Below are 115,343 nucleotides of genomic sequence, written 5' to 3'. Positions count from 1 at the left end.
CAGCAGCTAAGCCGTTGAAGCCAGCAGAAAGGACTTAATTGCCCCTTGAGTCTGCCGATAACGAGAAAAGTAATTTGAGAAACTGCAACAAAGGAGTTTTGTGATGTTTTCCCCAGCCAATGCGCGCGCAATGTCGGCTTACCGTCAGGTGGGTGTGCAATCCATGGTGGACAGCGCATCGCCTCAGCAGTTGATCAAGATGCTGTTTGATGGCCTGATTGCCTCCATCAATGCGGCACGCGGCGCGATCGAGCGCGGTGATATCAATGAGAAAGTGCGCCATATCGGCAAGGCAGTACGCATTCTGCAGGAAGGCCTGCTGAGCGCGCTGGACCGCGAAAAAGGGGGCGAGCTGGCTGGCAACCTGGCCTCGCTCTATGAGTACTGCACCACCCGGTTGACCTTGGCCAATGCCCGCAACGATGCAAGCATGGTCGATGAAGTCGCAGGCCTTGTGAGCACGGTGGCACAGGGCTGGAATGAAATAACCAATGCACCAGCACCCGCTGCTGCCTAAAAAATGGAGCACACATTGATCGACTTCTACCGCGCCATAGAGGAGAGCAGCGCCAAGATGCTGCAAGCCGCCCAGGCCAAGGACTGGGATGGTGTTGCGCGCTATGAGGGCACTTGCGCCGTGCTGATCGAGCAACTGCGCTTTCGCTCGCGAGATGAAAAGCTGGCGCCCGAACTGCGCAAGGAAAAGGCGCGCATCATGCAGCGCATCTTGCGCAACGATGCCCAGATTCGCGTGCTTGCCGAGCCCTGGCTGGCCAGCTTCGAGCATATGTTCGACGGCCAGCCGCATGTGATGCACTGATTGCAAGCCACCCAACCCAAAGCCCTGCTGCAGCGATGCAACAGGGCTTTTTGCTTGCAGCGACGACAGGTGATCGATCAAGACATCCATGAACCCAATGCCGTAGAACGCCACAAGCTATCGATAGCGAAGCACCAGAACGCAGCCAGGCTGCGTCACAAAAGCAAAACCGCCGCGTGGGCAGATGCAATCTGCCCGGCGGCTTCTGTTGTGGTGAACGGCCCGCGCCTGGCGAGCCGTTTCAGTGATCAATGCGAGCGCATCTTGGTGCGCAGGCGGGCGATGGCCTGACTGTGCAGCTGGCAGACCCGCGACTCGGTCACGCCGAGCACGGCCGCGATTTCCTTGAGGTTCATGTCGTGCTCGTAGTACATGCCCATCACATATTGCTCACGCTCCGGCAGGGCCTTGATGGCCTCTACCAGTGCCGAGCGCATGCGCTGGTCGCGCAGCAAGGCAAAGGGGTCGGCGCCCGAGTCGGCCACATGCCGCTCCAGATAGTCGTCGCCATCGTCGCCGTCACCGCCGCCTATGTCCTCGAGATAGACTAGCTGCGTGCCGCGCACCTTGCCCAGCAAGGACTGGTAGTCATCCAGGGCCATGCCCAGCTCGGCCGCGATCTCCGACTCCAGCGGGGGCCGGCCCAGGCGCTGCTCCAGGCGGTTGAGCGCCTGCTCGATTTCCTTCTGGCTTTTGCGCGAACTACGGCTCATCCAGTCGCCTTCGCGCAGTTCGTCCAGCATGGCGCCACGGATGCGCTGGCTGGCGAAGGTGTCGAATTGCACGCCTTGCTCGCTCTCGAAGCGCGACAGCGCTTCGGCCAGACCGATCATGCCGACCTGGATCAAATCATCCAGTTCGACGTTCGGTGGCAGTTTGGCGATCATGTGCAAGGCAATCCGACGCACAAGCGGCACATGCTGACGAATCAGCGCGTCGCGGTCGAGTTGGCCTTTGGCGGTGTACATGGCAGTCAATGGCTCCAGACAAGGGATTCAGGCGCAGCAGCCGCCGTGGGCTGGGCATGCATGGGCAGGATGCAGGCCGTCTTGAGCATGTGCAGCGTGAGCTGATGCAGATCGCTGGCCTGGCGCCAGCGCAGGCGCATGAGCACCGGGGCATCGCCCAGGTGGCGCTGCGAACACTGTAGCAGCGCATTCAGACGCTGCAATCGTGTCTGAGCGTTTTGCTTGGCTGTCTGCGAGCTGCTCTGCTTGCGGCTCCAGTCGTATTTCTGCGGGCCGTCTGCCGTCAGCGGCGCTTCCAGCGCTGCAATCGTGCACTCCACGCCGGCAAACACGGCCAGATGCTTGAGCTGGCGGTAGCTTTCGATCAGGTGCTCGGAATCGGGCGGCACGACCAGCAGCGGCTGCAGGCCCTGACCTTGCAGCATCGGCGTCAAGGTTTCGCTGCTCGCATAGATGATCACGGTGGTGTAGCCGCGCACATAGGCTTGCAGGGCCGTCAGCATGTCCAGCCCCATCTCGTCGGCCGAGGCCTTGAGCTGCTTGAGACCCTGCCGCGCCGGCAGACTGGCCACCGACTGGGCGTCGCCGACGCTTGCGCGCAGTCCCGCCTGGGCCTGCCAGGCATGCTGCGCCAGCAGTTGGGCAAGACCTGGCGTGTGAAAGGATTCGGCCTGGCTGCCATCAAGCACCAGCACCTTCTGGCCCAGACGCTGCAGTTGGGCGCACAGCGGCCAGAGCACGGCCTGCTCGGCAGCGGCACCTGACGCACTGTGCAGCACGGCCAGCACGCGCAAGCCGGCGGTGCTGGCATCGCTCATATGCAAAGCCATGCCCTGATGCAGGGGCGAGCGGCGCTCAAGCATGAGCAGCCTCTGCGCCGCTGGCGGACGAAGGGGTAAAGAAGAAGTCCAGATCCAGCGACTGCGGATCAAACGCCGACTTGGCCGCCGAGCGCATGGAGGCCGAGACCAGCAACTGCGCATTGGCGCGCTCGAAGTCTTCGGGCACGCGCTGGCCATTGGTCACGCCGCATAGCTGGATCTGATGACGAATCAGCGTATCCACCGAGGGACCGACCTTCACGGCCTCATCGACCTTGGTGAGAATGGCATGCTGCGAGCCGCGCGCCTTGAAGGCCTGCATGACATCGTCCTGCGCATCGCCCTGTGCGGCCGCATTGACGGCCAGCAACTGCTGCACGCCCTCAATGGCCAACACATCCATGATCTCGTCCTTGCGCGGATCACGCGGGGCCACGCCGGTCGTGTCGATCAGCACCATCTTCTTGCTCTGCAGCAGACCCAGCAGGTCCTGCAACGCGGCCTTGTCATGGGCCTGATGGGCCACCATGCCCAACATGCGGGCATAGGTGCGCAGTTGGTCATGACCACCGATGCGGTAGGTATCCAGCGTGATCAGGCCCACGGATGCGGGACCGTGCTTGGCCGCACACAACGCAGCCAGCTTGGCCGTGGTCGTGGTCTTGCCCACGCCGGTCGCGCCGACCAGGGCAAACACCCCGCCTTGCTCGTAGATGGCGGGCTGGGCGGCATCGGTGCGCAGATTGCGCTCCAGCACCTGCATCAGCCAGCGCACGGCGTCGCCGGCGGAGAGCGTCTCCGGCAGTTTCTCGATCAGTGCACGCGCAAGTGCGGGCGAGTATCCGGCGCGGATGAGCTTGTGCATCAGGCTGGACTGGATCGGGTTCTGACGCGTCTGGCCCAGCCAGGTCAGCGTGTTGAAGCGCTCCTCGATCAGATCCTTCATGGACTGCATCTCCTGCATGAAGTTCTGAGGCGCAGCGACGGCTGCGGGCCTGGCGCTTTCCTTGAGTTGAATCTTCTCGGGGCGCAGAGGATTGTGGCGGACCACCGCGGCGCTGGCCGACTGAGACTTGGCTGCCATGGCGGGGCGCTCGTTGTTGCGTTCCTGCACGCGCTGGGCAAAAGTGGGCAGGGCTTCGCTGCTGTCCAGCGACGACTCATGGCGACGGCGCAGCATGCGTTCGCGCACATAGTCCTGGAAGGTCAGTGTGCTCATGGACAGCTGTTCCACATCGTCCTGCACGGAATGCCGGGCCAGTTCATTGATGGCCTTGACGGGCTTGGCCTGAACCTGCTGCTCGCGAGCCTGCTCTTCCTTGGCCGTCTGGCGCGCCTGCACATGCTCCAGCGTACTCATGGCTTCACCGCCCTGACTACGTCTGGCAGCGGGAGCCAGAGGCGAATGCTCCTTGCGCAGGCTGCTCATGCCTTCGTCGCTTGCACGGCGCTCCAGCGCCTTTTGCAGGGGCGAGCCGGTCTGCATACCGGCATCCATGTCCTGCAGTGTCTCTTCGGCCGTGGCCATGACTTCCACTCCGTCCGGCGTCTGGCGGTTGGAGAGAATCAGGGTGCCGTCGCCAAAAACCATGCGCGCCTTGGCCAGGGCCTCGCGGGCGGTCGGGGCGTAAAAGCGTTTGATATTCATGCGGTTGCACCTTTAAGAATCGGGCCGATGCGGATGGTGTGCGTCTCGGGAATCTCGCTGTGCGCGAGCACCTGCAGACGCGGCGCCACACGACGCAGCAGCTTGGCAAGAGAGTTGCGGATCGCGTCCGGCACCAGCAGGCAGGCGGGCAGGCCCAGCTCTTCCTGTTGGTTGGCCACATCGACCGCTTTTTGTGTGAGGATTTCAGCCACGCCGGGGTCCAGCGATGGCGCATTGGGGTTCGACAGTGCCTGCACCAGCAGACGCTCCAGGCCGGGCTCGATGGCAATCACATTGAGCTCGCGAGTCGGACCGTAGATCTGCTGCACGATGGCAGGCGACAGTGCAATGCGCACGCGACGCGCCAGCTCCACCGGGTCGGTCGTCTGCGTGGCGTTTTCGGCCAGCGTCTCGATAATGGTGCGGATATCACGAATGTGCACAGAGTCCTCCAGCAGCAGCTGGAGCACTTTCTGGAACGTTGTGATGGGCACCATTTTCGGGATGACTTCTTCGATGAGTTTGGGGGCCAGCTTGGCCACATGGTCAACGAGCTGCTGTGTCTCGGTACGAGACAACAGCTTGGCCGCGTGCACTTGCATCAAGTGTGACAAATGCGTCGCCATCACGGTTTCCGAATCAACGACGGTAAAACCGGCCATTTGTGCCGCTTCCTTTTGCCGTTCGTCGATCCAGTGCGCGGGCAGACCAAAGGCCGGATCGGTCGTGGCCGTGCCGATCAGCGGCGTGGTGATGCCACCGGGATTGATGGCCAGGAACATGCCGGGGAAGGCTTCGCCCTCGCCCACCATGACGCCGCGCAGCGTCATGCGATAGGCGCTGGGCTTGAGTTCCAGGTTGTCGCGCACATGCACGGCCGGCGGCAGAAAGCCGACCTCCTGCGCGAACTTGCGGCGCACGCCCTTGATACGCGTCAGCAGGTCGCCCTGGCGGCTCTTGTCCACCAGCGCGATCAGGCGGTAGCCCAGCTCCAGACCCAGCAAGTCCACCGGCTGCAGATCGTCCCAGGTCGCTTCGCCATCATTTTGCGCAGCCTGCTGCTGGGGCGCCGGGGCACTGCTTTGGGCGGCCAGACGGGCTTTTTCCCTCTTGTCCAGCACCCAGGCACCCCAGCCCAGCAAGGCCCCCATGCTGATGAAAACCAGATGCGGCATGCCGGGAATCAGACCCAGCAAGATCATCACGCCGGCAGTGATACCCAGCACCTTGGGCGACATGAACAGCTGCTGCACGATCTGGCGACCCATATCGGATTCCTTGCCCACGCGCGAGATCACCATGGCCGATGCCACGGAGATCAGCAGACCTGGAATCTGCGCCACCAGCGCGTCACCCACGGCCAGCAGGATGTAGCTGTCGGCCGCCTGACCCGCGGACAGGCCGTGCTGGGCCATGCCGATGATCAGGCCGCCGATGACGTTGATCACCAGAATCAAAATGCCGGCAATCGCGTCGCCACGCACAAACTTGCTGGCACCGTCCATGGAGCCGAAGAAATTGGCTTCCTCGCCCACTTCGGCACGCCGGCGCTTGGCTTCCTTCTCGTCGATCAGGCCGGCGTTCAGATCGGCGTCCACGGCCATCTGCTTGCCGGGCATTGCGTCCAGCGTGAAGCGGGCCGAGACTTCGGCAATGCGCTCGGCACCCTTGGTAATCACCACGAAGTTGATGACCACCAGAATGCTGAACACGATCAGACCCACGGCAAAGTTGCCGCCGATCAGGAAGTGACCGAAGGCCTCGATCACCGCGCCCGCGGCGCCGGGGCCGGTGTGGCCCTCCATCAGCACCACGCGCGTCGACGCCACGTTGAGCGACAGACGCATCAACGTGGTCAGCAGCAGCACCGAAGGGAAGGCCGCGAAGTCCAGCGGCTTGATCATGTAGGCCGCCACCATCATCACCATCAGCGCCACGGCAATGTTGAGGGTGAAGAAGGTGTCCAGCAGCCAGGGCGGCACGGGCAACACCATCAGGCCCAGAATGGCCACCACCAGTATGGGAGCAGTCATCCCTTGCAGGGCACCGGCGTTGGAGCCAGACCACTTCTGGAACAGTTGCAGAGGATTCGACGACATCACAGATTACCTTCTTGCTGCGCAGCAGCATCGACCGCCGCAGGCTGGGTGCGGCCACGGTGCGGATCCAGCTCCACGGGCACGGGGGGCTCGCCCAGGGCATCGGGCATGGGACCCTGGCCGCTCAGTGCAGCCTTGAGACGATAGACATAGGCCAGCACCTGGGCCACAGCGGTGTAGAGCGCGGCAGGGATGGCCTGATCCAGATCGGCATGCGCATAGAGTGCACGCGCCAGCATGGGCGACTCCAGCACCGGTATCTGGTGCGCGCCCGCGATTTCGCGAATCTTGAGTGCCACCAGATCCGTGCCCTTGGCAATGACCTGGGGAGCAGCCATGGAGGCGTCGTCATAGCGCAGCGCCACGGCATAGTGGGTGGGATTGGTGACTACAAAGTCGGCTTTCGGCACGGCCGAGACGCTGGCCCGGTCGGCAATCTCGCGCTGCTTCTGGCGGATCTTTCCCTTGAGCTGCGGATTGCCTTCGGACTCCTTGTGCTCCTGCTTGACCTCCTCATGACTCATCTTGAGGCGCGACTTGAAGAGAAAGTCCTGCAGCGGCACGTCGATCAGGGCCACCAGCAGCACCACGATCAGCAGCAAGGTGATGCCCGTGGTCAGCCAGGAGCCGACCATGGCAAGCGCCATGGGCGATGGCTGGGCCGAAACCGACGCAATCTCGGCAATATTGGCACTCATGTACTTCCAGGCTACAAAGCCCAGCACGATGGTCATGAACACCATCTTGACCACCGTGGTCAGTTGCTGCTTGGAAAACAGATTCTTGAGACCCGACAAGGGGTTGAGCTTGCCAAAGCGCGGTTGAATGGGCTTGAAGCTGAAGATCCAGCCGCCGGCAGCCACGCCGGACAGCACCGAGGCCGTGGTGGTCACCAAAGCAAAGATCACGGCAATGCCCAGACCCAGTATCAGCATGGACTGAAAGCGCTCCAGCATCAGCGCCGGAGTCTTGGCCGCCGCAGCGTTGAACACCAGTTGCCGGGCCATGGCCTCGCGCAGATGATTGATCATGGGCTGCGTGCCCATCAGCATCAGCAATGCGCCCGTACCCAGAATGGCCAGATGCGACAGATCGCGCGAGCGCGCACCCTGGCCGTCTTCACGCGTCTTCTGCAGCTTGCGTTCGGTAGCGGGCAGGTTTTTGTCTTGGGATTCGGACATGGCGCACGGACGGATTGGATATCCCAATTGTCCGAATCCGGCGCCCAGGCAATGCGCGGATAAGCGGCAGCCAAGCCCTGCTTATGCACGACTCTGCCTCACAGCACATCCATCAATTTGATAGCCGCCTGCGCTTTCCTATCAAGAGATAGAGCCTGTTTTTAGCGAATTTTCACCCAGACACTCAGGTCTGGGCTTGCGGCATGCCCAGCTTGAGTTCGCTGAGCATGCGCAGCAGCATCCGGTTGAGGTCTTCGGCCTCCCACTCCTCCTGCTCGCGCAACTGCCGGATGGGCGCCGGGTCCCGGCTCTCCAGAGCCTGGCTCATCTGCAGCACGGCAGCATAAGGACCGGAGCGCGTGACGATGGCATCGAAAATGCGCTCGTTCAGCGGCGTGCGTCGCAAGATGGTGGCCACCGGCTCATGCAGCAGCAAATCCAGCTGCGAGAACAGGCTGCACAAGTACATCTCACGCTGCAGGTCCAGGCTCACCCCGGCCTCGATCAGCTGCTCGGCCAGCCTGGCGCGCAGCACGACCTGCGTGCGCAGAGGCACCAGGTCCTGTTCGGTGCAGGCATGGGGCAGTTGGTCGGCCAGCCAGCGCTCCAGCGTGCCCAGCCCCAGCATCACCAACCCGCGGCGCAGCGAGTCCACGCCGCGACGCAGGCCCAGTGCGGCCGAGTTGGTATAGAGCAAAAAGCGATAGGCCAGCACCGGGTCCGAACCCAGGATCTCCTCCATCACATCCAGGGACTGTTCCTTGTCGATGGCCTTCATGAGCCTGAAGAGCGCATCGCGCGAGGGCTGGGGCTGTTGCAGCCGAAAGGCCTGCATGGTGTCTGCCACGGGCCAGCCGGCCACGGCGGCCGCCTCATGCTCGTCGAGACAGGAGCGCGCCAGCTCCAGGCTCTGCAGGCTCTGGTACATCTGGCCGTCCAGCAGATTCAGGGGCTGAGTGGCAAAAAAGCCCGAGGCAGACTCCTTGTCCGCATCTTTTGCCGGCTGGCTGGAACGCACGGCATTGGGCAATCCAGCGGCACCTTCTCGCGGCAGGCTCAGCAGGCTGCTGGCAAAGCAGCGCGCAGCATCGGCATCGGGCACATCAGCCAGCGATCCGCCCCAGACCAGCATCAGCCCGCGTGCCTTGGCCTTCTGCACTAGCTCGTAGATACCTTCATCCTGCTGCAGCCAGTCGCCGCGCACCTCTATCCAGGGACTGCCCTGAGGTGCATGTTCAAGAAGATTGCACAGAACCTGGCGGGACTGCGGCGATATCAGGAGCGGCGGGGCCTGACGGCTCCAGATCTCATCCACCGTGCGCAGGAAATGCGCCATGTCGGCAGAGGAGCCCGAATCTTCGTGGACATAGAGCTGAATCCCTGCCAGGCGTCTCGTACGTCCCCAGAGCGGCCGATAACCAAGAGTCAAAGAGCTGAGGGCAGACTGGGTCATGGAAGATTTGGACAGGTAGACGACGAGACATCAAGACGGACAGAGCCCGCTGGAATCAGCCGATGTAGTTGAACAGCGAAAGCTTCTGCATCTGTGCATAGGACTGCAGGGCGGCCTGCAAGCCCACCTTCTGCGTATCCACTTGCGACAGCGCCGTGATCATATCGATATCTTCGGCACGTGAACGGGCTCCTTCCTGCGTCAGTGCCTGATCCTTCATGTCGGACTCCAGGCCGTCTGCACGTTTGAGCTGGTCGCCGGCATAGCTGCGCATGGCCTGCACCCGGTTCATGCCCGAATCCAGTTCGCTCAAGGCGCGCCCCAGACCTTGCTGCAATGCGGTCGATCCCCCCGTGCCGCCCTTGACCGTGGCAATGGCCTGATCCAGCACGCTGAAAATATCGGTGCGTGTGCTTGGAGACATGGTGAAGCTGTCGCCGTCGGCCGGAGTACCCTTGATGCTGATCTGCTGACCACCGACGGTAATCGCCTGCCCTTCCTTGTAGGGTGTGGACGGAACCACAGGGTTGGTTGCCGTGGCCGAGCTGGAGTTGATCTCGTAGCTGATCTCACCGGTAGTCGGGTCCTTGGTGAATACCAGGGTGTAGCTATCGCCCGTGACCTTGCTCGGGTCGGTGACCGATCCCACATCCGCCCAGGCCTTGCCGGAATTGGAGGCAGCGCCATTCACCACAAATACCCCGTTGCCGGTAGGCACGTTCAACCAGGCCGCATGACCATCCAGAGAGATGGGCAGGCCGTTGTCGCTGCCAGTGCTCTGGCCGGGGTTGAGCTGGCTGCTCGAGCCCGGAGGCGTGCTTTGCAGCGGCGTATCGGGACTGCCCAGCCCGCGGAAAATCGGCAAGCCGTTGGAGTCCTTGGCATTGGCATAGCCGAGAATCTGATCGCGCAGGCTTTGCATCTGCTGGACCAGCGCATCGCGTGCCACCTGGTCATACGAACCGTTGCCGGCCTGCACCACCAGATCACGAAAATCCTGCAAAGCACCATGAGCCTTGCCCAGCTCGGACTCGCCCTGGGCAATCACATCGCGCTGGGCACCGAGCACACGCTGGTCATTTTCGGAACGGGTGATGCGGGTGCGTGCGCGCTCGGCCTGGGCCGCCGCCACGGGATCGTCGCTGGCGCGCAGCACGCGCTTGCCCGCCGTGGTCTTCTCCATCAGGTCCACCAGGCTGCTCTGACGCGAGCCCAGGTTGTTGATGGTGCTGTCATACATATTGGCCGTGCCAATGCGGTTGATGCTCATGCCTGTTCTCCGGCTGTAGGGGGTTAACGGCCAACGGCCTGGATCACGCTGTCAAAAATGCCCTGAGCCACCTGCAGCATCTTGGCCGAGGCCTGGTAGGACTGCTGGTACTGCAGCAGCTTGGCGGCTTCTTCATCCAGATTGACGCCGGACACTGCGGTGCGATCGCCCTCCAGATTCTTGGCAATCGAGTCGGACAACTTGGCTGCGTAGGCCGCGCTTTGCGTGCGCGTGCCGATCTGCGCCATGGCGGTGGAAAAACCGTCGCTGAGCGTGGTCGCGCCATCGAAGATCACGGCGTCGCGCAACGACAGGAAGGAGCTGGCATTGCCCGTATCCGAGCTGTAGAAGCTGTTGGGGCCGAAGCTCACGGTATCGCTGGTGGCACCATCCACCGCAGGCGTGCCGGTGAGCGTCACCTTGAGCCCCGGAGCCAGCTCGATGGCCTGCCCGGAGATATAGGCGCCTGTCGCAGCCACGCCGCTGGGGGCAGGCGTGATGGTATAGGTCATGCCGCCCGCCCCGTCAGGCGCGAAAGACAGGGTGGTGCCCGCAGGAAAGACAGAGGCATCGAAGCCTTTTTCCACCTTCAGGCTGGACATGCGGACGGCCGCATCGCCCAGCGAGTTGATCTTGGCCGACACCGGATTGGCCACCGCCAGATCATTGCCGGAATGCACCATGGTCTGAATATCGTGTGCCGCCGATGCCACAGGACTGAACAGCACGGACTGGCCGGCCTGGCCATCGTTCTTGAGATCGAACTGCAGACCGTCGATCGTCATGCCGCGCAGATCCGTCAGATCATTGAAGGCCGTGGTCTGGCCATCCGACAGGCGCACCACCTTGCCCTTGGGCGCATCGTTGCCGAAAACGATCTTGTAATCCGAAGCCTTGAGCGCGCTTGAGTCCTTGACCGTGACCGTGGGCGTATCGGGCTGTACCCATTGAGCACCCGTGGTGGAGCCCGTGGTCGTCATCGGAATATTGAACAGCGCCCCGCCTTTCTGACCCGACAAGGTCAGGCCCAGCTGGTTCTGTGTATTGAGCGTATCGCCGATCGAGATCACCATGCGCCCCAGCAGGTTGCGCCCCTCGCTCAGGTCGTTGTTCTGGAACTGCAGCAGACCGGCAATCTCGCCGCCACCAGCCATGGCTGGAGTCAGCTCCACGGGCTGCCCGCCCTGCTGCTGGAAATACAGGCTCATCTTGCCGCTGCCGGGGTACTGCGTGGACTCCTGCAGGCTGAGCTTGGCCGCGCTCTGCCCCAGCACCAGCGGCTGGCTGCCACCCACGAACAGGCTGATGGAGCCATCGCCGGCGTCGACCTGCGAGGTCTGCACGTATTTGTTGATGTCACGCACCAGTTGGTCGCGCTGATCGAGCAGGTCATTGGGCGTGTGGCCCGTGGCGATGGCGCTGCTGATCTGGCCGTTGAGCGCCGCCACCTGTTGGGACAGACTGTTGACCACATTCACGTCATTGCTCATCTGCTGTCGCGTGCTGTAGTCCATCTCGTCGAGCTGAGCCGAAGCCGAGCGAAAGCGCGCAGCCAGTTCGCTCATGCGCGTCAGCACCACCTGGCGTGCCGAAGAGTCGGTAGGTGCGCTGCTCACATCGGCAAACGCATTCATCATGTCGTTGATGGCCGCGCCCAGGCCGTTGGTTCCGCCGGAGAACACTTCCTGCAGCTGGTTGAGCGAGTTCGAGCGCGCAGAGTCTGCGGCACTGGCGGCGGTGGCCGCCGTGGCCTGACGGTTGAGCAGCTCGCTGAAGTTGCGCAAGATGGTCGCCACATCGGCGCCATTGCCGATATAGCCATTGCCGATGTTCTGGCCCGCCGAGGTCTGGAAGGCCACGCTCTGGCGCGAATAGCCGGCGGTGTTGACGTTGGCGATGTTGTGCCCCGTGGTTTGCAGGGCGATCTGGTTGGCCATCAGGGCGCGCGCGCCCACGTTCAGAAGACTCATGACTGGTTCTCGGTGATCTTGTTGATCTGGGCGGCACGGGCGCTGACGCCCAGACGGCTTGCGACATTGGCGCTGTTGTTGCCGGCGTTGGCGACGCTGACCTGGGCCACGCTCTGGATGGCGCGGCTGAGCTTTTGCGCATAGGCCGGATCGGTGGCGTAGCCGGCCTTTTGCAGCTCGCTGGCATAGGCCTGGGCAGAGCCGGTCTGGGCCATGGCTTTTTCGTAGCGCGGATTGCTGCCGATCAGGCGTGCGTAGTCGCGGAAGGACTCCTCGTAGGAGTCATAGGCGCGGAACTTGGCCGTCACCTTCTTGGGCGCGCCATTGATGTATTCGGTGGTCGTGACTTCGGCGACCTTGCCCGTCCAGCTGCCACCGGCCTTGATGCCGAACAGGTTGAACGAGTTGCTGCCGTCCTTGCTGCGGATCTCGCTCCTGCCCCAGCCCGTCTCGTGTCCGGCCTGGCCGATCATGTAGTGGGCCGGGATGCCGCTCTCGCTGGCCACACGCTGGGCCGCGCCGGTGTACGCCGTCACGAAGTTGTCGCGCCCCTTGGGAGCCGGTGCATAGGCATTGATCGATTGCGCAGCCTGGCTGCGGCTGCCGCTCCAGGCACCGTTGCTGCCCACATTGCGCCAGGCGTTGCGACTCAGGCTCAGTGTGGAAGGCACGGCAATTTCGGCGTCCTCGGCGGCGTCGACTCCCATGCTGCGCGCCAGCTGCTTGCTGATGGCATCGGTGAGGCCGCCGGGCTGTCCCGCCATGGCCACTGAAAGTTGCTGATCCAGCAGATCGGTGCTGAGATTGCCCTGCGCGCTGTCGAGCAGGCCGGACTTCATGGTCGCCTCGCGCATGCTCTTGATCATCTCGCGCATGAACAGCGACTCGAGCTGCTTGGCCGTCTCGCGTGCAGCCTGCGGGCTGTTCTCGCCGGCAGCCGTCTTGAGCGCATTGAGCGAACGTGCATCGACAGCCAGAGCATTGCTGGCCGCCAGGGATGAAGAATGGGGCAATGACGTGCTCATATCACCTCCAGCTCGGCGTCCATGGCGCCCGCGGCCTTGATGGCCTGCAGGATGGCCAGCAGATCCTGGGGCGTGGCGCCCAGTGAGTTCAGCGCCCGCACCACATCGGTGAGTTGGGGCGAATTGGGCATGTTGATGACCTTGCCGGGCTCCTGCTTGACCTGGATATCGGACTTCTGCGCCACCACGGTCTGCCCCTGCGAGAACGGTGCAGGCTGGCTGATGACCGGCGTGGTGCTGATGGTGATGGACAGATTGCCGTGCGCAATCGCGCAGGGGCCCAGTGTCACCGCCTGATTGAGCACGATGGAGCCGGTGCGGGCATTGATGACCACCTTGGCCGCCGGCTTGGAGGTCTCGATGGGCATCTCCTGGATCTCGGCAATCATGCGCACGCGTGAGCCCGGATCGATGGGGGCATTGACCTGCACCGTGCGGCCATCCAATGCCATGGCCGTGCCCGCGCCCATGCGCTGGTTGATGGCGCGAACCATCTTGTCGGCGGTCTGGAAGTCGGTCTGATTCAGGCCCAGCGTGATCGTGTTGCCCTGGTTAACGGGAGTGGGCACTGCACGCTCGACCTGTGCGCCCTGTGGCACGCGGCCCGCGTTCAGGTGATTGACCTGCACCTTGGAGCCGCCGGCCGCAGCCCCGGCACCGCCGACCACCACATTGCCCTGGGCCAGGGCATAGATCTCGCCGTCCGCGCCGCGCAGCGGTGTCGCCACCAGCGTGCCGCCCTTGAGCGACTTGGCATTGCCCATGGAGGAGACATTGATGTCTATGGCCTGGCCGGGCTGTGCAAAGGCCGGAAGCTCGGCCGTGATGATCACCGCCGCCACATTCTTGAGCTGCAGCTGGGCCGCATTGCCCGTGGCCGGCAGGGCGATGCCCATCTGCTCCAGGTAATTGGCCAGTGCCTGCTTGGTGTAGGGCATCTGCGTGGTCTGGTCGCCCGTGCCGTCGAGGCCGACCACCAGACCATAGCCTGTCAACTGGTTGCTGCGCACGCCCTGGATGGCGGCAACCTCCTTGATGCGTGTGGCATGCGCAGGCAGGGTGAGCCCGCTGGCGCCCAGGGCTGCGACCACCAGCAAGGCGGTGTGCGCAGGGCGCAGTGACAGGAGCGTGGACAGTACTTTCATACTGCCCATTCTCGGAAGAATCAGAACGGCATAACGTTCAAAAAGAACCGGGACAACCAGCCAATTGACTGGGCTTCACCAGCCTGGCCACGGCTGCGCGACTCGACGCGCAGATTGGCCACCTGGGTCGATGCCACGGTGCTGCCCGGACGCAGCGAGCGCGGGTCCACCGTGCCCGTGAAACGCAGCACATCGACGTTATGGTTCACGCCGATCTGCTTCTCGCCGGCAATCACCAGATGACCGTTGGGCAGCACATCGACCACGGTGGTGGCAATCGAGCCCGTGAAGGTGTTGTTGCTGCTGGTGGCCCCAGAGCCCTTGAAGTCGTTCTTGCTCTCGGCCCCCAGGGTGAGCGCATCGGCCACCGTCTTCTCGGCGCCGCCCCTGAGCAGCGGCAGCGAGGTGATGCCCGTGCTCAGCTCGTTGGCTCGCCCGACCTTGGAGTCCGTGCTCTGGCTGGCCGAAACGCGCTCGACGATCTGCACCGTCACCGAGTCGCCCACCATGCGGGCGCGCTGATCCTCGAACATGGGGCGGTAGCGGCTGGCGTTGAACAGGCTGCCAGTGGGCGCCTGGGCCGTCTGCTCGCGCGGCTGCAGCACGGGAGGTGCGGTGGATGGCATGTCCACGGGCGGCGGCGGATTGAGCGTGACGCAGCCCGAAACCAGCAGGGCCCCGGCGAGGGCGCAGAGCGGCGGGCAATGGGAAACAATGGCTTTGAACATGGCGGCAAGTCCTTGGCAGTCAGGCGCTTCGCCCCTTGTGCCCTTGCGTACGCGAGGCACGCTATTGGAATCAGAGCTTTCAGCGCTTTCTCCTAATGGAAATCAGCAATGAATTGGTCTGAAAACCATAGGCATCAAGCGCAAGCTGCTCCTCAATACATGGTGATCAATCAGAGCTGTGCCAGCTTGGCCAGCATCTGGTCGGAGGTCTGGATCGCCTTGGAATTCATTTCGTAGGCGCGCTGCGTCTGAATCATGGTCACCAGCTCCTGGACCACGTTCACGTTCGAGGCTTCCAGATAGCCCTGCTGAATCGTGCCCAGACCGTTGGTGCCGGGCGTGCCCTGCTGGGGCTGGCCCGACGAAGCGGTCTCGACGTAGAGGTTCTGGCCGCGGGGCTCCAGGCCTGCGGCATTGATGAACTGGCTCATCGCGATATTGCCCACCTGCTGCGGCGCAGCCTGGCCGGGCATGGTGACGCTAACCACGCCGTCATGGCTGATCGACACCTTGGTAGCACCCTGCGGGATGGTGATGCCGTTGGCCACGGGCAGGCCGCTGGAGGTCACCAGCTGGCCCTGGGCATCGACCTCGAACGAACCGTCGCGGGTATAGGCAATCGTGCCGTCGGGCATATTGACTTCGAAGAAGCCGTTGCCGTTGATGGCCACATCCAGCGCATTGCTCGATTGCTGCAGGCTGCCCTGCAGAAAGTTGCGGCTGGTGGCCACGGTGCGCACGCCCAGGCCCAGGTGCAGGCCAGTCGGCAGCTGATTCTGCTCGGTGGTCTGCGAACCCGACTGGCGCAGATTCTGATAGATCAGATCCTCGAAGACCGCATTCGCGCGCTTGTAGCCGGTGGTGGAGACGTTGGCCAGATTGTGCGAAATCACGTCCAGCTGCGTCTGCTGGGCTTCCATGCCGGTCTTGGCAATGAACAGCGAATTGATCATGACGTATTCCTTTGGCTATCAGCCGTTCAAGCTCAGCAGCTGGCTGGCGGATTTATCGTTGGTTTCAGCGGTCTGCAGCAGCTTCATCTGCTGCTCGAACTGGCGCGAGGCCGCGATCATGCCGACCATGGTTTCGACGGAGTTCACATTCGATCCCTCGATCGAACCCGACAACAGGCGCGCTGTTTCATCGTTGGGCAGCGCATCGCCCTGCGCCGCGCGGAAAAATCCGTCATCGCCGCGCACCAGCGGCTCATCGACGGGCGGCGTGACCAGCTTGACGCGCCCCACGGCCACGGGCAGCTGGTTGCCCATCTTGGCAGTCAGCGTGCCGTCCGAACCCAGGGAGATCGTGGACTCTGGCGGGATGTCGATGGGCGCGCCGCCGTCGGAGAGCACGGCCTGGCCATTGCTGTTGACCAGTTGCCCTTCGGGCGATATCTCAAACACGCCGTTGCGCGTATAGGCTTCCTGGCCGTCAAGTCCCTGCACGGCAAACCAGGCGCGGCCCATGGCCATGGCGTCCAGCGCACGGCCGGTGCGCTGGGCCGGACCGGGAGTGTCCTGATAGCCGGAGGTGGCCTCCAGCGCAAACACGCGCGTGCCGGCCCCCGAACCCTGCAGCGGTACCGAACGGAAAGTGGACATCTCGGCCCTGAAGCCGTTGGTGCCGGCATTGGCCAGGTTGTGAGCCAGCACGGCCTGACGCTGGGCTGCCGCATTGGCCCCAGTCATCGACGTATAAATAATTTTGTCCATGCTGACCTTCCTTCCGTCAAATCAATCGCCTTTGCAGCCCCGGCGCAAAGCGCCTCAGGGGCTTATCTGTTATCGCAAGTTCACCAGGGTGGAGAACACCTGATCCTGCGTCTTGATGGTCTGGGCGTTGGCTTGGTAGGAGCGCTGCGCCGTCATCATGTTGACCAGCTCGGCTGTCAGGTCCACGTTGGACTCTTCCAGCGCGCCCGACTGCAGCGAGCCGAAGGTGCCGGTCTGGGCCGAACCATTGAGCGCAGGGCCGGAGTCGGAGGTGGCAACCCATTTGTTGTTGCCGATGGAGCCCAGACCCTGGGTATTGGTGAAGGCCGCCAGAGCGATCTGGCCTTCGGTGCGCGTGACGCCGTTGGAGTAGGAGGCCACGATGGAGCCGTCGCGGCCCACATTGATACCGGTCAGTGCGCCCGAGGTATAGCCGTCCTGCTTGAGGCTGCTGACCGCAAACTTGGTGCCGAACTGGGTCAGACCACCAAAATCGAACGCGACGTTGAAGGGCTGCAGGCCGTTGGGATTGGCCGTGCCGCCGCTGACGCTCAGATTCAGCGTGGTACCCGAACCTGTGGTCGGTGCATTGGGGGTGACGCTGGTGAGCTTGCCGCTCGCGTCGAACACGGCCTTGCCGATGGGCGTGGCCGTGGCATCGAGCGAGTTGAAGACATTCCAGGTGTTGCCTGTGGCGTCTTTCTCGAAATACAGATTGACCGGGATCGCCGTGCCCTGGGTGTCATACACATTCAGCGAGGTGCCATAGGTGGCACGAGGCGTGGCAGCGACAGGAGGCGTGGCTGTCGCGTCGCCGGCGGCCGCCGTGGCGCGTGCATCCAGATTCAGTTCGACATTCACCTTGGATGTCTGCTTGGCGGGAATCGGCTGTCCTGTGGGAAAGCTCATCGGCACAGGCGTGGCACCCGACTGGATCTTGCCGGTCGAAGGGTCCACCACATAGCCCATGACATTGTCGTTGTCCACGGTCTTGAGGTTGCCCTCCTTGTCCAGACCGAAGTTGCCGGCGCGCGTGTAGGCGATGCTGCCGTCGCTTTGCTTGACGACGAAAAAGCCGTTGCCGTTGATGGCGATGTCCAGGTTGTTGCCCGTCGAAGTGATAGAGCCTTGCCTGAACTGCTGGGACACGGATGCCACGTTGACGCCGATGCCGCTGCTCTGGCCGCTGGCCGAGCCGATGGCGCTGGCGACCATCTCCGCAAAGTCAGCGCGCGAGGCCTTGAAGCCCGTGGTGTTGGAGTTGGCGATGTTGTGGCCGATGACGTCCAGATTCTTGCTGGCGGCGTTCAAGCCGGAGAGACCTTGTTGAAAACCCATGATGTGTTCCTCAATCAGTAAACGGCCTTGACGCCGGAATAAGCCACGCTGTCGCCGTTATCGAGCTCCAGCGACAAAGAGCCATTGGCCGAGCTGGTGGCAATCACGGCATGCGGCGCCAGCGGTGTGGACGCCACGGCGGTCGTGCCATTGGTGGCAACCACGCTATAGCGCAATTGCGAGGCATCGCCGCTGTATTTGTCCTTGCCATCCCAGGTAAAGTAGTTCCGCCCGGCAGCGCCGGCACCCAGGTCGATGGTGTCCACCAGCTCGCCGCTGGCCGTGGTGATCTGGATCTTGACGCTGGCCGCCTGGTTTTCCAGGTCGAAGGCAGCGGTATGCGTGCCATCGGCCGCCACGCCCAGGGTATTGCCCTCGGTCAGCACCGTACGACCGATCATGGAAGTGCCCTGCAGCACCTGCATAGCCGTGAACTGGCTGGACATGGAGGCCATGGTCTGGTTCAGCTGCTGAATACCGGTCACGGTGTTGATCTGCGCCATCTGCGAGGTCATTTCCGCGTTGTCCATGGGATTCATGGGGTCCTGGTTGTTGAGCTGGGCCACCAGCAACTTGAGGAAACGGTCCTGCGCCTCGTTGGGGTTGGTCACCGCATTCTTGGTATTGCTGGTGGTGTTGGTCGTGGTGCCGTCCAGGCTGCTTGCGCCGTAGATCATGTGTGTGTTCCCGGGCTTACTGGCCCATTTGCAGAGTCTTGAGCAGCAGCGTCTTGGCCGTGTTCATGACTTCCACGTTGTTCTGATAGGAGCGTGACGCCGAGATCATGTTCACCATCTCGTCCACGGCGCTCACGTTGGAATGGGTGACATAGCCCTCGCCATCGGCCAGCGGATTGCTGGGGTCGTGGATGCGGCGGCCGGGCGTGTTGTCCTCGCTGATGGCATTGACCTTGACGCCCGCGCTGCCGTCGTTGCCCATGGGCACGGTCTGAAAAACGACCTGGCGCGCCTTGTAGACGCTGCCGTCGGGGCCGGCCACTGCATCGACGTTGGCCAGATTGGAGGCCACCACGTTCAGGCGCTGGGACTGGGCGCTGACCGCGCTGCCCGAGATATTGAAGATGGAAAACATGGACATGGTTTAGCTCCTGGGCTTACTGGCCTTGAATGGCGCTGAGCATGGTCTTGGCTTGGCCGTTGATGAAGCGCAGCGTGGCTTCGTAGCGCACGGAGTTGTCGACGAAATTGGCGCGCTCGCGATCCAGATCCACGGTGTTGTTGTCCAGGCTGGGCTGGGAATTGACCGAATAGCCGAGCTTGGCCTTGAGCGCCTCGTCCGACATCTGCGCCTGCAGCGGGATATGGCCTGCCGTCGTGACGCTGGCCTGGGTCAGGGGCTTGGGCCCGCTGGTCGCGGCCATCAAGGCTTCACGGAAGTTGAAGTCGCGCGCCACATAGCCGGGGGTGTCGGCATTGGCAATATTGCTGGCAATGGCACGCTGGCGCTCGGCGCGCAAGAGCAGCGCCTCGCTTTGGAAGTCCAGTCGTTCAGTCATTTTGTTCAGCATTGCGGCCTCGCTTTCAGAATTCGGGGATGCCGGAGCCCACGGACTGCGGCATGCGAGGATTATGAAAATCGGCAGCGCAAACTAAAGCGCGAAGAAAGCGGTATTGCGCTGGCTCTTCAAGCCATTGCGCAAGCCATGTCACGCCTATATTTGCCAGCATCGTCTGCAGCCTCGTGACTGCGGATACTTCAAAGGATTGATGCATGTCTGGCCGCTTTTCCCTGTTTCTGTGCCTTCGCCCCTCTCGAGGCCTGGCTGCAGCATGGGGTCTCGCTGCGCTGCTGCTGACGGCTGGCGCACAGGCCCAGGACGGCGCGGCGCAGCTCAGCCAGATCGGACAGCGCTTTGTCGATGCGGCTCTGCACCAGCCATCGGCAGAGACCGTGCAGGCCGGCAATGGCATGGCTTTGCGCATGGAGGTGCAGATGGGCCAGCTGGACTCGCGCCTGCGCCTGGCAGCCTGCGCCAAGGTCGAGCCCTATCTGCCTGCGGGCAGTCGCCTCTGGGGTCGCACCCGGCTGGGCCTGCGCTGCGTGCAGGGCAGCGTGCCCTGGAACGTGTTCCTGCCTATCACCGTGCGGGCGTATGGCCCGGCCTGGGTGGCCCAGGGCAATATTCCGGCCGGCAAGACGCTGAGCGCCGAGGACGCAGCCCCCGCTGAAGTGGACTGGGCCGAGGACAGCGCCCCCGTCTTCGCCAATGCACAGGATTTCATCGGCATGGTCGCGGCGCGACCGCTGACGTCGGGGCAGGCTCTGCGCCAGAACATGGTACGTCCGCCTGCCTTGTTCACGGCGGGATCGCCCGTCCAGGTGATGGTCAACGGCGGCGGCTTCAGCGTTGCCGGCTCGGGCAAGGCAATGACTGCAGCCGGAGAAGGACAGCAGGTACGGGTTCGCATGGATAATGGCCGCCTTGTCACAGGAACGGTCAATGCCAGTGGCGTGGTTCTGGTTCAATGACAAGAGAGTGCACACTCACTTTATCAACCATGCCAAATATTCCTCAAGTTTTACGCGCCCTTGTCGAAAGCAAGGCTACAGCGCCCTACGCCGATACAGGGCGATTGGAGAACCAGCATGAAGATAGGCAATAAGCCGGACCTGCAGCAGACCGCTGCAGCCGCCAAGCAGGCCCCGAAATCCGCCACCACGGTTGCCACCGAAGAATCGACCAAAGGCTTGTCCGAGCGCGCCGCCGGCGTGCCCGTGTCCTTTTCGTCCTCGGCCCGCGCCCTGGACAGCCAAAACCGCACCAATACCGACTTTGATGCCGACCGCGTCAAGGCCATGCGCGAAGCCATTGCCAATGGCAGCTTCCGCGTCAACGCCGAGGCCGTGGCAGACAAGCTGCTGGCCAATACCGAAGAATTCCTGGTTCATGCTCGCGGCTGAAGCGCCCGCGCCTGAACTCCCGAACAGAGGCTGACCCGATGACCTTGCAGGAAATGCTCGATTCGCTGGATGCGGTGATTCAGACCGTTTCGGCATCGCTGCAGTCACCGGACGCATCCGCGCTGGAACAGTCCAGCACCCGCCTGCGTGACGCCATGGTGGCGTTCTCACAGCTCGTCAAACGCTTCTCGGCAGACGACTGGACGCCTGCACTGCGCGAGCGCGCACAGAGCCTGGACCGCGAAATTTCCCTGGTCCGTGACCAGCTGGCACGGCTTTCCGTGCTCAACCAGCGCCGCACCAAGGCCCTGGTGCCTGCTGCCGAAGACAGCACCTATGAAAGCAGTCTGCGCGGCGCATCGCAGACTGGACGCGCACGCATCTATCACGCAGCCAGCTGAGTCAGGCCACGTCGGCCATTCCCATCAAAAAGGCGGGCTCGATGCCCGCCTTTGCCTTTGTGGGGTGCGGCCCTCAATGCTCGCCCTTGGCGATCTTCACGGGCCGCCAGGCCCAGACACCATAGGCACGCATCAGACCCGGGGGCAAGGGGTCCGGTGCCACCATCACCTCGATGATGCGGGCATTCGGCAGCTCATCCTCGCGAATCCAGGGGCTGTATTGCAGATTGCGCTCCACATAGACGCGTGGACGCTCGGGCAACTCCATGGCAATGCGCCCGGCCAGCGCCTGCGGGCCGATGATGATGTCCACAGGGCCGCCCAGTGCCTGATGCGCCGCCGGCGCCAGACCTTCCACGATCTTGTCCACGGGGATATGGTTCTGATGGGTGCTCTTGTAGCCCGAAAGCCCCATGGGCGAAGCCAGCCAGAACTGCAGCAACAGCAGCGCCTGCAGAACCCCAAAGGTCAGCCAGGCGGCACGCAGCTCCCCGGCTGCACCCCAGCTCCGTGGCGAGCGCGACCACTCCATGACGGCCGGCACGCACAGGAACATGAAGGCCGTACCCCATTGCAGGTGCAGATAGGAGCCCGTGAACAGGCATAGCGCCAGCATGGCCAGCAGCGGCACCAGGCCCCAGAGCAGCCAGAACTCCCGCAGCATCCTGTCTGCGGCGACCGGCGCAACCTTTGCCGGCGCGGTCTGCTCTCCAGTTTTTCCCGCCCTGCGGCGCCCCCACCAGAGCGCCACCCCGAGCACGATCCAGGCCGGCATGCAGCGGTTGAAGATCCAGTCCACCGCGAACTTCCAGGACATATTGATACGGGCGGCCGTATCCAGGTGCAGCCCCAGCGAAGTGCGCTCGGCGTAATGCATGGGCATCCAGTCATGGGTGCTCAGCCAGTACAGATGGGGAGACAGCACCAGCAGGCCGATCACGGTCGCCAGCGCAGCCCCTTTGACATGCACGGGGTTCTTCCAGGCGCCAATGCGCAGCCACCACAGGCCGATCACGCCCAGCGCCAGCACATACTGGTATTTGCTGAGCATGCCCAGGCCCGAGACCAGGCCCAGCAAGGCCCAGCCAGCCAGGGACGGCTTTTGCGTGACATGCCAGCTCAGCGCCACGGCCAGCGAGATCCACAGCATCATCACGACGTTGTGGTTGTAGTAGTAGAGCCGCCCGCAATAGAAGGTGATGCTCAGCGCCGCCAGCAGGCCCACGCTCGCATAGGCCCGGCCGCGCATATCGCACAGCAGCTTCCAGAAAATCGCCAATGAGCCCAGTGTGAGCACGCCGCCCAGCACATAGGTCAGCCCTATGGACGGACCAAAGACAGCCGCGGAGGCGGCCATGATCCAGGTCGGCATCGGCGGATGCTTGAAATAGCCCAGCTCCAGGGAGTGAATCCAGATCAGCTGCTCCACGTTGTCCCCGGGCGCAGCCAGGGCCGTCACCCAGTGAATGGCCAGCCAGATCACGCCGTATACGGCGAGCAAGGCGGCAACGGCACGGCCGCCAAGAACAAGAGATTCGCGTGGGACAGCGGTCATCAGACGATCAGGAAAAGAAAGGAGTAGGGGCAGCATTGCCCAGGGGCGTGAGTATAGCGACGGCCCTTTTGAGGCGACACAAACCGTGACCGGCTCCAGCAAGCAGTTACAGACTTGCGCGAAAATCCTGCCCTATGACCGATCTTCACGCCGAATATGCACCTGCAGCCCCGCCAGCACAATTGCCGCGCCAGCCGCTGAGGCTGAGCTGCGTGGTGCCGGCCTATAACGAACAGGCCAATATCGAAGGCTTTCTGCGTGCACTGGCCCAGACGGTTCGTGCCTTGACGCCCGATTTCGAGATCGTGGTGGTCAACGACGGCAGCCGTGACGGCACACATGAGCTGAGCCTGCGCCTCGCCCAGGAGCTGCCGCTGCGCTATCTGGCCCTGTCGCGCAACTTCGGCAAGGAAGCCGCGCTGTCTGCCGGCATAGACCACGCCCGCGGCAATGCCGTGCTGCTCATCGACGCCGATTTCCAGCATCCGCTCGAGATGCTGGCCGAAATGCATGGGCTGTGGCAATCGGGCTACGAGATGATCTATGGCGTGATCGCCGACCGCGGCGCAGAAAGCGGTGCCAAGCGCGTGGGTACCGATCTGTTCTACCGCGTGATGAACTCGGGCAGCGCGGTCAAGATGCCGCCGAACGCGGGCGACTTCCGCTGGATGGACCGCAAGGTCGTCGATGCCCTCAAGGCCTTGCCCGAAAACAACCGCTTCATGAAGGGCTTGTATGCCTGGGTCGGCTTCAAGACCGCCGCCCTGCCCTTTGTTCCCAAGGACCGGGTCGCCGGCAGCTCCAGCTTCAATCTGCGCCGCCTGGGGTCCCTGGCCCTCCTGGGCCTGACCTCGTTCACCACCCTGCCGCTGCGCGTCTGGAGCATGGTGGGGGCGGGCATTTCGCTGCTGGCTCTGGCCTACGGCCTGTGGATTGCGGCAGAAGCCCTGTTCTTTGGCAACCCTTTGCGCGGCTGGCCCACGCTGGCCGCCAGCATCATGCTGTTCTCGGGCGTACAGCTGCTGTCCATAGGCATTCTGGGCGAGTACATCGGCCGCATCTACGAAGAGGTCAAGCGCCGCCCCATCTACCTGGTGGCGCATGACGAGGACCGCAGCCCGCTGCGCGAGCCATCGTGATCGCGGACGCGCTGCAAAGACTGCGCCGCCTGCCGCAGCTATTGCAATTCGTACTGGTGGGCGGCTCGGCAGCAGCCACACATCTGGCGGTGGTCGGCCTGCTGGTCTCATTCTCCGGCATGCCGCCGCTCTGGGCCAACGTGCTGGCGTTTCTCGTGGCCTTTGTGGTCAGCTACAACGGTCATGCGCTGCTCACCTTTTCAGCAGCGCAGGCCAGGGGCTGGCCGGTGGTGGCGAAATTCTTTGCCGTGGCCTGTCTTTCGTTTGTCGCCAATGAGGCGCTGTACTACATCGCCCTGAACTGGCTGCACTGGCATTACTTCTGGAGTCTGGCCGCGGTGCTGGTGCTGGTGGCCATAGGCACTTTTGTCATGAGCAAGTTCTGGGCCTTCAAGGCACGCAGCGCCGCATGAATCACATGAATACCTCACGCGCCATCCTGCTGTGCGCCGATGATTACGCCCTGCATCCGCTGGTGGATGAGGCCGTGCAGCAGCTGACTGCAGCCGGCCGTCTCTCGGCCACCAGTTGCATGACTACTTCCCCCCTCTGGCCGCAGGCCGCAGCGGCCTTGCGGGACTTGCGCCCCCGGCTCTCGGTGGGTCTGCATTTCAACCTGACCGAAGACCATGGCGGACAGCATGACGCCCAGGCGCTGGGCACGGTGCTACGCCAGGCCTATGCACGGCAGATGCCGCAGGGTCTGATGCGCCAGGCCTGGCGCGAACAGCTCGATGCTTTCGAGCAGGTCATGGGCACGGCCCCGGACTTCATAGACGGCCACCAGCATGTGCATCAGTTACCGGGTCTGCGGGCCGCCATGCAGCAGGAGCTCCAGAGCCGCTACGCCGCGCACGAGATGCCCTGGGTGCGCTCCACGGCACCGGCCTCGGGTCTGTGGCGCAGCCCCAAGGCCGCCATCATCGCCTTGCTCGGCGGCTGGACCACCACCCAGCAACTACGCCATGCAGACATTCCCATGAACCATGGTTTTGGCGGCGTCTATGGCTTTGATGCGCCCGACACGGCCAGCTACGGCCGGCAGATGGCCAGCTGGCTGCCGCATATGGCAGCCGGCGGCCTGCTGATGTGCCACCCGGCCAGCGGCGTGGTGGAGGGCGATGCCATAGGCAGGCAGCGCCCCGTGGAATTCGAGTATCTGATGTCCGATGCCTTTGGCGAGCTGCTGCTGCGCACCGGCTGCCATATTCATCAGGGTCCCGTCCAACTGGGCTAGGACTTCTGTGCCTGGGCCCGCATCTGGGCCACCACGCGCTCGAAGACACGCCAGAAGGCAGCATCCTGTGTGGTCGCGAAGTTGATGCGCATGCAGGTGCTGGAGCCCCGGCTGGCATGGAACATGGCACCTGGGGCAATCATGTAGCCCTGATCCAGCAGCAACTGGGTCAGCACCTCGGTATCCACGCCGGTATCCACCCAGCCGAACATGCCGGCAGGCTCGGCCACAAACCGACAGCCGGCGGCCTGCGCCAGAGCCACGCTGCGCGTGCGCGCCTGGGCCAGATGCTGGCGCAGCCGCTCGGCATGGCGGCGCAACTGGCCTTGCTCCATGCACAGGGCCAGGGCCTGCTCCATCGGGGTCGGCGTGGACAGGGTGGACAGCAGCTTGGTGTCCAGCAGTCTCTCGACCAAATCGGGCGGCGCGGCCAGATAGCCCAGGCGCCAGTTGGGCACCAGCACCTTGGCAAAGCCGCTGATGTAGATGCTGCGCTGCAAGCGGTCCAGCACCGTCACGCGCGGAGCGTGATCGGCAGCGATATGGCAGTAGCTATCGTCCTCCACCACATAGAAGCCGTATCGCTGCGCCATCTGCAGCACCTCATGGGCGCTGGCCGCGCTCAGGCTATAGCCCGTGGGGTTGTGCAGCACACTGACACTCACATAGAGCTTGGGGGCCATGGTCTCGCAATAGCGCTGCATCACCGTCATGTCCGGCCCCTCGGGCCCGCGCGGCACGGGCAGCACGCGCATGCCCATGGCGGCCAGGCGCGCATATTCCACGGCCCAGCCCGGCTCTTCCACCATCACCGGATCGCCGGGCTGCAGCAAGGCTCGGCTCACGATGTCCAGCGCCTGGGTCGCCCCCAGGGTGGTGATGATCTGGCCAGTCCCCACCGCAATGCCTATGCGCTGCAGGCGCCGCGCCAGCGCCTCGCGCAGCCGGCTGTCGCCCATGGGCTCGCCATAGCGCACCAGCGATTCGCGCAGCGCCTGCCCGCTGGTGACCTTGCGCATGGCGGCCACCAGAAAGCCGGCATCCAGCCATTCGGCAGGTAGCACGCCGGCACCGGGCTGGGGCTTGCCGGCCACACTCTCCACAAACATGCCGCGAATCAGCATGGTGGCGTTGATGCGCGTGCCAGGCGGGATGCCTACCGGGGTATTGACCGCTCCCGCATTGATAGCTATCTGCGCTTTACCCTCCGGCATTTGAAGCGGATTTTGCACAATATCGCGCACATAAAAGCCGCGCTGCGGCCTGGCCTCGACCAGCCCCTGGGCCTGCAGCAGGTCGTAGGCAGCCACCACCGTGTAGGGGCTCACGCCTTGCTGGCGCGCGCATTCACGCACCGAAGGCAGGCGCGCGCCTGCGGGCAGCAGCCTTGTGCGTATGCGCTCGGCCAGACGCTCGGCCAGTTGCTGGGTCAGGGTCAGGGCCGCCTGGCGGGACAGGGAGATGGACATGGTGATGTGCAGCGAACTGTATTGAAGCGAATACCGATACAGAAGCCATGATTGTGAGACTGTCTGTATAGGTACTGTAATGGTCTCAAGCGTATATTGAGTCCATCAACCTCTCTTGGCCGCCCTCCACACAGGGCTATGGTCACGGTCTGCAGTCTCACCGACTGCAGACCAAACAGTCGCAATTGCCCGCCAGCCCACACAGGCAAACCGGCCGCGACACAATAAGCCCACCTGCTGGTGCATGGTTGCAGCGCTTTGTGCGCCGCAGCGATTGCATCCCGAGCCCCAAGCTCAGGCCGGCACATGCCCGACAACGGCGTGAGAATGCACACCGGCCAGCCCTGCCCGGGCTGGCAACGTAGAGATCGAGTACTGTTTTATGACAACATGGACGCTGGCAGAACGTGCTGCCAAGATGAATTCCTCCGCCATCCGCGAGATCCTCAAGCTGACCGACCGCCCCGGCATCATCAGCATGGCTGGCGGCCTGCCTTCCCCCAAGGCCTTCCCCCTGGATGCGTTCACCGAAGCCTGCCAGACCGTGATGCAGCGCGACGGTGCCGCAGCCCTGCAGTACTCGACTACCGAGGGCTTTGCCCCGCTGCGTCAGGCGATTGCCGACTTCCTGCCCTGGAACGTCGATCCCGAGCAGATCCTGATCACCACCGGCAGCCAGCAGGCGCTGGACCTGATCGGCAAGGTATTCCTGGACAAGGGCAGCCGTCTGCTGGTTGAAAAGCCCACCTACCTGGGCGCCCTGCAGGCCTTCACCCCCATGGAGCCTGTGGCCGTGGGCGTGGACAGCGATGACGAAGGCATGCTGATCGACGATTTCGCCAAGCAGATCGGCAGCGGCGCCGACAAGGCCCGTCTGGCCTATGTGCTGCCCAACTTCCAGAACCCCACCGGCCGCACCATGAGCGATGCGCGCCGCCAGGCTCTGGTCGACAAGGCCAGGGAGCTGGACATTCCCCTGATCGAGGACAACCCCTACGGCGACCTCTGGTACGAACAGGAGCCTCCCCTGCCCCTGGCTGCACGCAACCCCGAGGGCGTGATCTACATGGGCTCGTTCTCCAAGGTGCTGGCCCCGGGCCTGCGCATCGGCTTCATCGTCGCGCCCAAGTCCGTCTACGGCAAGCTGACCCAGGCCAAGCAGGCCGCCGACCTGCACACCCCCAGCTTCAATCAGCGCGTAGTGGCCGAAGTCATCAAGGACGGCTTCCTGGACCGCCATGTGCCCACCATCCGAGCCATGTACAAGGCTCAGCGCGATGTGATGCTGATGGCCCTGGAGCGCGAAATGGCCGGTCTCGACGTGAAGTGGACACGCCCCGTGGGCGGCATGTTCCTCTGGGTCAAGCTGCCTGCGGGCATGGACGCCCAGGCCCTGCTGGCCAAGGCCGTGGAGCGCAATATGGCTTTTGTGCCCGGCGCCCCCTTCTACGCCGGCGATGCGCAGAACAACACGCTGCGCCTGTCGTACGTGACAGTGTCTGCCGAGCAGATCAATATTGGCATTGCTGCTCTGGCTGACGCCATCCGCAGCAACACCCCCTGAGGCGCTGACGCGCCTTCCCCCTCTCTCTTCGGGAGGGGAACGACGCCATCGCCGCAAGGCGGCTCTTGCTCGGCGTCTCTAACACCCCATGGCATGTGCAATGCCCCATCAACCGGCCTGCCACGAACCTCCGTGCAGCGCCGGTTTTTCTTTTTGCCGACAATCGCTGCCCATGTCTGCCTCCGCACATACCAGCCCTCTCTCTCGTCCCTATATGACCGTGGACGTATTCACGACCACCGCGCTGCTCGGCAACCCCGTGGCCGTGGTGCTGGGCGCCGATGGCTTGAGCGATGCGCAGATGCAGGCCTTTGCGCGCTGGACCAATCTGTCGGAAACCACTTTTGTGCTGCAGCCCACGCCCGAGGGGCTGGCTGCGGGCGCCGACTACCAGCTGCGTATCTTCACGCCCGCGGGCGAGCTGGCTTTTGCCGGCCACCCCACGCTGGGCAGCTGCCATGCCTGGCTGGCCCAGGGCGGCCAGCCGCGCAATCCCGAGCAGGTGCTGCAGGAGTGCAAAAAAGGCCTGGTAGCCATTGGCTGCGATGCGCAAGGTGCGCTGTTTTTCGAAGCGCCTTCGCTCGACTCCCTGGAAATTTCCGAAGAGGAGCTGGCCCCCGTGCTGCAGGCCCTGGGCCTGCAGCGGGAACAATTGCTGATGGCGCGTAGCCTCTACAACGGCTCGCCCTGGCTGGGAATGCTGCTCGACCACCCCGATACGGTTCTGAGTGTGGAGCCAGACTTTGGAGCGCTCAAGAAGTTGGGGGCCAAAGCAGGTCTGGCAGCCATTTATGAGGTGGAAGCGGATGCCCCGCTGATTGGCCGTTCCAGCCGCGAGGCCCGCGCTTTTGCCAAGCAGGCTGAAGAAGCCGCTCATGAAAAAGTGACTTCGGCTCAGCCACGCCTCGAAGTACGCGCCCTGGTCGGAGAGACCGCCAGCGAAGACCCTGTCACCGGCAGCCTGAATGCAGCGCTGGCCCAATGGCTGACGGGCGAAGGTCTGCTGCAAACGCCCTATATCGCCGCGCAAGGCGTTTGCGTAGGCCGTGACGGGCAGGTTCATGTCCAGACCGCCGCCAACGGCAAGCTCTGGGTGGGCGGCCACACCGTGACCGTCACATCAGGCCGCGTCCTGCTTTAGACCTCAGAGCCGGCTCAGAGCTGGGCTGGCGTCATCCTGCAGATCTGGTCGGCCATGGTTTCGGCCTCCTGCGCGTTGTGCGTGACCAGAATCGCCGTCTGCCCGGTGGCCCGCAGAATATCGCGGACCTCCAGCGTCAGGCGCTCGCGCGTGGCGGCATCGAGATTGGAAAATGGCTCATCGAGCAGCAGCAAGGCCGGGGACGGCGCCAGGGCGCGGGCCAGCGCCACACGCTGCTGCTGACCGCCGGAAAACTCGTGCGGGAACTTGCTACCTGAATTCGCCAGCCCCACCACGGCAAGCAGCTCCTGCACACGTTTGTCGCGCTCTGGCTTGCCCATGCGACGCAGGCCGAAGCCCACATTCTGCACTGCCGTCAAATGCGGGAACAGGCCGTATTCCTGAAACATCATGCCCACATGGCGCTGCTCGGGAGGCAGATGTGTGCCGGGGCCGGAGAGCAATACCTCGCCCAGATGAATGCTTCCCGCGCGCACCGGCTCAAAACCCGCAATCGCTCGCAGCACGGAGGTCTTGCCGCAGCCCGAGGGCCCCAGCAGGCTGGCGATATGACCTGCAGGCACCTGCAGATCAAAGCCCTGCAGCACGGTGTGCAAGCCCTTGGGCGTGTCATAGCCCAGTTGCAGCTGCGCAATTTGTAGAGAGGCGGTCATGCAATCACTTCATCACGACTTACGCAAAACGGGTTCATGCAAGACAACTGCCTCAAAAGGCCGGCCATTGTTGCATTCTTGTTTGCGTAAGTCCTATTCATATTCAATAGCTGCTTGCGTAATACCCATAGGCGCCGCAGCCCATCTTCATGCTTATTCATCGCTGCCCACCCGACAGCTGCGTGCGCGCCAGCAGCATGACGGGAACCAGCCCCGCGACCACAATGCACAGCGCGGCGATCGCGCCCTCCTCATAGGTGCCGCGCGCGGCTTCCGCATAGAGCCAGGTGGCCAGGGTGTCGAAATCGGCCGGGCGCAGCAGCAAGGTGGCGGGCAGCTCCTTCATGGCGTCGACAAACACCAGCATGGCACTGGTAGCCATGGCGGGCCGCAGCAGCGGCAGATGCACGCGGCGCAGCGTGCCCAGGCGGCTTTCGCCCAGCAGACGCGAGGCCTGCTCCAGCGTCGGCGGAATACGGGCCAGTCCGGCCTCGATGCCGCCCACGGGCATGACCAGAAAGCGAATCACGCAGGCAGCCACCAACACAATGCCCTGCCCCATCAGCGGCAGGCCGTTTATACCGAACAGTTGGGCCAGCCCGGCGTCGAACGCCAGCGCAGGCGTCAGCAGGCCGATGGCCAGCACCGTGCCCGGCACGGCGTAGCCCAGCGCCGCCAACTGCGCGGGCCAGCGCGAAGGCGCTCGCGTGCTGATGCCTGTGCGCGTGGCCCAGGCCACGACAAGACCCGCGGCCACCGCGATCACGGTCACGCCCAGCGCCAAACCCAACGTGTTGAGCAGACTGGATACCAGGCCCTCGGACACGCCAGAGCCCTGCACCAGACGCTTGCCGCTTTCCCAGGCCAGATAGGCCGCTGGCGCAGCAAAGCCGATCAGCACCGGCAGACTGCAGGCCAGTGTTGCCAGCCAGGCCCTGCCTGCGGGCAGGCGGTGCGGCGCTATGGCCCGCATGCGCTGGGCCGAGCCAAAGCGCTGACGACTGCGCCCCTGACGCTCCAGCCAGACCAGTGCCACCACGGCCAGCAGCATGGAGCAGGCAATCTGCGCGGCACCCGCCAGATCGGAGCGCGTGACCCAGGTGGTGTAGATCGACACCGTGAGCGTGTGCACGCCCAGAAACTCGGACGCACCGATATCGTTGAGCGTCTCCAGCAGCGCCAGGCTCAGGCCCACGACCAGCGCCGGTCGCGCCATGGGCAGGGCCACGCGCCAAAAAGCACCCCAGCGGGTCTCACCCAGCGAGCGTGCAGCCTCCATCAGATGCGCCGGCTGGGTCATGAACATGGAGCGCGCCGTCATGTACACATAGGGGTAGAGCGTGAAGCCCAGCACGAAGATCGCACCGCCCATGGAGCGAAGATCGGGCAGGCGCCACTGACGCGGGCTGTCGTACCCCAGCAACCAGCGCAGCGCGCCTTGCACCGGGCCTATGGGGTGAAGCAGGTCCAGATAGGCAAAGGCCACGATATAGGCCGGCATGGCCAGCGGCAGCAGCAGTGCCCAGTGCAGCCAGCGCCGCCCCGGAAAATCACAGGCCGTCACCAGCCAGGCACAGCCCGTGCCCACCACCAGCACCACCAGGCCCACCCCGCCCAGCAGCCAGGCCGTATTGGCTGCGGCATCGGGCAGCACATAGCGCAGCAGATCCTGCCAGTGCGCCCAGTCCGCCCCCAGCGCCAGCCAGGCCAGCGAGGCAATGGGCGCAAACACCCCCAGCGCAATCAACCAGCTTGCGCCCTGCCACACCGGCCCAACGGGCCTGAGCCCTGAACGAAGAAAAGAAAACATCAAAAAATCAAAAAGGAAACGGCCCTTGGACAGGCATGCTCCATCAAAGGAACACCGAGCAAGAGCCGCCTCGCAGCGAAGGTGTTGTCCCCCTCCCGCGAAGCGAGAGAGGGGGAAGGCGCATCAGCGCCTCAGGGGGCTACTTATTTATCAAACCCCACCTTGTCGACCAGCACGCTGGCAGCCTTGCGGTGCTTGGCAATCTCGGTCAGCGGCAGCGGATCAATCTTGATCTCGCCGATGCTCTGGGCCACCACGGGGTCCAGCGCCACGCCCTTGCGCACGGGGTGCTCGTAGTTGGCCTGAGCGTACATATTCTGGGCCGGTTCGGAGACCAGGAACTCCAGCAGCTTCACGGCCTGATCGCGGTTGGGCGCGTGCTTGGCCACCGAGGCGCCGCTGATATTGATATGCGTGCCGCTCTTGGGATCGTTGAAAGTAGGCTTGACGACCTTGATGGCATCACCCCACTTGCGTGCGTCCGTACCTTCCTTGGCCGCCTTCATATGGCCCACGTAATAAGTGTTGGCCAGGCCCACATCGCAGATGCCGCCCAGAATGTCACGCGCCACGTCGCGGTCACCACCTGTGGCCTTGCGTGCCAGATTGGCCTTGACGCCCTTGAGCCACTGCTCGGTCTTGGCCTCGCCGTCATGGGCAATCATGGCGGCAATCAGCGCCGTGTTGTAGGGGTGCTGGCCGGCACGGCTGCAGACCTTGCCCTTGAACTGCGGCTTGGCTAGGTCTTCATAGCGGAAGGCGCCGATCTTCATGTCCTTTTCGGCATACAGCACGCGGGCCCGCATGGACAGCGCAAACCACTGATTGTCTGCGGCACGCAGCTGGGCAGGAATGGCGGCTTCCAGAATGCTGGACTTGACTGGCTGGGTCACGCCACCGTCCACCAGATCCAGCAGATTGCCGATATCCACCGTCATCAGCACATCGGCAGGCGAGCGCTGGCCTTCGGCCTTGACGCGCTCCAGCAGGCCGTCCTTGACGAAGACCGTCTTCACGCCGATCTTGGTCTGCGCCGTGAAGGCCGCCAGCAAGGGCTGGATCAGTGCCGGTTCACGGGTGGTATAGAGCGTGATGTCCTCGGCGTGGGCGGACAGCGCAGGGGCGCACAGGCTGGCAACGGCGGCCAGTGCAAACAGGGGGCGTCGAAACATGGAGGGCTCCAGAAGGTGAACAGGCATAAAAAACACGCTCCGCCTCGAAACCGACAAGCCTCCTGCCAGCCAAGTGCAGGAGATCCGTGAACCAGTACCGAAAGCGGAGCGTGTTGTTATGTTTTTGAGAATCGCTCTCAACTATCTTAACCGAGCAGCATGCTCTGCCCGTGCGTCAATCCTGACGACGGTTGCGGAAATGCCAGCCCGTGCGCTGTCGCGCAAGCGCCAGCAGGTCGCAGGCATGACAGCGCCGCAAGCGGGCAAGCCCCAACATCCGCGCCATGGGAAACCTCTACCTTGTGCGCCATGGCCAGGCCTCGTTTGGCGCGGATGATTACGACCAGCTCAGCCCACGCGGCCAGGAGCAGGCGGTGCGTCTGGGTGAATACTGGCGTGAGCGAGGTCTGAAGTTCGACGCCGTCTATGCAGGCACGCTCAAGCGCCATCAGCAGACGCTGGCCGGCATAGTCCAGGGTCTGGGCAGCGCTTCCAGCCCCGAGGCACAAAGCCGGCCCGGACTCAACGAGTACGACAGCGAAGCCCTGCTGCGCGCCATCCATCCTGCCCCTCTGCCCAGGCCTGATACGCCCGAGCTGTACCGCCATCATTTCCGCCTGCTGTGCGACGCGCTGGCGCAATGGATGGGAGGCACCATCAGCCCGGTCGGCATGCCTGACTGGAACGGGTTTGCGGATGGAGTGCACCAGGTGCTCGAGGAGATACGCCACCAGCACAGCGGCCAGAACGTGCTGCTGGTCAGCAGCGGCGGCCCCATCTCCGCGGCCGTGGGCCAGGTGCTTGGAACCGCGCCCGAGGTGACCATCGCCCTCAATATGCGGCTGCGCAATATTGCCGTGACCGAATTCAGCATCAGCCCCAAGCGGCTGATGCTGCAAAGCTTCAATACGCTCAATCATTTGGATGGGCTCGAGTACAGAGACTGGGTCACCGCCGCCTGATCACCCACGACCCCGGCGCAGGCAAACACAAGCTGCTACAAGTCCTGCATGGACTCCATCTTTCTCAGCCTTGGCAATACGGCGCTGACGCTTGACATAGGCGCGCAGCAGCACCGGCTGCCCATCGGCATTGCCACCCTGGTCAAGGCCTTTGCCCAGCGCATGCCCAATGCGCTGATGCTGGAAAACGCGATTGCCGATGTCGAGGATGCCGTCATGCCGGCCGGGCGCTGGCTGCCTGCAGGCGCCAGTCTGCTGCAAACGACAGCCCCGCTGCTGCGGCAATTGATCCACAGTGCCACAGCCGACCCGCAAGCCACTCAGGCGTCACGCGAGGCCATCGAGAACCTGTTCGAGCTGCTGGCGCGCCAGGCCCAGCAGCCCGGCCATGCCGACCCGCAGCTGCCGCAGACCCCCGAGCATGCAGCCGCCCTGCTGATAGTGCGCGAGGTCATGCATCACTGGGGACTGGATACCCTGCAAGCAAGCGGTAACTAGCCATACCTGTGCGGCATAGCAGACAGAACGCTTTGCGGCTGCCTCCGGGCATCTTTCGGCGGCACACTCTTGGGATAAAAGTTTCAGACAGAAGGACAAGCATGAAACGCCGCAGTTTTACCCAATCCCTGATCAGTGCCGCAGCGGGGGCTGCCCTGCTGAGCGGATTTGCCGCCACCGCCCAGGCCGAAGGCCTGTCCAACCGACCCATCCGCATCGTCGTTCCCTTCGGAGCCGGCGGCGTGGCCGATGTGACGGCCCGTGTGGTGGCGCAGCAGCTGTCCACCCAGCTCGGCCAGCCCGTGGTCATAGACAACAAGCCCAGCGCGGGCGGTATCGTGGCGGCCGACACCGTGGCCAAGGCGGCGCCCGACGGCCATACGCTGTTTCTCATGTCCAACGGCAGCGCCGTCACGGTGAACCTGTTCAACAATCTGCCCTTCGACATGGTCAAGGACCTGACGCCCATCTCCACGCTGGGCTACTTCGACATCGGCGTCATCACCGATGCCAAATCGCCCTTCAAGAACCTGGGCGAACTCGTGAGCTATGCCAAGGCCAATCCCGGCAAGCTGAACCTGGGCAGCATCAACGTGGGCAGCACCCAGCACCTGGCGGCCGAGCTGTTCAAGACCACGGCCGGCATCGATGCTCAGATCGTTCCCTTCAACGGCACACCCGCCGTGGTGACCGCGCTGCGCGGCAAGCAGATCGATGCGGCCGTGGAAATTCTCACGCCCATCATGGGCCAGATCAATTCCAAAGCCGTGAACCTGCTCGCGGTGACGGGCGAGAAGCGCTCGCCGCTGCTGCCCAATGTGCCCACGGCCCAGGAATCCGGCGTCAAGGGCTTTGTGGCCTCGTCCTGGAATGCGCTGGCTGCACCCTCCAAGACACCAGCCCCCGTGATCGCGCGTCTGAACAAGGAAATCAACGCCGCCGTCAACAACCCCGAGGTCGCCAAGAAGCTGCGCGAACTGAATGTGCAGGCCCAGGCCAGCACGCCAGAGCAGACCGCCAAGCTGCTGCAATCGGAAATCAAGCGCTGGGGCGATGTGATTGCTCAGGCAAAAATACCGAAGCAATGACAGCGAGGACTACGCTTTCAGTAGCTTCCAACGCTTGATAGCATTGATTTTCAAAACAAAACAGCCTGAAAATGCAGGCTACTATTGCGTGAGAAGCTCCTGAATTCAAAGCGGCTGCGGCTGGTTTCCCACCGTGCTCAGGGGCAGATCATGAATCTCGCTCAGCAGCCTGACCAGGCCCTCGGCCGATGAATGCACCATGGCCGCGCCGCGCTCGGCCGTCGCGGCGGCGGAGTTGCCCACGGCTCCGGCCGGGTTGTAGTCCTCGATCGCCCAGCCCAGCTTGGCACTGCGGCCATTGCCGATGAAGTGGTATTTGCCGGCCCGCAGCTCCGAGCTGGAGGCGAAGTTCTGCGCACGCTCCATATGCACGGTCTCGGGTGCCAGGTGCAGCATCATCGATGTCTCCACTTCGCCGCCGTGAATACCGAAGCGATGCTCATGCGCGCAGAACTGCTGGTTGGCCGCGTCGTCCACCAGCCCGAACCAGCTGGCGCTGTAGACCAGCAGGCCATGCTTGATGCGCAGCTCGCGCGCAACGATGTCCATCACGCTGACCTGGCCGCCATGACCGTTGAGCAGCAGCAGCTTCCTGATGCCGGCGCGCGCCACGCAGGCGCCCAGCTCCGTCCACAGCGCGATCAGCGTGGCCGGCTGCAGGCTCAAGGTGCCCGCATAGTGCGTATGCTCGACCGAAAAGCCGATGTTCTGCGCCGGCAGAAACAGCACCGGCAGCTCGGCGGGCAGTTGCGCCACAGCGGCATCGATGACGCCCTCTATCAGGCTGGCATCGACCGACAGCGGCAGATGCGGCCCATGCTGCTCCACCGCCGCCACGGGCAGCACGGCCACGGTGTCTGCGGCCAGGCCATTGTTCTGGGCCAGGGCAAAGTCATGGGCCGATGCCTGGGCCCAGAAGCGTGACGGCCAGCGGGGAAGCGCGCTTGCGGGAGTGGTCGGTGTATTGCTCATGGCCATCATCGTAGCTGCGCCAGCGCCCCAAAACCACCTCCTGCCCCGGATTCCGGGCCCACCGCCCGTCAACCGCAACCGGCCGACATGCCCCACAATGGGCCGATGCCTGAAGCCTCCGCCAGCGCCCCGCGCCAGAGTGCGCGCACCGCCAACTCCAAGCCCCAGACACGCGACCTGACCCAGGGCCCGATTGTCAGCACCTTGCTGGTCTTTGCCCTGCCGATCCTGGCCGGCAATGTGCTGCAATCACTCAACGGCTCGGTCAATGCCATCTGGGTCGGCGGCCACCTGGGTGAGGCCGCGCTGACGGCCACCGCCAATGCCAACAACGTGATGTTTGCGCTGATCGGCGCGGTGTTCGGCATCAGCATGGCGACCAATATCCTGATCGCCCAGAGCATGGGATCGAAAAACATCGCCCAGGCCAAACGCGTGCTTGGCACCAGCGCGACGTTTTTTGGTGTTGTCTCGCTGCTGATTGCCCTGCTGGGCTGGCCGCTGTCGCGCCATCTCATGCTGTGGATGAGCACACCCGAAGCAGCGCTGCCACTGGCCGAGGCTTATCTCAAGGTCATCTTTCTGGCCATTCCGCTGCTGTTCATGTTCAGCTTTGTGACGGCGGCCCTGCGCGGCGCGGGAGATACCCGAACGCCGTTCTGGTTTCTGCTCGTCGTCGTGGCGCTGGACATGGCGCTCAACCCTCTGCTGATCTTTGGCTGGGGGCCGGTACCGCGCATGGGCATCCAGGGCTCGGCAGTGGCCACGCTGATTGCCAATGCCGTGAGCTTTTTTGCCCTGCTGGGCTGGCTGCGCCTGCGCCGCCATCCCTTGTGGATAGGTCGCCGACAGCTGGGGCTGTTCAAGCCCGATCTCACGATTGTGCGCACTCTGGTGGTCAAGGGCCTGCCCATGGGCGTGCAGATCGTGATGATCTCGCTGGCCATGATCGCCATGATCTCCATGGTCAACGAGCATGGCGTGCAGACCGCATCCGCCTATAGTGCAGCGCTGCAACTGTGGACCTATGTGCAGATGCCGGCCATGGCCATAGGCGCGGCCTGTTCGTCCATGGCTGCGCAGAACGTGGGAGCAGGGCTCTGGAGGCGTGTCAGCGCCACGGCCAATGCAGGCATGCTGGGCAACCTCTTGATGACGGGCAGCCTGATCGTCCTCATCGTGCTGCTGGACCGCCATGTGCTGGGCTGGTTTCTGCCCGGCGGCAGCCCCTCACTGGAAGTGGCCCGCCATCTCAACCACATTGCCATAGGCTCCTTCCTCTTCTTCGGCGTGACCTTTGTGCTGGCCGGCGTGGTGCGCTCCACGGGGGCCGTGATGGCGCCGGTGCTCATCCTGGCAATTGCCATGTGGGGCATACGCGTGCCCGTGGCGCGCTGGCTGCAACCCGTGATGGGCGTGGATGCCATCTGGTGGAGCTTTCCCATCAGCTCCGTCTGCTCCATGCTGATGATGCTGGCCTACTACCGCTGGGGCAACTGGCGCAAGGCGCACATGCTGCCGGCTGCAGCCCAGGCCCCGGTACAGCCCGCAGGGACGGAGGAGCAGGCCCAGACGGCAGAGGAACTCCAAGCACAGCCCCCCGTGGACAGCGATGCGCTGATGGCCAGTGCCGAGCCCTGCAAGCGCATCGCCATCCCGGCCGAGGTGGGCGGGCAGCCGCCCAGCTCCGTCGCCAACCTGGCCGCGGAGGCCGGATCTGCTTCGCGCGAAGCTAGCCCAGGGTGATGCCTGTTTCCTTGACGATGCGCTTCCAGCGCTCATGGTCGGCGGCAATGAGCCGACCGAACTCCTGGGGCGTGCTGCGCCGCGGCATGTAGTTGTAGCCAGCAAGCCTGGCCAGCACATCAGGCATCTGCATGATCTTGTCCATCTGCTGGGCCAGATAGCCCACGATGTCCTGAGGCGTACCTTTGGGAGCCAGCAGCCCCGACCAGGAATTGAAATCCATGCCCGCTATGCCTAGCTCGCGCAGCGTAGGCAGCTGCGCAAAGGCCGGTACACGCTGGGGCAGCAGCACGGCCAGGGCCTTGACCTTGCCAGCGCGAATCATCTCCACCAAGGTGAAGGAGTCGAACGAGAAGTCCACCTCGCCCGCCACCACGGCCTGCATCTGCGGGCCCGTGCCCTTGTACTGGGCATTCACGATGCCCGGTGCCTCGATCACTTTCTTGAACTGCTCGGTGATCAGCGAAATCATGCTGCTGCCCGAGGAGGCGCTCAGCGGCTTGCCCTGCTTGGCCATGGCCGTCAGCTCCTGCATGCTGTTGACGGGCAGGTCCTTGCGCGCAATCACCACAAAGCCCACATCGCACAGATGGCTGATGGGCTCGAAGCTGGCCAGCGCCTCGTAGCCGGTCTTGTAGAGCACTGGGCTCAGGGTCTGCGCTCCCGCCGTGTTCATCAGCAAGGTATAGCCGTCGGGTGCTGCGCGGGCCGCCAGCTCGGAGCCTATGACGCCGTTGGCGCCACTCTTGTTGTCGACCACGAAGGACTGGCCCGCAAGTTCACCCAACTTCTGCATGGTCAGCCGGGCCACGACGTCGGTGGTGCCACCGGCCGGAAACGGCACGATGACTCGTACCGGCTTGTCCGGATAGCCGGGCGCAGCGGCCGCATGCCAGGGCAGCGCGGTGGCAGCACAGGCAGCCGAGGTGGCAAGAAAGCGGCGGCGTGAAGTATTCACCATAATGCTTGTCTCCTGTAATTGCCCGGCAACGGACTCCTGCGACCGGCTCCGGCTGCGGGCTGTTTGAGCCTTGTAGGCCGAACCATGATGGAGTCCGCCCGCGCCTTCTGTCCAATACCATGCGCCTATGCAAGCATTGGTTTTGCCAATCGGCCGCCCCCGTGCAGGGAACCAAAAACACCGCTCCAGACTCCCACCGTCCGCCATGTCTTCTCAAGCCCTTTCCCTGACCACCGGACCCCGCCGCCTCTCGCAGCGCCTTTCACTCTGGCTGATGCTGGCGCTGGCCGTCTGGGCCTGTGCTTTTGCCACCGGCGCTGGCGCGCAGATCCTGCTCAAAAATGCGGCTTCGGGTGCCGCCACCGTGCAGACGCCGCGCGTGCAGGCCGAGCTGGTGGCCCAGGCCCCCGAGGGCATCGTCGCCGGCCAGGTCTTCTGGCTGGGGTTGAAGATCAGCCATCAACCCGAATGGCATACCTATTGGAAAAATGCTGGCGATTCGGGCCTACCCACCGTGCTGCAGTGGCAACTGCCTCCGGGCCTGGAGGCCGGCCCCATCGCCTGGCCGCTGCCTCATGCGCTGCGCGTGGGGCCCCTGGTCAACTATGGCTATGAGGACACGGTGCTGCTGCCCGTGCCCATCAAGGTCGCTGCCGACTTCAAGGCACCGGTCTCTGGCGTAGTGGACCTGGGCCTGGCCGCCGAATGGCTGGTCTGCCGCGTGGAATGCATTCCCGAGTCCGGTAACTTCCAGCTGCAGATCCCCGTTCAGGGCAGCAGCGCCCCTCACAGCCAGGCCTTTGTGCAGGCACAGGCCGGCCAGCCCCAGGCGCTAAGCCAGGGCGGCCAGGCCCTTGTCGAGTCCGGCAAGGCCGAAGGCACGAACCTGCCCGACGACCGAGTGACGCTGCGCATACCCGGACTGCCGGCCAGCCTCAAGGGCAAGACACTGGAGTTCTATCCCGAGAACGCCGACACCTTCAAACATGCCGCAGAGTCGGGCAAGGACTGGACGCAGCACTGGGACGGAGAGGTCTGGGTGGGCGAGAACATGCCGATGTCCGATATGCGCGGCGAAACCGCGGCGCAACTGGCCGTGGTGCTGGCCCTGCCGCCTGCTGAGCGCGCTGCCGCGCTGGAGCGCGGCGAAAGCGCTGGCTGGCGCAGCGAACTGACCGTGCAGGGCCGATGGAGCGCCCCCGCACTGGCTGGCGTATCGCCGGCCCTGGCTGCGGCGCTGGAGGCCAACAAGACCGCTTCACAGCCCGTACTGGCAGGCAATACGGCCAGTGCAGGCAGCCTCTGGGCGGCCCTGCTGGGCGGCCTGATCGGCGGCCTGATCCTCAATCTCATGCCCTGTGTGTTTCCCGTACTGGCCATCAAGGTGCTGGGCTTTGCGGGCCATGGCGAGAACCGCCAGGCCCAGAAACTGGGCGGCCTGGCCTATACCGCCGGCGTGGTGCTGTCCTTTGTGGCACTCGGCGCACTGCTGCTGGGCCTGCGCGCAGCGGGCCAGCAGCTGGGCTGGGGCTTCCAGCTGCAGTCACCCGTGGTCGTGTCGCTGCTGGCAGCGCTGTTCACCGTGCTGGGGCTGAATCTGGCCGGACTGTTCGAGTTCGGCAGCCTGCTGCCCAGCCGCATTGCCAGCGCCCAGGCACGCAACCCGGTGCTGGACTCCTTTCTCTCCGGCGTGCTGGCCGTGGCGATTGCCTCGCCTTGCACGGCGCCCTTCATGGGGGCCTCGCTGGGCTTTGCCATCGATATGCCTGCGGCGCAGGCACTGACGGTGTTTGCCGCACTCGGCGTCGGCATGGCCCTGCCCTATCTGCTGGCCAGCTTCGTGCCTTCCGTCGTGGGCTGGCTGCCGCGGCCCGGCCCCTGGATGCAGACCTTCCGCCACGCCATGGCTTTCCCCATGTTTGCCACTGTGGTCTGGCTGGTCTGGGTGTTGGGCCATCAGGGCGGCATGGATGCCGCTGCGGCCCTGCTGGCCCTGCTGCTGGTGCTGGCCGCGCTGATCTGGGCCCTGGGCCTGCGCGGCAAGAGCCGCATCAGCCTCGGCGCTCTCGCCCTGCTGCTGGCCGCTGGCGTGGCCTATTACGCCCTGCCGCTGATCAAGGCCGAGCCTGCGAGCCAAGCTCAAACACAGGCCGGCGAACTCTGGCAACCCTGGTCGGCAGACAAGGTTCAGTCTGCCCATGCCTCGGGCCAGCCGGTGTTTGTGGACTTCACGGCCGCTTGGTGCGTGACCTGCCAGGTCAACAAGCGCACCACGCTCAGCAATGCCGAGGTGCTTGCTGCCTTTGCGCAGCACCAGGTGCAGCTGCTGCGCGCCGACTGGACACGCCAAGATCCGGCCATCACCCAGGCACTGCAATCGCTGGGGCGCAGCGGCGTCCCCGTCTACGTGCTGTACCTGCCCGGCAAGCAGCCTGTGGTGCTGAGCGAGCTGCTCTCCAAAAGCGAGGTGCTTGACGCACTCAAACAGATCTAGGCCATTACCGCGCGCAAAGCATGACGCAATTCAGGCTGTCGCCACTTCCTCGTGCAGGCAGAGGTAGTTACCCTCGGTGTCCTTAAACCAGGCGGCTTTCTCGGACCCCAGCACGCAGACATGGTTGACGGTCTTGAAGTCGGGGAAGTCGTAGTCCTCAAACACCACACCCCGGCTTTTCAGTTCCCGAATGCTGGCAGCGATATCGGGCACCCGAAAGCTGATGGCCGTGTGCTCGGCCTTGGTACCGCCAGGCTTTGGAAACAGGGCCAGCGCACTGCCGCCAACCAGGTAGACAAACTTTCCATCGGGCCGCAGCTCTCCTGGCTGCAGACCCAGGCTTTCTTCGTAGAAAGCACGAGCACGCGCCATATCCATTACCGGCAGCATCGTCGTCACAGCAGAATGGCTCAGCATAAGAACTCCTTTGCCCGGCGCTGCGGGTTCATGGCCCTGAGTCGAGCGGATCAAGCTTAGCCCCAGGGGTTGGCAGATGCCAGCCCCGGCAAGCTCAATGAACCTGGCGCAATCAACTTTACGACTGGGCACATCGGCCTCGCCTTGGAGTGGAGCGCGACTTCAAGCAGGCGCATAGTGCCTATGGCACAAACCAGGCAAAAGCTCTAGACTGGAACTGCCCACAAGCCAGGCGCAACCGCAGTTTCCAGCCTTTGCCAGCCTTGCACGCGTTGACCACTGCGGACTGCCTGAACTGCACAGGAGGTAAGCCATGCATGCCAACCTTATCCACCAGCCGTCTCACAAACGTCTTTGCTTGTTGCGTGCACTGGCGCTGGCCAGTCTGGCAATCGCCGGTCTGGCCCTGCCTTTTGCCTGGGACGTCCTGGCCAGCATCAACAGCATGCCCAAGATGCACTGGTTGCAACAGGCACTGGCGCAGGCTCCTGCCTTCAGTTGGCTGATGATGTTTGTCTGGGGCGGAGCCATACCGCTGGTCTTGCTCAAGAACATGGACCAGACGCCGTCACACAAGCTTCGCACCACGGTGGTGATGCTGGTCCTGATGTGGATCGCCGTCACCTGGTATGTGCACATGCCGGCCAGCAATCAGTGCAGCGCGCTTTATGGGTCCTGGGATTGGGCCTGCTCGGTTCTGCAATGGGGCTACAGCATGAGTCTGGTGCTGTCCATTGCAGCCTATGCCTTCCTCATGCTGGGCCTGATGGTTACGGCGCTGGGCCTGTTTGCCGAAGGCCTGGAAGATGAGCCCAGCCACGCGGCATGACCCGTCCCGCCATCAAAAAAGCCTGTGGCATGGCCACAGGCTTTTTACTTGCTGCTCTCGCCTCAGGCCTTCATGCGCCCGAACAGTCGGCGGTAGCGTGAGGGTAGATCCTGCATGCGCATCATGATGGGCAGATCGGCCGTATTGAAGTCGCTGTCCCAGGCCGGCGCACCCAGCACCTTGGCACCGGCACGCAGATAGCCCTGGATCAGCGCTGGCGGCTCGACCTTCAACGCATCTGCCGAGACATTGCTGATATGCGCCAACTCCTCGGGCAGGGCTACTCGGGGGCGCACCTGCAACTCGGGCTCGGCCAGATGGCTCTGGCGCAGTTGCTGCCAGATGCGTGCCGGACCTTCGCCATGGGCCAGGCCCGGGTACTGCATGGGAATGCTGGCGCAGCCCACCATGGCCTCGAGCCGGTTGCGCTGCATGAATTCGGCCAACGCCCCCCAGAGCGCCAGAATCACGCCGCCCTGGCGATGCTCCGCATGCACGCAGCTGCGCCCCAGCTCGACCATCTGTGCCCGCCAGGCGTTGATGGGCGAGAGATCGAATTCTTGATCGCTGTACAAACCGCCTGCGCGCTGGGCCTGGGCGGGGGTCAGCAGACGGTAGGTGCCGATCACCTTGTTCTGCTCTTCATCGCAGACCATCAGATGCTCGCAGAAATCGTCAAAGACATCGATGTCATGACCTGCCACGGGCGTCTGCAGCACAGCACCCATTTCTTCGGCAAAGATCTGGTAGCGCAGGCGCTGGGCCTGGCGAACCTCGTCCAGATGCCGGGCCCAGCGCACCTGCAGGCGCAAAGCGGGCGCGGCAGGATGCACGGGACTGGCGGGACGATGGGAAAGCGAGGGAGCCGATGATGATGTCGTCGCGATGCTCTGGCCATTCAGCGCATCAAGAATCTCGGGATGCCTCATGTCTGCTTTCCTCCGGTGTTGGACGCAGTTGGCGGCCTGCCTGTGCCACACGGTGTGTCTGCGTGGCGTCATTGTGGAAAACGCAGATGAAGCCCGCGCGACATTTGGATGACGGTTGCATGACAAACCATGGCAGCCGCCATCCCTGCACAGAGAGCTGAATTGCCGCTCGGGATTGTGGTGAATGGGAAAGCCGGAGTGGGCGACAATCGGCATATGAGTTTCGCCCCCCTGACCAATGACACCTTCCTGCGCGCATGCCGTCGCCAGGCTACTGACTACACGCCCCTGTGGCTGATGCGCCAGGCGGGACGCTACCTGCCCGAGTACAAGGCCACCCGCGCCAAGGCCGGCAGCTTCATGGGCCTGGCCACCAATGTGGACTACGCCACCGAGGTGACCCTGCAGCCGCTGGATCGCTTCCCGCTGGACGCTGCCATTCTGTTCAGCGACATCCTGACCGTGCCCGACGCCATGGGCCTGGGCCTGTCGTTCGCCGAAGGCGAAGGTCCGCGCTTTGCCAAGGTGGTGCGCGACGAGGCCGCCGTGGCCGAGCTGGCCGTGCCCGACATGGACAAGCTGCGCTATGTGTTTGACGCCGTCACCAATATCCGCAAGGTGCTCAATGGCCGTGTACCGCTGATCGGCTTCTCGGGCAGCCCCTGGACTCTGGCCTGCTACATGACCGAGGGCAAGGGCAGCGATGACTACCGTACCGTCAAGTCGCTGATGTACTCGCGCCCCGACCTGATGCACCGCATCCTGGAAGTCAACGCCGACAGCGTGGCGGCCTACCTGAACGCCCAGATCGATGCCGGCGCACAGGCCGTGATGATTTTTGACAGCTGGGGCGGCGTGCTGGCCGACGGTGCTTTCCAGGAATTCAGCCTCGCCTATACCAAGCGCGTGCTGGCTCAGCTCAAGCGCACCGGCGTGGACGGCAGCGACGTGCCCCGCATCGTCTTCACCAAGGGCGGTGGCATCTGGCTGCCCGACATGAAGGACATCGACTGCGAAGTGCTGGGTCTGGACTGGACTGCCAATCTGGGCAAGGCGCGCGCCATCGTGGGCGGCGAGATCGGCGGCCCCGGCAAGGCGCTGCAGGGCAATATCGACCCGAATGTGCTGTTTGCCGCACCCGAGCAGGTCGCCGCCCAGGCGCGTGCCGTGCTGGACAGCTTTGGCAAGCCCCATACCGACAAGAGCACCACCGGCCCCACCCACATCTTCAATCTGGGTCACGGCATCAGCCAGTTCACCCCGCCCGAACATGTGGCCGCGCTGGTCGAAGCTGTGCACAGCCACTCGCGCCTGCTGCGCACAAAGGGCTGATTCCCCCTGCAACAACTGCCTTCCCAGGCATTTGTTGCAGAGCAACGGGCCCAAATCACCCGATAAGATCAAATGGTTATTGAACGACAATTGCCGGCCTGAGATGCAGCAAAGCGGCAGCAAATCATTGATTTCAAATCACTAAATCTCAGACCCTGAAAAATTCGGCGCCAGCAGTGCTTGGCGCTTTTTTATTTTTTCATCCACCTTGGCATCGATTGACGGAAGTTATCCACATATGAATGCTTCAAGATAACTGCATGCCTCATGGCTGCTGGCTCTAGTGCTATTTTTTGAGAAGTTAAGGACTTTGCACAGCGGTTTGGAAGCATTTAGGTTTAGGGAGCTTCTCGGTTGACAGTGACTCGCCGCCTGATTTATGCACAGATATGGCGATGCAGACTCCCTGCCAACACTCCGTCGAAGCAAGCTCCTCATCGCCTCATGAATACATATAAGTCTTTGTTTTAAATAAATTAATTATTCAACCACTCAGCCATCCTGCCGGCTTGCAAACACGAACAGGACTTGCTCAGGCCTTTCGCGCATATTGTTTCTCACAAAGTTATCCACAGAACGCAAAGCCTTTGCAGGCCTCAAAATCTGCTATAGCTCTGAGGAACCGCGGCCTCTGCAGCGCCTTCCCCCGATCCAACTCCATGTCCCATATCGTTTACGTTGCCGTCCAGACCCCTGCCCACAGCGCCGTAGGTGATCTGTTGAGCTACGTTAGCGATGCATGGCTGGAGCCCGGCAGCTTGGCGCGCGTTCCTCTGGGAAAAAGAGAGTTGCTGGGTGTGGTCTGGGATACGCCCGCCGCCCCCGAAGCCATTCCAGACGGGGTGGAACTGCGCAGCATTGCCGGCCTGCTGCAGGGCATAGAACCGCTGAACCAGGCCTGGCGACGCCTGGTGGCTTTTGCCGCGCACTATTACCAGCGCAGCTTGGGAGAGATCGCCGTCACCGCCTTGCCGCCTCAATTGCGCGATATGTCGCCCGAACAACTGGCACGGCGGCTGACTCCGCCCAAGACAGCCAAGACGCCAGCCGGCAAGCGCAAGAAGACACAAGTCGCTGAAGCAGCACAAGCGAGCACCGAGACGATGGCTCACACGCAGGACGCCAGCAGCGCAACGCCTTTGCTCGCCCTCAGTGCCGAACAATCGGCGGTTTTCGAGCAAATTGAGCAAAACCCCGGCCCGTTCCTGCTCTACGGCAGCACTGGCAGCGGCAAGACCGAGGTTTATCTGCGTGCAGTGCAAGCCGTGCTGGATGCCAACCCGGAGGCTCAAGCCCTGGTGATGGTGCCCGAGATCAACCTCACGCCTCAGCTGGAAGAGCGATTTGTCGCCCGCTTCGTGCCTCAGTACGGCAAGGACGCCGTAGTCAGCATGCACAGCGGCATGACCAACCCGCAGCGTCTCAAAAGCTGGCTGGCCGCTCACACGGGCCGCGCCCGCATCGTGCTGGGTACGCGCATGGCTATTTTTGCCAGCGTGCCGCAACTGGCGCTGATCGTGGTCGACGAGGAGCATGACGCCAGCTACAAGCAGCAGGAAGGGGCACGCTATTCGGCACGCGATCTGGCCATCTGGCGCGGGCGCGATACAGGCGCCAAGGTCATTCTGGGCAGCGCCACACCGTCGCTGGAGAGCTGGCATGCCTCGGAACCCGATGTCGGCCGCTACCTGCGCCTGCATATGCCCAGCCGTATCGGCGCGGCCGGCTCAGGCGCGGCCAGCCTTCCCAGGGTGAGAATGGTGGACATGGGCCAGCAACCCAAACGCGCCGTGTTCTCGCCTCCGCTGATCGAGGCCATCACCGAGCGCGTCAAACGCGGCGAGCAAAGCCTGATTCTGCTCAACCGCCGCGGCTTTGCCCCCGTGCTGTTCTGCGCCGACTGCAACTGGAAGAGCGACTGCCCCCATTGCAGCGCTCACCAGGTCTTTCACAAGGGCGACCGCACGCTGCGCTGCCACCACTGCGGCTTTACCCAGCGTGTGCCGTTTGCCTGCCCCAGCTGCGGCAACCCCGACATCCTGCCGCTGGGCAAGGGCACGGAGCAGTTGCAGGAAGAGCTGGAGCGGCTGCTGCGCAATGTGCAGCGTCCCGACGGCAATCCGGCTCGTGTGGCGCGCATCGACGCCGACACCACCAAGGCCAAGGGCAGCCTGGAGCAGCAACTGGCCCAGGTGCATGCCGGCGATGTGGATGTGCTGGTAGGCACCCAGATGGTGGCCAAGGGCCATGACTTTCGGCGCATCACGCTGGTGGCGGCCGTGCAACCCGACAGCGCGCTGTACTCCAGCGACTATCGCGCCCCGGAGCGGCTGTTCTGCCTGCTGATGCAGGCCGCCGGGCGCGCCGGGCGCGACGCGCAATATGTGCAGGCACAGGGCAGCCATCCGGAAATGTGGATTCAAAGCCACGACCCGCAAAACGCCGTCTACACCGCACTGCGCAAGCATGACTACCCGGCGTTTGCCAGGCAGCAGCTCAAGGAACGGCTGGATGCCGGCATGCCGCCCTATGCCTTTCAGGCCATAGTCCGGGCCGATGCACGCACCCAGGAAGCCGCCCAGGCCTTTCTGAATGCCGCCACCCAGGTCGCCAGAGAGGCCAAGCTGCCTTATCTGGACGAAGTGTTCATCTACCCGCCCATCCCCATGGCGGTGCAGCGCGTGGCCAATGTGGAGCGTGCCCAGATGCTGCTGGAAGCCGGCAACCGCAGCGCCCTGCTGCGCTTTCTGAATGCCTGGCAGCAGTATCTGCACTGGCTGCGCACTCTGCCCGAGCACAGGCCGCTGGTGCGCTGGCTGGTGGATGTGGATCCGCTCAGCATTTAAAGTCGTCTGAAGTTTAAGGTTTTTAGCTCTTTAGCCCTTTACCCATAAGCGCTGACAGCTATCAATTTATATAAACCGCGGGCGCTTGGCAAATCCATCGGGATTTGCGCGAATGGGCAAGCCGGCATGGCTATTGCATGGTGTGAAGCTCGGCTCCACAAGAGGCCGTTTCATTCAATCACGGAGCACTACTTCATGCAAAAACAAGTCTTCCGCCAGTCCTTGCTGGCCGCCACCATTGCCGTTCTGGGCGTTCTGTCCGCCCCCGGCGCAGCCCTGGCGCAGGATGCATCGCCTGCGGCCGCGCAGGCGGCCAAGGCGCAGGCAGCCAAGCCCAATGTGGTGGTGCTGGCCACGGGCGGCACGATTGCGGGTGCCGGTGCCTCGACCGTCAACAGCGCTACCTACACGGCCGCCAAGGTACCTGTGGACAAGCTGCTGGCCGGCCTGCCCGAGCTGGCCCAGATCGCCAATGTGCGCGGCGAGCAGGTGTTCCAGATCGCTTCCGAGAGCTTCACCAACGACAATCTGCTGACCCTGGCCAAGCGCGTCTCGCAACTGGCGAAGCAGTCCGATGTGGACGGCATCGTCATCACCCACGGCACGGACACGCTGGCCGAGACGGCCTACTTCCTGAGCCTGACCGTGCACACCGACAAGCCCATTGCCGTGGTCGGCAGCATGCGTCCGGGCACGGCCCTGTCCGCCGATGGCGCACTGAACCTGGTCAATGCCGTCAGCGTGGCCGGCTCCAAGGACGCCAGGGGCAAGGGCGTCTTCGTCACCATGAATGACGAGATCAACACCGCCCGCGATGTGAACAAGGACATCAATATCCAGACCGGTGCCTTCAAGAGCCAGTGGGGCCCGCTGGGCATGGTGGTCGAGGGCAAGAACTACTGGTTCCGCGCGCCGGTCAAGCGCCACACCATGAACTCCGAGTTCAATATCGACAACATCGACAAGCTGCCTCAGGTGGACATCGTCTATGCCTACGGCAGCGTCCAGCCGACCGCCGTGAATGCCCTGGTCGATGCCGGCGCCAAGGCCATCGTCCATGCCGGCACCGGCAATGGCTCGGTCGCCGACCGCATGGTCAAGCCGCTGCAGGATGCCCGCGGCAAGGGCGTGCTCATCGTGCGTTCGGCACGCGTGCCCTACGGCTTTGTGCTGCGCAATGCCGAGCAGCCCGACGACAAGTACGACTGGGTGGTCGCCCACGACATGCGCCCCGAAAAAGCACGCCTGCTGACCATGCTGGCGCTGACCAAGGGCGCCAACACCAAGGAACTGCAGCGGATGTTCTGGGAGTATTGAGCACTCCCCCTGAGGCGCTTCGCGCCTTCCCCCTCTCTCTTCGGGAGGGGGACGACACCTTCGGTGCGGGACGTCCCTTCCTCGGTGTCTCTTTGTTGGGGTGTGCTTGATCTACGGCTTTTAGCCAAAACAGCGGTTTGCGCAGGCTGGTCTTGCGAAAACCGCTATTGTTTTTGATCAGATCATCAGTGCCACGACAGCGGAGAAGCTGAGGAAGGCCAGGCTGGTCGATACCAGGATGATGCGTGCCACGCGGCCGCTGTGGGCGCCGTAGCGCTCGGTCAGCAGCGATACATTGCTGGCGGACGGCAGGGCTGCCAGCAGCACCAGCACCACCAGGGTTTCGTGCTGAAGCCCCAAGCCCATGGAGATTGCGGCCAATCCGACGGCCCAGACCAGCAGCGGATGGACGACCAGTTTGGCCAGCGCGATCGGTACATAGTCGCGCGCTGCCACGCGCTCGTGGCTGTTCATCTGCGAGCGCGCCAACACCGCGCCTATGGTGAACAAGGCCACCGGCGAAGCCGCTGCAGCCAGCATGGACACGGTCTTGTCCACCGGGCCGGGCAATACCCAACCCATGGCGGATGCCAGGCCGCCCAGCAGAATCGACCAGGGCATGGGGTTGGACGCCATGCCCTTGAGCGAATTGCGCACTGCCAGCCAGATTCCTTGCCCTCCCGCCAGATCGAGCCGCGACATTGCAATGCAGGCCGAGGTGGTGAGGACCATGTCGATGGCCATGGTCACGATCACCGGCCCCGCACTCTGCGCGCCCAGCAGCGCCGCCAGCATGGGGACGCCCATGAAGCCGGTGTTCGGAAAAGCAGCGACCAGTGCACCGAATGCGGCATCGTTCCAGCCCAGGCGTGCGTGTGTCAGCAGCACGGTCGCCCCCACCATCAGCACCGCACAGAGCAGATAGACCAGGGTGACGTTGATGTCGAGCAGCTGATGAATCGGTGTCTGCGCGCCAAAGCGGTACAGCATGCAAGGCAGCGCGAAGTACAGCACAAAAGCATTGAGGCCGGGGATCGCTGCCTGGGGCAGGATGCCGCGCCATGTGGCGACAAAGCCGCAAGCCACCAGGGCAAAGAAGGGAAAGGTGATGAGTAGAACGGACAACACGCACAAATTGTGACAGCGCCCGGCTCCAGCCCTCTCACGGCCTTCGATGAAAATTTTTCAGTGCAGACCTACCCAAAAACAAAGCCTGCGCAAGGCAGGCTGCTGTGACAGGTACAAGGACAGCGCGTCAGAGCTTGAGTTCCTTTTCCACATCTGCAGTCTTGCGGCGCGCCAGCGCCAGGTTGGCACGAGCCTTGTCCAGCACCAGATAGAAGAACACGCCGTCATTGGCGGCAACGGGACGGATGATGTGATATTGCTTGCCCAGAGTGATCAGTATGTCGTCGATCTGGTCGTTGAGATTGAGCATGCGCATGGTCTTGATCTTGGCACGCACGACCTCGGTATTGCCGGCCGCGGCCAGCTCCATGTCCACGCCGCCGCCTACGCTGCCCATCAGCATGCCGCTGGCGCTGTCCACGAGGGCGCCGCAGACAGCACCGTCTGCGGTCATCAGAGCGTTCAGAGAATCCTGGATAGAGGCCATAAATCCACCTTTTGAAAAAGCAAGACAAGGAACTCGTGCGCCAGATGCGCACCCACTCAGACTCAGAACTCCAGTGAACCTGTGATCAAGAGGGCAGGTACCCTGTGGCAACCTCGCCAGCCGCCCAGAGCGCGCGACCCAGCAAGGCGTTCTGATCCACCACCAGACAGAGAACAGCCGGGAAGGAGCCGTTCACCGCCTGGAAGACCACCGTGCCCGACTCCGTCTCGAAGGTCAGGCGCTTGCAATCCCTGTGTCCGATCTCATTGGCCACGGCCTTGGCCATGGCCATGAGCGAGCCCGCCATGGCCGACAGTCGTTCGGTCGGTAGTTCGCTGCGAATGCGCAGCGCTGAAATCTCGAAACCGTCAGGGGTACAGAGCAAGGCGATGTGGACGCCCGCCACCGGCGCGACCACACGCGCCAGGATTTCCTGACCTGCCTCCACGGCATGTGGCGGAATCACGAGGGAGGTATGGGTCTTCATAGAGTCTGACTTTGCAAGGAGAGCAGCGATGCCAGCACGCTCAGGGCATCCAGCATCTGCTGGCGATCACGTGGATCAGCCTCAACAAGCGGGGTGAGGTCATGGCCTTTGGCAACCAGGGAGGAGCTGAATGCCTCCAGCCTTGCTCCGCTGGCGGGACGGCAACTGAGAATGACCATCAAAGGTGCCTGGTCCAGCTCTGCGATCCCCGTCAGCATCTCGCAGGCGTAGTCCACCGCGCCCGCCTCGTTGACGTCCACCATCAGCAGCGCTCCCACCGATGCAGAAAGCACCCAGCGGCGCACGAAATCGAATCGATCCTGACCGGGGCTGCCTACCAGCTGCAGTCGCTCGCCAGAGCCCAGATCGATCTCGCCAAACTCCGCTCCGACCGTTGTGAACTCTTTGCTGTGCGTCGCCTTGTCCAGGTTGCGCACATCGCTGCCTGCCATGAATTCCCCGCACAGGCTGCGCAGCGCCGTGGTCTTGCCTATGCCCATGGGCCCCAGCAGACTCACCCGCAGCAGACCCTGGCCGGGCTGCATGGGCATGAAAGATGTCATGTACGTCCTCCACGGGTAATCCAGCCCGTCAGCTTGCTGAGCCATTGACGCGTCACGGAAGCGGCGGGCTGCTTCTGGGCAATTGATTTCTGCGCAGCGGAGGGTTCCTCGGAGCCGCGCAGACTACAGCGCAGGACTGCCTGAATCTGAGGCAGGGACAGCAGGGTCGATAGTTGCGACATCTCAATGCCGGCGTGCTCGGCCAGCGATCTGGCATTGATAGGCCCGCGCGCGAGCAGCGCCAGCGCACGCATGTTCTGCGCGCTGTTGACGCTGCCAGGCAAGGCGACCCAGGATTTGATTTGAAAGCAATGCGTACAGTCGACTCCCTGCGACTGAAGCTCTTGCAAGGCACGCTGCAGCGGCAGGGGCTCACCGGCCCTGTGCCGGGCTCTCCAGTCCATGAGGAAAACCGCGGCACGGTCGAGCATGTCGATCAGGTCGGACAGCGTGAAGTCCACATCAAGATGTACTGCCCAACCCTGGGAAGAACGTCCCAGCGGCTGCATGGCCGGCTCGCCGCCGAGATAGACCACGCAAGGAGCTCTCGCCTCGGCCCTGGCCAGCAGGCTCTCCAGCCCTTCGATCACCAGCACTTCGGCCGCATGGCGTGGAACCTGACGCCAGCCGGAAAGCGACTTGCGCGCGGCCACGGCGAACAGCGCTTCAAAGCGCTGCTGCACGGCAGGCGTCCAAAGTTCTGCGGCCAAGCTCACTTCACCGATGGTTCTCGCCATGCACAACACCCTGAGGGTTGAGGAAAAGACAATGAATCCCTCAACCATCGAAAATTCGCTGGCGCTGTCGGGATCAAGGCCGGACACGATGCAATCTTCACGCTACAAAACTAACACCTTATTACAACAATTATTCAGATAACAGGAGAGTGCACGTGTAGGTGAAACGCTCGCTGAGTCCCTGATTTTTGTCAGTTGTGAACGCGGTCATCAGGGCTCTTCACAGCGAAGCGGTATGCTCCCAGTCCTTGTTTTTGATGATGGGTCACTCTGCTTCATGTCTGCTGGTCTCAACCTCGCTCAGCTCCAGGCCGTGCATTACACCGAAGGTCCATGCCTTGTTCTGGCAGGCGCCGGCTCGGGCAAGACCCGTGTGATTACGCACAAGATAGGCCGTCTGATCGAAACCGGTCTGGCGCCACGCCGCATTGCCGCTATCACTTTTACCAACAAGGCCGCCGCCGAAATGCGCGAACGCGCCGCAGGTCTGATCGGCCGCCAGGCCAAGGAGGTGCTGATCTGCACCTTCCACTCGCTAGGCGTGCGCATGGTTCGCGAGGACGGCCACATCCTCGGTCTCAAGCCCCAGTTCAGCATTCTGGACACCGACGATGTCACCGGCATCCTCAAGGACTGCGCGGGCGGCACCACCGATGTGGCGACGGCCCGCCAGTGGCAGTGGACCATCAGCGGCTGGAAGAACCAGGGCTGGGACAGCCGCAAGGCCCTGGCCATGGCCCAGGACGACAACGAGCGCAGCACCGCTCTCATCATGCAGCGCTATGAAGAGCGCCTGACCGCCTACCAGAGCGTGGACTTCGACGACCTGATCGGCATGCCCATGCGCCTGCTGCGCGGCCACCCCGAGGTGCGCGAAAAATGGCAACGCCTGCTGGGCCATGTGCTGGTGGACGAATATCAGGACACCAATGCCACGCAGTACGAGCTGCTCAAATTCCTGGTGGGCGAGCGCGCCCACTTCACGGCCGTGGGTGACGACGATCAGTCGATCTACGGCTGGCGCGGCGCCACGCTGGACAACCTCAGGAAGCTGCCCGTGGACTTTCCGCAGCTCAAGGTCATCAAGCTGGAGCAGAACTACCGCTCCACCAGCGCCATCTTGCGCGCCGCCAACAATGTGATCGGCCCCAACCCCAAGCTGTTTCCCAAGACACTGTTTTCGGAACTCGGCGAGGGCGAACCCGTGCGCATCGTCGACTGCGACACCGAAGAGCACGAGGCCGAGCGTGCCGTGGCCCGCATTCAGAGCCTGCGCGCCAATATGAACCCGCAGCCCGCGTGGAAGGACTTCGCCATCCTCTACCGCGCCAACCACCAGGCCAAGCCCTTCGAGAAGGCGCTGCGCAAGGCCAACATCCCCTACAAGGTCTCGGGCGGCACCAGCTTTTTCGACCGCGCCGAGATCAAGGACCTGTGCGCCTGGTTCCGCCTCTGGATCAACAACGACGACGACCCGGCTTTTCTGCGCTCCATAGGCACGCCCAAGCGCGGCATCGGTCACACCACGCTGGGCAAGCTCGGGGAGTTCTCCGCTGCGCACAAGCTCAGCATGTTCGGCTCGCTGTTCAATGCCATGCTGGAAGAGGCGCTGCCGCGCAAGGCCTTCGAAAGCCTGCTGGAATTCGGCCGCTATATCAACGACCTGGAATACCGCGCCCGCCACACCCTGGGCTTTGAAGCCTCGCGCAGCTTTCTGATCGACTGGCTCAAGGAAATTGGCTACGAACAGTATCTGTATGACAGCGAGGACAGCGAGTCTGTCGCCGCCGCGCGCTGGAGCAATGTGCTGGAGTTCTGTGACTGGATGGCCCAGCGCGCTGGCGGCCAGATAGAAGATGCTGCAGGCGCCGGCACCCAGACCGAGGTCAAGAGCCTGCTGGAGGTCTCGCAGAACATTGCCCTGCTGTCCACCATCAGCGAGCGCGAGAAGGAGCAGGACATGGTCGTGCTCTCCACCCTCCACGCGTCCAAAGGTCTGGAATGGCCCCATGTCATGCAGGTCGGCGTGACCGAGGGCATGCTGCCATTCAAGCTGGACGATGACGATGGCAAGCAGCAGCAGGTCAGCGATGAAACGGCAGCGCGGCTGCAGGAAGAGCGCCGCCTGATGTATGTGGGCATCACCCGCGCCCAGCGCACGCTGGCCGTGAGCTGGACCAAGCGCCGCAAAAAAGGCCGCGAGATGGTGGCCTGCCAGCCCAGCCGTTTCATCAAGGAAATGGGCCTCGATGCGGCCACGGCCAAAGAAGACCCGCGCGAGAAGCTGCGCAAGCTGCGCGAAGAATTTGCCGCGCGCAAGAACCAGGCGGCGCCAGGCGCCGCCAACTGATGACTCCACATGACTTTGAGATCTTTGATTTTCATAGCTGCCAGCGCTTTCTCCATAACAGCTTGCGCGCAGTTTGACTCCAAGCCTGTCAGCACTTGCGCGCGAGACTGGCAGATGAGCGACAAGCAGCTGCAAGGCGTATGGACGGGCTCCGTCGCCGGCAGTGAGGAAACCGCCCGCATGGTGCTGGGCCCGCATCCCGAATGGGAAGGCAATGTCAAAGGCAGCGTCAGCCGCCTGGGCAGCAGCCATCCCATGGTGGGCGATGTGAACGAGGGTACGGTCACTCTTGAAGAAAGCGCAGACGGCTCACGCATCACCGGCACCTGGCTGGGCGAAGTGGTCGAGGGCAGTTGCGGTACAGAAATTCACGGCAGTTACCAGGAGGGAGAAAATGTTCCACCACGTGCGTTCATCATGCGCAAGGCCCAACCCTGAGCAGGGCTGGGTGTTGCCAACCGCAACCGGCCTGTGCATTGATTGACCCCATGAGTATTCGCTTCTTCACCCCGCCCCCCCTGACCCTGAGCATCGGCCTGGCACTGGTCGGCGGCCTGAACCCAACCACCGCCAGCAGCGCGGAACTGCCGCCCCCCGAAAGCTGGCAGCAATGTGCTGCCACCACCAGCAACAACGACCGCCTGGCCTGCTTTGATGCCTGGGCACACAAGCAAGGCCCGGCGGCTGCGCCCCCGGCCACCGGTTGGAGTGCACCTGCAGCCAGCGCACAAGCTGCGCCGGCTCTCACTGCTGCTACCGCCTCGGCGAACGATGCCGCGCCCGCCAGTGCGGCTGGGGCGACTGTCGCCAGCGCCGACAGCGGCCTGGGTCTCTCACCCAACAACGGCGGCTGCCGCGATCCGCGCTACACCGAGGTGTCGCGCTACTTCGAGCTGGAGCCCGGCACGGACTGCGGCACTTTCAACTTCCGCGGCTACCGTCCCATGTCGGTCTCCGTGGTCGTGGGCGACGAGGTCAATCAGCAGCCCTATTCGCCCAGCCGCGGCCTGGCGACCGAGCAGCCCTACCAGAAGCACGAGATGCGCCTGCAGCTCTCGGCCCGCACCAAGATTGCCTCCGGCCTGCTGACCGGCCCTACCTCGAAGGGCAAGGATTCGCTGTGGTTCGGCTATACCCAGCAGTCCTACTGGCAGCTGTTCAACGGCGATATCTCGCGGCCCTTCCGCACCACCGACCACGAGCCCGAGGTCTTCTACGTCTACCCGACGGACGCCCAGCTGCCGCTGGGCTGGCGCTGGCGCTACTCGGGCATTGGCATAGCTCATCAGTCGAACGGCCAGAGCAACCCGCTGTCGCGCAGCTGGAACCGCTGGTATCTGATGACCGGCGCCGAGCTGGGCAACCGCTGGCAGCTGCATCTGAAGGCCTGGCAGCGCATGAAGGAGAGCGCGCTCGAGGACGACAACCCCCACATCCAGGACTACATCGGTCGCGGTGAAGTCAAGCTGGGCTGGAACGTCAACGAGCAGAACTATCTGGGCCTGACTGCACGCGGTTCGCTGGGCCAGGGCAAGGGCTCCGGTCGTATCGAGTGGCTGCGCACCCTGGGCGAAGGCTGGAACGGCGGCAAGAGCAATCTGCGCCTGCATGTTCAGCTGTTCAGCGGCTATGGCGACAGTCTGATCGACTACAACAACAAGCGTACGGTACTCAGCGTGGGCCTGAGCCTGCTGGACTTCTGAAGCCGGCCTGGTCCGCAGCCGCTGGGCCGAGCCGTGATTTACGCCAGAAAGCCAGAAGCCCGGGCCTGAGCCACCAGCAACTCGGTAAACCGCGCATAGCCTGCGGCATTGGCATGCACCTGATCGGCGCGCAAGGCGCTATTGCCCAGCACCTCGCTCCAGGCATCGGCCAGCAATGCCACCCGGTTGTCCTTGGCCAAGGTTTGGTAGATGGAGTGATCCTTCATGCGCCCCGTCAACGCTGCACTCAGGCTCAGCTCCGGCACGGCCACCAGCAGCACGGGCGTCGCCCTGGCTTTGCACAGCTGCAGCATGCGCGTGATCTCGCCTTGCACAACTTGCTCGCTCCTGCGCTGCAGCCAGTCGTTGCCACCGGCGCACAGAATCGCCAGCGATGGCCCGTGCTCATCGAGCAGCCCCGGCAGACGGTCCGCAATCTGTTTGCTGGTCTCGCCCGAAACACCTGCATTCACCACCTTCCAACCCGTGCGCTCGGCCAGCAGGCTGGGGTAGCCGGCATCTGCACTGGCTCCAACACCTTGCGTCAAGGAGTCACCAAGCGCCAGCACGGTAGCCCCGGCAGGAACGGCTGCGGCCTTGGGTGTCTTCTTGCCACAGGCGCTTAGCAGCATGGCACCACCTGTCAGCAATGCTGCGGCACGCATGCATTGAAGAACATGGCGTCGGTACGGGTCAAATATCGGCTTCATGGCATCTCGCAAAACAGCGGGTGTGCAACGGCTGGAGGACTGCGCGAGGATAGCCCAGCCTCCGCCGCCTCCATGCAAGCCGCGTTGCACAGCGGTAAGACTGCAAAGCAGCAGCCGTAAAAAAACCGCTGCGCCCAAGGCCCAGCGGCTATGCGTGCGCAGATTGCCAATCAGTCGGGCACGACTGCAGTCACCTCGATCTCCACCTTGGCCCGGTCCTCGATCAAGGCAGCCACCTGCACGGCCGTCATGGCCACGCTGAATGAACCAATCAGTTCGCGATAGGCCTTGCCGATCTCAGCCTGCTGCGCCAGATATTCCTTCTTGTCGGTGATATACCAGGTCATGCGCACGATATGTTCAGGCTTGGCTCCACCGGCCTGCAGCACCTCGACGATATTGTGCAGGGCCTGTCTGGCCTGCGCCGCGAGGTCGTCAGTATGAAACCGGCCTTCGGCGTCCCAGCCTATCATGCCGGCCACATAGATCTGGCGGCCGCTGACGGCCACGCCATTCGCATATCCCTTGGGCCGGGGCCAGCCCGGAGGCAGCAGTACTTGCATGTTCAACTCCTGTTTTCTGTTGGATTGGATGAACTTTGCCAACGCTCGATTGCGTGGCGGATATGTTGCGGCGCAGTGATGGCCTGATGGGTTTGGAGACTGGTGAAGACCAGCACTTTCTGCGCCGTCACGCGCAGCTGTCCCTCAGGACCTGTGCAATCCACATCGAGCGTCAGCGAACGATTGCCCAGCTTGGCAACCGACAGGCCCAGACTCACGGTTTCACCCATGCGGGTGATGGCACGAAAGTCGCACTCCAGATGCACGATGGGCAGGCCCACCTTGTCCTTGTGCAGCATGTCCGCATAGCTCAGGCCCAGCGCTTGGTTGAACCAGTCTTCGACCAGCCCGTTGAACAGCACCAGATACTGGGGAAAGAAGATGATGCCCGCCGGATCGCAGTGCGCAAAACGAATCGGCATCTGCGTCACAAAGCGTTTTGAAGCCAGTGCCACTTCATTCATACCCAAACAATTCCTTCGGCAAAATCTGCCTGCAGCGCTTTTCAATCAGGCGCATGCAGCTTTTAAAAACATAGCAATCAGGTTTGATGCAGGCGAAAGCGCTGCAACTTGCCCGTGGCCGTGCGCGGCAGCTGATCGACGAACTGTACGGCCCGTGGATATTTGTAGGGAGCGACCTGGCTCTTCACAAAATCCTGCAGCTCCATGACCATGGCATCGCTGGCCACATGGCCGGCACGCAGCACCACAAAAGCCTTGACGATCTGGCCTCGCTCGCTGTCGGCCACGCCAATCACCGCGCATTCAGCCACAGAACCGTGCTGCATCAGGGCCTCTTCGACTTCGGGTGCAGCGATGTTGTATCCGGCCGAGATGATCATGTCGTCGGTGCGTGCCTGATAAACGAAGTAGCCGTCGACATCCATCAGATAGGCATCGCCCGTCAGATTCCAGCCCCGGCTCACATACTTGGTCTGACGGCTGTCGTTGAGATAGCGACACCCCGTTGGCCCCTGCACGGCCAGTCTGCCCACGGTGCCGGGCGGTACCTCGAGCCCCGCATCATCCACCACCTTGGCCCGATAGCCGGGCACGGCCTTGCCGGTGGCACCGGGACGGGCCTCCTCTTCGCGGTGCGAGATGAAGATGTGCAGCATCTCGGTAGAACCGATGCCGTCAATGATTTCAATACCGGTCGCCCCCTTCCACTGCGCGCGTGTGGAGGCGGTCAAGGCCTCGCCCGCCGACACGCATTTGCGCAGCCGGGTGCGGCGGATACGTTCGCCCTGCTGGGCCATCACACGATAGGACGTGGGCGCAGTGAACACCACACTGGCACCAAATCGCTCAATGCCATCAACCAATTGGACGGGGCCGGCTTTCTCCAGCAAGGCCATGCTGGCCCCGATGGACATAGGGAACAGCACCTGCCCCCCCAACCCGAAAGTGAATGCCAGCGGAGGACTGCCTATGAACACATCGTCGGCATTGGCACGCAGCGTATGCACGGGCCAGCAGGCGCAGACCGCCATCACATCACGATGAAAATGCATGGTGGCCTTGGGCACGCCCGTGGTGCCCGAGGTGAAGCCCAGCAGGCAGGTATCGGTCGCTGCAGTTTCCACGGCCTGGAAGTCATCGCCCGCCTGCTCCATCAGGCGCTCCAGTGCATCGGCTTCCACACTGTTGAAATAGCACACGGCCTTGAGCGTGCTGGTTTTTGCCTGCGCACCCTGCACCTCGGTGCGCAGTGCCGCATCGCACAGCGCATGGCTGATCTGCGCTATGTCGATGATGGTGGACAGCTCCTTGGCCCGCAGCAGCGGCATGGCGGCCACGGCGATGCCCCCGGCCTTGATGACGCCAAACCAGCAGGCCACCATCATGGGATTGTTGGGTGCGCACAGCAACACGCGGTTGCCCGGCTGCAGTCCCAGCTCCTGCGTCAGCACATTGGCGATGCGATTGGCCTTGAGCTGCAGATCCGCATAGCTCCAGCGCAGGCCTTCGGCCTGAATGCACAAGCGGTCGCCGCGCCCCTCGCTCACATGTCTATCCAGCAGCTCCACAGCACAGTTCAGGCGCTCGGGGAACCGCAGCTCGGGCAGCTCGAAAATGAACTCGGGCTGCTGTTCGGGCGGTGGCAGGTTGTCGGCAGCAAAGGTATCGATATGCGCGGTGTACGACATGATTCCGATCTTTCAGGCAAAAACAGGATCAAACGCTTGATACAAAAGCGCCATCAGCTATGACTTTTAATAAGGTCACGCCCAATGATGAGCTGCTGCACCTCGGTCGCGCCTTCGTAGATGCGCAGGGCGCGAATCTCCCGGTAAAGGCGCTCCACAGGCTGCTCGCTGACCACGCCCAGGCCGCCCCAGATCTGCACGGCGGCATCGATCACCTGCTGGGCGTTTTCCGTCGCCGTCATCTTGGCCATGGCGGCTTCCCTTGTCACGTTCTCGCCCTGGTCACGCAACCAGGCTGCGCGATAGGTCAGCAGCGCCGCACTGTCGATCTGCGTGGCCATCTGCGCCAGCTTGGCCTGGGTGAGCTGAAAATCAGCCAGCACGCCGCCGAACATCTTGCGGCTGGTCGCGCGCTGCAATGCCTCATCCATGGCACGACGCGCAAAGCCCAACGATGCGGCGGCCACCGAGGTGCGGAACACATCGAGCGTGCGCATCGCCACCTTGAAGCCCTCGCCGGCCGCGCCCACGAGCTGGGCGACAGGCACGCGGCAGTTCGAAAACTTCAAACGCGCCAGCGGGTGTGGCGCGATGACGTTGATACGCTCGGCAATCTCAAAGCCCGGGGTGCCGGCCTCCACGATCAGTGCCGACAGACCACGCGAACCCGCAGCCTCGCCGGTACGCACAAAAACGACATAGAAGTCGGCAATCCCCCCGTTGGAAATCCAGGTCTTCTCGCCGTTGATGACATAGTGATCACCTTCCAGCCTGGCCTCGCAGGCCATGGCCGCCACGTCCGAGCCAGCGTCGGGCTCGGACAGCGCAAAGGCTGAGATCGCATCGCCCCTGGCCACCAGGCTCAGATAGCGTTTTTTCTGCTCCTCGCTGCCCGCCAGAGAAATCGCCCCCGAACCCAGACCCTGCATGGCAAACGCAAAGTCGGCCAGCCCGCTATGACGCGCCAGAGTCTCCCGGATCAGGCAGATGGCTCTTGTATCAATATGCTCTCCCGCACCGCCATAGGCCGTACCCGCAACCGCATGACGCAGCCAGCCGGCCTCGCCCAGGGCCTTGACCAGTTGCCGGCATTCGGCATCCACATCGGGGCCATGGGAATGCGCAATGTTCTGCCTGGCCCAGGCATCTAGCGACTGGGCCAGACGAGCGTGATGGGCTTCAAAAAAAGGCCACTTCAGATAGCTGGTGTCTGCCATATCAGTTTCCTTGAAAGACTGGCTTTTGCTTGGCCACGAACGCGTGATAGGCACGCGAGAAATCCTCGGTCAGCATGCACAGGGCCTGGGCCTGGGCTTCGGCTTCGATGGCCTGCTCTATGGTCATGGCCCATTCCTGGTGCAGCATGGTCTTGGTAATGCCGTTGGCAAAGCTGGGACCGGCAGCCAGATCGGCGGCCAGCTTCTGCGCCTCGGCCAGCACGCTCTCAGGTTCGCTCAGACGGTTGAAGAAACCCCAGCGTTCACCCTCCTCTCCGCCCAGGCTGCGCCCCGTATAGAGCAACTCACTCGCACGGCCCTGGCCAATGATGCGCGGCAGCATGGCGCAGGCACCCATGTCGCAGCCCGCCAGCCCCACGCGGTTGAACAGGAATGCGGTCTTGCTGCGCGCAGTGCCCAGGCGCATGTCCGAGGCCATGGCCATGATGGCCCCAGCCCCCGCACATACGCCATCGATTGCCGCAATGATGGGCTGGGGGCAGGCACGCATGGTCTTGACCAGCTCGCCCGTCATGCGGGTGAACATCAGCAACTCGGGGGCCTTGAGCGCGACCAGCGGACCGATGATTTCATGCACATCGCCACCCGAGCAGAAGTTGCCGCCCGCGCCGACCAGCACCACGGCCTTTACATCCTGCGCCCACTTGAGCTGGTGAAACAGGTCACGCAGCTCGGCATAGGAATCAAACGTCAGCGGATTCTTGCGCTCCGGGCGATTGAGGGTGATGGTGGCCACACCATCTGTCACCTGCCACTGGAAATGCGTGGCCTTATAGCCCGCCAGCAGCTTGTGATTGCCAGCTTGCAGCGCTGGATCGATTGCATATTCGCTCATGTCTGTCTCCAAAAATCCGGTTCACATGACTTCGCCACCAGCGACGGCTATGGCTTGCCCGGTAATACTTGATGCGCCTCGCCCACATAGCCACAGCACGGCGTCCGCCACCTCGTGCGGCTGTACCAGGCGGCCTTGAGGGTTGGATTTGACGAACTCGGCCATTGCCTGCTCTGGTGTGCGGCCGGTCTTGGCTACGACGCGGTCAATGCTGGTTTTGACAATCTCGGTTTCGGTATAGCCGGGGCAGACGGCGTTGACGGTGATCCCGGTCTTGGCGTACTCCAGCGCCAGAGCTCGTGTCAGGCCCACCACGCCATGCTTGGCCGCCACATAGGCGGCGACATAGGCATAGCCCACCAAACCGGCCGTGCTGGCCACATTGACGATGCGCCCCCAGCCCGAAGCGGACATGGCTGGCAGCACTTGCTGGATGCAGTGCATGGTGCCGCTCAGGTTGACGGCCAGCATCTGCTGCCAATGCGCGGCATCCATCTTCATGAATGGTGCACTGCCGGCCTGACCTGCGTTGTTGATCAGGATACTGATGGCACCTTGCGCAGCCACTGCCTTTTCAAACGCCGTTTTCACCTGTGATTCATCCGCCACATCGGCCAGTACCATCCGGCATTGACCGGGATGTTCTTCCACCAGTTTTTGCAGCGGCTCGGCGCGACGCCCCAGCACCGTGACGCGAGCGCCCTGCGCCAGCAACTGGCGTGCAATCGCCTCGCCAATGCCCTGGCCCGCGCCTGTCACCAGCGCATGTTGATCGTTCAGATCGCCTGTCATTGAGTTCTCCATCGCTCACGAAACTGGCGCGAACCGCCGCACGGACACCAAGGAAGAGCCACCCCACGCCACGGGTCCCGCCCTCTCCCATAGCGCGCAGCGTGTGGAGAGAGGGGGGAAGGCGCGCAGCGCGCTCGGGGAGTGCTTCATTTCAAGGCCTTTTCGCGCTCGAACAAGGCTTCCATCTGGCGCTTGCCTTGGAAGTATTGTTTGGGCCAGACGATAGGCGTGTAGCCTATCTTGGCGGCCTCGGTCAGCGTCCAGGCCGGATTGGCCAGATGCGGTCTGGCAATCGCACACAGATCGGCACGTCCTGCAGCAATGATGCTGTTGGCATGGTCGGCCTCGCTGATCGCGCCCACGGCCATGGTCGCAATACCGGCCTCTTGTCGGATGCGGTCTGCAAACGGGGTTTGATACATGCGGCCAAACACCGGCTTTTCGAGCTTGCTGACCTGCCCCGATGAGCAGTCGATCAGATCGGCACCTGCGGCCTTGAAGGCCTTGGCAATCTGTACCGCATCTTCGGGCGTGATGCCGCCCGGCACCCAGTCATGGGCAGAGATGCGCACGGACATGGGCTTGTCCTGCGGCCAAACGGCACGCATGGCCTTGAACACTTCCAGCGGGTAGCGCAAGCGGTTTTCCAGGCTGCCGCCATATTCATCACTGCGCTGATTGGTCAGCGGCGAGATAAAGCCCGACAGCAGATAGCCGTGCGCACAATGCAGCTCCAGCCAGTCCACGCCGATGTCGGCCGCCATTTGCGCAGCATGCACAAACTGCTGCAGCACCTCATCCATGTCGGCGCGTGTCATGGCCCTGGAGATCTGGCTCACTCCCTGCAGATATTGCTGCTCCGACGCTGCCATGACGGGCCAGTTGCCCTGCTCCAGCGGCAGATCCGTACCTTCCCAGGCCAGCCGCGTCGAGGCCTTGGCACCCGCATGGCCGATCTGCATGGCGAACTTGGCATCGGTGTTGGTGTGAATCCAGTCGCTGATGCGTTTCCAGGCCTGCTTTTGCTCAGCGCTATAAGTACCCGGGCAACCGGGCGTGATGCGCCCCTCGGCGCTGACACAGGCCATCTCGGCGAACACCAGACCGGCGCCGCCAAGCGCACGCGCCCCCAGGTGAACGAGGTGAAACTCACCGGGCACGCCATCAACCGCAGAGTACTGTGCCATGGGAGAGACCACGATACGGTTCTTCAGCGTGATGCCGCGCAGGGTATAGGGCAGGAACATGGGCGGCGGCGCCTTGGCATCGACCGCAACACCGCTTCTTTCGGCCAACCATTTCTCATAGCCGCCAAGCCACTGCGCATCACGCAGGCGCAGGTTTTCATGGCTGATGCGCTGACTGCGCGTGAGCATGGAGTACATGAACTGCTCGGGCTCCAGCTGGTCGCAATAGCGCTGGCCGCAGACCTCGAACCACTCCATCGCATTCCAGGCCGCATTCTGAATGCGCAGCGTCTCAACGCGACGCGCTTCCTGATAGGCCGCCAGCACCTCGGGAATATGCGCAGCCGCATCACCCCGCTGCTTGAACTGGCGGGCCAGCTCGATCGCATCCTCGATCGCCAGCTTGGTTCCTGAGCCAATGGCGAAATGTGCCGTATGCACGGCATCGCCCATCAGCACCACATGGCTGCCCTTGCGGTTTTTCAACCACCACTGATCGCAGACCACGCGCTGAAAGTTGATCCAGGCCGAGCCGCGCAGATGGCGGGCATTGGTCATCAGTTTCTCGCCCTGAAGATTGTCCGCGAACAACTTTTCACAGAAGGCAATGGACTGCTCTTGATCGGCGGTGTCAAGACCGCTGGCTTTCCAGCATTCCTCCGTGGTCTCCACGATGAAGGTCGAGGTCTTGTCGTCGAACTTGTAGATATGCGCCTGAAACCAGCCATGCGGCGTGCGCACGAAATCAAAGGTGAATGCCTCGTAGACCTTGTTCGTCCCCAGCCAGATATAGCGATTGGGGCGGGTGACGATATCGGGCTTGAAGATGTCGGCGTACTTGCTGCGAATGCGCGAGTTCACGCCATCGCAGGCAATCACAAGGTCGGCATCCGGATAGTCCTCGTCGCTTTGCACATCGGTCTCGAATACCAGGTTCACACCCAGCTGTTCGCATCGTGCTTGCAGGATATTGAGCAGATGCTTGCGGCCAATCCCCACAAAACCATGTCCTCCGGAGCGAATCTTGCGCCCTTTGAACAGCAACTCGATATCGTCCCAATGGTTGAAAGCCTGCTCGATCTGCGCGGCTGTCACCGGGTCCCAGTCGCGCATATTGTCCATGGTGGCATCGGAGAAAACCACGCCCCAGCCAAAGGTGTCGTAGGGCTTGTTGCGCTCCACCACCGTCACCTCATGCGCAGGGCTCATCTGCTTCATCAGCAAAGCGAAGTACAAGCCGGCGGGGCCACCACCTATGCAGACAATTTTCATGACAGTGATCCGTTCCTGGCTTTTGAAAAATTACTTTATATCTAAATTATTAATGCATGAAATTTTCACTAGAATCCGGCCAAACCCTGAACCCAAAGCACGCTAGTTTGCGCACCATGCCAACCATGGCCCAACACAATCCGGATTTCTCCATCGACATGCCCGAAGCCCCGGGACGCGAGGCTGGCCTGTCCCACTCCGACCATCAGGCCGTGCGCCTGTGGCTGCGCCTTCTGACCTGCAGCACACAGATCGAGCAAGTCATTCGCAGCCAGCTACGCACAGAGTTCGGCACGACCTTGCCTCGTTTTGACTACCTGGCACAACTCAGCCGCTTTCCCAAAGGTCTGCGCATGAAGACCCTGTCGGAATATCTGATGGTGACCGGCGGCAATGTGACCGGACTGACCGATCAACTGGTGGCCGAAGGCTGGGTGGAACGCGTGGCTGACGAGGAAGACCGCCGCTCCATGATCGTGCGCCTGACCCGTACAGGCAAAAAGCAGTTCAAGGCCATGGCTGCTGCGCATGAGCTATGGCTTGAGCAGTTGCTGACTCCGCTGGGCAGCAAAAACGCCAGCGATCTGTATGAACAACTGGGCAAGCTCAGACAGGTGCTGAGCTCGCCAGAAAGTGCCTGAGCCCGAAAAAACACCGTTTTGTGACAATTTCATGGAGAATGCCCTGCACGCAGTCCTGCGTGACACAGGCTTGGGGGGCATGGTTCATGGATTTACTGCATCTGCGATATCGGCTCAAGTCCGGGTTCTACTATCTCTACGACATGCGTGATGCGCCCAACGCCATCACGGGAGAGCGCCCCTATCGTCTCAAGACCGAGCTGGTCGCCATCGCGTTTGACCGAATCACCGGTCGCGTGCACCAGCATGGTCACCCCACCCGCATTCACTCCTGGGCCATGGGCGCGCAACGCCGGCTGCGCATGGCAGGAGACTGGGAAGGCGCAAACCGGCTGGTCGTGGTCTCCGGCCCGCTGCCCGAAGAAGAAATCAACAAATGCCTGAGCGTGCAAGGCTATTGCCGCTGGATGCTGATGCGCCTGGCCAGCATGCCGCATGGCAAATTTGCAGCCCATCGTGCAGGCAGCCGCAGCAGCTGGCAAAGACGTGAATCCGGCCAGCAGCGCCGTGCGGCCTGACATCCAGTCAAACTTCCTTCCAGTGCTTATTGGTCAAGCGCATAGCGCTATCAAATCAGGAATCAGCATCTTCAGCGGAATTGTCATCCGCCTCGACCACTTCGGGCATTTTCACAATCGTCACCGGCAGCCGGCTGTGTCTGGCCACCTCGCGTGAGACCGAGCCGATCAGAATGCTGCCCAGGCCGCTCTGGCCCGTGGCACCGATGATGATCTGATCGCATTCATTGCTCTCGGCAATATCGATCAGGGTATTGGCCTCTTCGCCCAGGCTGATCTCCACTTCATAGGAGGCCCCTGCCTCCTTGAGAAGATCCTGTGCAGGCGCCACCAGATCCATGCCGGCTTCGATGCTGGCGTTGGCGATCAGATCTGAATCTGTGGTTGCAAGCTCCAGCAGCGTGGCCTCCTTCTGCACATGAGCTATGACAAAGTGAGCATCCAGTCCGCTCTGCAAAAGCTTGATGCCGTGGCGTACGGCCTCAAGTGCGACATCCGATCCATCCACCGCAATCATGATCTTGAGCATGGCAACCTCCTGTTCGTCTTGCGCACCAGTGTAGGCCCAGGCTGCAAAGACGGGTTGCGAATCTGGGGCAAGCACCGGCTATTGCAGCAGTGCTTGCGGGCATCTGGGAAAATAGCGGGCTATGCTGCAGTTTGACCTTCTCAAGACCGACCCGACCAGCCACGCGCGCCGTGGCACCTTGACGCTTAACCACGGCAAGGTCCAGACCCCCATCTTCATGCCCGTTGGCACCTATGGCACCGTCAAGGGCGTGATGCCGCGCAGCCTCGAAGAAATGGGCGCACAGATCATCCTGGGCAACACCTTCCATCTGTGGATGCGCCCAGGTCTGGACATCATGAAGTCCTTTGGCGGTCTGCACGACTTTGAGAAGTGGGACAAGCCCATACTGACCGACTCGGGGGGCTTCCAGGTCTGGTCGCTGGGTGCGATGCGCAAGATCACCGAAGAAGGCGTGCATTTCCAGAGTCCCGTGAACGGCGACAAGCTGTTCATGTCGCCCGAGGTCAGCATGCAGATCCAGACGATTCTGAATTCGGACATCGTCATGCAACTCGACGAGTGCACGCCCTACGAAACCAACGGCAAGAAGACCACCGAAGCCGAAGCGCGCAAGTCCATGGAGATGAGCCGTCGCTGGGCCAAGCGCTCCAAGGAGGAATTCCAGCGCCTGGAAAACCCCAATGCCTTGTTCGGCATCGTGCAAGGCGGCATGTACACCAATCTGCGCGAGGAATCGCTGCAGGGTCTGCTGGAAATCGATTTTCCCGGCTATGCCGTGGGTGGCGTCTCCGTGGGTGAGCCCAAGGACGAAATGCTGGAGATTATGGCCCACACGCCGCATCTGCTGCCCGCCAACAAGCCGCGCTACCTCATGGGTGTAGGAACACCCGAAGACCTGGTGCAAGGCGTGGCCGATGGCGTCGACATGTTTGACTGCGTGATGCCTACCCGCAATGCGCGCAACGGCACCATCTTCACGCGCTACGGCGATCTGAAGATCCGCAACGCTCGTCACAAGGTGGACCACCAGCCCATAGACACCACCTGCACCTGCCACGCCTGCGCGGGCAAGAGCGGCGTGAGCTGGGACGATGGCGGCCGCGAAGGCTTCAGCCGTGCCTATCTGCACCACCTGGACCGCTGCGGCGAGATGCTGGGCCCCATGCTCACCACCATCCACAATCTGCACTATTACCTGAACCTGATGCAGGAAATCCGCAACGCACTGGACGCAGGCACTTTTGCCGAGTTCCGCGCCCAATTCAAGGCCGACCGCGCACGCGGGGTCTGAGCCACCCATCATCTGCCACAGCAGAACCTCGAAAAGCCAGAGCGAGTCTCTGGCTTTTTTCATTCGGCGGCTGACATCCGGTTTGTCTGGAGTCCGTCAAATGAAAAACATCGTCAATTGCGCGCTGCAAAACCGCTTCGGCAATCGTTTTTCTATATGTTTTTGTTAGAACCACAACATCTGACGGCAACAACAGGCATTTTTGGCGATTGATATCGAATTCGCAAAGAGCCACTGAAGAAAATTCCACGAAACGCTCGCGGCCCCTCTCCCATGACCGAAGCCTCCGCACCCAAGCCAACGCCGCTGCCGCAGACCGCTGCCCCCAGGACATGGGCAGCGGCGCTCGGGCTTGGGGGCCTGGTGTTGCTAGCCGCCTTGTTGGGCATACTGGGGCGCCCCATGGGATTTCTCTCGGCGATCTGGCCCGCAAACGCGCTGCTGCTGGGCTTTTTGCTGCACCGCCCTGACTGGCTGCGCCCGAGCTCGGTGCTGGCGGTTTCGGCGGCCTATATCGCAGCCGATCTGCTCACAGGCAGCCGGCTCGATGTAGCGATCCTGCTGAGCATCGCCAATATGGCCGGTGTGGGCGCGGCCTGGGCGCTGATGCACAGGCAGCGCCATGCCACTTTGTTCATGCAACGCCAGTCCTCCGCCCTGCTGCTGTTTGTGGGCAGTGGTCTGGGCGCACTGACGGCCGCGCTGCTGGGAGCTCCGGTGCTGAGCGCCGTTTTCGGGACGCCGCACTGGCAGGCCTTTTCCATGTGGCTGAGCAGCGAATGGCTGAACTACATGATGTTTTTGCCCATTGTCCTGGCCTGGCCGACACGCAAGCAGCCAGTTGGGCATCTGGGCGAGCCCTCCCCCATGCGCCGCATCCTGCCCTTGCTGTCTGTCATTGCGCTGGAAGCCATCAGCTACTGGATCAAAGGTCCCGGCTCGCTGGCGTTCTCGCTGCCGGCTCTCATATGGTGCGCGCTGAGCTATCGCATCTTCAGTCTGACGCTGATCACGGCAACACTTTGCCTGAGCAGCATCATTTTCATTTCGCTGGGCACGCTTGAATTCACACCCGCTCATTTTCTCGAAACGCTGTCATTTCGCATGGGGCTATGCATGCTGGTGCTGGGCCCGCTGGCGGTGGCCGGATCGCATATGGCGCGCAACGAGCTGATGCAAAAGCTCAGTCATGCCGTCAACCACGACTTTCTGACCGATATGCTGGCACGCGGTGCCTTCATGAAGCAGGGGCAAAGAATACTGGAGCGTTGCCGCCAGGATGGCCAGCCCTTCGCCATTCTGATGCTGGATCTCGACCATTTCAAACAGATCAACGACAGCTTCGGCCATGCGGGAGGCGACCAATTGCTGCGCAGCTTCAGCCAGACCCTGAGCCAGGTGCTGCGCGCTCAGGACATCGTGGGCCGCATGGGAGGCGAGGAATTCGCCGTGGCCCTGCCCAAGGTGGACGCAAGCGCTGCGCAGGAGATCGCCAAGCGCATCAACCGCGCCATCCGGGAGCTGCGCGTGCCCATGAATGACAAGACGATGAGTGCCACAGTCAGCATTGGCCTGGTCCATACCGCAAGCCTGCAAGCGCATCAAAGCCTGGACATGCTGCTGCAGCAGGCAGACCAGGCTTTGTATGAGGCCAAGGCCGCCGGGCGCAATCGCGTCAGCTCACAGCTTTGCTGAGCGCGACACGCCACTGTGTCCCCGACACGCCGATAGCCCGCCCCAAGGTCATCCGGGCTCGTCGGACCCGGATGCGAGCGGTGCTGCAACCGCCGCATCGGTACGCGGCAGCATCTTGCCGGCCGCAGTGCCGCAGCTATGACAAAAGCGTGAGAACGCGCTCTTGCGGGTATTGCAGCTGCCGCAATGGTCGAACAGGCCGATACCGCAGTGAGGGCAGAAGTCGATCTCGGTGTTCTTGAGATCCACCGGGCGCTCGCAGCCCGGGCACACATTCTTGGACAGGCGCTCCAGCGCCACGTCATAGCTCAGTTCTTCACGGCGCTGCTCTTCGGGCAGAGACTCCTGCAGCTTCTGTTTTTCCAGATAGCGGTTGAGCGCCAGAATGGCATAGCGCCCCAGCAATACCGTCACCAAAATGCCGACGATATAGCGCACATAGCCGCCGTAGTCGGGCAGATAAGGTACCAACTCGACAAAGAAGGCGAACAGCGCAAAAAAGATAAAGCCCCAGACAAATGGCCACCAGGTGCTCTTGCGCTTCTTGGCGAACAGCCAGCCCGCCACGCCCAGCAGGGGCAAGGTGATGGCCAGACGGAACAGAAACACGCGCAGCTCGCTGGCGCGCATGGCGGCTTCATACTGGGGATAGGCCTGCTCGCGCAGACTGCTCATCTCGGCCTCGGCGTTGGAGACTGCCTGATTGGCCTCCAGATGGGTCTGGGCCTCTTTCTCGCGCTCCTGGCGGGCCATGTCTTCGGCCTGCTTGAGTGCATCCAGCGCCTTGCTGCGTGCGACCAACTCGGCGTCCTGCTCGGGGCGCTCCGTGGCCCGGCGGGTCGCCACCCAGTTGTCAAAGGTGTCGCGCGCCGACTGGTAGCGCGCACGCTCGGCGTCGAACTTGAGCTGGGCCCTGTCCAGGGCCTTCTGGGTCACGCCGGCCGTCTTCCGGGCCTGGTCGATTTGGGCCTGCACACGCTGTGCATCAGCCTCAGGAATAAAAGACTCGATCTCTAGCGAGCGATCGGGCTGCGGCAGGTTGCCCACCACCAGCCCACCCAGACCGATCAGGAAGAAGGCAAACACCAACGCGACCAGCCAGAGGCCACGGCGAAACCATTTCTCGGGCAAACGCAGAGACTTGCTCATTTTCAATTACTCCAAAAACGTAGCGCCATGCGCATACTCAGCAAGGCCTTGAAACCAAAAAGACTCAAACTCACTGCACGGTGCGCACGGCCGATGCCAGTTGCGTGCGCTGCAACCACTGGGTCACGGAGTCCACCGTCACCGTCTCGATGCGGCTGGCAAAGCGCTTTTCATTCGGATGATCGTCAAACGCGATATTGGCAGCCGTCATGCGCCCGCCCAGTCGCGAAAACGCCCGGATGATGAGCGCGCTGGGCTCATAGCCCTTGGACTGCAACCAGGCCTGAGCCTGTGCGCGGTTCTGAATCGCCGCCGGCTCCATGGCAGCGGCCAGCGTCTCGGTCGCCCATTGGTTCGACTGCTGGTATTTGCTGCTCCAGACATAGCTGACCATGCTGTAGGGCTCGTTTTGCAGGCGCAGCACCGTGGGAGCGTTCAGGAACTTGAGCAGGGCCTGCTGCACCGCCGGTGTCGGGATCTGGATGGCGGCTTCATAGCGCCACATATCGTCAAGAAAGAACTCGCCCAGGCCCTGGCGGTAGATATGGCCGGATGCCGTGCCGCACTCGTTGAGCTTGTGGGCCACGCGCCAGGGGCCGGCAGGCGTTCTGTAGGCCCAGCCATAGTGCGAGTACTTGAGATCGTATTTGCTCAAGTCCTGCCCTTGCCGAGCCAGCAGCACGACCTGGGTGCCGTTCTTCTGAAATTCGGCATCCAGCGCCTTGGCGGTGCGCGCGGCTAGATTCAGCCCCTTGGCCATCACATCGGCGGTCAGCGGACGGTCTTCACAGCTGCGGCCGGCCTCGGCCGAGCCCGCCCAGGCAATCAACGCGGCGCCCAGCGCCAGCGTCACAGGGCCGTGAATGGGCATGCCGGCGCGTCGGGCGGGCGCCATGGCGTGTACAACGCTTGTAGCTTCCTTGATCATGCGAGCCTCCAGCTTCTTGAGTTACAGACGCTCGTTGTGCATCAGCGCCTTGCCGATTTCGTTGGGGATGAAGGCCAGCACCTTGCCTGCCGTGGACAGAATCACGCCGGCCGCCGTGGCGCTGGTTTGCACCACCGTGCCCACGCCGACCGACAGCGCGCCTGCGGCCTGGCCGGAGACCTTGACCACGGCCGAAGTGCCGTCGGCCACATTCTTGAGCACATAGGTCACACCTGTTGCACTGCTTTCCACGGCCTCAACGATCACGGATGCACCTGCCGCCGACAGAAACAGGGGGATTGCCACGACTTCCTCCGAAGCGCCACCCGATGCCGCTGCAACCACCGATGCCACAGGCAGGGCCGACAGCACCAGAGAGGCTTCGCTCTGGGCGTGGACTGCGCTGCCGCCCAGCAAGGCAAAGGCCGCGCCCAGGGCGCACAGGCCGTTGCGAAGAGGACGGATAAAGGTCAGGACGTTGATCACAAATGGCTCCCGGTGGTTGTTGAAATGGGCCGCGATTTGCATGCGGCGACGAACGAATCATCCATGCGCCCGAAACTTCGGCCCTGTGTTTTGTCAAAATCAGCAAGCGGCAGGTCTCGCAGTATCGAGAAGCGATACTTCCCGCCCGCTGCCAGTGCTCAACCCAGTTGCAGCTTGCACATCTTGCCCCACTCCCGCGCCCACAACTTTCAAAAATCATCAGGCAATCCATGCGGCTTCACTCTCAGACCTTCGCGCTGCACCAACCTTCACGCCGGCAAAGCCGGCTTGCAGCAGCGCTTGCCACGGCCATGTCCACGCTAGCTGTCTCGGCACTGGCGCAGGGCAGCAGCATTCCTGCTTTTTCGCAGATGCCGCCGGGCCCTCTGGGAGGGCCCTGGCACTTTGCCACCCTGCCCAATAAGAACCCGACGGCATTCAATGTGGTGGACCAGGATGGCGGGCATGTGCTGCGCGTGAGCACACAGGACGCCTATGGCAATATGGTTCACACGCTGCACCTGACTGCTTCGCCCGATCTGCAACTGCAGTGGCGCTGGCGCGTGGATCAGCTGATCGACAAGGCCGATATCAAAACCAGAGCCGGTGACGATGCGGCGCTCAAGCTCTGCATATCATTCGACTTTGACAAATCGCAACTGAGCTTTGGTGAACGAGCCAAGCTGCGCCTGGGAAAAATCAGCACCGGAGAGGATATTCCGGCCGAGACGCTGTGCTATGTCTGGGACAACAAGCAACCCACAGGCACGGTCATGCACAACGCGTTCACGCATCGCATGCGCTATATCGTGCTGCAAAGCGGCAGCACGCACAAAGGCCAGTGGGTGGCGGAACAGCGCAACCTGGCGTCCGACTATCTGCACGCCTTTGGCGACGAGTCCCAGGCCATGCCCACCATCATCGGCGTCACCGTCTCGGCGGACTCGGACAACACCCATGGCGAAGGACTGGCCTACATGGGTGATATCCGGCTCCTGCCCTGATCTTCCAGCCTCAACGCCGGAGCAAATCCGCCACGTTCTGCTGCAGCAGGGCCGGCGTGACAGAGGAAGCCGCCACGGGCTCGCCCACTTCCAGCCCCACACGATTGAACAGGCCGCGGCGCAGCGGCTTGACCATGGCCACATTCCTGCCACCGCGCAGCTCGATGCGGCTGAAGTAGGAGCCCCAGAGATTGGTCAGCGCCATGGGGATGACGGGGACATTCAGACCATCATCTCGCGCATGGTCGAGAATCTTCATGATGCCGCCCTTGAAGGGTTGCAGCTCGCCATTGAAGGTGATGCCGCCCTCGGGGAAGATGGCCAGCAGATCGCCCTCGCGCAGCACCTCCGCGGCCCGCGCGAACGCAGCTTCATAGGTCGCAGGGTCCTCCTTGTGCGGCGCGATCGGAATCGCCTTGGCCAGCTTGAACAGCCAGCCCAACACCGGCGTCTGAAAGATGCGGTGGTCCATCACGAAGTGGATGGGGCGCGGGCTGGCCGCCATGAGCAAGATGGCGTCGACAAAGCTCACATGGTTGCAGACCAGCACGGCCGCGCCATCGCGCGGAATATGCTCGTCGCCGCGCACCTTGAAGCGGTAGACAAAGTGGGTGATGACCCAGGCCACAAAGCGCAGCAGATATTCGGGCACCAGTAGGAACACATAGAGCGCCACGATGGCGTTGGCGATGCCGGTGATCAGAAACACCTGGGGAATGCTGCAACCTGCGGCCAGCAGGGCACCGGCCAGCACGGCCGAAGCGATCATGAACAGCGCGTTCAGGATATTGTTGGCCGCGATGATGCGCGCGCGGTGCGTGGGCTGGCTGCGCATCTGGATCAGCGCATACATGGGCACGCTGTAGATGCCCGCCGACAGCGCCAGCAGGCCCAGATCCAGCATCACGCGCCAGTGTTTGGCCTCTCCAAAAAAGGCGTTCACGCCCATCAGCTCGGAGGGCGGCAGCGCGCGTGTGGCAAAGAACAGATCAATCGCAAACACGCTCATGCCAATCGCGCCCAGCGGCACCAGGCCGATCTCCACCTGACGACGGCTGAACACTTCGCACAGCAGCGAGCCGATGCCTATGCCCACCGAGAAGATCACCAGCAGCAGCGATGCCACATGCTCGTCGCCATGCAGCACCTCCTTGGCGAAACTGGGGAACTGCGAGAGAAACACCGCGCCGAAAAACCACATCCAGCTGATGCCCAGCAGCGAGCGGAACACCACGGGCTGCTGGCGTGCCAGCTGGAGGTTGCGCCAGGTTTCGGTGAACGGGTTCCAGTTGATGACCAGGCCCGGATCGGTCGCGGGCGCATGAGGGATGAACTGCGCGCAGATGCGGCCCACGACCGCGACGGCCACGCAGGCCATGGCGACCTGCATATGACCGACCTCGGGCACGGCGATCAGCAGGCCGCCAGCGACCTGACCGAGCAGAATGGCGACAAAAGTGCCCATCTCCACCATGCCGTTGCCGCCCGTGAGTTCGCGGTCGTTGAGCACCTGGGGCAGATAGGCGAACTTGACGGGACCGAACAGCGTGGAGTGCAGCCCCATGAGGAACACGCACAGCAGCAGCACCGGCACATTGGCCTGGACAAAGCCCCAGGCCGCAATCAGCATGATGGCAATCTCAAGGTTCTTGACCAGGCGGAACATGCGGGTCTTGTCCCACTTGTCGGTCAGTTGCCCCGAAGTGGCCGAAAACAGCAGATAAGGCAGGGTGAACAGCGCACCGATCACCAGGCCGGCCATGGAAGGCGGCAGCCACGAGACGCTGAGCTGATAGGTAACCATCACCGTGAAGGCGAACTTGAAGAGATTGTCATTGCCCGCACCGGCAAACTGCGTCCAGAAAAACGGCGCAAAGCGGCGCTGGCCCAGCAGGGCAAACTGGTTGGGGTGGGCATGCTGCTGTGCAGCGGCGGCCGTATGCACGGTCGGCGTGGAATTCATGGATCTCTCCCTGTGGCGCTGCTGGCATTGTGCCAACTTGCCCGGATTTTTTTGTAGGTTTTATGCGGCTGACGCTTGTTGAACATGCGCCAGCCGCTATGAATATTACGACTCACGCCACTGCTTCAAGGCACGCAGCACAGGCCATGCGGCAGCGGCGGCCATCCAGTGCTTGAGGCTGTGGCCGGAGATTGAGTGCGCGGTCACATCGAAGACATCGCCGTCCGAGAACTCCAGCAGCTTGGCAACGAGGTACAAGCCGAGAACCCAGCCCAGCTCCATGGGCAGCGCATGACGACGCGGTGCCACAAAGGCCAGCCACAGGAGAGTCAGCATGCCGCCGCCTTGCACCAGCACCCAGGGCAGCACATTGCTGGTCTGCGCCCAGACCGCCACGCTGGCAGGTGCGGCCACCAGCAATACTCCGGCAGTGATGCGGGCGCCGATGTCGTCAATACGCGTCTGTACCGCCAGGCCCAGCAAGCCGGCGAAAGCCAGGCTCATGCCCAGCCGGTCCCAGACCAGGCTCGAATCCTGCGGCGCCCAGTGATAGTACGCAGACCCTGCCCCCGAGCACAGCAGGCCCGTGAAGAACAGGGCACACAGGGCACGCGCCGTGCCGTTGAGCTTTTGATAGTCGGCACGCGCCAGTGCGACCCAGCCCGCCAGTCCCGCCAGCACAAACCCCAGATTGCTCAACACATCGGCCGCATGCGGCACGCCCAGCCAGCCGCGCCGGTCGGCAAAGGCGTGGTAGTGCTCGGGCTGAGCCATGCCAGGCATCAGCAGCGCCAGCGTGAACAGCAAGGCCATGCCCCCGAACAAGGCAAAGCGCTGCTCCAGCGTGCCCGAGGTCTCGGGGTTCGTCATTTCCACGGTCGTGATCGATGAGGTATGCAGTTGCATGGCGCTTCCTTGTGTGATTGCCGCGCAGTATGGAAACCCGCCGAAGCAGCGGCATCAATCTTCTAAACTTGCCCCATACCGCTGCACTGCCAGTACTACCAACCGATACCATGAGCACGACTGCCGATCTCGTCACCGCCATCAAGAAAGAACTCAAGGCCGCGCAGATGACCTATGCCGACCTGGCCCAGGCCATAGGCATGGCCGAATCCAGCGTCAAGCGCATGCTGGCCAAGGGCGACATGCCGCTGTCGCGCATCGACGAAATCTGCCGTGCCCTGCACCTGGACTTTGCCGATCTGGCCCGCAATGTGGCCGACAGTCGGCCGCTGCTGCAGCAGATCACGCGCGAGCAGGAGATTGCCGTGGTTGCCGACCGCAAGCTGCTGCTCACGGCCATCTGCGTGCTCAGCCAGTGGACGCTGGAGCAGATAGTCGCCACCTACCGCATCAGCGAGCCCGAGGGCATAGGCTATCTGGCGCAGCTGGACCGCATCGGCATCATCGAGCTGCGTCCTGGCAACCGCTACAAGCTGCGTCTGGCCAAGACCTTCCGCTGGCAGACCAACGGCCCGGTGATGGACTTCTTCCGCGAGAACGCTGTGCTGGACTACTTTGGCGGCACTTTTGCCGGCGAGGACGAGACCATGCTGCTGGTGCATGGCTCCATCGCCCCCAGCCTGGCGCCCAGCTTCGTGGAGCGCATCCAGCGCATCGGTCAGGACTTCTCGCAGCAGCATCTGCAGGATCAGCGCCTGGGCCCCAACAAGATCGAGGGCTACACCCTGGTGCTGGGCATGCGCAAATGGGAGCTGCCCGCCTTTGCGGCCTTGCGCCGGTAGACTGTCACTCCAAAATATGTAGCTAAATGCGCTTGCTGCATCTGCGTTATCCGCCTGTTTTATACATTCTTCACCAAACAGACACACAAGATTGCAAGACTTCGCACAGCGGCAACCCGCGGTTGACGCTGGCCTTCCAACATGGAGCCCAAGGGATGCCTGGACCCACAGACAGCCCGCTACCCATGAAGGAGGCGTATATGCTGACAATCCGCAACACCATCCACACCGTCGCTGCCGCAGGCGCACTCGCCTTGCTGGGCTTTGCCGGTAGTGCACAGGCCCAAAGCGCTTACTGGGCGGGTGCCAGCCAGGGCGCCTATGTGAACGTGCAGTTCAACGCACCGCCCCCGGTCCGCTATGAAGCCGTGCCCGCTCCGCGCCGTGGCTATGTCTGGGCTCCGGGTTACTGGGAGCCGCGCGGCCATCGCCATGTCTGGCGCGCCGGCCACTGGGTGCAGAACCGCCCTGGCTATGTGTACCGCCAGCCCGTCTGGGTGCAGCACGGCAACCGCTGGGACTACCGCGCCAGCCGCTGGGACAGGGATGGCGACGGCGTGCCCAACCGCCATGACCGCAACCCCCACAACCCCTATCGCCGCTAAAAGCCTGTTGACGCTTTAAGCCCTGATCGCTCCCTCCGCTGGCCCTCCGAGTCATCACTTTCCAGCGGATTTCAGCCCATGTCTCGCAAGAGATCTGGGCTTTTTTTGCATTAACCCCACAAGCTTAATGCTGCATAAGCATATAGAAGCAAATCATTAAATTACGGACACAATTCACAGCATTCAAGGATCCTCTGGACAAGTCCCATCATGCGTTTGCTGCCCCGTTTCATCTCCGGTCTTGTTGCCACAACGGCGGCCGTCGCCCTGCTTCCCCTGGCCAGCCAGGCGGCCGACCCCGGCGCCGCCAGCTATCCGCATCAGCCCATCACCATGATCATGGGCTTCAACGCAGGCTCCGGTGTGGACGTGATCGGCCGCGTGGCGCAGGAGCCTCTGGGCAAGATTCTGGGCCAGCCCGTCATCATTGACTACAAGAGCGGCGCCGCCGGCAATATCGGCAGCGAGTTCGTGGCCCGCGCCAAGCCCGATGGCTACACCATCTACTTCGGCACCGCCGCCACCCATGGCAGCAATGCCGCGCTCTACAAAAAGCTGCCCTTCGACGTGGAGGCCGACTTTGTGCCCGTCGCACCGCTGGTGGACGTGGCCAATGTGCTGACCATCAATCCCAATGTGATCAACGTCAAGAACCTCAAGGAGTTCGTTGACGAGGTCAAGGCCCATCCCGGCAAGTACAACTACGCCTCCACCGGCAATGGCGCAGGCACCCATATGGCATTCGCCGAGTTCAACTCGCGTCTGGGCCTGGACATGGTGCATGTGCCCTACAAGGGCGGCCCCGAAGCCATCACCTCGGTGCTGCGCGGCGAGACCTGCTGCATCATGAACCAGGTGCAGACCGTGCTGAGCCACTACAAGGCCGGCAAGGTGCGCCTGCTGGGCGTGACCACGGCCAAGCCCGTGGAAGCCGTCAAGGAAGTGCCCACCATTGCCGCCAGCGGCCTGCCGGGCACCAAGGGCTTCAACAGCTCCATCTGGTTCGGCATCTTCGCGCCCAAGGGCACGGACCCGGTCATCGTCAAGAAGCTCAACCTGGCGGTCAACGACGTGCTCAAGCAGCCCGAGGTGCGCGAGCGTTTTGTCTCCCAGGGCAACACCATCCGCGAAGAGACACCCGAGCAGTTCAAGAAGACCGTGCATGAAGATCGCATCAAATGGGCCAAGGTGGTCAAGGATGCCAAAATCAGTATTGACTAACACCCCCTGAGCGGCCCTGCCGCTTCCCCCTCTCTCTACGCGCTGCGCGCCAAGGCAGAGGAACGACACCCTCGGTGCGGGGCGGCGGGGCCGCCCAGGCCTTTCCTCGGAGTCTCTCGCTTGGTCCTGCTTCGAGTTCAAGCAGTGTTAAGTTATCGGTGTTTGTTTGATGCGTCTGCGGCTCAGGCCTCAGGCGCTTTTGGGTTTTAGCTATGTCAATTTCACCTTCTACGACAGCCGCCACATCGGGACTGGCAACGCTGGAAGAACGCCTGCGTGACGACTTCGTCACTCTGGGCTGGCCTGCCAAGGCCTGGATTCCCCCTTCCACGCGCAAGGGACTGCCGGTGCATGACGTGCTCGTCATCGGCGCCGGCCAGGCCGGTCTCGCGCTCAGCATGGCGCTGCAGCAGGCCGGCATCAAGCCTGTGCTGCTGGACAGGTCTGCGCCGGACTTCGAAGGCCCATGGGCCACCACGGCGCGCATGGAAACCCTGCGCTCGCCCAAGGAGCTGACCGGCCCTGCCATGGGAGTTGCAGCCCTGTCCTTTCGCGCCTGGTTCATCGCCCAGTTCGGACTCGATGCCTGGACGGCGCTGGACAAGATCCCGCGCCTGCAGTGGATGGACTATCTGCGCTGGTACCGCCGCGTGACCAACGCCGATGTGCGCAACGGCCATGAAGTCATTGCCGTGCGCCCACAGGCCGATGGCGTGGTGGAAGTCGATGTCAAGGCCAATGGCGTGACCGCCACCTGGCAAACCCGCCGCCTGGTGCTGGCCACGGGCCGCGACGGCCTGGGCGGCGCCACGGTTCCCGCCTTCATGCGGGGCGTGGACAGGAAGTTCTGGGCCCATTCCTCCGATGCCATGGACTACGCCACGCTGGCGGGCAAGCATGTGGGCGTGGTCGGTGCCGGGGCTTCGGCCATGGACAGCGCGGCGACGGCTCTCGAAAACGGCGCGGCCAGCGTGGACATGCTCATCCGCCGCCAGCAGCTGCCGCTGATCAACAAGTCCAAGGGCTCGGGCGTGCCCGGTCTGACCCACGGCCAGTATCTGCTGCCCGATGCCTGGAAATGGCGCATCCGCCACTACATCAACGCCCAGCAGGTGCCGCCACCGCACGGCAGCACGCTGCGCGTCTCGCGCCATGACAACGCCTTCTTCAACCTGGGCTGCGCCGTGCAGAGTGTGGAAAAAGCGGGCAACAAGCTGCAGGTGCAGACCTCGGCCGGCGTGTTCGTGCTGGACTTTCTCATCGTCTCCACGGGCTTTGCCATCGACTGGAGCCTGCGTCCCGAGTTTGCGGACATCGCGCCGCATGTAAAGCTGTGGAACAGCCGCTTCACGCCCGAGACTGGCGATGAGGATGCCGAGCTGTCGGCATCGCCCGATCTGGGGCCGCTGTTCGAGTTCCAGGGCGAGCTGCCCGGTCTCGACCGGATTCACTGCTTCTGCTACCCCGCTGCGCTCTCGCACGGCACGGTGTCGGGCGATATTCCCGCCATCAGCGACGGAGCGCGCAAACTCGCGCAAGGTCTGGCCTCGCTGTTCTATCTGGACGATATCGAGCAGCACTTCGACAAGCTCAAGGCCTATGCCGAGCCCGAGCTGGACGGCACGGAATGGACCGCAGCCGACAGCGCTGCGCGCATCCGCCAGCTGCAACCCTAAATCACGAGACTTCGCATGACAGACACCATAGACCGACTGGCCGGCCTTGAGCAAGGCAGCCCCACATTCACCACTCGCCACGAGCGCGAAAAAGTCGCTCTGGCCACCCAGGCCTGCGAAGACCTGCTGCTGGGCAATCAACTGGACAGCGCGCTGACCCAGGCCGAGCGCCTGGTGCTGGCTGCCGAGCAGGCCCGCGTCAGCGGCGTGACCGTGCTGGAAGCCGAATACCGTGCGCGCGCCGAGGCCCTGGGCGACGCCATCACGCCCGAGCTGCGCTCCATCCTCGATCAGCCCGGCGCCCAGACCGGCAATGCGCGCCTGGACGCCATGCTGCACTTTGTGCGCACGCTGGCCCTGAACCCGGCCCAGAGCGATCAGGCTGCGCTGCTCGCCATTCCGGCCGCCGGTCTGTCGCTCAACGACACCGTGCTGCTGGCCCAGCTGATCGGCTTTGTGGCCTATCAGGCCCGCCTGCTGGCGGGTGTGAAGGCCATGGGCGAGCTGGGCGGCGTGACCGAAGCGCCTGCCGCCCAGCCTGTCGATGCCGCACCCTTTGTCCACCCCGCCAACCTGCCGCCGCCCGGCGAGCCGCTGCGCCGCAACGGTTTCACCAGCGAGACCCTGGACTGGAAGGCCTGGCTGCAGGTGCTGGACCCCGGCACCGCCACGCCCGAGCAGCAGCATGTACTGGAAGTCAGCCACCCCAAGGCCAAGAGCATGGACTTCTACCTGCTGCTAGCCCGCCAGCCCCAGGTGCTGCTGGAGCGCTCCCAGGCTTTCAACGCCATCATGTATGCGCCCGGCGGCCTGTCCCGCGCCGAGCGTGAAGTGGCGGCCACGGCCGTCTCTCGCTCCAACGGCTGCGTGTACTGCGCTTCGGTGCATGCCCAACGCTTCGAGCAACTGGCCAAGCGCAACGATGTGATGGCCCAGCTGTTTGACGAGCCCGAAACCGCCGGCACCAATGCCCGCGAGCGCGCCATCATCCAGGCTTCGCTGACACTGACGCGTGCGCCGGGCGGCTTTGGCCCGCAAAGTCTGCAGCCGCTGCGCGATGCAGGTCTGACCGATCTGGAAATTCTGGACATGCTGCACTCGGCCGCCCTGTTCGGCTGGGCCAATCGCCTGATGCTGAATCTGGGCGTGGAAATTTACGCCACCCCCTGAGTCGCTTTGCCTAGGCGGCCCAGCGCCTTCCCCCTCTCTCTACGCGCTGCGCGCTACAGGAGGGGGACGACAGCGTCGCTGCGCGGCGGCGCTGGCTTGCTGTCACTGGTTTCAGGCCGTGCCGGTTTTTGGCACAGCTTTTCTTCTTTGATAGCAGCTTGCGCAATTAGAACCGTAATCTCAGAACAAATATCTCCTAAAACCTATTTGAATCAAGCGTTAGCAGCTATCAAATTTCAGGCTATTTACCGGTGAACACCGTCAGCACGCCGGCCAGCTGATGCACATGCGCATCCATCAGCTGTGCCTCGGCCACCAGGCCGATCAGAGGCACCGGCCCCAGCGCATGGCGCAGCAGCTTGAGCTCGGCATCGGCGCCGCCAAACAGCTCGCTGCCCCGGCCCTTGCTGCTCACATAGATCGCACCGCGTATATGCTGGGGCTGGGCCGCCTCGGCCATGGTCTCGGGACCTGCATCGGCAAAGTCGGGCTGCAGCGCATCCTTGAGGGCCGCGCCCATCTGCATCAGCTCATGACGGGCCGCGCTGCTCTGGCGCTGGCAGAAGATCACCGTATGCTCGGCCTCCACGGGCGACGACAGCGCAACGCCCTGGCGCACCGGATCCAGCCCCACGATATGCAGCACCTGGGCCTCGTCGGTGAGCGCCCCGCGCTCCAGACCCCGGCCCAGCGGGGCAATCGCGGCCTGGGTCTTGCGCAGTTGCGACAGCGCAGCCTGCCAGCCGCCTCCGGCGCTGGGGCTGGCTTCCACATCCAGCATCTGCAGCAGTCGGGGCAAGGCGGGCTCGCCTTCGAGCTCCAGCACCACCGGGCCTCTGGCCTCGGTAATCTCCAATCCCGCGCCCAAGGGCGCGCAGCCCTGGGCCAGTCTTGAGATACAGGCTACATCGGCATCGAAGGCCACGCCGGAAAAGCCGGCATGAAAAATGCCGACGCTGGCCTGCGCCCTCAGCCGGGGCAGGTCTTCGGCACGACAGGCGAACTGCACGCCCTGCTCGCTGCTGAGCGCCCCGAACAGATTTCCAGAGCTGATGCGCTCGGACAGCTCCAGCAGCAACTCAGCGAGATCAGGCTGATCGATGCTGGAGTGCACCAGGGCCGAATGCGCCTCGAATCCGGCTTCGGCACCGCTTTGCGCCAGCGGTGCCACGCCTGAATAGACGCGGTAATGGGCGGCGGGCAGGTCCAGCAGCATGACCGCCAGCGAGGAGCTTTCTGAATACTCGTGCTCCATGGCCAGTACGGCGTGACCGGAGCTGCCTACCCAGTCGGTGACCTGGGGCAACTCGCGCGCTAGCAGCGCCAGCAAGGGCTGCGCATGGGGCACCAGCCCCTGCGCGATATAGACCAGACCCAGCCGGTGCGGCTGCAGTGACTGGCGCAGCAACTGCCCACGCAGCTGCAGCACGACTTGCTCAGTCGCAGCGCGCCAGTCTTCATGGCTGGCATGAGCGACGGGAAACAGTGACATAAGCCCTCCTGTTCTTGCTGGAGCGTGGATGCCTTTCAACCACGATTTTCCACCTTAGCGGGAAGGGATTGCTCAGGGCTTGCGCGAGGTAGCAGAGGTTTTGGCTGCAGTCTTTTTGGCGGCAGGCTGCTTGGCAGCAGTTTTTTTAGCGGCTGCCGTTTTGCTGGCTGCCGTTTTGGGTTGACCGGTCTTGGCCGCCGCCTTGCGTGCAGGCCTCGGCTCGGCTGCCGCGGCGCTCTTTGCCGCATTCTTTTCCGCACTTTTCGCTGCGGCTGCAGCGCCAAAACCGCCTGCCTGTGCCATCACCTTTTCCATGGTGGACTTGGCAAAACCGCTGGCCATCTCGGTGGCGCGCTGGGCAGCGGCCAGCGTCTCGGGCGGAACGGGCTCTGCCATGGCCTTGGCCGCAATCTGCTGGAACTGCTGGGTCAGCGCTCCCCACCATTGCATGGCCTGGTTCAAGGCAGCCTGAGAAGGCGGCTCTGCCTGAGCCTTGGCATGGTTCTGTTCCTCTTGCGCCGCAGCCTGTGCTTCAGGCTCGGGCGCAGGGCTTGCCAGCGGCTCTGCAACCGCAGCCTTGGCCGTGGCACTTCCCATGGGCCAGCCGGCATTGCCGGTCGCTGCGGACTCTGCCGGCGCTGCACCAGGGAAAGGAAAGGACTTGGCCAGCTCGCTCATGCTGACATTCATGTCCTTGAGCGTGGACAGCGTCATGCGCTGCACTTCCAGCGCCTGGATGGTGGCAGCCAGAGCGCGGCTGTTTTGCTCCAGCCAGAACTGCACGGCTTTCAGCTCGGCAATGCGCTTGTCAACCTCTTCCACGCTTACGGTGGGAGCCACCCATTGCGGCACGCGGCCCATGGGATTGGCCGCAGCGCCAGCGCTTTGCGCCAGCCCCTGCAGAAAATCAAAGCCGGGAATGAACTTGCCGAAACCAAATGCTGATGCGTCGCCGCTCATAGTGCTCTCCACTGCAGGGATGGATACCAGAATCCGCATCCGGACAAGACCGGATGCGGAACTAGCTTACTGCACTTGCGATGTTTGCTGCAAACAAGGGAGCAGGTCGCGCGCCTGGTTCAAGCCATCAATGCTGATGAGCACCATGACCCATATGCTGGTGCCCGGCACCGGCGGCCGCAGGGGCCGTCGCGCGCACCGGCAGCTGCAGGCTCAGGCGCGACACTGCGCCCTTGGCATCCTTGAACACCAGGGTCACGGGCACCTGGCTGTCCTTGACCAGCGGGGCCTTGAGCTGCTGAAGCATCAGGTGATAGCCGCCGGGCTTGAGATCCACGGCCACGCCCTGAGGCAGATCCAGGGCCTCGATGGCGCGCATGCGCATCACATCGCCCTCCATCTTCATCTCGTGCACCTCGGCCACGGCGGCGGCCGTGGTTTCCACACCGACGAGCTTGAGCGGCTCCTGGGCCGTCAGGCGCATAAAGGCCCCCGAAGCCTGCTGACCCGCCACGCTGGCGCGGGCCCAAGCGTTCTCGACCTTGACATGGGCCGCATCGGCATGGGCCCAGGCGGCCCCCGAAACCAGCAGCGAAGCGACCAGCGAACCCAGGGCCATCACGGTAAAACGACGCGTATTCATGAAACCATCTCCATTCAAATTCAGTCTGGACTTACGCAAACAAGGGTGCATCAAGATGGTCCCCTTGAAACCAAGCCCTTGCTTGAGCCCGATTTGCATAAGTCGTGTCAATCTCAAATCGATCTGAGACGCTTGACCATCAAGCGCCCTCAGCTATGTTTTTCAGGGTTCAAAGGGCGGCGCACGTACGGGCGGCAGGGTGGAGACAAAAGCTCTGTGAGCGACATCGGCCCAGGGCCGGGCATCGACAACGGCGCGGTGACTGCCAGGATCTGCCTGCTGCGCTGGCGGCGGCGCCAGCAGCGGCAGGCACAGCGCGCAATCCAGTCCATGTGGGGTAGCGGCATCGTCGCTGGCGGGGCTGGGCACCCAGTGTGTGCTGCCGCTGGCCGTGCATACTGCCTCCCAGCCGGCAGGCGGCGTGGCGCGCGCCCAGGGCGTGAGCATGCTGACCAGCAGCACGCAGAACCACGCACCCAGCACCCTGCGAGCCAGAAGGGCTGCCGGTTTGTGCCGAGGAGGATGTGCGCGCCAATGCATGGAGCGATTGTAGAAGCCGGCCCGCTATCCGGTTGGCGACGCAGGGCTTGCGCCACTTGCCTCTACGATAACTGGCCACGTATACCCATTCACAACCACCGATCAGGAGACAAGCATGCTGACTTTGTGCGGATTTTCGGCCAGCAACTACTACAACAAGGTCAAGCTGGCCTTGATGGAAAAGCAGATTCCCTTCGCCGAGGAGCTGGCCTGGCTGGGCAGCACCAACCCCGAGGAATCTCCGCTGGGCAAGGTGCCGTATCTGCGCACCCAGCATGGCGCCATCAGCGAGTCCGACGCCATCATCGAATATGTGGAAACACTGTCCAGCAAGGTGCCGCTGCTGCCCGCAGACCCCTTTGCTGCCGCCAAGGTGCGTGAGCTCTGCGTCTATCTGAATCTGCATCTGGAGCTGGTGGCGCGCAACCTCTATCCCCAGGCCTTCTTCGGCGGCAAGATCAGTGATGGCACACGCGACAAGACGCTGGAGCAGTTGAAAAAGAACATCGCAGCCTTTGCCAAGCTGGCCCGCTTCGATACCCCGTTCATCGCGGGCGACAGCTTCACGCTGGCCGACTGCAGCGCCATCGTGCATCTGCCGCTGGTCAGCAGCGCCAGCAAGATCCTGGGCGGCAGCGATCTGCTGGCCGAGCTGCCGGTGCGCGACTATCTGGCGCGCATGAGCGAGCGTCCCACGGTGCAGAAGGTCAACGCCGACCGCAAGCGAAACACCGAGGAGCTGATGGCACGCATGCAGGCCAAGGCTGCGCGCTGAAGCGTGCCGGGTACGGGCCCGGTGATGCTACGCTTGGGCCCATCATGCAAAGCGCTTTTCATCTTGCCTACCACGTGACCGATCTCGACCAGGCCCGCCGTTTCTACGGCGGCGTGCTCGGCTGTCGCGAGGGTCGCAGCACCGACACCTGGGTCGATTTCGACTTCTTTGGCCACCAGATCTCCCTGCATCTGGGTCAGCCCTTTGCCGTGAGCAACACCGGCAAGGTCGGCAACCATATGGTGCCCATGCCCCATCTGGGCGTGATCCTGCTCAAGCCCGACTGGCTGGCCCTGGCCGAACGCCTCAAAGCCGCCGGCACCGCCTTCATTCTGGAGCCGCAAGTGCGCTTTGAAGGCGAGCCCGGAGAGCAATGGACCATGTTCTTCACCGACCCCTGCGGCAATCCGATCGAGGTCAAGGGATTTGCCAACTGGGACGCGGTTTACGAACACTGATCCCCTCTGAGCCGCTTCGCGTCTTCCCCCAAAGGGGGACGACGACCTTGGCTGCGGAGCGGCCCTAGCTGGCCGTCTCGCGCTTGGACTGCGCCAGTGTCACTGGCTCATCACTTCGAGCAAAGCCGGATGGGAAGCCTTTATAGGTTGAGCGAAATCAGCCTCCAGTGTTACCTGGATTGCGGTCACCGCTATCAAAACAGAGCCTCCCCCCCTAGGCTACTACGCACGTTCCATGAATCCCAGCAAACCGCTGCTGCGCTGCGTGGGACTGCCCATCGCCGACACCAGCAGGCCGGGCACTTCGGTCCACAGCGAGAACGCCTTGCGCGCCCGCGTGATGCCGGTATAGACCAGCTCGCGGCTGAGCACATTGCCGCCCTGCGCGGCCAGCACCAGCGCCGTGTGCTCGAACTCCGAGCCCTGGCTCTTGTGCACCGTCATGGCAAATGCGGTCTCCACATGGGCCAGGCGCGCCGTGCTGACATGGTGCAGCAGCTCGCCCTGCATGAAGTACACGCGCAGCCGCGCCGGGTCGGCAAAGCTGGGCAGGGCCATGCCGATATCGCCGTTGAACACGCCCAGCTGCGCATCGTTGCGCGTGACCATTACCGGACGGCCCATATACCACTCGCCCTCCTTGCGTATGGCGCCCATGGCCTGCAAGGCCTGCTCCACCGCGCGGTTCAGCCCCGCTACGCCCCAGTTGCCGTCGCGCACGGCGCACAGCAGGCGGTAGCGGTCGAAGGCGGCCAGCACCTCCCTCACCCATTGCTGGTGCTCGACCTCGCTGGCAAAGCCGCGTCCCTTGCCCTGCCCATGTCTTTGCAGCACCTCGGCGTAGGCGGCATAGCTGGCAATGCCGCCACGGCCTTGCACGGCGCTGCGCACCACGGCCTCGACCTCACCGCCTTCGCGCGCCCAGAGTTCGGCATGCAGGCCGGTCTGGGTCTGCGTGCGCAACAGCGCCATGGCAGCCGGTGCATCGCCGGCATTCACGGCCTGTGCCAGCAGACCGATAGGGCCGCCAAAGCGACGGCTCTCGCGCAGCATGACGGTGTGCTGAGCCAGCGGCAGGGCCCTGGCCGGCGCCAGGTACTGTGCAGGTAGGGACTGGCCCGTCACGCGCTCGACATAGGCCGCGGTGTCCGGCGCGTAATTGCCCCGCTGCGCATCGCGGCACAGATCGCCCAGCACGGCACCGGCCTCCACCGAGGCGAGCTGATCCTTGTCGCCCAGCAGAATCAGGCGCGCCGTGGGCGGCAGGGCCTGCAGCAGCGCGGCCATCATCTCGAGGTGGATCATGGAGGCCTCATCGACAATGAGCACATCCACATCCAGCGGATTGCCTGCATGGTGGGCAAAGCGCCGCGTGTCAGGCCTGGCCCCCAGCAGCGAATGCAGGGTGCGTGCCGCCCCCATGCGTTTGACCAGCGCTTCCAGATCCAGCTCTCGGCCCACGGCCTCCTTCAGCTCCAGCAGCGAGCTATCGATGGACTGCTTGAGCCGCGCCGCCGCCTTGCCGGTTGGCGCAGCCAGCGCGACGCGCAGCTGCGCGGCATCCGGCGCCGTGGCAAACAGCAGCGCCAGCAGGCGGGCAGCGGTATAGGTCTTGCCCGTGCCCGGCCCGCCGGTGATGACGGACATATGCCCCCGCAGCGCCAGCGCGCAAGCCAGCTTTTGCCAGTCCACCGCATTTGCGGCAGCTGCGGACGAGCTGAAAAGCCGCCCCAGCCATTCGCGCACCCTGGGCTCGTCAAGCGCCACCGCATCGGCCGCCGTACGCTGCGCCATATGGGCGGCCACGCTGCGCTCATAGTCCCAGTAGCGGCGCAGATACAGCAAGGGCGCAGCGCCGTCCAGCAGCACCAGCGGCTGACCTCGGTCTGCCGCTACCGTTCCCGGCTGCACGACACGCACCACGGGGCTGCGGCGCAGGGCCTGCAGCCAGTCAGCCAACCGGCCGGGCAATTGCTCCCATAGCGATTGCTGCAGGCGCTCTGCCTCTTTGGGCCAGGCAAGAATCTGATTGGGATCGCCAGCCAGCGCCTTCAAGGGCAGGCAGCTATGACCGCGCCCCTCCATCTGCGCCAGCACGGCGGTAGCCACCAGCAGCGCAGGCCCGGCCTCTGCGTCCTGCGCGGCGACAAAGGCCGCCAGGGCGCTGTCCAGGCGGCGCAGCAGGCCCGCATCGGCCAGTCGCTCCAGCGCGGCCAGCCAGTCCGTCGTGCCTAATGCAATCGTGTCGCCATCCGCGGGAGCTGCAAACAGGTCCAGCGTCTGCAGATCGGCTTTGCGGCGCCCCTTCATGGCTGCTCCTCCTTCAATTCCTTTTCGTTATCTCCGAGAAGCGCCTCCAGCCCGTCCAGCAGCGCCAGCGGCGGCTTCAGCACATGCATGCCGGCGGCCTCGCCATCGATACCGCGCAGGAAGAAATAGAGCGCGCCGCCCAGCTGTTCGCGAGGGTCGTAAGCCGCGCCCAGCCGGCTTTGCAGCAGGCGGTGCAGAGCCAGCAGATACAGCGCAGCCTGCACGTCATAGCGGTGCTCTAGCATGGCCTGCTCCAGCGCCTGAGGGGCGTAGGCCGCGCCGTCCTGGCCCAGGTGGTTGGTCTTGTAGTCCAGCACCCAGTAGCGGCCGCCATGGTGAAACACCAGATCGGCAAAGCCCATCAGCATGCCGTGCAACTCGCGCTCGGGCAGCACCGGGCGCGGCTGGCCGGCAAGGATGTGCCGGCGGCACAGCGCGTCGATACGCGGTGCCGACAGGCGCCGCGCCGGCAGCCAGAACTCCATCTCGGGCAATAGCACATCACCTTCGCCCAGTTGGGCCAGCGAGACGCCGAGCGGCGCCAGCGGCTGGTGCACCACGGCGCGCAGCCACTGCAGCACATCGGCGGCCTGCTCCTTGCGGCCCGCGCGCTCGCAGCGGCGCAGCAGTCGGGCCGCCAGGGGCTCGCTGTTGCCGGGATCATCCTCGGGCTGCAGCGCAAAGTCCTCGGCGGCCAGCCATTCCAGCTGGTCGTGCAGGAAATTGCCCACCACCGGGCCGCGCATGAAGCGGTGCCACACCGCAGCATCGCTGCGCGCACCGGCGGCGAATCTGGTCAAGTTGGGCAGGGCGGTCATGACCTCGTTGATGACGCCCAGGTCCAGCGCAGCTTCACCCGCCTCCTGGGCCTGCAGCGCACGCTCGTCCTCGGCGGGACTTTGTGCGGCCACCGGCAGGACCGGCAGGCTGGGTGCGGCCATGGCGCGGGTCAGCGACGAAAAGCTGCCAATGCCCCAGCGGCGGTCGAACTGCGCCTCGTACACGGGCGCGGCGGCCAGGGCGGGCAAGGCCTGCGCGGCAACATAGCGCGAGGCCACGGGCAGTTCGGCCGGCAGATCCACGACGGCGATCTGCGTGCAACGCTCGCTCAGGGCCTGGATGCTGGCGCGCCAGCCGGCTGCGGCCTGCGAAACATCTCCGGCCAGCAGATAGCCTGCCGCACCCTGTTCGTTCACACAGTTTTTGCTGTTGCCGCGTTTCATGGGGCCCAGCCCCATCCACAGTGCATGGCGCGGGCGGGTCAGCGCCACATAGAGAAGGCGCAGATCCTCGCGCAGGCGTTCCTTGTCGGCCTGCGCCAACTGTGCATCGTCGTAGTCCAGCACCAGCTCGCGCGCGGGTACGCCATCGATCTGCACGGGCAGCGAAAGATAGGCCGCCTTGCCGTCCACAGGTCGGAAGCTGCCGCCGAACGGCAGGCAGACCAGTGGGTACTCCAGCCCCTTGCTCTTGTGCACGGTGACGACCTTGACCAGATCGGCATCCGATTCCAGCCGCACGATCTGTGCATCGCCGGCCGCGCCCGGGTTCTCGATCTGGGTGGCCAGCCAGCGGATCAGCGCCTGCTCGCCCTCCAGCTGGGCACTCGCGCCTTGCAGCAGCTCGGCCAGGTGCAGATAGTTGGTCAGACGGCGCTCGCCGCCCATGTCCTTCAGCCAGCGCGCCGGCAATTCAAAGCGGTACAGCGTCTGGCGCAGCATGGCCAGCACGCCCAGGCGCAGCCAGAGACTGTGCAGTTCCTTGAGCAGCTCGCTGCGCGCATCGAAGGCCTCGTCATCGCTGGCCAGCCAGGCCAGCTCGTCAAACGACAGACCCATCATGGGCGTGGCCAGACCGGCACGCACGGCCAGTCCGTCCAGAGGCGCGGCCACGGCACGCAGCCACAGCAGCAGATCCTGTGCCTCGCCGCTGGCGAAGACCGAGTCCTGATCGGAGAGATAGACCGAGGCCACATTGCGCCGCGCCAGTGCGCGGCGCACGGCTGAGGCCTCCTTGCCAGTGCGCACCAGCACCGCGATATCGGCCGGACGCAGGCGCTGCAGCGGCTGGCCGGCTTCGGCAAAGCCCGTGGCTCCGTCCATCAGCCACTGCACGATCTGGCTGGCGCAGAACTCCGCCCCACGGCGGCGGATGTCGTCATTGCTCAGCGGCTCATCGCTGCAGCCATCCCAGGCAATGGTCAGCGCGGCCATGCGCTGGCTGCCCTGCATCAGCAGCTCCTTGCGGCCATTGGCCTTGACGCTCTCGAACGGCAGCGGATTGCTCTGCCCGGCGCGAAACATGAACGCCCCCTCGCCTTCGCGCACTTCAGCCTGCACAAACCATTGGTTGACCGCATCGACCAGCGCCTCGGTGGAGCGGAAGTTGGTGTCCAGCACATAGTGGCGGCCCTCGGTCGCCTGCCTGGCCTGCAGATAGCTGTAGATGTCCGCACCACGAAAGCCGTAGATGGACTGCTTGGGGTCGCCGATCAGCAGCAGTGCGCTGCCCGCGCTGTTGTCTGCCGTGCGGTAGATCTGGTCGAACAGCCGGTACTGCAGCGGCGAGGTGTCCTGGAACTCGTCAATCAGCGCCACCGGGTACTGGGCCAGGATGCCGGCTTGCAGCGCGGGGCCGTTGTCGCCAGCCAGAGCCGCATCCAGGCGCTGCTGCATATCGGCAAAACCGAAAGTGCCGGCCTGGCGCTTGAGCCACAGCAGGCGCTGCTGCACGTGGACTGCCGCATGCAGGCGCAGCGCCACATGCAGGGACGGCAGCTGGGCCAGGGCCTGAAGCAGCTGCTCCAGCTCGGCAGATGCGGGGGGCAGCTCCACCGGCATATCACCTTTGCGCGCTTCATCCAGCCCGGCAGGCACCAAACGGGTGGCACCCGTCTTCATCGCCGCCGCCAGCCCATCGTGCGGCGCGGCAGCCCACTCCCGCAAAGCTTTCAGCCAGTTCTTGTAGTTGGCCGGCTTGAGCTTCAAACCATTCCAAGCACTTTTGTTGGTGGCCAACTGGCCGTCCAGCCAGTCTTCCAATTGCTGCGCTTTTTGCTCCCAGCCATCGCCAAGCATTCGCAGTTGCTGCGCACGCTCAGCCTGGGTCTGCGCAATGCATTCACCCAAGGTTCCGGCGCCCGCCGTGGCGGCTATGTTTTCACGCAGCAGCGACTGCATATCCTTGACCAGGGCCTGCACATCGGGCCAGACCTGCAGCGCCGCCTCCAGCACCTCGCCCGAAAGCGGATAACACTGCTGGCGCCAGTAATCCTGTGCAGCCTCGGTCTGACGCTGGCTTTCATCGGCCTCCAGCGTTTCATCAAACAGATTGCCGCTGTCAAACGCATGCTCACGCAGCATGCGCTGGCACCAGGCGTCTATGGTGTGGATGGCGGCATCGTCCATGCACTGCGCAGCCATGTCCAGCCGCCAGGCAGCTGTGTCGCGCTGCTCGCCTTCGGCATAGGCATCGCGCAGATCGCGCAGGAAGCTGTCGTGCCCCGCCGGTTCGGCCTCGCCGCGAAAGCACTGCACGGCCTCGATCAGGCGGGCACGGATGCGGTCCGACAGCTCGCGCGTGGCGGCCCGCGTGAAGGTCATCACCAGAATGTCGGGCGGCATCAATGCTCGGGCAAAGCCGTTCTCTGCGCCATGGCCCAGCACCAGTCGCAGATAGAGTGCGGCAATGGTCCAGGTCTTGCCTGTGCCCGCACTGGCTTCGATCAGGCGCGAACCCCAGAGCGGGAAATGCAGGGGCTGCAGCGCCTGGCTGCCGGGCTTCATGGGGTTGGCGGGCGCGCTCATTCCGGCTCTCCTGGTTGTTCGTCCTGGTCTGCGCAATGCAACAAGGGCAGATCCTCGGTCTGCACCTGCGCGGCCAGCCAGTCATGCAGCGGGCCATAGACCTGCTTGGCCAGGACGTGGAAGCGCAGATCGGCCGTCAGCGCCGCCCAGTCGGGGTAGCAGCGCGCCCAGCTGGGGTCTTCGCATTCGCCGCCCAGCATGTAGCCGCCCTCGTAGGCCTGCGCGGCGGCGCTCGGATCGTCACGACCGGCTGCGATGGCGGCTTTGAGAGGCAGCGGCAAGGGCTCGTTCTGGCCCGCCAGCCACAGCTGCATCAAGGCTTGCAAACGCTGCGTGGCCGCCTCCGGCTCCAGCGGCTGCACCCAGACCAGGGTGTCGCGTGCGATCACGCACATCAGCGTGTCGCTGCCCGTGCTTGAAAGCGCCAGACTGCGCACATAAATGGGCAGCAGCTTGTGGGCCTGAAGCTCGCCTCTCTTGTTCAGCAGCGTGCGCGGCTCCAGCGCGAACCAGCAACGGCTGTGGCCCGCGTCCGAAGACGGCTCTTCACGCTCCTGCAAGCCATCCATCCAGTCATCCAGCGTGACCGCTCCGGAGTGCAGCAACAGCCGCTCGCGCGGCGCCGCATGGGGCCACAGCCGCATCTGCTGCTGCCAGGCCAGCAGCGACGGCGTGGCCTGCGCCTGCAAGGCCTCGGCCTCGCGCCTGCCGAGACCTGCCAGCGGCAGCACGCCGGCACGCCCCAGACGCTGCACCTGGCGTTGCACCTGCATGCCCACATCCAGCGCCGCATCATGCGCCAGCTGCGTGCGCACGCCTTGCTGCAGCTGCTGAATCAGGCCGTAGGCGGTCAGGCCATCGACGCTGAAAAGCTCGTCGTCCTCCAACAGCTCCTCGTCCTGCTCAAAGCGCACCTGCAGGCGATTGCGCAAAAAGCTGCGTGCAGGGTGGCGCAGAAATTCCGTCAGTCGCGCCAGCGTCAGCGGCACCTCGGGGTCGGGCTCGAAGGCAGCCACGACCGGCAGCACCTGCGCTGCCCGCTCTTCATGCGCGCCATACCATTCGCGCGCGAAGGTCGACAGCCCCGAAGCCTGCTCGAAATAGCGGCGGCTGAAGGGCTGCAAAGGATGCTGGCGGGTACGCTGGGCCAGCAGCAGATCTCCGCGCTCGCTGGCGGAAAGACCTGCACTGCCTTCCCCCTGCCAGCCCTGGCGGAGATAGTCGCGCAGCTGCGAGACCAGCACCGAGGGTGGCTGCTCGCTGTTGTCGCGCACATGGCGGCCGGCCCAGCTGATATAGAGCTTGCTGCGGGCCGACAGCAAGGCATCCAGCATCAGCTGGCGGTCATCGTCGCGGCGCGCGCGGTCGCCGGGACGCTGCTGCCCGAGCAAGGCCATCAGGTCGAAGTCCACGCGCGTGGCGCGGCGCGGGTAGTCGCCATCGTTCATGCCCAGCAGACACACCACTTCGAAGGGGATGGCGCGCATCGGCATCAGCGTGCAGAAAGTCACGCCGCCGGCACGAAAACGCTGGTTGAGCGCGGGCTCGGACAGAGCCTGCAACCAGGCCTCCTGTGCCACTTCCAGCGGAATCAGGGCCTCAAAACCCGCTTGCTCGCAGGCAGCCTGCCAGCCGACCAGGGCCGTGTCGAGTGCGGCGCACAAGGCCTGGTCCTCATCGCCCTGCGCGACAAAGAAGTCGTCCATCAGACTGCGAAAACGCTGGGCCCAGACCTCGGGGGCCGCAGCCGTAGCAGCCGTTTGCCACCACTGCAGCATGCGCCCCAGCAAGCTGGCCAGCGACCCGGCCAGCTCGGCCGTCAGGCCGCCCACTTCGTCATAGGGCTCCATGCCGGCAAACACCTGTGCCTCGTCGAAGGCGGCCTCCAGCGCCGGCCCGCTGGCATAGCCCAGCAGCATGCGGCGCAGGCCGAACCAGGCGCTGTTGGGATCACCGCAGGCCGCCAGGCCCAACTGTGCTCGCTGCGCATGGTTGAGCCCCCAGCGAATGCCCGCACCGGCCATCCAGTGCGTGAGCTGGGGCAGATCGCCTGCCGCCAGACCCACGCGCGCCGCCACGGCGGGGACATCGAGCAGGTCGCACAACTCGCTCAGACGGCAGCGCTGCTGCGGCAGCTTGAGCAGCCATTGCAGCGCCGTCACCAGCGGACTGCTGGCACGCGCGCCCACGTCGGCGATATCAAACGGAATATGGCGAGCATCGTGGCGGCCGTACTGACCGAACACCGCGCGGATGGCGGGTGCAGCCTCTTCGATCGACGGCAGCATGACCACTACCTCGCGCGGCGCCAGCGCTGGGCGGCCCGCAGCGGCAGGCTCGGCCAGCCATTGCAGCAGCTGGTCGTGCAGCACTTCGAGCTCGCGCACCAGACCATGAGCCTTGTGAAAGACGATGGACTGGTCGGCCGCTGCGATCTCGACCGCAGGGTGCTCCGACATGGGCACCAGATCGCGAATGCGCTGCTGCACCTGGACCAGCAGCGGTGCGTCGATCAGCTCGCTCGCGTCGGCCTCGTCATACACATCCACACGCGGCCAGCCCCATTGCACGGCCGTGTCGCCCGTAGTGTCGAAGGCATCGAGCTGGCGCACATAGTCGCGGCTCTGCCGCCCCCATGCCGCCAGCAGCGGATGGGCATGGGCGTGCATGGCCGCCAGCGGAATCTGCGCCAGATCCTTGCCTCCCTTGTCGGCATGGCGGCGGCGCTGCTGGCGCAGCAGCTCGCGCCCGTCGATGGCATCGGCCCAGTGAAAGCGGCAGGGGTTGGGAACGGCAATCAGCACCTGGCTGTGCTGGGCAATGCCGCTCAGAAACTGCATCAAAGACAGCGGCATCTGGCTCATGCCGAACACCACCACGCGGCGCGCCAACGGCGTGACCGGCGGCTGACCGCTTTGCAGCGCGTCCAGAATCCGAGCCAGCAGGGCCGGGCGGGTGGCGGCACGCTCCTGCTCATCGAGTTCGGCCAGCACCTTGCGCCACAGCTGGGGCTGCCAGAGCTGCCCTTCGGGCACTGGCTCGTCGGGGCGGCCCGCTGTACGCAGCACATCCTTGCCCTTCTCCCAGGCGGCCAGCCAGTCGGCGCGGTAGATCTGGTACTGGTCGAACAGGTCGGCCAGCTTTTCGGCCAGCTGCAGCAGACGCTGCGGCTCGCCAGGGCGCAGAAAGTTGGCAATCGGTGCGAACGCAGGCTCGCCCAGGCATTGCGGCAGCAGACGCATCAGGCGCCAGATCATGGGCGTCTTGTCCAGCGGCGATTCACGCGGCACCTCATGCCTGCCCAGAATCTGTCGGTAGCTGCGCCAGACAAAGCGCGCCGGCAGCTCGACCTGTGCTGCGGCGCACACGCCCTGCTGCTCGGCCATGCGCATCTTGAACCATTCGGCCATGCCGTTGCTTTGCACCAGCACGATCTCGGGCTCCAGCGCCTGCAAGGGATGCGCCGCCAGCCAGGCCAGCACGGTATCGGCCAGCGCCTCGGTCTGGTTGCCGTGAATGGCGATCAGGCCCGGCTGCCAGTTAGCTGCCGGTTGCGACGCCCTTGATTGCTGCTCTGCTGTCACACGCGCTCCTGTGCCTGTCTGTGCACGATGAAAGCTGCAAGCTTAACGGCAGCATGCAGGCGCTATCAAATGAAAAGCTGGTTGCGCATACCAACAAAGCGCACTGGAGCTGAAACGCTTTGAAATCAAGCAAAGACAAGCGCAATCCGCTCTACTTTTTATTACCCAAAGCCCATTGCGGACATTCCGAGGCTGCAATGAGAAAAGCCCCGGATCATTGCTGATCCGGGGCTTTGAATCTGGTGGCCTGGGACGGAATCGAACCGCCGACACAAGGATTTTCAATCCTCTGCTCTACCGACTGAGCTACCGGGCCTGTGCTGTCCAGCAACTTGAATTTGCTGAAGCGGCGATTATAGGCATATTTTTCTGCATCCTGCCCCGCCTGGGCATTCCAGCCCCAAGCATTCGCCGGCCTGCTATGCCACCGAAAAAGCAGGTCCGGATGCAGAAAAGCCCTGAATCATTGCTGATTCAGGGCTTTGAATCTGGTGGCCTGGGACGGAATCGAACCGCCGACACAAGGATTTTCAATCCTCTGCTCTACCGACTGAGCTACCGGGCCTTTTCTTCGGCACCCTTGAGTGCTGAAGCTGCAATTATAGGCACACTTTTGGAGCCCAAATCGAAAACTGCGAATTTTTTTGGAAATTATCCGCGGCGATTGCGTCCAAGGTCCACGCCCAGTTGGCGCAGCTTGCGATACAGATGGGTACGCTCAAGGCCGGTCTTCTCGGCCACGCGCGTCATGGAGCCGCCTTCGCGTGCCAGGTGGAATTCGAAATAGGCTTTTTCAAAGCCGTCGCGCGCCTCGCGCAGGGGGCGGTCGAGATCGAAGCCTTGGTGCGAATTGGGCAGATTGTCTTCCGCCGCCTGGGCCGTGATGCTGACCACGGCCGATGGAGCCGTGCCGTTGCTGGCATGCGCTGCAGTTTCCGAGCCCTGGCTGGCCGTGCTTCGCGCCAGCCCCTGCTCCACCGCCTTGAGCAGCTTCTGCATGGTGATGGGCTTTTCGAGGAATGACAGTGCACCGATGCGCGTTGCCTCGACGGCCGTTTCGATGGTCGCATGACCGCTCATCATGATGACGGGCATGGTGAGCTGACCGGCCGTGGCCCATTCCTTGAGCAGGGTGACGCCGTCGGTGTCCGGCATCCAGATGTCCAGCAGCACCAGATCGTAGTTGTGGGTTGCCCTGGATACGCGTGCCTGCGTGGCGTTCTCCGCCACGTCCACACTATGACCTTCGTCGTTGAGGATTTCCGACAACAAATCCCGGATCCCCAGTTCGTCGTCGACCACTAGTATGTTTGCCATGTGTCTAAAGCCTGTTGCTATGCCTTGTGCGAAGCGGGATCAAGCCGCCCCCGCACGGTCGTTAGGTACAAATGATAGCGACACTCGCGCGCCTTGCACTACCCCGTCTTCCTCTCGATTACCCAGGTCCACTCTTGCGCCATGCTCGTCGGCGATTTTTTTGACCACGGCCAAACCCAGGCCTGTGCCGCGAGACTTGGTGGTCACATAGGGCTCGAAGGCTCTTTGAAGAATATTGGGAGCAAAACCTGTGCCACTGTCGCTGATGCTCAGGCGCACACGCTGGGCCGTGTCCATCCAGCGGGTTTCGATGGTGACGGATCCTGGAGTCTGCCCTGTTTCCTGCGCTCTTTGCGCCGTGGAATCTTGCGCATTTTGCAAAAGATTGTGGATGACCTGACGCAATTGCTGGCTATCGCCCTGAATCAGCGGACAGGCTTCGTCGAGCGATGCCTCCACACGCACCGCCGCATTCTCTTCGCCATAGAGCTGCAGCACCTCAGCGACCAGTGCATTCAGATCCAGCGCTTGCAGATTGGCAGCCGGCAAACGTGCATATTCACGAAACTCATCGACCAGACGCTTCATGGCCCCCACCTGATCGACGATGGTCTTCACGGATTTGGCCAGCAGCGCCTGCTCCGCAGGCTGCAGCTTGTCGGTCAGCTTCATCGCCAGACGCTCGGCAGACAGCTGAATCGGCGTCAGCGGATTCTTGATCTCATGCGCCACGCGGCGCGCCACCTCGCCCCAGGCCTGTGCGCGCTGGGCAGAGACGATCTCCGAGATGTCGTCAAACACCAGCAGACGCTGGTCGTCGGGCAGCTCCGCGCCGCGCATGACCAGGCTAGTGGTGTTGTGCACCACATCGCCGTTGCCGTTGCCCGCGTCCAGCTCATAGACCTGCTGCCAGCGGTCCCGCCCCTGCTCGGCCGAAGCATCGCCGAGAAAGATCTCGAACTGCTCCTGCACCACGCGCGCAAAGTCCTGCAAACCCGAGACATCGCGCAGGCGCTTGCCCTGGAACACTGCCATGGGCGCACGCAGAATGCGTGTTGCACCGGGATTGCTGAGCACGATGCGTCCGGAGCGATCGAGCACGATGACGCCCGAAGTAAGGTTGTCCAGAATGGTCTGCAGATTGCTGCGCGCCGCATCGAGTTGCAGCAGATTGCGGTTGGCGTCGGAGCGTGCGTCGGCCAGTTGCTGGGTCATGACGGCAAAAGAGCGCGTCAGCCCGCCAATCTCGTCCTTGCTCTGCAGCGCAGGCTTGGGGCGCAAATCGCCACGCGCCACATCGCGCATGCCCTGGGCCAGCAACAACAAGGGCTTGGCCAGTTGGTTGCCCAGCACCACGGCCAGCACCACGGCCCCAAACACGGCCAGAAAGAGCGCCAGCGTCAGAGTGCCGATATACATGCGCTGCAATCCACCGCGAGCAAGTGCTCGCTCCTGATACTCGCGATTGGCCTCCTGCACGGCCAGGGCATTGCTGACCAGGGCTTGCGGCAAGGGAATCGTGGCCTGCAGATAACGCGCCTCCTCCAACAGATTCACTGCCGAGCTGGGCACCAGCGCCAGTGTGCGCACCTTGGCGTTGGCCGCGGCCTGATCGGCAGGCACGTCGCCGGCATCATCCAGGCCTTCGATGCTGGCCACGGCACGCTGACCGCCCTGCTCCCTCAAGCTGCGCAGCAGCTGGGTGTTGGGCCGCTCGGGCGCGAGGCTGAACTGAGACTGACCGGCACTGGCAATGGCCTTGCCTGATGCATTCCAGAGCACCACATCGGAGGCTCCGATCTGATCTCGGATGCGCTCCAGCATCAGTGCCGCCCCTGCATCCGAAGTCTGAGACAGCTGAAGGCCTGCCGTGCGCGTGTTGTTGGCCATGTCATTGGCCACGGTATCCAGTGTGGCACTGGCCAGGCTCACGCCCGCAGACAAGGCCCCCTCGACCTTGACGTCAAACCAGCTCTCGATGGAGCGTGAGACGAACTGGTAGGACACCACATAGATCAACAAGCCCGGCAGCAAACCCACCAGGGTGAAGATGCCCGCCAGCTTGAGCAACAGCTTGCTGCCAAAACGCCCGCGCCTGAGCCTCAGAGCCAGGCGCAAGCCGCCCCAGAACAGCACCAGCAGCAGCAATCCGGCCACAACGACATTGGCGGCAAACAGCCAGTTGTAGTTGCGCTCATAGGCCAGCCGGTTATTCGTGGCCAGGGTCAGCAGGAACAGCAGCAGCACCCCCACCACCACCATCAGCGCCACGCCCGTGCCAACGGCCCAGCGCGTGGCGCGCGACCAGCGCGCGGCAGAGGAGCCGCCGGCTTCGCCGTCCGGGAGCTTGATGTCAGCCATCAGGGAGCGGCCTCCAGCGTCTGCGTGCGCGACAGTTGCAGATTCCAGCCCGAGCGCCCCAGTGCCCCAATCTGTAAAGGTCTGGGCAGGGACGACAGATCTACGCGAAAGCGCAGTTGCACCGAGACGCCGGAAGTGGAGCCGAGCTGGCCGGAGTCCAGAATCTTCCAGCGGTAAATGCGTTGAATGGCTGCGATGGCATCCTCCAGCTGCTCGTAGGACTGGCCCAGCGCCAGTCCGGTGCCGCTGCCGCCGGTGAAGGCGGAATTGGAGATATGCAAACGCCAGCGCCTGGTCAGCGGCTGGTGCGTAATGCGGTAATAGCGGGTGGCGACGCCCAATTGCTGGTCGGACCAGTACCAGCGCTCGCGCTGCACCTGAGCCTCGGCAATGAAATACATGGGAATGCCCTGGCGCAGGGCATCTTCAACCTGACCGGGCAGCTCGAACTGCAGATTGGCCGAGAGAAACACCCCCTCGTCGGTACGCGTAACCTGCATGGAGCTGATATCCGGCGGCACGGTATCGGCCCGGGCCAGCACGAAAACCAGGGACAGCGCCAGCACCAGCGAAGCTGCACGGGTCGCACGCCGCAAGGCCCCCGCTACAGCGTTAGCGCAATTTTTCCAGCAGAGCGTAAAAAAAGCCGTCGTGGTCACCCAGGGGATTGTCTGCCACGGAATCGTGTTTGGCAGCTTTGCCGGGAATTAAATGACCCGGAGCAGGCAAGCTGGCCGCCGTAGTGTTGCGTGCAAGAAACGCTTGCATCTGGGCATCGCCCTCGGCCTTGAAGACCGAGCAGGTGCAATAGACCATGCGGCCGCCGGGCTGCAGCAGCGGCCACAGGGTATCGAGCAGCCTGGACTGGATGTCTGCCAGCTGTGCCACATCGCTCTCACGGCGCAGCCAGCGCACATCGGGCTGGCGACGCACAATGCCAGATGCCGTGCAAGGCGCATCGAGCAAGATCGCATCGAAGAGCTGAGCGCCACATTGCGATTCGAACCACGCCTGGGGCGCGGACGCATCGGCCACCAGCACCTTGGCCTTCAGGCCCAGGCGCGACAAGGTTTCACCGATGCGGCGAGCCCGCTCGGGGTCGATCTCCAGGGCCGTGACTTCGATGCCGCCGGGCGCAGCGCGCTCAAGCAGATGGGCAGTCTTGCCGCCGGGCGCAGCACAGGCATCCAGCACGCGCAGCGGGCGGCCCTGGGGCTCGGGCAAACCGGCCAGCAGCAGCGGTGCAGCGGCCTGTGCCGCGCCGTCCTGCACCGAGGCCCAACCTTCTTCAAACTGCGGCAGCTCCTGCACAGGCACGGCCTGCTCCAGCTGCAGACCGCATTCGGCGACTGCGGTCGCTTTCAGATTCATGGCTTCCAGCGCCTTCCGATACTGAGCTGGAGTGCTTTTCTGTGCATTCACCCGCAGCGTCATGGGCGGCTGGGCGTTGTTGGCCGCCAGAATGGTCTGCCAGTCCTGGGGATGGTCTTTTTTGAGCCGGGCAATCCACCATGCGGGGTGATTCCAGACGGCCACGGGATCGTTGTCGGTCGCGCTCACCAGGGCATCGCGCTCGCGCAGAAAGCGGCGCAGGCAGGCGTTGATGAAGCCGGACTGCGCGCGTGCCGCGCCGTTCTTGGCGGCTTCCACGGCCTGGTTGACCAGGGTGAAGGGCGGATATGGGGCTTGGGTCTCATCCCAGGCCAGTGCCAGCGCCGTGCTCAACAAGGCACTGACCTTGGGTGCCGGTGGGCGCGGCGCCAGCTGCTTTTGCAGCGCCTGGGCGCGCCCCAGATTGCGCAGCACCTGGAACAGCAAGGCCTGCACTCCCGGACGCAAGCGCTGCGGCACCTGTGCCAGCACAGCCTTGCTGGACTGACCACCCAGGATGCCGTGCAAGGCCTTGGCCACTGCATCCAGCTGTTGCCACAGAGCAGGAGCGTTGGGCACGGCAGCACCTGCAGCGGCGTTCTTGGGTTGGGAAGGCTTGGAAGTCATGAAGAGCAGACCTGAAAATCTTGTAGAACTGACGCAGACCAGGATGCACAGCGGGCATTTCTATCGAGAAAACACCCTGTCTGATCCGAGCTTGCGCAAATCGTGTCTTGATCAATGAAAAACGCTCCCGTCTGCACAAGGCAGAGCGGGAGCGCGGTGCATCAGCAGCGAACCGCAGCCGTTACCGGCCGCGGCCCAGTGCCATGCTTAGTCGGCAGAGGCGTCGCCAGCAGGTGCTTCGACGTCATCAGCCAGCACACCGGCCAGCTCGGCTTCTTCGGCTTCGGCGATGGCACGACGCTCGGCATCGTCCATTTCGTCCTTGGCCTTGCGAGCCTGGTGATAGGCCAGACCGGTACCGGCGGGGATCAGACGACCCACGATCACGTTTTCCTTCAGGCCACGCAGCTCGTCGCGCTTGCCCATGATGGCAGCTTCGGTCAGAACACGGGTGGTTTCCTGGAAGGAAGCCGCAGAGATGAACGAGTCGGTCGACAGCGAAGCCTTGGTGATGCCCAGCAGCACGTTGGAGTACGTGGCAGGCAGCTTGCCTTCCTTCTGCATCTGTTCGTTGGTGTTGAGCACCTCGGAACGCTCGACCTGTTCACCCTGGATGTAGGTGGTATCGCCGGAGTTCTCGATGATCACGCGACGCAGCATCTGACGCACGATCACTTCGATGTGCTTGTCGTTGATCTTCACACCCTGCAGGCGGTAAACGTCCTGCACCTCGTCCACGATGTAGCGCGACAGCTCTTCGATACCCAGCAGACGCAGGATGTCTTGAGGATCGGCAGGACCGTCAACGATGGACTCGCCCTTGTTCACCACCTGGCCTTCGTGGACCAGAATGTTGCGCTCCTTGGGCACCAGTTCTTCCCAGACCTTGCCTTCCAGATCGGTGATCTGCAGGCGGATCTTGCCCTTGGTTTCCTTGCCGAAGGACACGGTACCGGTCATCTCGGCCAGAGTGCCCTTGTCCTTGGGCGTACGGGCTTCGAACAGTTCGGCCACACGGGGCAGACCACCGGTAATGTCGCGGGTCTTCTGGCCTTCCACAGGGATACGGGCCAGCACTTCGCCGGGGCCCACGTCCTGGCCGTCGCGCACCTGAATCAGGGCGCCGACCTGGAAGCCGATCGTCACGGCGTGGTCGGTACCAGGGATCTTGACTTCCTGGTTGTTGGCGTCGATCAGCTTGACCTGGGGGCGCACCACCTTGGCAGAGCCACGACGCTTGGGGTCGATCACCACCAGAGTGGACAGACCGGTCACTTCGTCAACCTGCTTGGCCACCGTCAGACCTTCTTCCACATTCTCGAAACGCACTTGACCGGCGTATTCGGTAATGATGGGTCGGGTCAGCGGGTCCCAGTTCGCCAGGATCTTGCCGGCCTTGATGGCTTCATCGGGCTTGATGGTCAGCACGGCGCCGTAAGGCACCTTGTGACGCTCGCGCTCGCGGCCGTTTTCGCTGATCACGATCTCGCCGGAACGCGAAATCACCACCAGCTCGCCCTTGGTGTTGGACACATAGCGCATCGTGCTGTTGAAGCCGATGACACCATTGGACTTGGCTTCCACGCTCGAGGCGATGGCGGCACGCGAAGCGGCACCACCGATGTGGAAGGTACGCATGGTCAGCTGCGTGCCGGGTTCGCCGATGGACTGGGCAGCGATCACACCCACGGCTTCGCCGAGGTTGATCAGGCCGCCGCGGCCCAGGTCGCGACCGTAGCAGGTTGCGCACAGGCCGAAACGGGTTTCGCAGGTCAGAGCCGTACGCACCTTGATTTCGTCCACGCCCTGGGCTTCCAGCTCTTCGATGGTGTCTTCGTTGAGCAGGGTGCCGGCAGGCACCAGCACGGCACGGGTTTCGGGGTGCAGCACTTCTTCGGCGGTCGAACGGCCCAGCACGCGATCGCGCAGGGATTCGATCACTTCACCGCCTTCGACGATGGCGCGCATCAGATAACCGTTGGAGGTACCGCAATCCTGTTCGTTCACGACCAGATCCTGCGTCACGTCCACCAGACGACGAGTCAGGTAACCGGAGTTAGCCGTCTTCAGCGCCGTGTCGGCCAGACCCTTACGGGCACCGTGGGTCGAGATGAAGTACTGCAGCACGTTGAGGCCTTCGCGGAAGTTCGCGGTGATAGGCGTCTCAATGATGGAGCCGTCAGGCTTGGCCATCAGACCACGCATACCGGCCAGCTGACGAATCTGCGCTGCGGAGCCACGGGCGCCGGAGTCGGCCATCATGTAAATCGCATTGAACGATTCCTGATCGACTTCGTTGCCGTGACGGTCGGTGGTCTTCTGGACCTTGAGCTGGTCCATCATCACCTTGGACACGTCGTCGCCGGCCTTGCCCCAGATGTCCACCACCTTGTTGTAGCGCTCGCCCGAGGTCACCAGACCCGAGACGTACTGCTGTTCGATTTCCTTCACTTCGGACTCTGCGCGGGCCAGGATGTCGGCCTTTTGCGGAGGCACCAGCATGTCGTCGATGGAGATCGAGATACCGGCGTGCGTGGACAGACGGAAACCGTTTTGCAGCAGCTTGTCGGCAAACACGACCGTGGCCTTCAGACCGCACTTGCGGAAGGAGGCGTTGATCAGCTTGGAGATTTCCTTCTTCTTCAGCGCCTTGTTCATGTTGCTGAAAGCCAGGCCCTTGGGCAGGATTTCAGACAGCAGGGCACGGCCCACGGTGGTTTCCACGAGCGAGGTCACGGGCTCGAATTCGCCGGTTTCCTTGTTCTTGTTCCACTCGGTCAGGCGCACGCTGATCTTGGCGTGCAGCTCGGTCTCGCCGGCATCCAGAGCGCGTTGCAGCTCCATCAGGTCGGCAAACACCATGCCTTCGCCCTTGCCGTTGATCTTTTCACGCGTGGCGTGATACAGACCCAGCACCACGTCCTGCGAAGGAACGATGGAGGGTTCGCCCGAAGCGGGGAACAGCACGTTGTTCGAGGCCAGCATCAGCACGCGGGCTTCCATCTGCGCTTCCACAGACAGGGGCACGTGAACAGCCATCTGGTCACCGTCGAAGTCGGCGTTGAAGGCCGCGCAGACCAGCGGGTGCAGTTGCAGGGCCTTGCCTTCGATCAGGATGGGCTCGAAAGCCTGGATACCCAGACGGTGCAGCGTAGGCGCACGGTTGAGCATGATGGGGTGTTCCTTGATGACTTCTTCAAGGATGTCCCACACCACGGGCGTACCGGCTTCCACTTCCTTCTTGGCAGCCTTGATGGTCGTGGCGATGCCGCGCTGCTCGAGCTGCGCGAAGATGAAGGGCTTGAACAGCTCCAGCGCCATCAGCTTGGGCAGACCGCACTGGTGCAGCTTGAGGTAAGGACCCACGGTAATCACGGAACGACCGGAGTAGTCCACGCGCTTGCCCAGCAAGTTCTGACGGAAACGACCGCTCTTGCCCTTGATCATGTCGGCCAGAGACTTCAGGGCACGCTTGTTGGCGCCCGTCATGGCCTTGCCGCGACGGCCATTGTCCAGCAACGAGTCCACCGCTTCCTGCAACATGCGCTTTTCGTTGCGCGCGATGATTTCAGGAGCCTTGAGCTCGAGCAGACGACGCAGACGCGAGTTGCGGTTGATGACGCGGCGGTACAGGTCGTTCAGGTCGGAAGTGGCGAAACGGCCACCGTCCAGAGGCACCAGAGGACGCAGATCGGGAGGCAGCACGGGCAGCACTTCCATCACCATCCACTCGGGCTTGATGCCGGACTTCTTGAACGCTTCCAGCAGCTTCAGGCGCTTGGCGTTCTTCTTGACCTTGACTTCGGAGCCGGTCAGATCGTTGCGCAGGCGCTCGATCTCGACGTCGATGTCGATGCCTTCGAGCAGGTCCTTGATGCCTTCAGCGCCCATCTTGGCGGTGAACTCATCGTAGCCGTACTCGAGTTGCTTGGCGTCGTAGTCGTCCTCGGTCATGATGCTGAACTTCTTCAGCGGAGTCATGCCGGGGTCGGTCACCACATAGGCTTCGAAGTACAGCACGCGCTCGATGTCGCGCAGCGTCATGTCCAGCACCAGGCCCAGGCGCGAAGGCAGGGACTTCAGGAACCAGATGTGGGCGCAGGGCGCGGCCAAGTCGATGTGACCCATGCGTTCGCGACGCACCTTGGTCTGTGTGACTTCAACGCCGCACTTCTCGCAGATCACACCGCGGTGCTTGAGGCGCTTGTACTTGCCGCACAGGCATTCGTAGTCCTTGATCGGGCCAAAGATCTTGGCGCAGAACAGACCATCACGCTCGGGCTTGAAAGTACGGTAGTTGATCGTTTCAGGCTTCTTCACTTCGCCGAAAGACCAGGAACGGATCTTCTCGGGCGAGGCCAGGCCGATCTTGATGGCATCGAAATGCTCATCAGGCGTAAATTGCTTGAACAGGTCGAGTAGCGATTTCATGTAACTCTTTCCTTTTCGTCAAAAATCATTGCAGCCACCGCTGGATTTGCCTTGGTTTCAGCAACGAACCAAGCGCAAATCCTTTGTTTTAAAGCGGTTGCAGCTCTCTGTTTAATAGGGCTTAAGAACGTTCGAGCTCGATGTCCAAGCCCAGAGAGCGGATTTCCTTGACCAGCACGTTGAACGATTCGGGCATGCCCGCTTCGATCGAGTGCTCGCCCTTGACGATGGACTCGTACACCTTGGTACGACCGACCACGTCGTCGGACTTCACAGTCAGCATTTCCTGCAGCACATAGGCGGCGCCGTAAGCTTCCAGCGCCCACACTTCCATTTCACCGAAACGCTGACCACCGAACTGGGCCTTACCGCCCAGAGGCTGTTGCGTCACCAGCGAGTAAGGACCGGTGGAGCGGGCATGCATCTTGTCGTCGACCAAGTGGTGCAGCTTCAGGTAGTGCATATAGCCCACGGTGGTCGGACGCTCGAAGCGCTCGCCGGTGCGGCCGTCATACAGATAAGCCTGAGTGCGTGTCTCGGTCAGACCCTTGGCGGCAGCGATGTCGTCAGGGTAGGCCAGCTTCAGCATGTCCTTGATTTCGGCTTCGGAAGCACCGTCGAACACCGGCGTTGCGAACGGCACGCCCGTGGTCAGCTCCTTGGCCATGGACATGACTTCGCCGTCGTCCAGCTGAGACAGCTCTTCCTTGCGGCCGCTGCGGTTGTAGATCTCTTCCAGGAAGGCACGCACTTCAGCAGCGCGGGCTTCCTTTTGCAGCATGTCGCCGATGCGCTGGCCCAGGCCCTTGCCGGCCCAGCCCAAGTGCACTTCCAGCACCTGACCGATGTTCATACGCGAAGGTACGCCCAGCGGGTTCAGCACGATGTCGGCAGTGGTGCCGTCGGCCAGGAAAGGCATGTCTTCCACAGGAGTGATCTTGGAGACCACACCCTTGTTGCCGTGACGGCCGGCCATCTTGTCGCCGGGCTGCAGACGACGCTTGACGGCCAGGTAGACCTTGACCATCTTGAGCACGCCGGCCGGCAGCTCGTCGCCTTGCGTGAGCTTCTTGCGCTTTTCTTCGAACGCCAGGTCGAAGGTGTGACGCTGCTGCTCGATGGAGTTCTTGATGGACTCCAGCTGAGCGGCCACATCGTCTTCGGCAGGGCGAATGTCGAACCAGTGGAACTTCTCCACGCCGTCCAGATAGGCCTTGTCGATCTTGGCGCCCTTGGACAGCTTCTGAGGACCGCCGTTGGCCACGCGGCCGGTCAGCAGCTTCTCGATACGGTCGAAAGCGTCGGCTTCCACAATGCGCAGCTGGTCGTTCAGGTCCAGGCGGAAGCGCTTGAGTTCATCGTCGATGATCTGCTGGGCGCGCTTGTCGCGCTGGATGCCTTCACGCGTGAACACCTGCACGTCGATCACGGTACCTTGCGAGCCCTGATCCACACGCAGAGAAGTGTCCTTCACGTCGGAAGCCTTCTCGCCGAAGATGGCGCGCAGCAACTTCTCTTCAGGCGTCAGCGTGGTCTCGCCCTTGGGTGTGACCTTGCCCACCAGCACATCGCCGGGTTGCACTTCGGCGCCCACGTAGATGATGCCGGACTCGTCCAGGCGGTTCAGTTGCTGCTCGGACAGGTTGGGGATGTCGCGTGTGATTTCTTCGGCACCCAGCTTGGTGTCGCGAGCCATCACCACCAGCTCTTCGATGTGGATCGAGGTGTAGCGATCGTCAGCCACGATGCGCTCGTTGATCATCACCGAGTCTTCGTAGTTGTAGCCGTTCCAGGGCATGAACGCGATCAGCATGTTCTGGCCGATGGCGATTTCGCCCAGATCGGTCGAAGCGCCGTCCGCCAGCACATCACCCTTGGCCAGCTTGTCGCCACGGCTGACGATGGGGCGCTGGTGGATGTTGGTGTTCTGGTTGGAACGCTGATACTTGATCAGGTTGTAGATGTCCACGCCGACTTCACCGGCCACGGCTTCGTCGTCGTTCACACGGATCACGATGCGGGTGGCGTCGACATAGTCCACGATACCGCCGCGCTTGGCAGTGACCACGGTGCCGGAGTCCACGGCAGCAACGCGCTCGATACCGGTACCGACCATGGGCTTTTCAGGACGCAGCACAGGCACGGCCTGACGCGACATGTTGGCGCCCATCAAGGCACGGTTCGCATCGTCGTGTTCCAGGAAGGGAATCAGCGAGGCGGCCACGGACACGATCTGCGCAGGCGACACGTCCATGTATTGCACGCGCTCGGCCGACACCAGGGTCGATTCACCGGCTTCACGGGCCGACACCAGCTCGCCCACCAGATTGCCTTCGGCATCCAGATCGGCGTTGGCCTGGGCGATCACGTACTTGCCTTCTTCGATGGCCGACAGATAGTCGATGTCCATCGTCACCTTGCCGTCCACCACGCGACGGTACGGGGTTTCGATGAAACCGTACTCGTTCAGGCGGGCGTACAGAGCCAGCGAGTTGATCAGACCGATGTTGGGACCTTCAGGCGTTTCGATAGGGCAGACGCGACCGTAGTGGGTCACGTGCACGTCACGCACTTCAAAGCCAGCACGTTCGCGGGTCAGACCGCCTGGGCCCAGGGCGGAAACACGACGCTTGTGCGTGATTTCTGCCAGAGGGTTGGTCTGGTCCATGAACTGCGACAGCTGCGAGGCACCGAAGAACTCCTTCAGGGCCGCAGAGATGGGCTTGGAGTTGATCAGGTCGTGAGGCATCAGAGGCTCTTGCTCGGCCTGACCCAGACGTTCCTTCACAGCCTTTTCGATACGCGCCAGACCGGTGCGGTACTGGTTCTCGGCCAGTTCGCCCACGCAACGCACGCGGCGGTTGCCCAGGTGGTCGATATCGTCGACTTCGCCACGGCCATTGCGCAGGTCCACCAGGATCTTGACCACGGCCAGGATGTCTTCGTTGGACAGCACCATGGGACCGGTCGCGCCTTCGCGGCCGATCTTGGCGTTGAACTTCATGCGGCCCACGCGCGACAGATCATAGGTGTCGGCGTTGTAGAACAGGCGCTGGAACAGGGCCTGCACGGCGTCCTCGGTAGGAGGCTCGCCAGGACGCATCATGCGGTAGATGGCAACGCGGGCAGCGAACTCGTCCACGGTTTCATCGGTGCGCAGGGTCTGCGAGATGTAGGCGCCCTGGTCCAGTTCGTTGGTGTAGATGCACTGAACGTCCTGCACGCCGGCGCTGCGCAGCTTCTTGAGCAGGGCTTCGGTCAGTTCTTCGTTGGCCTTGGCGATGATTTCGCCGGTATCGGGATCAACGATGTTCTTGGCCAGCACACGACCCAGCAGGAAGTCTTCGGGCACGCTGACGAACTTGGTGCCGGACTGCTCCAACTCGCGGGTGTGGCGAGCGGTGATGCGCTTGTCCTTGGCGACCACGACCTTGCCGGACTTGTCGGTGATGTCGAAACGCGCGACTTCGCCCTTCAGGCGATCGGCCACGAATTCCATCTGCGCACCGCTGTCCATCAGGCGGAAGTTGTCGTTCACGAAGAACGTTGCCAGGATGGTCTCGGGCGTCATGCCGATGGCCTTCAGCAGGATCGACACAGGCATCTTGCGGCGACGGTCGACGCGGAAGTACAGCAGGTCCTTGGGGTCGAACTCGAAGTCCAGCCAGGAGCCGCGGTAAGGAATGATGCGAGCCGAGAACAGCAGCTTGCCCGAGCTATGGGTCTTGCCCTTGTCGTGCTCGAAGAACACGCCAGGCGAACGGTGCAGCTGAGACACGATCACGCGCTCGGTACCGTTGATGATGAACGAACCCTTGTCGGTCATCAGGGGCACTTCGCCCATGTAGACCTCTTGTTCCTTCACTTCCTTGACCACCTTGGACTGAGCCGTGGAGGACTCGCGGTCATAGATGATCAGCTGGACCTTGGCGCGGACAGCGGAGGCGAAGGTCAGACCACGGGTCTGGCATTCACGCACGTCGAAAGCGGGCTTGGCGAGGTTGTACTCGACAAACTTCATCTCCACAAAACCATTGTGGGAGACGATGGGGAAGGCGGAATTGAAGGCCGCTTGCAGGCCATCAATGGTACGTTTTTTGGGGGCTACATCTGCCTGCAGGAATGCTGTATAGGCATCTTTTTGCATCTGCAGCAGATAAGGCACTTCGAGCACGCTATCGCGGCTCCCGAAGCTTTTGCGGATTCGCTTGCGTTCGGTATAAGAATAGGCCATGAGATCTCCGGGCAAAGACATGAGTCCTGGGTCTGCGACGACTGCCCCACAGGGTTCTCCTGCGGGCTTGGCGGTTGGCCACTACCAACCATGGCTGACGGCGATGCGTTGCACATCGCCCGAACCAAGGCATCTTCTGCTGTCGGATTGTCAGAAGACACTAAAAAGCAGACTCCCTAGGAAACCTGCTTTTTGGTGTGTTCTTTAAGCGCACTCCACAAGCGCCAAAGGCTGGAGACCCTTTTACGAGTCTCCAGCCCTTGATTTCACTGAATTACTTCAGTTCAGCCTTGGCACCGGCTTCAACCAGCTTCTTCACAGCGGCTTCAGCGTCAGCCTTGGGAGCGGCTTCCTTCACGGTCTTGGGAGCGCCGTCGACCAGATCCTTGGCTTCCTTCAGACCCAGGCCGGTGATTTCGCGCACAGCCTTAATCACGGACACCTTGTTAGCGCCAGCGTCGGTCAGAACGACGTTGAACTCGGTCTTTTCTTCAGCAGCAGCAGCGCCACCAGCAGCGCCGCCAGCAGCGGGAGCAGCCATAGCAGCGGCGGACACGCCAAACTTCTCTTCAATAGCCTTGACCAGGTCGTTCAGTTCCAGAACAGTCATGCTGTCCAGGGCGGTCAGGAATGCGTCTTTATCGAATGCCATTTTGATTTCCTAAAATTGGTTGGTTTTGCCGAGCACTCAGGCTGCGGCTGTTTCTGTTGCCGCTTCGGCAGAGCCTTCGCCCTTCTTGGCCGCCAGAGCGCCCAGCACAACGGCTGTACGCGAGATAGGCGACATGAGCAAGCCGCACAGTTGTGCGAGCAGTACTTCCTTGGAGGGGATGTTTGCCAGTTGCTTAACGCCGTCGATGTCCAGGGCCTTGCCTCCGAACGCGCCACCGCGAATCACCAACTTGTCGTTGGTCTTCGCGAAGTCGGCCACCACCTTGGCGGCAGCCACTGCGTCTTCAGAGAAGCCATAGATCAGGGGACCAGTCATCTGGTCAGCCACCACGTCAAACGCGCTACCGGCAACAGCACGGCGGGCCAGGGTGTTCTTCAACACGCTCAGGCTCACACCCTTGCTGCGAGCATCGGCACGCAGTTTGGTCATGTCGGCGACCGTGATGCCACGGTATTCCGCGATCACAAGCGTTTGAGCTTTAGCGGCGAGGCTGGTCACTTCGTTGATGACCGCTTCTTTCTCACTGCGATTAAGACTCAAGGTCTACTCCTTCAAATGCATATGCAAGGCAAGCCCTGCATACACGCTCTTGTTGCAGCGACCAACTGTTTAGGAAAAATTTCCATCTGCAGCGGGATCGCCATCTGCGTTGGCCTTCGTGATTAAGTGATCAAATCACACCAACGGTCTTGGATGACCTGCAGGAGCAACAACTCCCGCAGCCCACCACACCAGATGAGCAAAGCTCATCTGACGATTTCTAGCAATTACGCCGAGATGGATTGTGTATCGACGCGAACGCCCACACCCATGGTCGACGAAACAGCCACCTTGCGCAGGTACAGACCCTTGCTGGAAGCAGGCTTGGCCTTGTTCAGTGCATCGATCAGAGCAGCCAGGTTGCCCTGCAGCTTATCGGCATCGAACGAACGGCGACCGATCGTGCCGTGCACGATACCAGCCTTGTCCACGCGGAACTGCACCTGACCAGCCTTGGCGTTCTTCACGGCCGTAGCGACGTCAGGAGTCACGGTGCCAACCTTGGGGTTGGGCATCAGGCCGCGGGGGCCCAGGATCTGACCCAGCTGGCCCACAACGCGCATAGCGTCGGGAGCAGCGATCACCACGTCGAAGGGCATGTCGCCGGCCTTGACTTGAGCAGCCAGGTCGTCCATGCCGACCACGTCAGCGCCGGCGGCCTTGGCTTCTTCAGCCTTGGCGCCTTGTGCGAACACAGCCACGCGAGCAGTCTTGCCGGTACCGTGAGGCAGCACCACGGCGCCACGCACCACTTGGTCCGACTTCTTGGCATCCACGCCCAGTTGCACGGCCACGTCGATGGATTCATCGAACTTGGCAGTTGCAGCTTCCTTCACCAGCGCCACGGCGTCAGCGAAAGAGTACAGCTTGTTGGAATCAACCTTGCCCTGGAGAGCTTTTTGCTTCTTGGTCAACTTGGCCATTTACACACCCTCCACGATCACGCCCATCGAACGGGCAGAACCAGCCAGCGTACGCACAGCAGCGTCAACGTCAGCGGCGTTCATGTCCTTCAGCTTGGTCTTGGCGATTTCTTCCAGCTGAGCACGTGTGATCTTGCCAACCTTGTTCTTCAGAGGATTGGAAGAGCCCTTGTCCAGCTTCACAGCCTTCTTGATCAGAACGGTTGCGGGAGGAGTCTTGATGACGAACGTGAAGCTCTTGTCAGCAAAAGCCGTGATCACCACGGGCAGAGGCAGGCCGGGCTCGACACCTTGGGTCTGGGCGTTGAACGCCTTGCAGAATTCCATGATGTTGAGGCCGCGCTGACCCAGCGCAGGACCAATGGGAGGAGAAGGATTGGCCTTACCAGCTGGCACTTGCAGCTTGATGAAGCCGACGATTTTTTTCGCCATGTTGAGCTCCTTACGGGTATAGCGCCATTTGCAATATCTGCAAACAGCTCCCCGAGGTTGCTGACTCTATAAAAAAGCTTCGCATCGAGTCAAAAAATGCGAAGCCCTAGATTCTATTGCGAATCTCAAGTTTTCTCAACTTGAGAGAATTCCAATTCCACAGGAGTCGCGCGGCCAAAGATGGTGACCGAGACACGCAGACGGTTCTTTTCGTAGTTGACTTCCTCGACGGAGCCATTGAAGTCCGCGAATGGACCTTCCTTGACACGAACCATTTCGCCGACCATGAACTCGACTTTGTGGCGGGGCTTTTCGGTGCCCTCCTGCATCTGGTCGACGATCTTGCGAACTTCTTCTTCAGAAATGGGGGCAGGACGGTTCTTGGCACCGCCAACGAAACCGGTCACCTTGCTGGTGTGCTTCACCAGGTGCCAGGTATCGTCATCCATCACCATTTCGACGAACACATAACCGGGGAACAGGCGGCGCTCTGTGGTGCGGCGAGTGCCGTTGCGCATTTCCACCACTTCTTCGGAAGGCACCAGGATGCGGCCAAACTTGGACTGCATGTCCGAGCGAGCAATACGCTCCGCAATATTGCGCTCGACAGCTTTCTCCATACCCGAATAGGCATGGACGATATACCAGCGCAGATCGGGATTGGCGGGTCCCGCTGCTCCACCATTCACATCTGTTTCGACTGCATCAGCCATTACTTCCTCCAGCCCAAAATCAAGTCGTACAAGACCCATTCAAGCGTCTTATCGGTGAACCACAAGAACAAGGCCATCACCACCACAAACGCAAAGACATACAGTGTCATCTGCATGGTTTCCTTGCGGGTGGGCCAGACCACCTTCTTCACCTCACGCCAAGCATCACGAGCAAAGCCAATGAAGCGCTTGCCCGGCTCAGAGATCAGAAACACGCCAGCAGCCAGCACCAGGCCGACAATCAGAGCCGCCCACTGAACCAGCGCACCTTGCTTGCTCAACAGATAAAAGCCAGCAATAGAAGCAACAACTAAAGCCGCAACAGCGGCTAATTTTGCTTTGTCAGCAGCAGAGCTGACTGTTTCAACCTGAGTAGTGGCCATATTTTGTTTCAAATGCACAAAAATGTGCAATTTCAAGACACAAAAGCCCGCCAAAGGCGGGCTCTTGTTGATTCCACCATTAAGAGGTGGCAGGGGCAGTAGGAATCGAACCTACAACCTTCGGTTTTGGAGACCGACGCTCTGCCAATTGAGCTATACCCCTACAAATCAATTATGCAATGATCGTGGCAACCACACCGGCGCCCACAGTACGACCACCTTCGCGGATAGCGAAGCGCAGACCTTCTTCCATGGCGATGGGGGAGATCAGCTTCACAGTGATCGA

General features: G+C 62.9%; 99 protein-coding genes, 3 tRNA genes and 1 pseudogene (1 of these 103 running past the window's edge). 35 read left to right on the top strand and 68 right to left on the bottom strand.

The window, feature by feature from the left end; genetic code table 11:
* From fliD to JAO85_RS18305, 3 genes are all read left to right on the top strand, one after another.
* Positions 1–10: the 3' portion of a flagellar filament capping protein FliD gene (gene fliD / locus JAO85_RS18315; RefSeq protein ID WP_039050705.1), read on the top strand. 1,427 nt of this gene lie to the left of the window's left edge; the window shows 10 of its 1,437 coding nt (coding positions 1,428–1,437); its start codon lies beyond the left edge, outside the window; its stop codon occupies positions 8–10.
* A gap of 93 nt (positions 11–103) precedes the next feature.
* Entirely contained in the window at positions 104–517 is a 414-nt protein-coding gene (fliS, locus tag JAO85_RS18310; protein WP_039050706.1) for a flagellar export chaperone FliS, read from the top strand.
* Between the two features lie 3 nt (positions 518–520).
* On the top strand, positions 521–820 hold the full coding sequence (locus tag JAO85_RS18305; RefSeq protein ID WP_003059178.1) for a flagellar protein FliT: 300 nt from the start codon (positions 521–523) through the stop codon (positions 818–820).
* A gap of 248 nt (positions 821–1,068) precedes the next feature.
* Here JAO85_RS18305 and JAO85_RS18300 read toward each other — a convergent pair whose 3' ends face one another.
* From JAO85_RS18300 to flgB, 17 genes are all read right to left on the bottom strand, one after another.
* Positions 1,069–1,788, bottom strand: coding sequence for an RNA polymerase sigma factor FliA (locus JAO85_RS18300; RefSeq protein WP_003059180.1), 720 nt, complete (start codon positions 1,786–1,788; stop codon positions 1,069–1,071).
* 5 nt (positions 1,789–1,793) lie between these two features.
* Entirely contained in the window at positions 1,794–2,651 is an 858-nt protein-coding gene (locus JAO85_RS18295; RefSeq protein ID WP_012836858.1) for a hypothetical protein, read from the bottom strand.
* A complete protein-coding gene (flhF, locus tag JAO85_RS18290; RefSeq protein WP_039050707.1) occupies positions 2,644–4,257 on the bottom strand; it encodes a flagellar biosynthesis protein FlhF in 1,614 nt (537 codons plus the stop codon). The genes JAO85_RS18295 and flhF overlap by 8 nt, the downstream gene beginning before the upstream one ends.
* Positions 4,254–6,356: a flagellar biosynthesis protein FlhA gene (gene flhA / locus JAO85_RS18285; RefSeq protein ID WP_003065509.1), complete on the bottom strand. Its 2,103-nt coding sequence runs from the start codon at positions 6,354–6,356 to the stop codon at positions 4,254–4,256. Before flhA ends, flhF begins: the two co-directional genes overlap by 4 nt.
* Positions 6,356–7,537, bottom strand: a complete 1,182-nt coding sequence (locus JAO85_RS18280) for a flagellar biosynthesis protein FlhB (RefSeq protein ID WP_039050708.1) — start codon at positions 7,535–7,537, stop codon at positions 6,356–6,358. The genes flhA and JAO85_RS18280 overlap by 1 nt, the downstream gene beginning before the upstream one ends.
* Before the next feature lie 184 nt (positions 7,538–7,721).
* The gene (locus JAO85_RS18275; RefSeq protein ID WP_039050709.1) at positions 7,722–8,990 is read right to left on the bottom strand and encodes an HDOD domain-containing protein; all 1,269 of its coding nucleotides are present in this window, start codon (positions 8,988–8,990) and stop codon (positions 7,722–7,724) included.
* Between the two features lie 55 nt (positions 8,991–9,045).
* On the bottom strand, positions 9,046–10,260 hold the full coding sequence (flgL, locus tag JAO85_RS18270) for a flagellar hook-associated protein FlgL (RefSeq protein WP_039050710.1): 1,215 nt from the start codon (positions 10,258–10,260) through the stop codon (positions 9,046–9,048).
* A 23-nt stretch (positions 10,261–10,283) separates the two neighbouring features.
* Positions 10,284–12,230: a flagellar hook-associated protein FlgK gene (gene flgK / locus JAO85_RS18265; protein ID WP_034378016.1), complete on the bottom strand. Its 1,947-nt coding sequence runs from the start codon at positions 12,228–12,230 to the stop codon at positions 10,284–10,286.
* Positions 12,227–13,255, bottom strand: a complete 1,029-nt coding sequence (gene flgJ, locus JAO85_RS18260) for a flagellar assembly peptidoglycan hydrolase FlgJ (RefSeq protein ID WP_202788693.1) — start codon at positions 13,253–13,255, stop codon at positions 12,227–12,229. Before flgJ ends, flgK begins: the two co-directional genes overlap by 4 nt.
* Positions 13,252–14,400 carry a flagellar basal body P-ring protein FlgI gene (locus JAO85_RS18255; protein ID WP_003065520.1) on the bottom strand — a complete coding sequence of 383 codons (1,149 nt, stop codon included), beginning with the start codon at positions 14,398–14,400 and terminating at the stop codon, positions 13,252–13,254. The genes flgJ and JAO85_RS18255 overlap by 4 nt, the downstream gene beginning before the upstream one ends.
* A gap of 20 nt (positions 14,401–14,420) precedes the next feature.
* Positions 14,421–15,128 carry a flagellar basal body L-ring protein FlgH gene (locus tag JAO85_RS18250; RefSeq protein WP_003065522.1) on the bottom strand — a complete coding sequence of 236 codons (708 nt, stop codon included), beginning with the start codon at positions 15,126–15,128 and terminating at the stop codon, positions 14,421–14,423.
* 170 nt (positions 15,129–15,298) lie between these two features.
* The gene (gene flgG, locus JAO85_RS18245; protein ID WP_003065524.1) at positions 15,299–16,081 is read right to left on the bottom strand and encodes a flagellar basal-body rod protein FlgG; all 783 of its coding nucleotides are present in this window, start codon (positions 16,079–16,081) and stop codon (positions 15,299–15,301) included.
* A gap of 18 nt (positions 16,082–16,099) precedes the next feature.
* Positions 16,100–16,840, bottom strand: a complete 741-nt coding sequence (locus tag JAO85_RS18240) for a flagellar basal body rod protein FlgF (RefSeq protein ID WP_003077982.1) — start codon at positions 16,838–16,840, stop codon at positions 16,100–16,102.
* 69 nt (positions 16,841–16,909) lie between these two features.
* Positions 16,910–18,178, bottom strand: a complete 1,269-nt coding sequence (gene flgE, locus JAO85_RS18235; protein ID WP_012836849.1) for a flagellar hook protein FlgE — start codon at positions 18,176–18,178, stop codon at positions 16,910–16,912.
* A 14-nt stretch (positions 18,179–18,192) separates the two neighbouring features.
* Positions 18,193–18,855, bottom strand: a complete 663-nt coding sequence (locus JAO85_RS18230) for a flagellar hook assembly protein FlgD (protein ID WP_039050711.1) — start codon at positions 18,853–18,855, stop codon at positions 18,193–18,195.
* 16 nt (positions 18,856–18,871) lie between these two features.
* Positions 18,872–19,276, bottom strand: coding sequence for a flagellar basal body rod protein FlgC (gene flgC / locus JAO85_RS18225; RefSeq protein WP_003059205.1), 405 nt, complete (start codon positions 19,274–19,276; stop codon positions 18,872–18,874).
* Between the two features lie 16 nt (positions 19,277–19,292).
* Positions 19,293–19,706, bottom strand: coding sequence for a flagellar basal body rod protein FlgB (flgB, locus tag JAO85_RS18220; protein ID WP_003065531.1), 414 nt, complete (start codon positions 19,704–19,706; stop codon positions 19,293–19,295).
* Between the two features lie 203 nt (positions 19,707–19,909).
* Between flgB and flgA the strand changes: the two genes are divergently transcribed.
* The 3 genes from flgA (at position 19,910) to JAO85_RS18205 (ending at position 21,501) form a co-directional block, all read left to right on the top strand.
* Positions 19,910–20,668, top strand: coding sequence for a flagellar basal body P-ring formation chaperone FlgA (flgA, locus tag JAO85_RS18215; RefSeq protein WP_003065533.1), 759 nt, complete (start codon positions 19,910–19,912; stop codon positions 20,666–20,668).
* Positions 20,669–20,785: 117 nt separating this feature from the next.
* Entirely contained in the window at positions 20,786–21,100 is a 315-nt protein-coding gene (flgM, locus tag JAO85_RS18210) for a flagellar biosynthesis anti-sigma factor FlgM (RefSeq protein ID WP_034378013.1), read from the top strand.
* 38 nt (positions 21,101–21,138) lie between these two features.
* Entirely contained in the window at positions 21,139–21,501 is a 363-nt protein-coding gene (locus JAO85_RS18205) for a hypothetical protein (protein WP_012836848.1), read from the top strand.
* A 73-nt stretch (positions 21,502–21,574) separates the two neighbouring features.
* On the opposite strand, the gene JAO85_RS18200 is transcribed toward JAO85_RS18205, so the two are convergent.
* Entirely contained in the window at positions 21,575–23,056 is a 1,482-nt protein-coding gene (locus JAO85_RS18200; RefSeq protein ID WP_202788692.1) for a glycosyltransferase family 39 protein, read from the bottom strand.
* A gap of 134 nt (positions 23,057–23,190) precedes the next feature.
* On the opposite strand from JAO85_RS18200, the gene JAO85_RS18195 reads away from it, so the two are divergent.
* Genes JAO85_RS18195 through JAO85_RS18185 form a run of 3 tightly spaced genes read left to right on the top strand, consistent with a single transcriptional unit; the run spans position 23,191 to position 25,432 of the window.
* Positions 23,191–24,195: a glycosyltransferase family 2 protein gene (locus JAO85_RS18195; protein WP_039050713.1), complete on the top strand. Its 1,005-nt coding sequence runs from the start codon at positions 23,191–23,193 to the stop codon at positions 24,193–24,195.
* Entirely contained in the window at positions 24,192–24,608 is a 417-nt protein-coding gene (locus JAO85_RS18190; protein ID WP_012836845.1) for a GtrA family protein, read from the top strand. Before JAO85_RS18195 ends, JAO85_RS18190 begins: the two co-directional genes overlap by 4 nt.
* Entirely contained in the window at positions 24,605–25,432 is an 828-nt protein-coding gene (locus tag JAO85_RS18185) for a ChbG/HpnK family deacetylase (RefSeq protein WP_202788691.1), read from the top strand. The genes JAO85_RS18190 and JAO85_RS18185 overlap by 4 nt, the downstream gene beginning before the upstream one ends.
* Here JAO85_RS18185 and JAO85_RS18180 read toward each other — a convergent pair.
* Positions 25,429–26,901 carry a PLP-dependent aminotransferase family protein gene (locus tag JAO85_RS18180; RefSeq protein WP_202788690.1) on the bottom strand — a complete coding sequence of 491 codons (1,473 nt, stop codon included), beginning with the start codon at positions 26,899–26,901 and terminating at the stop codon, positions 25,429–25,431. The two genes, JAO85_RS18185 and JAO85_RS18180, sit on opposite strands and share 4 nt — an antisense overlap.
* Positions 26,902–27,283: 382 nt before the next feature.
* Between JAO85_RS18180 and JAO85_RS18175 the strand changes: the two genes are divergently transcribed.
* The gene (locus JAO85_RS18175; protein ID WP_039050716.1) at positions 27,284–28,465 is read left to right on the top strand and encodes a PLP-dependent aminotransferase family protein; all 1,182 of its coding nucleotides are present in this window, start codon (positions 27,284–27,286) and stop codon (positions 28,463–28,465) included.
* 214 nt (positions 28,466–28,679) lie between these two features.
* The gene (locus JAO85_RS18170) at positions 28,680–29,606 is read left to right on the top strand and encodes a PhzF family phenazine biosynthesis protein (RefSeq protein WP_202788697.1); all 927 of its coding nucleotides are present in this window, start codon (positions 28,680–28,682) and stop codon (positions 29,604–29,606) included.
* A 14-nt stretch (positions 29,607–29,620) separates the two neighbouring features.
* On the opposite strand, the gene JAO85_RS18165 is transcribed toward JAO85_RS18170, so the two are convergent.
* The 3 genes from JAO85_RS18165 to JAO85_RS18155 form a co-directional block, all read right to left on the bottom strand.
* Complete coding sequence (locus JAO85_RS18165; protein ID WP_039050718.1) at positions 29,621–30,280, bottom strand: ABC transporter ATP-binding protein; 660 nt, start codon at positions 30,278–30,280, stop codon at positions 29,621–29,623.
* 157 nt (positions 30,281–30,437) lie between these two features.
* Complete coding sequence (locus JAO85_RS18160) at positions 30,438–32,090, bottom strand: iron ABC transporter permease (protein WP_039050719.1); 1,653 nt, start codon at positions 32,088–32,090, stop codon at positions 30,438–30,440.
* Between the two features lie 143 nt (positions 32,091–32,233).
* Positions 32,234–33,262: an extracellular solute-binding protein gene (locus tag JAO85_RS18155; RefSeq protein WP_003065551.1), complete on the bottom strand. Its 1,029-nt coding sequence runs from the start codon at positions 33,260–33,262 to the stop codon at positions 32,234–32,236.
* A gap of 284 nt (positions 33,263–33,546) precedes the next feature.
* Between JAO85_RS18155 and JAO85_RS18150 the strand changes: the two genes are divergently transcribed.
* From JAO85_RS18150 to JAO85_RS18140, 3 genes are all read left to right on the top strand, one after another.
* Positions 33,547–34,224, top strand: a complete 678-nt coding sequence (locus JAO85_RS18150; RefSeq protein WP_202788689.1) for a histidine phosphatase family protein — start codon at positions 33,547–33,549, stop codon at positions 34,222–34,224.
* 48 nt (positions 34,225–34,272) lie between these two features.
* A complete protein-coding gene (locus JAO85_RS18145) occupies positions 34,273–34,722 on the top strand; it encodes a hypothetical protein (RefSeq protein ID WP_054073259.1) in 450 nt (149 codons plus the stop codon).
* Between the two features lie 101 nt (positions 34,723–34,823).
* Positions 34,824–35,810, top strand: coding sequence for a tripartite tricarboxylate transporter substrate binding protein (locus JAO85_RS18140; RefSeq protein WP_012836837.1), 987 nt, complete (start codon positions 34,824–34,826; stop codon positions 35,808–35,810).
* A 105-nt stretch (positions 35,811–35,915) separates the two neighbouring features.
* On the opposite strand, the gene JAO85_RS18135 is transcribed toward JAO85_RS18140, so the two are convergent.
* A complete protein-coding gene (locus JAO85_RS18135) occupies positions 35,916–36,791 on the bottom strand; it encodes a creatininase family protein (RefSeq protein ID WP_202788688.1) in 876 nt (291 codons plus the stop codon).
* A 96-nt stretch (positions 36,792–36,887) separates the two neighbouring features.
* Here JAO85_RS18135 and JAO85_RS18130 point away from each other — a divergent pair, with 96 nt between their 5' ends.
* A complete protein-coding gene (locus tag JAO85_RS18130; RefSeq protein ID WP_202788687.1) occupies positions 36,888–38,528 on the top strand; it encodes an MATE family efflux transporter in 1,641 nt (546 codons plus the stop codon).
* Here JAO85_RS18130 and JAO85_RS18125 read toward each other — a convergent pair.
* A complete protein-coding gene (locus JAO85_RS18125; protein ID WP_202788686.1) occupies positions 38,515–39,489 on the bottom strand; it encodes a tripartite tricarboxylate transporter substrate binding protein in 975 nt (324 codons plus the stop codon). The genes JAO85_RS18130 and JAO85_RS18125 overlap by 14 nt on opposite strands.
* A 205-nt stretch (positions 39,490–39,694) precedes the next feature.
* Here JAO85_RS18125 and JAO85_RS18120 point away from each other — a divergent pair, with 205 nt between their 5' ends.
* The gene (locus tag JAO85_RS18120; protein ID WP_202788685.1) at positions 39,695–41,983 is read left to right on the top strand and encodes a protein-disulfide reductase DsbD; all 2,289 of its coding nucleotides are present in this window, start codon (positions 39,695–39,697) and stop codon (positions 41,981–41,983) included.
* Positions 41,984–42,013: 30 nt separating this feature from the next.
* On the opposite strand, the gene JAO85_RS18115 is transcribed toward JAO85_RS18120, so the two are convergent.
* The gene (locus JAO85_RS18115) at positions 42,014–42,400 is read right to left on the bottom strand and encodes a VOC family protein (RefSeq protein ID WP_039050727.1); all 387 of its coding nucleotides are present in this window, start codon (positions 42,398–42,400) and stop codon (positions 42,014–42,016) included.
* 313 nt (positions 42,401–42,713) lie between these two features.
* On the opposite strand from JAO85_RS18115, the gene JAO85_RS18110 reads away from it, so the two are divergent.
* Entirely contained in the window at positions 42,714–43,229 is a 516-nt protein-coding gene (locus JAO85_RS18110; protein ID WP_003065569.1) for a hypothetical protein, read from the top strand.
* A gap of 62 nt (positions 43,230–43,291) precedes the next feature.
* Here the strand turns inward: JAO85_RS18110 and JAO85_RS18105 are convergent, their stop codons facing one another.
* Positions 43,292–44,158 (bottom strand): GNAT family N-acetyltransferase, encoded by an 867-nt coding sequence (locus tag JAO85_RS18105; protein WP_003065570.1) that lies wholly within the window; start codon positions 44,156–44,158, stop codon positions 43,292–43,294.
* A gap of 216 nt (positions 44,159–44,374) precedes the next feature.
* Between JAO85_RS18105 and hemE the strand changes: the two genes are divergently transcribed.
* From hemE to JAO85_RS18090, 3 genes are all read left to right on the top strand, one after another.
* Entirely contained in the window at positions 44,375–45,490 is a 1,116-nt protein-coding gene (gene hemE, locus JAO85_RS18100) for a uroporphyrinogen decarboxylase (protein WP_003065572.1), read from the top strand.
* 659 nt (positions 45,491–46,149) lie between these two features.
* Positions 46,150–48,336 carry a primosomal protein N' gene (gene priA, locus JAO85_RS18095; protein WP_202788684.1) on the top strand — a complete coding sequence of 729 codons (2,187 nt, stop codon included), beginning with the start codon at positions 46,150–46,152 and terminating at the stop codon, positions 48,334–48,336.
* A 195-nt stretch (positions 48,337–48,531) separates the two neighbouring features.
* The gene (locus tag JAO85_RS18090) at positions 48,532–49,653 is read left to right on the top strand and encodes an asparaginase (RefSeq protein ID WP_012836829.1); all 1,122 of its coding nucleotides are present in this window, start codon (positions 48,532–48,534) and stop codon (positions 49,651–49,653) included.
* A 177-nt stretch (positions 49,654–49,830) separates the two neighbouring features.
* Here JAO85_RS18090 and JAO85_RS18085 read toward each other — a convergent pair whose 3' ends face one another.
* The 5 genes from JAO85_RS18085 to JAO85_RS18065 all read right to left on the bottom strand — a co-directional run bounded on the left by JAO85_RS18085 (position 49,831) and on the right by JAO85_RS18065 (position 53,103).
* Positions 49,831–50,781: an AEC family transporter gene (locus JAO85_RS18085; RefSeq protein ID WP_202788683.1), complete on the bottom strand. Its 951-nt coding sequence runs from the start codon at positions 50,779–50,781 to the stop codon at positions 49,831–49,833.
* A 127-nt stretch (positions 50,782–50,908) separates the two neighbouring features.
* The gene (locus JAO85_RS18080; RefSeq protein WP_003065585.1) at positions 50,909–51,268 is read right to left on the bottom strand and encodes a hypothetical protein; all 360 of its coding nucleotides are present in this window, start codon (positions 51,266–51,268) and stop codon (positions 50,909–50,911) included.
* A gap of 85 nt (positions 51,269–51,353) precedes the next feature.
* Positions 51,354–51,755, bottom strand: a complete 402-nt coding sequence (locus JAO85_RS18075; RefSeq protein ID WP_202788682.1) for a roadblock/LC7 domain-containing protein — start codon at positions 51,753–51,755, stop codon at positions 51,354–51,356.
* The gene (locus tag JAO85_RS18070) at positions 51,752–52,318 is read right to left on the bottom strand and encodes an ATP/GTP-binding protein (RefSeq protein WP_202788681.1); all 567 of its coding nucleotides are present in this window, start codon (positions 52,316–52,318) and stop codon (positions 51,752–51,754) included. Before JAO85_RS18070 ends, JAO85_RS18075 begins: the two co-directional genes overlap by 4 nt.
* Positions 52,315–53,103 carry a hypothetical protein gene (locus tag JAO85_RS18065; RefSeq protein WP_202788696.1) on the bottom strand — a complete coding sequence of 263 codons (789 nt, stop codon included), beginning with the start codon at positions 53,101–53,103 and terminating at the stop codon, positions 52,315–52,317. The genes JAO85_RS18070 and JAO85_RS18065 overlap by 4 nt, the downstream gene beginning before the upstream one ends.
* A 229-nt stretch (positions 53,104–53,332) precedes the next feature.
* Here JAO85_RS18065 and JAO85_RS18060 point away from each other — a divergent pair, with 229 nt between their 5' ends.
* From JAO85_RS18060 to JAO85_RS18050, 3 genes are all read left to right on the top strand, one after another.
* A complete protein-coding gene (locus JAO85_RS18060) occupies positions 53,333–55,405 on the top strand; it encodes an ATP-dependent helicase (RefSeq protein WP_003065596.1) in 2,073 nt (690 codons plus the stop codon).
* A 114-nt stretch (positions 55,406–55,519) separates the two neighbouring features.
* The gene (locus JAO85_RS18055; RefSeq protein ID WP_003065599.1) at positions 55,520–55,843 is read left to right on the top strand and encodes a hypothetical protein; all 324 of its coding nucleotides are present in this window, start codon (positions 55,520–55,522) and stop codon (positions 55,841–55,843) included.
* A 50-nt stretch (positions 55,844–55,893) separates the two neighbouring features.
* Positions 55,894–57,108 (top strand): phospholipase A, encoded by a 1,215-nt coding sequence (locus tag JAO85_RS18050; RefSeq protein ID WP_087865335.1) that lies wholly within the window; start codon positions 55,894–55,896, stop codon positions 57,106–57,108.
* Positions 57,109–57,146: 38 nt separating this feature from the next.
* Here JAO85_RS18050 and JAO85_RS18045 read toward each other — a convergent pair whose 3' ends face one another.
* The 8 genes from JAO85_RS18045 to JAO85_RS18010 all read right to left on the bottom strand — a co-directional run bounded on the left by JAO85_RS18045 (position 57,147) and on the right by JAO85_RS18010 (position 65,857).
* Entirely contained in the window at positions 57,147–57,818 is a 672-nt protein-coding gene (locus tag JAO85_RS18045) for a GDSL-type esterase/lipase family protein (RefSeq protein WP_012836822.1), read from the bottom strand.
* A gap of 170 nt (positions 57,819–57,988) precedes the next feature.
* A complete protein-coding gene (locus JAO85_RS18040; RefSeq protein ID WP_003065607.1) occupies positions 57,989–58,381 on the bottom strand; it encodes a RidA family protein in 393 nt (130 codons plus the stop codon).
* 2 nt (positions 58,382–58,383) lie between these two features.
* Positions 58,384–58,845, bottom strand: coding sequence for a thioesterase family protein (locus JAO85_RS18035; protein WP_202788680.1), 462 nt, complete (start codon positions 58,843–58,845; stop codon positions 58,384–58,386).
* A gap of 77 nt (positions 58,846–58,922) precedes the next feature.
* The gene (locus tag JAO85_RS18030) at positions 58,923–60,533 is read right to left on the bottom strand and encodes a benzoate-CoA ligase family protein (protein ID WP_202788679.1); all 1,611 of its coding nucleotides are present in this window, start codon (positions 60,531–60,533) and stop codon (positions 58,923–58,925) included.
* 53 nt (positions 60,534–60,586) lie between these two features.
* Positions 60,587–61,750, bottom strand: a complete 1,164-nt coding sequence (locus JAO85_RS18025; RefSeq protein ID WP_202788678.1) for an acyl-CoA dehydrogenase family protein — start codon at positions 61,748–61,750, stop codon at positions 60,587–60,589.
* 1 nt (position 61,751) lies between these two features.
* Entirely contained in the window at positions 61,752–62,606 is an 855-nt protein-coding gene (locus JAO85_RS18020) for an enoyl-CoA hydratase family protein (protein ID WP_034377981.1), read from the bottom strand.
* A 21-nt stretch (positions 62,607–62,627) separates the two neighbouring features.
* The gene (locus JAO85_RS18015) at positions 62,628–63,398 is read right to left on the bottom strand and encodes an SDR family NAD(P)-dependent oxidoreductase (RefSeq protein ID WP_202788677.1); all 771 of its coding nucleotides are present in this window, start codon (positions 63,396–63,398) and stop codon (positions 62,628–62,630) included.
* 146 nt (positions 63,399–63,544) lie between these two features.
* A complete protein-coding gene (locus tag JAO85_RS18010) occupies positions 63,545–65,857 on the bottom strand; it encodes a bifunctional salicylyl-CoA 5-hydroxylase/oxidoreductase (protein ID WP_039050737.1) in 2,313 nt (770 codons plus the stop codon).
* 116 nt (positions 65,858–65,973) lie between these two features.
* Between JAO85_RS18010 and JAO85_RS18005 the strand changes: the two genes are divergently transcribed.
* Positions 65,974–66,498, top strand: a complete 525-nt coding sequence (locus JAO85_RS18005) for a MarR family winged helix-turn-helix transcriptional regulator (protein ID WP_370552208.1) — start codon at positions 65,974–65,976, stop codon at positions 66,496–66,498.
* A gap of 38 nt (positions 66,499–66,536) precedes the next feature.
* The gene (locus tag JAO85_RS18000; protein WP_050788965.1) at positions 66,537–67,016 is read left to right on the top strand and encodes a hypothetical protein; all 480 of its coding nucleotides are present in this window, start codon (positions 66,537–66,539) and stop codon (positions 67,014–67,016) included.
* 55 nt (positions 67,017–67,071) lie between these two features.
* Here JAO85_RS18000 and JAO85_RS17995 read toward each other — a convergent pair whose 3' ends face one another.
* Positions 67,072–67,545 (bottom strand): universal stress protein, encoded by a 474-nt coding sequence (locus tag JAO85_RS17995; RefSeq protein WP_202788675.1) that lies wholly within the window; start codon positions 67,543–67,545, stop codon positions 67,072–67,074.
* A 121-nt stretch (positions 67,546–67,666) separates the two neighbouring features.
* On the opposite strand from JAO85_RS17995, the gene tgt reads away from it, so the two are divergent.
* Positions 67,667–68,839, top strand: coding sequence for a tRNA guanosine(34) transglycosylase Tgt (gene tgt, locus JAO85_RS17990; protein WP_003065625.1), 1,173 nt, complete (start codon positions 67,667–67,669; stop codon positions 68,837–68,839).
* 273 nt (positions 68,840–69,112) lie between these two features.
* A complete protein-coding gene (locus JAO85_RS17985; protein ID WP_202788674.1) occupies positions 69,113–70,534 on the top strand; it encodes a GGDEF domain-containing protein in 1,422 nt (473 codons plus the stop codon).
* A 48-nt stretch (positions 70,535–70,582) separates the two neighbouring features.
* Here JAO85_RS17985 and JAO85_RS17980 read toward each other — a convergent pair whose 3' ends face one another.
* From JAO85_RS17980 to JAO85_RS17970, 3 genes are all read right to left on the bottom strand, one after another.
* Positions 70,583–71,683 carry a zinc ribbon domain-containing protein gene (locus JAO85_RS17980; RefSeq protein ID WP_202788673.1) on the bottom strand — a complete coding sequence of 367 codons (1,101 nt, stop codon included), beginning with the start codon at positions 71,681–71,683 and terminating at the stop codon, positions 70,583–70,585.
* Positions 71,684–71,753: 70 nt separating this feature from the next.
* Positions 71,754–72,611 (bottom strand): DUF2145 domain-containing protein, encoded by an 858-nt coding sequence (locus tag JAO85_RS17975; RefSeq protein WP_202788672.1) that lies wholly within the window; start codon positions 72,609–72,611, stop codon positions 71,754–71,756.
* A gap of 21 nt (positions 72,612–72,632) precedes the next feature.
* The gene (locus tag JAO85_RS17970) at positions 72,633–73,139 is read right to left on the bottom strand and encodes a hypothetical protein (protein ID WP_003065632.1); all 507 of its coding nucleotides are present in this window, start codon (positions 73,137–73,139) and stop codon (positions 72,633–72,635) included.
* A gap of 269 nt (positions 73,140–73,408) precedes the next feature.
* Here JAO85_RS17970 and JAO85_RS17965 point away from each other — a divergent pair, with 269 nt between their 5' ends.
* Positions 73,409–74,101 (top strand): DUF3047 domain-containing protein, encoded by a 693-nt coding sequence (locus tag JAO85_RS17965; protein ID WP_012836807.1) that lies wholly within the window; start codon positions 73,409–73,411, stop codon positions 74,099–74,101.
* Positions 74,102–74,111: 10 nt separating this feature from the next.
* On the opposite strand, the gene JAO85_RS17960 is transcribed toward JAO85_RS17965, so the two are convergent.
* Together JAO85_RS17960 and JAO85_RS17955 are read right to left on the bottom strand one after the other, a co-directional pair.
* Positions 74,112–76,064, bottom strand: coding sequence for an MFS transporter (locus tag JAO85_RS17960; protein ID WP_202788671.1), 1,953 nt, complete (start codon positions 76,062–76,064; stop codon positions 74,112–74,114).
* Between the two features lie 105 nt (positions 76,065–76,169).
* The gene (locus tag JAO85_RS17955) at positions 76,170–76,970 is read right to left on the bottom strand and encodes a hypothetical protein (RefSeq protein ID WP_202788670.1); all 801 of its coding nucleotides are present in this window, start codon (positions 76,968–76,970) and stop codon (positions 76,170–76,172) included.
* A 110-nt stretch (positions 76,971–77,080) separates the two neighbouring features.
* Between JAO85_RS17955 and JAO85_RS17950 the strand changes: the two genes are divergently transcribed.
* From JAO85_RS17950 to JAO85_RS17930, 5 genes are all read left to right on the top strand, one after another.
* Positions 77,081–77,812, top strand: a complete 732-nt coding sequence (locus JAO85_RS17950) for a helix-turn-helix transcriptional regulator (RefSeq protein ID WP_003065639.1) — start codon at positions 77,081–77,083, stop codon at positions 77,810–77,812.
* Between the two features lie 200 nt (positions 77,813–78,012).
* Complete coding sequence (locus JAO85_RS17945) at positions 78,013–78,417, top strand: YXWGXW repeat-containing protein (protein ID WP_003059306.1); 405 nt, start codon at positions 78,013–78,015, stop codon at positions 78,415–78,417.
* Between the two features lie 210 nt (positions 78,418–78,627).
* A complete protein-coding gene (locus tag JAO85_RS17940) occupies positions 78,628–79,638 on the top strand; it encodes a tripartite tricarboxylate transporter substrate binding protein (protein WP_202788669.1) in 1,011 nt (336 codons plus the stop codon).
* A gap of 212 nt (positions 79,639–79,850) precedes the next feature.
* Positions 79,851–81,314 carry an NAD(P)-binding domain-containing protein gene (locus JAO85_RS17935; RefSeq protein ID WP_202788668.1) on the top strand — a complete coding sequence of 488 codons (1,464 nt, stop codon included), beginning with the start codon at positions 79,851–79,853 and terminating at the stop codon, positions 81,312–81,314.
* Between the two features lie 15 nt (positions 81,315–81,329).
* A complete protein-coding gene (locus JAO85_RS17930) occupies positions 81,330–82,484 on the top strand; it encodes a peroxidase-related enzyme (protein WP_202788667.1) in 1,155 nt (384 codons plus the stop codon).
* A gap of 241 nt (positions 82,485–82,725) precedes the next feature.
* Here JAO85_RS17930 and JAO85_RS17925 read toward each other — a convergent pair whose 3' ends face one another.
* From JAO85_RS17925 to JAO85_RS17910, 4 genes are all read right to left on the bottom strand, one after another.
* A complete protein-coding gene (locus tag JAO85_RS17925) occupies positions 82,726–83,976 on the bottom strand; it encodes an FIST N-terminal domain-containing protein (protein ID WP_003065653.1) in 1,251 nt (416 codons plus the stop codon).
* Between the two features lie 72 nt (positions 83,977–84,048).
* On the bottom strand, positions 84,049–84,936 hold the full coding sequence (locus JAO85_RS17920) for a PhaM family polyhydroxyalkanoate granule multifunctional regulatory protein (protein WP_202788666.1): 888 nt from the start codon (positions 84,934–84,936) through the stop codon (positions 84,049–84,051).
* A 127-nt stretch (positions 84,937–85,063) separates the two neighbouring features.
* Positions 85,064–85,579, bottom strand: coding sequence for a copper chaperone PCu(A)C (locus JAO85_RS17915; RefSeq protein ID WP_202788665.1), 516 nt, complete (start codon positions 85,577–85,579; stop codon positions 85,064–85,066).
* 162 nt (positions 85,580–85,741) lie between these two features.
* Positions 85,742–86,119, bottom strand: coding sequence for a hypothetical protein (locus JAO85_RS17910; RefSeq protein ID WP_237734898.1), 378 nt, complete (start codon positions 86,117–86,119; stop codon positions 85,742–85,744).
* 115 nt (positions 86,120–86,234) lie between these two features.
* Between JAO85_RS17910 and JAO85_RS17905 the strand changes: the two genes are divergently transcribed.
* Both JAO85_RS17905 and JAO85_RS17900 read left to right on the top strand, forming a co-directional pair.
* Positions 86,235–86,894 (top strand): glutathione S-transferase, encoded by a 660-nt coding sequence (locus JAO85_RS17905; RefSeq protein ID WP_003065661.1) that lies wholly within the window; start codon positions 86,235–86,237, stop codon positions 86,892–86,894.
* A 44-nt stretch (positions 86,895–86,938) separates the two neighbouring features.
* A complete protein-coding gene (locus JAO85_RS17900) occupies positions 86,939–87,352 on the top strand; it encodes a VOC family protein (RefSeq protein ID WP_202788664.1) in 414 nt (137 codons plus the stop codon).
* Between the two features lie 222 nt (positions 87,353–87,574).
* Here JAO85_RS17900 and recD read toward each other — a convergent pair whose 3' ends face one another.
* From recD to JAO85_RS17805, 19 genes and pseudogenes are all read right to left on the bottom strand, one after another.
* Positions 87,575–89,662 (bottom strand): exodeoxyribonuclease V subunit alpha, encoded by a 2,088-nt coding sequence (recD, locus tag JAO85_RS17895; protein ID WP_202788663.1) that lies wholly within the window; start codon positions 89,660–89,662, stop codon positions 87,575–87,577.
* Positions 89,659–93,468, bottom strand: coding sequence for an exodeoxyribonuclease V subunit beta (gene recB / locus JAO85_RS17890; RefSeq protein ID WP_202788662.1), 3,810 nt, complete (start codon positions 93,466–93,468; stop codon positions 89,659–89,661). Before recB ends, recD begins: the two co-directional genes overlap by 4 nt.
* Positions 93,465–97,052 carry an exodeoxyribonuclease V subunit gamma gene (gene recC / locus JAO85_RS17885; RefSeq protein ID WP_202788661.1) on the bottom strand — a complete coding sequence of 1,196 codons (3,588 nt, stop codon included), beginning with the start codon at positions 97,050–97,052 and terminating at the stop codon, positions 93,465–93,467. The genes recB and recC overlap by 4 nt, the downstream gene beginning before the upstream one ends.
* 240 nt (positions 97,053–97,292) lie before the next feature.
* Positions 97,293–97,368, bottom strand: a tRNA-Phe gene (locus JAO85_RS17880).
* Between the two features lie 173 nt (positions 97,369–97,541).
* Positions 97,542–97,617: transfer RNA gene (locus JAO85_RS17875), tRNA-Phe, on the bottom strand.
* 86 nt (positions 97,618–97,703) lie between these two features.
* On the bottom strand, positions 97,704–98,369 hold the full coding sequence (locus JAO85_RS17870; protein ID WP_003065673.1) for a response regulator: 666 nt from the start codon (positions 98,367–98,369) through the stop codon (positions 97,704–97,706).
* A 39-nt stretch (positions 98,370–98,408) separates the two neighbouring features.
* Entirely contained in the window at positions 98,409–100,730 is a 2,322-nt protein-coding gene (locus JAO85_RS17865) for an ATP-binding protein (protein ID WP_012836793.1), read from the bottom strand.
* The gene (locus JAO85_RS17860; RefSeq protein WP_034362111.1) at positions 100,730–101,299 is read right to left on the bottom strand and encodes a DUF4390 domain-containing protein; all 570 of its coding nucleotides are present in this window, start codon (positions 101,297–101,299) and stop codon (positions 100,730–100,732) included. Before JAO85_RS17860 ends, JAO85_RS17865 begins: the two co-directional genes overlap by 1 nt.
* 43 nt (positions 101,300–101,342) lie before the next feature.
* Positions 101,343–102,728 (bottom strand): 16S rRNA (cytosine(967)-C(5))-methyltransferase RsmB, encoded by a 1,386-nt coding sequence (gene rsmB, locus JAO85_RS17855; protein ID WP_202788660.1) that lies wholly within the window; start codon positions 102,726–102,728, stop codon positions 101,343–101,345.
* A 207-nt stretch (positions 102,729–102,935) separates the two neighbouring features.
* On the bottom strand, positions 102,936–107,159 hold the full coding sequence (gene rpoC, locus JAO85_RS17850) for a DNA-directed RNA polymerase subunit beta' (RefSeq protein ID WP_003065685.1): 4,224 nt from the start codon (positions 107,157–107,159) through the stop codon (positions 102,936–102,938).
* A 121-nt stretch (positions 107,160–107,280) separates the two neighbouring features.
* Positions 107,281–111,393: a DNA-directed RNA polymerase subunit beta gene (gene rpoB, locus JAO85_RS17845; RefSeq protein ID WP_003065687.1), complete on the bottom strand. Its 4,113-nt coding sequence runs from the start codon at positions 111,391–111,393 to the stop codon at positions 107,281–107,283.
* A gap of 274 nt (positions 111,394–111,667) precedes the next feature.
* Positions 111,668–112,045 carry a 50S ribosomal protein L7/L12 gene (rplL, locus tag JAO85_RS17840; RefSeq protein WP_003065690.1) on the bottom strand — a complete coding sequence of 126 codons (378 nt, stop codon included), beginning with the start codon at positions 112,043–112,045 and terminating at the stop codon, positions 111,668–111,670.
* Between the two features lie 36 nt (positions 112,046–112,081).
* Entirely contained in the window at positions 112,082–112,606 is a 525-nt protein-coding gene (gene rplJ / locus JAO85_RS17835; RefSeq protein WP_003065692.1) for a 50S ribosomal protein L10, read from the bottom strand.
* Positions 112,607–112,833: 227 nt separating this feature from the next.
* Complete coding sequence (rplA, locus tag JAO85_RS17830; RefSeq protein ID WP_003065693.1) at positions 112,834–113,529, bottom strand: 50S ribosomal protein L1; 696 nt, start codon at positions 113,527–113,529, stop codon at positions 112,834–112,836.
* Positions 113,530–113,961: a 50S ribosomal protein L11 gene (rplK, locus tag JAO85_RS17825; RefSeq protein WP_003059339.1), complete on the bottom strand. Its 432-nt coding sequence runs from the start codon at positions 113,959–113,961 to the stop codon at positions 113,530–113,532.
* 125 nt (positions 113,962–114,086) lie between these two features.
* The gene (gene nusG, locus JAO85_RS17820) at positions 114,087–114,674 is read right to left on the bottom strand and encodes a transcription termination/antitermination protein NusG (RefSeq protein ID WP_003065695.1); all 588 of its coding nucleotides are present in this window, start codon (positions 114,672–114,674) and stop codon (positions 114,087–114,089) included.
* Positions 114,674–115,057: a preprotein translocase subunit SecE gene (gene secE, locus JAO85_RS17815; protein WP_012836790.1), complete on the bottom strand. Its 384-nt coding sequence runs from the start codon at positions 115,055–115,057 to the stop codon at positions 114,674–114,676. The genes nusG and secE overlap by 1 nt, the downstream gene beginning before the upstream one ends.
* A gap of 87 nt (positions 115,058–115,144) precedes the next feature.
* Positions 115,145–115,220, bottom strand: a tRNA-Trp gene (locus JAO85_RS17810).
* Positions 115,221–115,229: 9 nt separating this feature from the next.
* Positions 115,230–115,343: pseudogene (locus JAO85_RS17805) on the bottom strand (elongation factor Tu); the annotation flags it as partial.

The organism is Comamonas sp. NyZ500 (assembly GCF_016772095.1).
GTDB classification, from domain to species: domain Bacteria; phylum Pseudomonadota; class Gammaproteobacteria; order Burkholderiales; family Burkholderiaceae_C; genus Comamonas; species Comamonas thiooxydans.
The sequence above is the reverse complement of the archived record's forward strand: the minus strand, read 5'-3'. Positions and strand labels throughout refer to the sequence as shown.

Coding starts and splice junctions, on each gene's coding strand:
- fliS (WP_039050706.1), top strand. CDS start 104: ATGTTTTCCCCAGCCAATGCGCGCGCAATGTCGGCTTACCGTCAGGTG.
- JAO85_RS18305 (WP_003059178.1), top strand. CDS start 521: ATGGAGCACACATTGATCGACTTCTACCGCGCCATAGAGGAGAGCAGC.
- JAO85_RS18300 (WP_003059180.1), bottom strand. CDS start 1,788: ATGTACACCGCCAAAGGCCAACTCGACCGCGACGCGCTGATTCGTCAG.
- JAO85_RS18295 (WP_012836858.1), bottom strand. CDS start 2,651: ATGCTTGAGCGCCGCTCGCCCCTGCATCAGGGCATGGCTTTGCATATG.
- flhF (WP_039050707.1), bottom strand. CDS start 4,257: ATGAATATCAAACGCTTTTACGCCCCGACCGCCCGCGAGGCCCTGGCC.
- flhA (WP_003065509.1), bottom strand. CDS start 6,356: ATGTCGTCGAATCCTCTGCAACTGTTCCAGAAGTGGTCTGGCTCCAAC.
- JAO85_RS18280 (WP_039050708.1), bottom strand. CDS start 7,537: ATGTCCGAATCCCAAGACAAAAACCTGCCCGCTACCGAACGCAAGCTG.
- JAO85_RS18275 (WP_039050709.1), bottom strand. CDS start 8,990: ATGACCCAGTCTGCCCTCAGCTCTTTGACTCTTGGTTATCGGCCGCTC.
- flgL (WP_039050710.1), bottom strand. CDS start 10,260: ATGAGCATCAACCGCATTGGCACGGCCAATATGTATGACAGCACCATC.
- flgK (WP_034378016.1), bottom strand. CDS start 12,230: ATGAGTCTTCTGAACGTGGGCGCGCGCGCCCTGATGGCCAACCAGATC.
- flgJ (WP_202788693.1), bottom strand. CDS start 13,255: ATGAGCACGTCATTGCCCCATTCTTCATCCCTGGCGGCCAGCAATGCT.
- JAO85_RS18255 (WP_003065520.1), bottom strand. CDS start 14,400: ATGAAAGTACTGTCCACGCTCCTGTCACTGCGCCCTGCGCACACCGCC.
- JAO85_RS18250 (WP_003065522.1), bottom strand. CDS start 15,128: ATGTTCAAAGCCATTGTTTCCCATTGCCCGCCGCTCTGCGCCCTCGCC.
- flgG (WP_003065524.1), bottom strand. CDS start 16,081: ATGATCAATTCGCTGTTCATTGCCAAGACCGGCATGGAAGCCCAGCAG.
- JAO85_RS18240 (WP_003077982.1), bottom strand. CDS start 16,840: ATGGACAAAATTATTTATACGTCGATGACTGGGGCCAATGCGGCAGCC.
- flgE (WP_012836849.1), bottom strand. CDS start 18,178: ATGGGTTTTCAACAAGGTCTCTCCGGCTTGAACGCCGCCAGCAAGAAT.
- JAO85_RS18230 (WP_039050711.1), bottom strand. CDS start 18,855: ATGATCTACGGCGCAAGCAGCCTGGACGGCACCACGACCAACACCACC.
- flgC (WP_003059205.1), bottom strand. CDS start 19,276: ATGTCCATGTTTTCCATCTTCAATATCTCGGGCAGCGCGGTCAGCGCC.
- flgB (WP_003065531.1), bottom strand. CDS start 19,706: ATGCTGAACAAAATGACTGAACGACTGGACTTCCAAAGCGAGGCGCTG.
- flgA (WP_003065533.1), top strand. CDS start 19,910: ATGTCTGGCCGCTTTTCCCTGTTTCTGTGCCTTCGCCCCTCTCGAGGC.
- flgM (WP_034378013.1), top strand. CDS start 20,786: ATGAAGATAGGCAATAAGCCGGACCTGCAGCAGACCGCTGCAGCCGCC.
- JAO85_RS18205 (WP_012836848.1), top strand. CDS start 21,139: ATGACCTTGCAGGAAATGCTCGATTCGCTGGATGCGGTGATTCAGACC.
- JAO85_RS18200 (WP_202788692.1), bottom strand. CDS start 23,056: ATGACCGCTGTCCCACGCGAATCTCTTGTTCTTGGCGGCCGTGCCGTT.
- JAO85_RS18195 (WP_039050713.1), top strand. CDS start 23,191: ATGACCGATCTTCACGCCGAATATGCACCTGCAGCCCCGCCAGCACAA.
- JAO85_RS18185 (WP_202788691.1), top strand. CDS start 24,605: ATGAATCACATGAATACCTCACGCGCCATCCTGCTGTGCGCCGATGAT.
- JAO85_RS18180 (WP_202788690.1), bottom strand. CDS start 26,901: ATGTCCATCTCCCTGTCCCGCCAGGCGGCCCTGACCCTGACCCAGCAA.
- JAO85_RS18175 (WP_039050716.1), top strand. CDS start 27,284: ATGACAACATGGACGCTGGCAGAACGTGCTGCCAAGATGAATTCCTCC.
- JAO85_RS18170 (WP_202788697.1), top strand. CDS start 28,680: ATGACCGTGGACGTATTCACGACCACCGCGCTGCTCGGCAACCCCGTG.
- JAO85_RS18165 (WP_039050718.1), bottom strand. CDS start 30,280: ATGACCGCCTCTCTACAAATTGCGCAGCTGCAACTGGGCTATGACACG.
- JAO85_RS18160 (WP_039050719.1), bottom strand. CDS start 32,090: ATGTTTTCTTTTCTTCGTTCAGGGCTCAGGCCCGTTGGGCCGGTGTGG.
- JAO85_RS18155 (WP_003065551.1), bottom strand. CDS start 33,262: ATGTTTCGACGCCCCCTGTTTGCACTGGCCGCCGTTGCCAGCCTGTGC.
- JAO85_RS18150 (WP_202788689.1), top strand. CDS start 33,547: ATGGGAAACCTCTACCTTGTGCGCCATGGCCAGGCCTCGTTTGGCGCG.
- JAO85_RS18145 (WP_054073259.1), top strand. CDS start 34,273: ATGGACTCCATCTTTCTCAGCCTTGGCAATACGGCGCTGACGCTTGAC.
- JAO85_RS18140 (WP_012836837.1), top strand. CDS start 34,824: ATGAAACGCCGCAGTTTTACCCAATCCCTGATCAGTGCCGCAGCGGGG.
- JAO85_RS18135 (WP_202788688.1), bottom strand. CDS start 36,791: ATGATGGCCATGAGCAATACACCGACCACTCCCGCAAGCGCGCTTCCC.
- JAO85_RS18130 (WP_202788687.1), top strand. CDS start 36,888: ATGCCTGAAGCCTCCGCCAGCGCCCCGCGCCAGAGTGCGCGCACCGCC.
- JAO85_RS18125 (WP_202788686.1), bottom strand. CDS start 39,489: ATGGTGAATACTTCACGCCGCCGCTTTCTTGCCACCTCGGCTGCCTGT.
- JAO85_RS18120 (WP_202788685.1), top strand. CDS start 39,695: ATGTCTTCTCAAGCCCTTTCCCTGACCACCGGACCCCGCCGCCTCTCG.
- JAO85_RS18115 (WP_039050727.1), bottom strand. CDS start 42,400: ATGCTGAGCCATTCTGCTGTGACGACGATGCTGCCGGTAATGGATATG.
- JAO85_RS18110 (WP_003065569.1), top strand. CDS start 42,714: ATGCATGCCAACCTTATCCACCAGCCGTCTCACAAACGTCTTTGCTTG.
- JAO85_RS18105 (WP_003065570.1), bottom strand. CDS start 44,158: ATGAGGCATCCCGAGATTCTTGATGCGCTGAATGGCCAGAGCATCGCG.
- hemE (WP_003065572.1), top strand. CDS start 44,375: ATGAGTTTCGCCCCCCTGACCAATGACACCTTCCTGCGCGCATGCCGT.
- priA (WP_202788684.1), top strand. CDS start 46,150: ATGTCCCATATCGTTTACGTTGCCGTCCAGACCCCTGCCCACAGCGCC.
- JAO85_RS18090 (WP_012836829.1), top strand. CDS start 48,532: ATGCAAAAACAAGTCTTCCGCCAGTCCTTGCTGGCCGCCACCATTGCC.
- JAO85_RS18080 (WP_003065585.1), bottom strand. CDS start 51,268: ATGGCCTCTATCCAGGATTCTCTGAACGCTCTGATGACCGCAGACGGT.
- JAO85_RS18075 (WP_202788682.1), bottom strand. CDS start 51,755: ATGAAGACCCATACCTCCCTCGTGATTCCGCCACATGCCGTGGAGGCA.
- JAO85_RS18070 (WP_202788681.1), bottom strand. CDS start 52,318: ATGACATCTTTCATGCCCATGCAGCCCGGCCAGGGTCTGCTGCGGGTG.
- JAO85_RS18065 (WP_202788696.1), bottom strand. CDS start 53,103: ATGGTTGAGGGATTCATTGTCTTTTCCTCAACCCTCAGGGTGTTGTGC.
- JAO85_RS18060 (WP_003065596.1), top strand. CDS start 53,333: ATGTCTGCTGGTCTCAACCTCGCTCAGCTCCAGGCCGTGCATTACACC.
- JAO85_RS18055 (WP_003065599.1), top strand. CDS start 55,520: ATGAGCGACAAGCAGCTGCAAGGCGTATGGACGGGCTCCGTCGCCGGC.
- JAO85_RS18050 (WP_087865335.1), top strand. CDS start 55,894: ATGAGTATTCGCTTCTTCACCCCGCCCCCCCTGACCCTGAGCATCGGC.
- JAO85_RS18045 (WP_012836822.1), bottom strand. CDS start 57,818: ATGAAGCCGATATTTGACCCGTACCGACGCCATGTTCTTCAATGCATG.
- JAO85_RS18040 (WP_003065607.1), bottom strand. CDS start 58,381: ATGCAAGTACTGCTGCCTCCGGGCTGGCCCCGGCCCAAGGGATATGCG.
- JAO85_RS18035 (WP_202788680.1), bottom strand. CDS start 58,845: ATGAATGAAGTGGCACTGGCTTCAAAACGCTTTGTGACGCAGATGCCG.
- JAO85_RS18030 (WP_202788679.1), bottom strand. CDS start 60,533: ATGTCGTACACCGCGCATATCGATACCTTTGCTGCCGACAACCTGCCA.
- JAO85_RS18025 (WP_202788678.1), bottom strand. CDS start 61,750: ATGGCAGACACCAGCTATCTGAAGTGGCCTTTTTTTGAAGCCCATCAC.
- JAO85_RS18020 (WP_034377981.1), bottom strand. CDS start 62,606: ATGAGCGAATATGCAATCGATCCAGCGCTGCAAGCTGGCAATCACAAG.
- JAO85_RS18015 (WP_202788677.1), bottom strand. CDS start 63,398: ATGACAGGCGATCTGAACGATCAACATGCGCTGGTGACAGGCGCGGGC.
- JAO85_RS18010 (WP_039050737.1), bottom strand. CDS start 65,857: ATGAAAATTGTCTGCATAGGTGGTGGCCCCGCCGGCTTGTACTTCGCT.
- JAO85_RS18005 (WP_370552208.1), top strand. CDS start 65,974: ATGCCAACCATGGCCCAACACAATCCGGATTTCTCCATCGACATGCCC.
- JAO85_RS18000 (WP_050788965.1), top strand. CDS start 66,537: ATGCCCTGCACGCAGTCCTGCGTGACACAGGCTTGGGGGGCATGGTTC.
- JAO85_RS17995 (WP_202788675.1), bottom strand. CDS start 67,545: ATGCTCAAGATCATGATTGCGGTGGATGGATCGGATGTCGCACTTGAG.
- tgt (WP_003065625.1), top strand. CDS start 67,667: ATGCTGCAGTTTGACCTTCTCAAGACCGACCCGACCAGCCACGCGCGC.
- JAO85_RS17985 (WP_202788674.1), top strand. CDS start 69,113: ATGACCGAAGCCTCCGCACCCAAGCCAACGCCGCTGCCGCAGACCGCT.
- JAO85_RS17980 (WP_202788673.1), bottom strand. CDS start 71,683: ATGAGCAAGTCTCTGCGTTTGCCCGAGAAATGGTTTCGCCGTGGCCTC.
- JAO85_RS17975 (WP_202788672.1), bottom strand. CDS start 72,611: ATGATCAAGGAAGCTACAAGCGTTGTACACGCCATGGCGCCCGCCCGA.
- JAO85_RS17970 (WP_003065632.1), bottom strand. CDS start 73,139: ATGCAAATCGCGGCCCATTTCAACAACCACCGGGAGCCATTTGTGATC.
- JAO85_RS17965 (WP_012836807.1), top strand. CDS start 73,409: ATGTCCACGCTAGCTGTCTCGGCACTGGCGCAGGGCAGCAGCATTCCT.
- JAO85_RS17960 (WP_202788671.1), bottom strand. CDS start 76,064: ATGAATTCCACGCCGACCGTGCATACGGCCGCCGCTGCACAGCAGCAT.
- JAO85_RS17955 (WP_202788670.1), bottom strand. CDS start 76,970: ATGCAACTGCATACCTCATCGATCACGACCGTGGAAATGACGAACCCC.
- JAO85_RS17950 (WP_003065639.1), top strand. CDS start 77,081: ATGAGCACGACTGCCGATCTCGTCACCGCCATCAAGAAAGAACTCAAG.
- JAO85_RS17945 (WP_003059306.1), top strand. CDS start 78,013: ATGCTGACAATCCGCAACACCATCCACACCGTCGCTGCCGCAGGCGCA.
- JAO85_RS17940 (WP_202788669.1), top strand. CDS start 78,628: ATGCGTTTGCTGCCCCGTTTCATCTCCGGTCTTGTTGCCACAACGGCG.
- JAO85_RS17935 (WP_202788668.1), top strand. CDS start 79,851: ATGTCAATTTCACCTTCTACGACAGCCGCCACATCGGGACTGGCAACG.
- JAO85_RS17930 (WP_202788667.1), top strand. CDS start 81,330: ATGACAGACACCATAGACCGACTGGCCGGCCTTGAGCAAGGCAGCCCC.
- JAO85_RS17925 (WP_003065653.1), bottom strand. CDS start 83,976: ATGTCACTGTTTCCCGTCGCTCATGCCAGCCATGAAGACTGGCGCGCT.
- JAO85_RS17920 (WP_202788666.1), bottom strand. CDS start 84,936: ATGAGCGGCGACGCATCAGCATTTGGTTTCGGCAAGTTCATTCCCGGC.
- JAO85_RS17915 (WP_202788665.1), bottom strand. CDS start 85,579: ATGAATACGCGTCGTTTTACCGTGATGGCCCTGGGTTCGCTGGTCGCT.
- JAO85_RS17910 (WP_237734898.1), bottom strand. CDS start 86,119: ATGCATTGGCGCGCACATCCTCCTCGGCACAAACCGGCAGCCCTTCTG.
- JAO85_RS17905 (WP_003065661.1), top strand. CDS start 86,235: ATGCTGACTTTGTGCGGATTTTCGGCCAGCAACTACTACAACAAGGTC.
- JAO85_RS17900 (WP_202788664.1), top strand. CDS start 86,939: ATGCAAAGCGCTTTTCATCTTGCCTACCACGTGACCGATCTCGACCAG.
- recD (WP_202788663.1), bottom strand. CDS start 89,662: ATGAAGGGGCGCCGCAAAGCCGATCTGCAGACGCTGGACCTGTTTGCA.
- recB (WP_202788662.1), bottom strand. CDS start 93,468: ATGAGCGCGCCCGCCAACCCCATGAAGCCCGGCAGCCAGGCGCTGCAG.
- JAO85_RS17870 (WP_003065673.1), bottom strand. CDS start 98,369: ATGGCAAACATACTAGTGGTCGACGACGAACTGGGGATCCGGGATTTG.
- JAO85_RS17865 (WP_012836793.1), bottom strand. CDS start 100,730: ATGGCTGACATCAAGCTCCCGGACGGCGAAGCCGGCGGCTCCTCTGCC.
- rsmB (WP_202788660.1), bottom strand. CDS start 102,728: ATGACTTCCAAGCCTTCCCAACCCAAGAACGCCGCTGCAGGTGCTGCC.
- rpoC (WP_003065685.1), bottom strand. CDS start 107,159: ATGAAATCGCTACTCGACCTGTTCAAGCAATTTACGCCTGATGAGCAT.
- rpoB (WP_003065687.1), bottom strand. CDS start 111,393: ATGGCCTATTCTTATACCGAACGCAAGCGAATCCGCAAAAGCTTCGGG.
- rplL (WP_003065690.1), bottom strand. CDS start 112,045: ATGGCATTCGATAAAGACGCATTCCTGACCGCCCTGGACAGCATGACT.
- rplA (WP_003065693.1), bottom strand. CDS start 113,529: ATGGCCAAGTTGACCAAGAAGCAAAAAGCTCTCCAGGGCAAGGTTGAT.
- rplK (WP_003059339.1), bottom strand. CDS start 113,961: ATGGCGAAAAAAATCGTCGGCTTCATCAAGCTGCAAGTGCCAGCTGGT.
- nusG (WP_003065695.1), bottom strand. CDS start 114,674: ATGGCTGATGCAGTCGAAACAGATGTGAATGGTGGAGCAGCGGGACCC.
- secE (WP_012836790.1), bottom strand. CDS start 115,057: ATGGCCACTACTCAGGTTGAAACAGTCAGCTCTGCTGCTGACAAAGCA.